General features: G+C 69.0%; 84 protein-coding genes, 3 pseudogenes and 1 riboswitch (1 of these 88 only partly in view). Of the genes and pseudogenes, 45 read left to right on the top strand and 42 right to left on the bottom strand.

Annotation, left to right across the window (positions count from 1 at the left end; all coding sequences use genetic code 11):
• Both IE195_RS15105 and IE195_RS15100 read left to right on the top strand, forming a co-directional pair.
• Positions 1 to 1,376 carry the 3' portion of a caspase, EACC1-associated type gene (locus IE195_RS15105; RefSeq protein WP_191271889.1) on the top strand. Its footprint begins 544 nt before the window's first position, so the window shows 1,376 of its 1,920 coding nt (coding positions 545–1,920); its start codon lies off the left edge, out of view; it ends in the stop codon at positions 1,374 to 1,376.
• A gap of 745 nt (positions 1,377 to 2,121) precedes the next feature.
• The gene (locus IE195_RS15100; RefSeq protein ID WP_191271887.1) at positions 2,122 to 5,652 is read left to right on the top strand and encodes an nSTAND1 domain-containing NTPase; all 3,531 of its coding nucleotides are present in this window, start codon (positions 2,122 to 2,124) and stop codon (positions 5,650 to 5,652) included.
• On the opposite strand, the gene IE195_RS15095 is transcribed toward IE195_RS15100, so the two are convergent.
• Complete coding sequence (locus IE195_RS15095) at positions 5,646 to 5,945, bottom strand: NIPSNAP family protein (RefSeq protein ID WP_191271885.1); 300 nt, start codon at positions 5,943 to 5,945, stop codon at positions 5,646 to 5,648. The two genes, IE195_RS15100 and IE195_RS15095, sit on opposite strands and share 7 nt — an antisense overlap.
• 524 nt (positions 5,946 to 6,469) lie before the next feature.
• On the opposite strand from IE195_RS15095, the gene IE195_RS15090 reads away from it, so the two are divergent.
• The 3 genes from IE195_RS15090 to IE195_RS15080 are packed head-to-tail and all read left to right on the top strand — an operon-like array spanning position 6,470 to position 11,923.
• Positions 6,470 to 8,590 (top strand): ATP-dependent nuclease, encoded by a 2,121-nt coding sequence (locus tag IE195_RS15090; protein ID WP_191271883.1) that lies wholly within the window; start codon positions 6,470 to 6,472, stop codon positions 8,588 to 8,590.
• Positions 8,587 to 10,533 (top strand): UvrD-helicase domain-containing protein, encoded by a 1,947-nt coding sequence (locus tag IE195_RS15085; protein WP_191271881.1) that lies wholly within the window; start codon positions 8,587 to 8,589, stop codon positions 10,531 to 10,533. Before IE195_RS15090 ends, IE195_RS15085 begins: the two co-directional genes overlap by 4 nt.
• Positions 10,526 to 11,923 (top strand): Wadjet anti-phage system protein JetD domain-containing protein, encoded by a 1,398-nt coding sequence (locus IE195_RS15080; protein WP_191271879.1) that lies wholly within the window; start codon positions 10,526 to 10,528, stop codon positions 11,921 to 11,923. Before IE195_RS15085 ends, IE195_RS15080 begins: the two co-directional genes overlap by 8 nt.
• On the opposite strand, the gene IE195_RS15075 is transcribed toward IE195_RS15080, so the two are convergent.
• From IE195_RS15075 to IE195_RS15050, 6 genes are all read right to left on the bottom strand, one after another.
• The gene (locus tag IE195_RS15075) at positions 11,897 to 14,974 is read right to left on the bottom strand and encodes an SMC family protein (RefSeq protein WP_191271877.1); all 3,078 of its coding nucleotides are present in this window, start codon (positions 14,972 to 14,974) and stop codon (positions 11,897 to 11,899) included. The two genes, IE195_RS15080 and IE195_RS15075, sit on opposite strands and share 27 nt — an antisense overlap.
• Positions 14,971 to 15,705 (bottom strand): GntR family transcriptional regulator, encoded by a 735-nt coding sequence (locus IE195_RS15070; protein WP_191271875.1) that lies wholly within the window; start codon positions 15,703 to 15,705, stop codon positions 14,971 to 14,973. Before IE195_RS15070 ends, IE195_RS15075 begins: the two co-directional genes overlap by 4 nt.
• Complete coding sequence (locus IE195_RS15065) at positions 15,702 to 16,274, bottom strand: hypothetical protein (RefSeq protein ID WP_191271873.1); 573 nt, start codon at positions 16,272 to 16,274, stop codon at positions 15,702 to 15,704. Before IE195_RS15065 ends, IE195_RS15070 begins: the two co-directional genes overlap by 4 nt.
• Complete coding sequence (locus IE195_RS15060; RefSeq protein WP_191271871.1) at positions 16,271 to 17,557, bottom strand: hypothetical protein; 1,287 nt, start codon at positions 17,555 to 17,557, stop codon at positions 16,271 to 16,273. The genes IE195_RS15065 and IE195_RS15060 overlap by 4 nt, the downstream gene beginning before the upstream one ends.
• A 189-nt stretch (positions 17,558 to 17,746) precedes the next feature.
• Positions 17,747 to 17,926 (bottom strand): DUF397 domain-containing protein, encoded by a 180-nt coding sequence (locus IE195_RS15055; protein WP_191271869.1) that lies wholly within the window; start codon positions 17,924 to 17,926, stop codon positions 17,747 to 17,749.
• Entirely contained in the window at positions 17,923 to 18,786 is an 864-nt protein-coding gene (locus IE195_RS15050; RefSeq protein ID WP_191271867.1) for a helix-turn-helix domain-containing protein, read from the bottom strand. Before IE195_RS15050 ends, IE195_RS15055 begins: the two co-directional genes overlap by 4 nt.
• A gap of 224 nt (positions 18,787 to 19,010) precedes the next feature.
• On the opposite strand from IE195_RS15050, the gene IE195_RS15045 reads away from it, so the two are divergent.
• Both IE195_RS15045 and IE195_RS15040 read left to right on the top strand, forming a co-directional pair.
• Entirely contained in the window at positions 19,011 to 19,574 is a 564-nt protein-coding gene (locus tag IE195_RS15045; protein ID WP_191271865.1) for an ATP-binding protein, read from the top strand.
• A gap of 128 nt (positions 19,575 to 19,702) precedes the next feature.
• Complete coding sequence (locus tag IE195_RS15040; RefSeq protein WP_191271863.1) at positions 19,703 to 20,050, top strand: hypothetical protein; 348 nt, start codon at positions 19,703 to 19,705, stop codon at positions 20,048 to 20,050.
• A gap of 110 nt (positions 20,051 to 20,160) precedes the next feature.
• Here IE195_RS15040 and IE195_RS15035 read toward each other — a convergent pair whose 3' ends face one another.
• The gene (locus tag IE195_RS15035; RefSeq protein WP_191271861.1) at positions 20,161 to 20,589 is read right to left on the bottom strand and encodes a hypothetical protein; all 429 of its coding nucleotides are present in this window, start codon (positions 20,587 to 20,589) and stop codon (positions 20,161 to 20,163) included.
• A gap of 220 nt (positions 20,590 to 20,809) precedes the next feature.
• Between IE195_RS15035 and IE195_RS15030 the strand changes: the two genes are divergently transcribed.
• From IE195_RS15030 to IE195_RS15010, 5 genes are all read left to right on the top strand, one after another.
• Positions 20,810 to 21,865, top strand: coding sequence for a serine/threonine-protein kinase (locus tag IE195_RS15030; RefSeq protein ID WP_191271859.1), 1,056 nt, complete (start codon positions 20,810 to 20,812; stop codon positions 21,863 to 21,865).
• A gap of 268 nt (positions 21,866 to 22,133) precedes the next feature.
• Complete coding sequence (locus IE195_RS15025) at positions 22,134 to 24,974, top strand: DEAD/DEAH box helicase (protein WP_191271857.1); 2,841 nt, start codon at positions 22,134 to 22,136, stop codon at positions 24,972 to 24,974.
• On the top strand, positions 24,974 to 29,911 hold the full coding sequence (locus tag IE195_RS15020) for a DNA methyltransferase family protein (protein WP_191271855.1): 4,938 nt from the start codon (positions 24,974 to 24,976) through the stop codon (positions 29,909 to 29,911). The genes IE195_RS15025 and IE195_RS15020 overlap by 1 nt, the downstream gene beginning before the upstream one ends.
• Positions 29,912 to 29,913: 2 nt before the next feature.
• On the top strand, positions 29,914 to 36,585 hold the full coding sequence (locus IE195_RS15015; protein ID WP_191271853.1) for a DEAD/DEAH box helicase: 6,672 nt from the start codon (positions 29,914 to 29,916) through the stop codon (positions 36,583 to 36,585).
• Positions 36,582 to 38,966, top strand: coding sequence for a UvrD-helicase domain-containing protein (locus tag IE195_RS15010; RefSeq protein ID WP_191271850.1), 2,385 nt, complete (start codon positions 36,582 to 36,584; stop codon positions 38,964 to 38,966). Before IE195_RS15015 ends, IE195_RS15010 begins: the two co-directional genes overlap by 4 nt.
• Before the next feature lie 70 nt (positions 38,967 to 39,036).
• On the opposite strand, the gene IE195_RS15005 is transcribed toward IE195_RS15010, so the two are convergent.
• The 3 genes from IE195_RS15005 to IE195_RS14995 form a co-directional block, all read right to left on the bottom strand.
• A complete protein-coding gene (locus IE195_RS15005; protein ID WP_191271848.1) occupies positions 39,037 to 39,306 on the bottom strand; it encodes a hypothetical protein in 270 nt (89 codons plus the stop codon).
• Positions 39,273 to 40,976, bottom strand: coding sequence for a serine/threonine-protein kinase (locus IE195_RS15000; RefSeq protein WP_191271846.1), 1,704 nt, complete (start codon positions 40,974 to 40,976; stop codon positions 39,273 to 39,275). Before IE195_RS15000 ends, IE195_RS15005 begins: the two co-directional genes overlap by 34 nt.
• A 116-nt stretch (positions 40,977 to 41,092) precedes the next feature.
• Positions 41,093 to 42,214, bottom strand: a complete 1,122-nt coding sequence (locus tag IE195_RS14995) for a hypothetical protein (RefSeq protein ID WP_191271844.1) — start codon at positions 42,212 to 42,214, stop codon at positions 41,093 to 41,095.
• 172 nt (positions 42,215 to 42,386) lie between these two features.
• Between IE195_RS14995 and IE195_RS14990 the strand changes: the two genes are divergently transcribed.
• On the top strand, positions 42,387 to 43,994 hold the full coding sequence (locus IE195_RS14990) for a serine/threonine-protein kinase (RefSeq protein WP_191271842.1): 1,608 nt from the start codon (positions 42,387 to 42,389) through the stop codon (positions 43,992 to 43,994).
• Positions 43,995 to 44,064: 70 nt separating this feature from the next.
• Here the strand turns inward: IE195_RS14990 and IE195_RS14985 are convergent, their stop codons facing one another.
• The 4 genes from IE195_RS14985 to IE195_RS14970 all read right to left on the bottom strand — a co-directional run bounded on the left by IE195_RS14985 (position 44,065) and on the right by IE195_RS14970 (position 48,278).
• A complete protein-coding gene (locus IE195_RS14985) occupies positions 44,065 to 44,556 on the bottom strand; it encodes a hypothetical protein (protein ID WP_191271840.1) in 492 nt (163 codons plus the stop codon).
• Between the two features lie 236 nt (positions 44,557 to 44,792).
• On the bottom strand, positions 44,793 to 46,676 hold the full coding sequence (locus tag IE195_RS14980) for a hypothetical protein (protein ID WP_191271837.1): 1,884 nt from the start codon (positions 46,674 to 46,676) through the stop codon (positions 44,793 to 44,795).
• The gene (locus tag IE195_RS14975) at positions 46,673 to 47,479 is read right to left on the bottom strand and encodes a hypothetical protein (protein WP_191271835.1); all 807 of its coding nucleotides are present in this window, start codon (positions 47,477 to 47,479) and stop codon (positions 46,673 to 46,675) included. Before IE195_RS14975 ends, IE195_RS14980 begins: the two co-directional genes overlap by 4 nt.
• 61 nt (positions 47,480 to 47,540) lie before the next feature.
• Positions 47,541 to 48,278: a Crp/Fnr family transcriptional regulator gene (locus IE195_RS14970; protein ID WP_225942469.1), complete on the bottom strand. Its 738-nt coding sequence runs from the start codon at positions 48,276 to 48,278 to the stop codon at positions 47,541 to 47,543.
• A 251-nt stretch (positions 48,279 to 48,529) separates the two neighbouring features.
• On the opposite strand from IE195_RS14970, the pseudogene IE195_RS14965 reads away from it, so the two are divergent.
• Together IE195_RS14965 and IE195_RS14960 are read left to right on the top strand one after the other, a co-directional pair.
• Positions 48,530 to 49,421: pseudogene (locus IE195_RS14965) on the top strand (IS5 family transposase).
• Positions 49,422 to 49,531: 110 nt separating this feature from the next.
• A pseudogene (locus IE195_RS14960) lies at positions 49,532 to 50,489 on the top strand (IS481 family transposase).
• Here IE195_RS14960 and IE195_RS14955 read toward each other — a convergent pair.
• From IE195_RS14955 to IE195_RS14935, 5 genes are all read right to left on the bottom strand, one after another.
• The gene (locus tag IE195_RS14955; RefSeq protein WP_191271831.1) at positions 50,472 to 50,627 is read right to left on the bottom strand and encodes a hypothetical protein; all 156 of its coding nucleotides are present in this window, start codon (positions 50,625 to 50,627) and stop codon (positions 50,472 to 50,474) included. The pseudogene IE195_RS14960 and the gene IE195_RS14955 overlap by 18 nt on opposite strands.
• 116 nt (positions 50,628 to 50,743) lie before the next feature.
• Positions 50,744 to 51,253, bottom strand: coding sequence for a DoxX-related protein (locus tag IE195_RS14950; protein ID WP_191271829.1), 510 nt, complete (start codon positions 51,251 to 51,253; stop codon positions 50,744 to 50,746).
• Positions 51,254 to 51,412: 159 nt separating this feature from the next.
• Entirely contained in the window at positions 51,413 to 51,790 is a 378-nt protein-coding gene (locus IE195_RS14945) for a DUF1330 domain-containing protein (protein ID WP_191271827.1), read from the bottom strand.
• Positions 51,791 to 51,993: 203 nt separating this feature from the next.
• A complete protein-coding gene (locus tag IE195_RS14940; RefSeq protein WP_191271825.1) occupies positions 51,994 to 52,455 on the bottom strand; it encodes a hypothetical protein in 462 nt (153 codons plus the stop codon).
• Between the two features lie 258 nt (positions 52,456 to 52,713).
• Entirely contained in the window at positions 52,714 to 53,532 is an 819-nt protein-coding gene (locus IE195_RS14935; RefSeq protein WP_191271823.1) for a metallophosphoesterase family protein, read from the bottom strand.
• 124 nt (positions 53,533 to 53,656) lie between these two features.
• Between IE195_RS14935 and IE195_RS14930 the strand changes: the two genes are divergently transcribed.
• The 4 genes from IE195_RS14930 to IE195_RS14915 all read left to right on the top strand — a co-directional run bounded on the left by IE195_RS14930 (position 53,657) and on the right by IE195_RS14915 (position 58,561).
• On the top strand, positions 53,657 to 54,502 hold the full coding sequence (locus IE195_RS14930; protein WP_191271821.1) for a hypothetical protein: 846 nt from the start codon (positions 53,657 to 53,659) through the stop codon (positions 54,500 to 54,502).
• Positions 54,503 to 54,990: 488 nt separating this feature from the next.
• The gene (locus IE195_RS14925; RefSeq protein WP_191271819.1) at positions 54,991 to 56,391 is read left to right on the top strand and encodes a family 2B encapsulin nanocompartment shell protein; all 1,401 of its coding nucleotides are present in this window, start codon (positions 54,991 to 54,993) and stop codon (positions 56,389 to 56,391) included.
• 34 nt (positions 56,392 to 56,425) lie between these two features.
• Positions 56,426 to 57,628: a family 2 encapsulin nanocompartment cargo protein terpene cyclase gene (locus IE195_RS14920; protein ID WP_191271817.1), complete on the top strand. Its 1,203-nt coding sequence runs from the start codon at positions 56,426 to 56,428 to the stop codon at positions 57,626 to 57,628.
• A 69-nt stretch (positions 57,629 to 57,697) separates the two neighbouring features.
• Positions 57,698 to 58,561: a geranyl diphosphate 2-C-methyltransferase gene (locus tag IE195_RS14915; RefSeq protein WP_191271815.1), complete on the top strand. Its 864-nt coding sequence runs from the start codon at positions 57,698 to 57,700 to the stop codon at positions 58,559 to 58,561.
• Between the two features lie 97 nt (positions 58,562 to 58,658).
• Here IE195_RS14915 and IE195_RS14910 read toward each other — a convergent pair whose 3' ends face one another.
• The 6 genes from IE195_RS14910 to IE195_RS14885 form a co-directional block, all read right to left on the bottom strand.
• Positions 58,659 to 59,132, bottom strand: coding sequence for a hypothetical protein (locus IE195_RS14910; RefSeq protein ID WP_191271813.1), 474 nt, complete (start codon positions 59,130 to 59,132; stop codon positions 58,659 to 58,661).
• Between the two features lie 34 nt (positions 59,133 to 59,166).
• Positions 59,167 to 61,452 (bottom strand): HelD family protein, encoded by a 2,286-nt coding sequence (locus IE195_RS14905; RefSeq protein ID WP_191271811.1) that lies wholly within the window; start codon positions 61,450 to 61,452, stop codon positions 59,167 to 59,169.
• Positions 61,453 to 61,685: 233 nt separating this feature from the next.
• Positions 61,686 to 62,675: a Bug family tripartite tricarboxylate transporter substrate binding protein gene (locus tag IE195_RS14900; RefSeq protein WP_225942468.1), complete on the bottom strand. Its 990-nt coding sequence runs from the start codon at positions 62,673 to 62,675 to the stop codon at positions 61,686 to 61,688.
• A 22-nt stretch (positions 62,676 to 62,697) separates the two neighbouring features.
• The gene (locus IE195_RS14895) at positions 62,698 to 64,272 is read right to left on the bottom strand and encodes a tripartite tricarboxylate transporter permease (protein ID WP_225942467.1); all 1,575 of its coding nucleotides are present in this window, start codon (positions 64,270 to 64,272) and stop codon (positions 62,698 to 62,700) included.
• A gap of 21 nt (positions 64,273 to 64,293) precedes the next feature.
• Positions 64,294 to 64,791, bottom strand: a complete 498-nt coding sequence (locus IE195_RS14890; RefSeq protein WP_191271809.1) for a tripartite tricarboxylate transporter TctB family protein — start codon at positions 64,789 to 64,791, stop codon at positions 64,294 to 64,296.
• Between the two features lie 122 nt (positions 64,792 to 64,913).
• Positions 64,914 to 65,954 (bottom strand): tripartite tricarboxylate transporter substrate binding protein, encoded by a 1,041-nt coding sequence (locus tag IE195_RS14885; RefSeq protein ID WP_225942466.1) that lies wholly within the window; start codon positions 65,952 to 65,954, stop codon positions 64,914 to 64,916.
• Positions 65,955 to 66,132: 178 nt separating this feature from the next.
• Between IE195_RS14885 and IE195_RS14880 the strand changes: the two genes are divergently transcribed.
• The 4 genes from IE195_RS14880 to IE195_RS14865 all read left to right on the top strand — a co-directional run bounded on the left by IE195_RS14880 (position 66,133) and on the right by IE195_RS14865 (position 71,297).
• Positions 66,133 to 67,743, top strand: a complete 1,611-nt coding sequence (locus IE195_RS14880) for a sensor histidine kinase (RefSeq protein ID WP_191271805.1) — start codon at positions 66,133 to 66,135, stop codon at positions 67,741 to 67,743.
• On the top strand, positions 67,743 to 68,546 hold the full coding sequence (locus IE195_RS14875) for a response regulator (RefSeq protein ID WP_191271803.1): 804 nt from the start codon (positions 67,743 to 67,745) through the stop codon (positions 68,544 to 68,546). The genes IE195_RS14880 and IE195_RS14875 overlap by 1 nt, the downstream gene beginning before the upstream one ends.
• Before the next feature lie 238 nt (positions 68,547 to 68,784).
• Positions 68,785 to 71,028, top strand: coding sequence for an anthranilate synthase component I (locus IE195_RS14870; protein ID WP_191271801.1), 2,244 nt, complete (start codon positions 68,785 to 68,787; stop codon positions 71,026 to 71,028).
• A 128-nt stretch (positions 71,029 to 71,156) separates the two neighbouring features.
• Positions 71,157 to 71,297 (top strand): GPGG-motif small membrane protein, encoded by a 141-nt coding sequence (locus tag IE195_RS14865; protein WP_191271788.1) that lies wholly within the window; start codon positions 71,157 to 71,159, stop codon positions 71,295 to 71,297.
• A gap of 131 nt (positions 71,298 to 71,428) precedes the next feature.
• Here the strand turns inward: IE195_RS14865 and IE195_RS14860 are convergent, their stop codons facing one another.
• A complete protein-coding gene (locus IE195_RS14860; RefSeq protein WP_191271786.1) occupies positions 71,429 to 71,872 on the bottom strand; it encodes a GlcG/HbpS family heme-binding protein in 444 nt (147 codons plus the stop codon).
• A 216-nt stretch (positions 71,873 to 72,088) separates the two neighbouring features.
• Positions 72,089 to 72,457, bottom strand: a complete 369-nt coding sequence (locus tag IE195_RS14855; RefSeq protein ID WP_225942465.1) for a winged helix-turn-helix transcriptional regulator — start codon at positions 72,455 to 72,457, stop codon at positions 72,089 to 72,091.
• Between the two features lie 114 nt (positions 72,458 to 72,571).
• Here IE195_RS14855 and IE195_RS14850 point away from each other — a divergent pair, with 114 nt between their 5' ends.
• Both IE195_RS14850 and thyX read left to right on the top strand, forming a co-directional pair.
• The gene (locus IE195_RS14850) at positions 72,572 to 73,516 is read left to right on the top strand and encodes an NADP-dependent oxidoreductase (protein ID WP_191271782.1); all 945 of its coding nucleotides are present in this window, start codon (positions 72,572 to 72,574) and stop codon (positions 73,514 to 73,516) included.
• A gap of 195 nt (positions 73,517 to 73,711) precedes the next feature.
• A complete protein-coding gene (gene thyX, locus IE195_RS14845; protein ID WP_191271780.1) occupies positions 73,712 to 74,509 on the top strand; it encodes an FAD-dependent thymidylate synthase in 798 nt (265 codons plus the stop codon).
• 67 nt (positions 74,510 to 74,576) lie between these two features.
• On the opposite strand, the gene IE195_RS14840 is transcribed toward thyX, so the two are convergent.
• The 5 genes from IE195_RS14840 to IE195_RS14820 form a co-directional block, all read right to left on the bottom strand.
• Positions 74,577 to 75,863, bottom strand: a complete 1,287-nt coding sequence (locus IE195_RS14840; RefSeq protein WP_229826230.1) for a tetratricopeptide repeat protein — start codon at positions 75,861 to 75,863, stop codon at positions 74,577 to 74,579.
• A gap of 53 nt (positions 75,864 to 75,916) precedes the next feature.
• Entirely contained in the window at positions 75,917 to 76,135 is a 219-nt protein-coding gene (locus IE195_RS14835) for a hypothetical protein (RefSeq protein WP_191271778.1), read from the bottom strand.
• Positions 76,136 to 76,849: 714 nt separating this feature from the next.
• A complete protein-coding gene (locus tag IE195_RS14830) occupies positions 76,850 to 77,083 on the bottom strand; it encodes a hypothetical protein (RefSeq protein ID WP_191271776.1) in 234 nt (77 codons plus the stop codon).
• A complete protein-coding gene (locus tag IE195_RS14825) occupies positions 77,080 to 77,298 on the bottom strand; it encodes a hypothetical protein (RefSeq protein ID WP_191271774.1) in 219 nt (72 codons plus the stop codon). Before IE195_RS14825 ends, IE195_RS14830 begins: the two co-directional genes overlap by 4 nt.
• Before the next feature lie 2 nt (positions 77,299 to 77,300).
• Positions 77,301 to 77,831 carry an ATP-binding protein gene (locus IE195_RS14820; RefSeq protein WP_191271772.1) on the bottom strand — a complete coding sequence of 177 codons (531 nt, stop codon included), beginning with the start codon at positions 77,829 to 77,831 and terminating at the stop codon, positions 77,301 to 77,303.
• A 267-nt stretch (positions 77,832 to 78,098) separates the two neighbouring features.
• Between IE195_RS14820 and IE195_RS14815 the strand changes: the two genes are divergently transcribed.
• Together IE195_RS14815 and IE195_RS14810 are read left to right on the top strand one after the other, a co-directional pair.
• Positions 78,099 to 78,950 carry a DUF5753 domain-containing protein gene (locus IE195_RS14815; protein WP_191271770.1) on the top strand — a complete coding sequence of 284 codons (852 nt, stop codon included), beginning with the start codon at positions 78,099 to 78,101 and terminating at the stop codon, positions 78,948 to 78,950.
• Positions 78,951 to 79,151 carry a DUF397 domain-containing protein gene (locus IE195_RS14810; RefSeq protein ID WP_191271768.1) on the top strand — a complete coding sequence of 67 codons (201 nt, stop codon included), beginning with the start codon at positions 78,951 to 78,953 and terminating at the stop codon, positions 79,149 to 79,151.
• A 194-nt stretch (positions 79,152 to 79,345) separates the two neighbouring features.
• Here IE195_RS14810 and IE195_RS14805 read toward each other — a convergent pair whose 3' ends face one another.
• The gene (locus IE195_RS14805; RefSeq protein ID WP_191271766.1) at positions 79,346 to 79,690 is read right to left on the bottom strand and encodes a hypothetical protein; all 345 of its coding nucleotides are present in this window, start codon (positions 79,688 to 79,690) and stop codon (positions 79,346 to 79,348) included.
• A 264-nt stretch (positions 79,691 to 79,954) separates the two neighbouring features.
• On the opposite strand from IE195_RS14805, the gene IE195_RS14800 reads away from it, so the two are divergent.
• The 13 genes and pseudogenes from IE195_RS14800 to IE195_RS14740 all read left to right on the top strand — a co-directional run bounded on the left by IE195_RS14800 (position 79,955) and on the right by IE195_RS14740 (position 100,150).
• A complete protein-coding gene (locus IE195_RS14800; protein ID WP_191271764.1) occupies positions 79,955 to 80,911 on the top strand; it encodes a PRC and DUF2382 domain-containing protein in 957 nt (318 codons plus the stop codon).
• A gap of 296 nt (positions 80,912 to 81,207) precedes the next feature.
• Complete coding sequence (locus IE195_RS14795; RefSeq protein WP_191271762.1) at positions 81,208 to 82,884, top strand: RICIN domain-containing protein; 1,677 nt, start codon at positions 81,208 to 81,210, stop codon at positions 82,882 to 82,884.
• A 177-nt stretch (positions 82,885 to 83,061) separates the two neighbouring features.
• Positions 83,062 to 84,264: an amidohydrolase gene (locus tag IE195_RS14790; protein ID WP_191271760.1), complete on the top strand. Its 1,203-nt coding sequence runs from the start codon at positions 83,062 to 83,064 to the stop codon at positions 84,262 to 84,264.
• A 379-nt stretch (positions 84,265 to 84,643) separates the two neighbouring features.
• Positions 84,644 to 85,135 (top strand): SRPBCC domain-containing protein, encoded by a 492-nt coding sequence (locus IE195_RS14785; protein WP_191271758.1) that lies wholly within the window; start codon positions 84,644 to 84,646, stop codon positions 85,133 to 85,135.
• Between the two features lie 181 nt (positions 85,136 to 85,316).
• The gene (locus IE195_RS14780; protein ID WP_191271756.1) at positions 85,317 to 86,708 is read left to right on the top strand and encodes a flavin monoamine oxidase family protein; all 1,392 of its coding nucleotides are present in this window, start codon (positions 85,317 to 85,319) and stop codon (positions 86,706 to 86,708) included.
• 220 nt (positions 86,709 to 86,928) lie between these two features.
• Positions 86,929 to 88,734: a carbon starvation CstA family protein gene (locus tag IE195_RS14775; RefSeq protein WP_191271754.1), complete on the top strand. Its 1,806-nt coding sequence runs from the start codon at positions 86,929 to 86,931 to the stop codon at positions 88,732 to 88,734.
• A gap of 311 nt (positions 88,735 to 89,045) precedes the next feature.
• Positions 89,046 to 89,802 (top strand): annotated as a pseudogene (clsA, locus tag IE195_RS14770) (cardiolipin synthase ClsA).
• Between the two features lie 209 nt (positions 89,803 to 90,011).
• Positions 90,012 to 92,516, top strand: a complete 2,505-nt coding sequence (locus IE195_RS14765) for a mannose-1-phosphate guanyltransferase (protein WP_191272644.1) — start codon at positions 90,012 to 90,014, stop codon at positions 92,514 to 92,516.
• Between the two features lie 613 nt (positions 92,517 to 93,129).
• Positions 93,130 to 93,672, top strand: a complete 543-nt coding sequence (locus IE195_RS14760; RefSeq protein ID WP_191271752.1) for an FHA domain-containing protein — start codon at positions 93,130 to 93,132, stop codon at positions 93,670 to 93,672.
• 169 nt (positions 93,673 to 93,841) lie between these two features.
• On the top strand, positions 93,842 to 94,315 hold the full coding sequence (locus IE195_RS14755; protein WP_017583139.1) for a bifunctional nuclease family protein: 474 nt from the start codon (positions 93,842 to 93,844) through the stop codon (positions 94,313 to 94,315).
• 453 nt (positions 94,316 to 94,768) lie between these two features.
• A complete protein-coding gene (locus tag IE195_RS14750) occupies positions 94,769 to 95,257 on the top strand; it encodes a MerR family transcriptional regulator (protein ID WP_191272642.1) in 489 nt (162 codons plus the stop codon).
• A gap of 220 nt (positions 95,258 to 95,477) precedes the next feature.
• Positions 95,478 to 95,568: riboswitch (glycine riboswitch) on the top strand.
• A gap of 97 nt (positions 95,569 to 95,665) precedes the next feature.
• A complete protein-coding gene (gcvP, locus tag IE195_RS14745) occupies positions 95,666 to 98,563 on the top strand; it encodes an aminomethyl-transferring glycine dehydrogenase (RefSeq protein WP_191271750.1) in 2,898 nt (965 codons plus the stop codon).
• Positions 98,564 to 98,896: 333 nt separating this feature from the next.
• Positions 98,897 to 100,150, top strand: a complete 1,254-nt coding sequence (locus IE195_RS14740) for a tetratricopeptide repeat protein (protein WP_191271748.1) — start codon at positions 98,897 to 98,899, stop codon at positions 100,148 to 100,150.
• Positions 100,151 to 100,262: 112 nt separating this feature from the next.
• On the opposite strand, the gene IE195_RS14735 is transcribed toward IE195_RS14740, so the two are convergent.
• The 4 genes from IE195_RS14735 to IE195_RS14720 all read right to left on the bottom strand — a co-directional run bounded on the left by IE195_RS14735 (position 100,263) and on the right by IE195_RS14720 (position 103,839).
• Complete coding sequence (locus tag IE195_RS14735; RefSeq protein WP_191271746.1) at positions 100,263 to 100,451, bottom strand: DUF5999 family protein; 189 nt, start codon at positions 100,449 to 100,451, stop codon at positions 100,263 to 100,265.
• A 197-nt stretch (positions 100,452 to 100,648) separates the two neighbouring features.
• On the bottom strand, positions 100,649 to 102,085 hold the full coding sequence (locus tag IE195_RS14730) for a threonine/serine exporter family protein (RefSeq protein ID WP_191271744.1): 1,437 nt from the start codon (positions 102,083 to 102,085) through the stop codon (positions 100,649 to 100,651).
• A 206-nt stretch (positions 102,086 to 102,291) separates the two neighbouring features.
• On the bottom strand, positions 102,292 to 103,005 hold the full coding sequence (locus tag IE195_RS14725) for a response regulator (RefSeq protein WP_191271742.1): 714 nt from the start codon (positions 103,003 to 103,005) through the stop codon (positions 102,292 to 102,294).
• Positions 103,006 to 103,035: 30 nt separating this feature from the next.
• Positions 103,036 to 103,839 (bottom strand): RecB family exonuclease, encoded by an 804-nt coding sequence (locus IE195_RS14720; protein ID WP_191271740.1) that lies wholly within the window; start codon positions 103,837 to 103,839, stop codon positions 103,036 to 103,038.
• Between the two features lie 93 nt (positions 103,840 to 103,932).
• Here IE195_RS14720 and IE195_RS14715 point away from each other — a divergent pair, with 93 nt between their 5' ends.
• Positions 103,933 to 105,102 (top strand): site-2 protease family protein, encoded by a 1,170-nt coding sequence (locus IE195_RS14715; protein ID WP_191271738.1) that lies wholly within the window; start codon positions 103,933 to 103,935, stop codon positions 105,100 to 105,102.
• A gap of 55 nt (positions 105,103 to 105,157) precedes the next feature.
• Here the strand turns inward: IE195_RS14715 and IE195_RS14710 are convergent, their stop codons facing one another.
• Together IE195_RS14710 and IE195_RS14705 are read right to left on the bottom strand one after the other, a co-directional pair.
• Positions 105,158 to 105,631, bottom strand: a complete 474-nt coding sequence (locus IE195_RS14710; protein WP_191271736.1) for a DNA-processing protein DprA — start codon at positions 105,629 to 105,631, stop codon at positions 105,158 to 105,160.
• A gap of 32 nt (positions 105,632 to 105,663) precedes the next feature.
• Entirely contained in the window at positions 105,664 to 106,926 is a 1,263-nt protein-coding gene (locus tag IE195_RS14705) for a helix-turn-helix domain-containing protein (protein ID WP_191272640.1), read from the bottom strand.
• Between the two features lie 220 nt (positions 106,927 to 107,146).
• Between IE195_RS14705 and IE195_RS14700 the strand changes: the two genes are divergently transcribed.
• Positions 107,147 to 107,527, top strand: a complete 381-nt coding sequence (locus IE195_RS14700; RefSeq protein ID WP_191271734.1) for a hypothetical protein — start codon at positions 107,147 to 107,149, stop codon at positions 107,525 to 107,527.
• Positions 107,528 to 107,764: 237 nt separating this feature from the next.
• Here IE195_RS14700 and ppgK read toward each other — a convergent pair whose 3' ends face one another.
• Entirely contained in the window at positions 107,765 to 108,553 is a 789-nt protein-coding gene (gene ppgK / locus IE195_RS14695; RefSeq protein WP_191271732.1) for a polyphosphate--glucose phosphotransferase, read from the bottom strand.
• Positions 108,554 to 108,748: 195 nt separating this feature from the next.
• Between ppgK and IE195_RS14690 the strand changes: the two genes are divergently transcribed.
• The 3 genes from IE195_RS14690 (at position 108,749) to dop (ending at position 113,836) form a co-directional block, all read left to right on the top strand.
• Positions 108,749 to 109,711, top strand: a complete 963-nt coding sequence (locus IE195_RS14690) for a tRNA (adenine-N1)-methyltransferase (RefSeq protein ID WP_191271730.1) — start codon at positions 108,749 to 108,751, stop codon at positions 109,709 to 109,711.
• A 310-nt stretch (positions 109,712 to 110,021) separates the two neighbouring features.
• Entirely contained in the window at positions 110,022 to 111,791 is a 1,770-nt protein-coding gene (gene arc / locus IE195_RS14685) for a proteasome ATPase (RefSeq protein ID WP_191271728.1), read from the top strand.
• 521 nt (positions 111,792 to 112,312) lie between these two features.
• Positions 112,313 to 113,836: a depupylase/deamidase Dop gene (gene dop, locus IE195_RS14680; protein ID WP_373295661.1), complete on the top strand. Its 1,524-nt coding sequence runs from the start codon at positions 112,313 to 112,315 to the stop codon at positions 113,834 to 113,836.
• Between the two features lie 204 nt (positions 113,837 to 114,040).
• Here the strand turns inward: dop and IE195_RS14675 are convergent, their stop codons facing one another.
• Entirely contained in the window at positions 114,041 to 115,195 is a 1,155-nt protein-coding gene (locus IE195_RS14675) for a S1 family peptidase (RefSeq protein ID WP_191271726.1), read from the bottom strand.
• Between the last annotated feature and the right edge of the window lie 148 nt (positions 115,196 to 115,343).

Below are 115,343 nucleotides of genomic sequence, written 5' to 3'. Positions count from 1 at the left end.
CGCACCTGAGTACGGACCGGCAGGTGTGCCCCTCGGTGTTCACCCGGGCGCTCAGCTCGGGGCTGGCCTCGGGCGAGGCGGACCTGGATGCGGACGGGCGCGTGTCCGTCAACGAGCTGTACGACTACGTCTACGACAGGGTGCGCCAGGAGAACCCGCACCAGACGCCCAGCCGCAGCATCCACCTGCAGGGGGACGTCTATCTGGCCCGGAGTATGAGGCGGCGGACCGACGGCGAGGGGCTGCCGGAGGACCTCAGGCTGGCGGTCTCCAGCCCCGACGTGTTCACTCGGCACGGTTCGGTGCCCGAGCTCCGCAGGCGCCTGCAGAGCCAGGACAGGGAGATCGCGGAGGCGGCGTGCCAGGCCCTGCACGGACTGGTCCGCAACGACATCCGGTCGATCGCCGACGACGCCTCCCACGCGCTGGCCGAGATGGCGGTGCGCCCTTCACCGGAACGGCTGGACTTCGGCCGGGTCGGTCAGTACGAGCCGGAACCGCACCGACGGATTCAGTTCCTGGGGCCGCCCCTGGCCCGCGACTGTGTGCCGCGCCCCCGGAACGAGTGGATCCACGTGGTGACGGAGACGGACGCGATCGACGTGTCGGTGGACACGAGGCGAGCTGGCAGCCTGGAGGGAACGCTCACCTTGGAGGGCAGGGCGGAGGACACCGACCTTCCCGTCCACGCGGACGTGCTTCCCGCGCGGGCGCCCGTTTCCGATCCGGGTCCGCCGCTCTCACCTCCGTACCCCCGGGAGCAGCGCGTCCCCGGGCCCGGTACTTCGGCCTCAGGACCACGGTTCGTGCCCGCGCCTCCGCCCCGAACGCCGCGGACGGTCGGGCCTGCCCACCGTTCCGTGCCACGGCCGCCGTCACCTCCCCCGGGGGCCTCGCTGCGGCCACCCGCCGCGGATCCGCTCGCACGTCTGCGGGCAAGGCTGGCCGCGCGCATCATCGACTACGTGCTGGTGTTCCTCTTCGCGCTGGGATCCGTCTTCACCACGGTCGTGGTGGTGTCGGCGTTCACCGTTTCGGAGAGCTTCACGGACACGCTCTTCGATGCCATAGCGGTCCTGTTCTTCTTCGGCTGGGGTGTCCTGTTGTTCCTCTACGACTGGTTGTTCCTCAGATACCGGGGCGCGACCTTCGGCAAGATGATGGTGGGCATCAGGGTCGTGAACGCACGGAACGCCGGGCCGCTCACGCACGGACAGGCGGCGGGTAGGGCGGCCCTGTTCGGGCTACCGCAGACGGTCCCGCTGCTGGGGAACCTCCTGGTCCTGCTCTGGTCGCTCGCGGCGCAGGGAGATCCGTGGGGACGGACGGTGCACGACCGGGGCGCGCGGACGCTGGTGCTGCAGAGGAGAACGTGAGCGTCTCCCTCACGGCCCCGGCCGGGTAGGTTCCGGCCACGGACGACGACTGGCGCAGGGGCCGTATCGGCAGCGTACTGAGGGCTGGGAACCTGGCCGTGATGCGGCGCTTGGACGCGGGGTTCGCGGTCATCGGGGACGTGCAGTTCCTCCCGGGGTGCTCGGTCCTGCTGGTGGACACACCAAGGGTGGAGAAGCTGACGGAGCTGCCGAGGTGCCGACGGCGGATGCTCCTGTCCGACATGGAACGCCTCGGTGAAGCCGTCGAACGTACCTGCCGCCGCTTGGACCCGGACTTCCGCCGGGTCAGCCTGGAGATCGGGTCAGCCTGGAGATCCTGGGCAACACCGACGCATTCCTGCACGCGCACGTATGGCCGCGGATCGAGTGGGAGCCAACCTCGCTTGTGAGCCGACCGACCTGGCTCTACCCCCGGAAGAGGTGGAGCTTCGTACTCGGTACGTGGCACGACATGCTGCGGGAGGCCATCGGAGGTGAACTCGATCGGCTCCGCCCGGACGGCGGGCGGTGACGCGCTGCCTCCCTCATCGGGGCTGGATGGACATCGCACGCCGACCGGATAGGCATAACTCGCCTCCAGGGATTGCGGGTGGCCGGAAGGGGACATCGGCTTTACCCCGCCTATCCGTCACCGTAGGCTCGCCCGGGGCACGGGCGCCCCGCGAACCTCGGGAATACGCGACCACTCGGAGACGACGTGCGGCGACGCCAACGACTCGCCCTGATGCTGCAGCTTCTCCTCGTGCTGGCAGCGGGTCTGCTGGGGGTGGTCACCAACTTCGCCACCGACGGCCGCCCCACACCCCTGCTGATGCGGTTGCTGGAACAGGCAGCCGTGCCCGGCCTGGTCCTCATCCTGGTGGTCCTGCTCGTCGGCCATTTCATCGCCTACCGCCTGGAGAACCCGACTCCTCCCGAGTTCGCCTGGGAACCGGGACGCTCGCCCTACCCCGGCCTGGCGGCCTTCCAGGAGGACGAGGCCGCCGTCTTCTTCGGCCGCACCGCCCAGATCACCGAGGCCATGCGCCGCCTCAACGGTGGGGGAACCGACCCCCACGAGCGCTTCCTGGCCGTCATCGGGGCCTCTGGCAGCGGTAAGTCCTCCCTGGTCCAGGCCGGGGTCCTGCCCCGGCTGCGGGGCCAGCGATGGAACGTCCTGCCCGTCATGGTGCCCGGAGCCGACCCTGTCGGAGCACTGGCCAAAGTCCTGGCCGCGGCCACCGACCATGCTCAGGCCGACGCCTACGCCCGCCGTATCCGGCGTGACAGCGGCGAACTCCTCACCCTGTTGCGCAGGGTCCGCCGGGAGAGCGGCGGGGCCCGCCGCACCGTCCTGGTCGTCGACCAGTTGGAGGAACTGGTCACCCTCAGCGGGGAGCGCGACCGCGCCCTGTTCCTGAACACCCTGCGCGAGGCCCTGCACGGAGACCGCCATCTGCGGGTGGTGGCCACCCTGCGTGTGGAGTTCCTCGGCGACCTCCTCAACGGTGAGGCCGCCGAACTGTTCACCAACCCCCTGGCCCTGGGCGCGCTGAGCCGTCAGGACCTCGTCGAGATCATCGAACGCCCCGCGGATGCGGCCGGGTTCCGTTTCGAGGACGGCCTGGTCGAGCACATCGCCGCCGACACTGGCAGCGGTGACGCCCTGCCCCTGCTCGCCTATCTCCTCCAGGAGCTCCACATCCGCACCGGCGCCCGCGGCACCGCCATTGAGGCGGACTATCGGGCCCTCGGCGGCGTGGAGGGAGCGCTGACCCGTCACGCCGACCAGGTCACCGCCGAGCTGCGAGCCGAGGCCGACCTCGAGCGCATCCTCCGGGTCCTGCTGCGCTTCGTCACCGTCACCAGCGGCGACGCGACCCGCCGCCGGGTACGCCTGGCCGAACTCGGCGAGCGCGACCGCCATGTCGTGGACGCCTTCGTCGACGCACGCCTGCTGGTCAGCGACGTCCATGAGGGCGGTCCTGTCGCCCAGGTCACCCACGAGGCGCTCTTCCGTCAGTGGGCCCCGCTGCGCCAACAGGTGCAGTCGCACACCGAACGCCTGCGCCAGCGCGCCGAGCTGGAGCGCTGGGCGGGCGACTGGGAGAACTCCGGGCACCACCCCGACTACCTGTTGACCGGAGCACGCCTGACCACCGCCGAACGCTGGCTGGAGGCCCTGCGCGAGAACGGCCAAGACACCCCCGCGCTCACCGCGTTCGTCGACGCCTCCCGACGTCGCGACCACCGTTTCCTGCGCCGCGTGTCGCTCTCGATCGCCGAGTACGTCCTGGCCGGCGTCGAGGAACACCCCGAACTGGCCGTCCTGCTCACCCTGGCTGCCTTGGAGGAGTGCGAACCCGTTCCGGTCGTGCGCGGCGCCCTGCTGTCCGCGCTCGCCCACAGCCACTGCTCCGCCGTTCTGACCGGCCACACCGACACCGTCCGCAACCTGGCCTGGTCACCTGACGGCACCCGGATCGCCACCGCTTCGCGCGACGGCACCGCGCGCCTGTGGGACACCCGCGGCGGACTGCTCCGGGAACTGCGCGGCCACATGGGCATGGTGGAGATGGCGGCCTGGTCACCGGACTCCCGGCGTCTGGCCACCGCCTCCCGGGACCACACCGTGCGGGTGTGGGACGCCGACACCGGCGAGACGCTCATGCGCCTCACCGACGCCGCCGACGTGGTGCGGGGCGTGTCCTGGAGCCCCGACGGACGCTACGTCGCTGCGGCCTCCCGCGACCGCGTGGTCCGGATCTGGGAGGCCGGGACCGGCCGTCTGAGCACGCAGTTGACCGGGCACACCGACAACGTCCTGGGCATCCGGTGGTCGCCGGACGGTACCCGCCTGGCCACCGCCTCCCACGACCGGACCGTCATCGTCTGGGACGTCGCCGAAGCTCGCCAGGCACTCAGGCTCGTGGGTCACCGTGATTTCGTCGAAGGTGTGTCCTGGCATCCCGACGGAACTCGGATCGCCACGGCCTCGGGCGACCACACCGTCCGCGTCTGGAACGCCGCCACGGGTGAGCAGACCCTCCTATTGCGCGGCCACCGCGACCGGGTGTGGAACGTGGAGTGGTCTCCCGACGGCCGGCTACTGGCCACTGCCTCGGCTGACCGGACCGCCCGCGTCTTCATTGCCGACGACGCCGAAGAGCGTGTTGTCCTGCGCGGCCACACCGACGCGGTCTGGGGCGTGGCCTGGTCGCCTGACGGACGCTTCCTGGCCACGGGTTCGGAGGACGCCACAGCACGTTTGTGGGAGATGGAGCCCAGGACCGTCGAAGACGCCGTCCACGACGCGGAGGGCACGGCTGCCAACGCCTTGACCGCCAGGGGAGGCACCCTCGCCGCCGCGGGCGAGGACGGAGTCGTCCGGGTGTGGGAGCGGGGTGCCGACCGGCCTGTTGATCTACGCGGTCACACTGGAGCGGTGCGCGACGCCGCTCTGTCCCCGGACGGCAAGGTCCTCGTCTCGGGTGGCATCGACCGGCGCGCTCTGCTGTGGAACCTGGAGACGGGCGAGACCCTGCTCGAACTGGACCACGAGGGCGCCATCGTGGAGTCGGTGGCCTGGTCACCGGACGGCGACCGCGTCGCTACAGGCGCCCAGGACCGGAGCATCCGCGTGTGGGACGCCCGCGACGGCTCCCTGCTGACTGTGCTGCGCGGCCACCAGGACTGGGTCGTGGGTCTGACCTGGTCGCCGAGCGGACGGATGATCGCCTCCTGCTCCGACGACCGCACCGCTCGGGTGTGGGACCTGACCACCGGCCGCGAGAGTGTCGTGCTCACCGGACACGAGAACTGGGTGGACGCCGTCTCCTGGGCTCCTGACGAGACGCGCCTGGCCACCTCATCGGCCGATTGGACGGTGCGGGTGTGGAACCTGGCCACCGGGCAGGCCGAACGTGTGCTCACCGGGCACAGCGGCCGTGTGCCCGCGGTGACCTGGTCACCCGACGGAGCCCGGATCGCCACCGCCTCCCATGACCGAACCGTCCGGGTCTGGGACGCGGGGGGTGAGGGCGAACCCCTGACGGTGGGCGTTCACCGTGACCGTGCCCTGAGTGTCACCTGGAGCGGTGGATCGCGGCTGATCGCCTCGGGTTCCGCCGACGGCACCGTGCGGGTGTGGGACGCCGACATGCCCTTGGAGGAGCTGACGCGCGTGGCACGGCGGCGCACCTTCCGGGCCCTGACCCCGGAAGAGCGCCGCGCGCACCTGCTCGCGGTCGGTGAGGAGGAGGGGCGGGGTCAGTAGACCCGGGTGACCTCGCGGGTCTCGGTGGAGACCAGGTAGTCCTTGGGGTCCAGGGCCATCGCCTCGCGCTTGGGGGAGTCCCAGTACTGGCGGTTGCGCTCGGCGAAGGTCTCGGGGCCGTCGTAGGAGATCTCCCAGATGAAGTGGTGGCGCTCCCGGTCGATCCAGGCACCGCTGAGGGAGAACCCGAACTCCAGACGCAGCGGGACGATCTCATCCCTCCAGCGCCGGACCCACTCGTCGAGCAGGCCCTCTTTGACGGTGTAGGTGCGTACCTGGGTGCTGGTTGCCATGGTGCTGCCTTTCCTGGGGCTGTGTCTTCTCCAGCCTCCCCTGAGGGAAGGTTCAGTCCCTGAAGGCTGGGTCCCTCCTGTTTGAGTAGCGCGGCCACGGTATCGGAGCCGACGGTGCACCACTCAGCTGCTTGGCGAGTTCACGTACCTATGCGAGACGGCTACCCCACTCATCCGTGCTGTGCGAGCCGCAGCACGAGTACCGCCGTGGCCCAAAGAGCGCGCTTCAGCGACCAGATCGGCATGGAAGTCTTGCCGGGCTGCTCTCTGAGCCTGTCGGCGGCTCGAGCGGCGGCCTCCATGCGGATCCGTCATTCGCTTCGGGGTGACGCCTTGGGTGGCCTGCTAGTTTACTAGAGATTCCACGAAATCTTGTTTCCGGGGAACGCTGAAATTTGTCGTGTGCAAATGAGGCCTGAGGTACGATCCTTGTCGATGGGCCTGTGGTCGCCTCTCTTAATCTTCCGCTTTTGCGGCTGTGCTTATTGTCGTGATTTTCTTCGGTATTCTCATCAAGGGTGCGCATGCGAATCAAGTCAGTTCGTGTAGAGAACTTCCGGAGATTGCGTTCGGTCAAGGTGGACCTTGATCATAATTCGACGGTCTTCGTTGGCGCGAACAACAGTGGGAAAACATCGATGACCCACGTTTTCCGGTTCTTCTTCGAGCGTCGGAAGAGTGACTTCACTTTCTACGATTTCAACTCCGGTTGCTGGGATCAGTTTCAGGGGGTGGTGGATCTCAGCCAAGACGAAGCTGAGGAGCTACCGAAGATCCGCCTCGACCTTCTTTTGGAGGTTGGTAGGCAGGACTGGTATCGAGTTGTTGAGTTGATGTCTTTCCATGACTTGTCTGAGGACATCGGCCGGGTGGCGCTCCGGCTGGAGTTCGCGCCCAGGGGGGATCTCGCCGAGCGTTTCAGGGCGGCCCGGGAGAAGGCGCGACAGGCCAAGGAACAGCAGTCCGCAGAAGAGAAGGGGATCTTCGCTCCCTGGCCTGAGGATCTGCGTGACTACCTGGATCGGGAGTTGAACTCCGCTTATGAGTTCCGCTGCCACGTGCTCAATCCCGACTCGTTCGACCGGGATGGCTCGGTCTGTGAGGGGGACGATGTCACTGGAAGGCTGGCTGACTCTTCGGCGGCGGCCAGGGAATTCGTTGACAGCCTGATCCATGTGGACATGGTCGATGCCCAGCGATTCCTCTCTGATGACGAGACATCCAAAGGGCGGGACCTGTCCCGGCATGTTCGCCGGTTCCTCGACTACTCTGCTTCGGACGATATCGACCACGCCGCACACCAGGCCCTGAAGGCTTCGGAGCAGCAGGCGGAGTCCTATCTCGTTGGCAAGTTCGCCACAACCTTCGCCCGGCTGAACAAAGTCGTCGGCCCTGGGATCCGCAATCCGAGGCTGAGCGTACGGAGCCGGCAGAGCGGTGATGCCCTGCTTGCTGAGAGCGCATGGGTGTACTACCAGTTCACTCCGGGGGAGGAGGATGCTCAGCGGCAGCTTCCCGAGCGCTTCAACGGTCTCGGTTACAAGAACTTCCTCTTCATGCTCATCGAGATCCACGAGATGCACCGTCGATGGGCAGCGGGTGTGGGGGTTCGGCCGCTCATCCACCTCGTGGTGATCGAGGAGCCCGAGGCCCACATGCATCCTCAACTCCAGCAGGCGTTCCTGAAGATAGCGCGGGAGTTCGTTGATGAGGACGAATCGGAGGTGTTCCACACCCAACTCGTAGTGACCACGCACTCTCCCCACATCATCTACGACACCTCCTTCGATCCGATCAGGTACTTCCGCCGCCTGTCGGAACCGTATGGTACCCCTGCCTGCGAAGTCAGGGATCTGTCCAAACTCGAGACAGACGACCCCAGGTTCCTGCGCCGTTTCCTCAAGCTTACCAACTGCCACCTCTTCTTCGCTGACGCGGTGATCCTTGTGGAGGGTGACGCCGAGCGCATCCTGTTGCCGTTGATGATTGACACTGATCCGGGCAGGCTCCCCCAGTTGGTGAGCTCGCACATCTCCCTTCTTGAGGTGGGTGGATCCCATGCCCTTCGTTTCAAGCCATTGGTGCGGTTTCTTGGCCTTCCCGTACTGGTTATCACCGACCTGGACAGTGTCGCGATACCCGAGGGCGGGACGAGGAGGAAGGCCTGTTCGGTTGACACCCCCGGAGCGGTGACCTCCAACCAGACGCTCATTCAGTGGCTTCCGAGGAAAAAGGACATCGAAGAGCTGCTGAAGACTCAAAAGAAGGGAAAAACAGACGAGCACCGGGAGGGTTCGAACACCTCCTGGGTACGCGTCGCCTACCAGACTCGCCAAAATTTCAGGTGGGGCGGAAAGACCCATCAGGCCGCGGGGCGAACTTTCGAGGAGGCCATGATCCTCGAAAACCTCGAATGGATGCGTATATACGGAAAGAAGGTCGGTTTCGAACCGGATGAGAGTATCTCTCCGGAGCAGTTGGCACAGGAAGTCTTCGATTTCGTGCGCAACCCTCCGGAAGGAAAAACCAACCTTGCGTTGACTCTCTTCGACCTCTTCGAGGAATCGCGTTGGAAGACCCCCCATTACATTCAGGAGGGCCTGACCTGGCTGAACAGTGAGCTTGACCGGGAGGCGGACCTGTGAGCTCCGTGTCTGTGCGCCAGCCGACCGAGGCGGACGAGCAGATCCGCGAGGTCCTCGAAGCCTCCACCAAGCGCGGGTTCGTCGTGATCGCCGGAGCGGGGTCGGGGAAGACGACATCGCTGGTTGAGGCGCTGCGGCACATCGGTCGAACTGAAGGAACGGCCTTGCTTGGCCAGCGCCGCCAGGTCGCCTGCATCACGTACACGAATGTCGCGGTGGAGGAGATCAAGGACCGGCTTGCCGCCAACCCGCTTTTTCATGTCTCCACGATCCACAGCTTCCTCTGGAAAGTGGTTCAACCCTTCCAGTACATGATCCGTGAATGGTTGCGTTCGGACATTCGACGTCTCATCGCGGAGCGTGACGAAACCAGAGGAGCGAAGTACGTTGAGGCGCTGGAGCGTCTGGGCGATCCGGATCTGCGCTTCAACTACCAGTCCGGTCGTAACTACAAGAAAGGGAGCCTCGGGCACAACGATGTTCTGCGTATGGTTCCCGAGCTCATGAATCAGGAGAAGCGCCTAGCCACGATCGTCGCCCAACGCTTTCCCTGCGTCCTGGTCGACGAGAGTCAGGACACGGATCCGCGGGTGGTCGAAGCCCTACAGGCCATCGAGGAACAGGAACGCGGAAATTTCTGCGTCGGCTTCTTCGGTGATCCGATGCAGCGGATCTTCCCGACCGGAGCCGGTCTCATTGAAGCGGACAAGAGCTGGGCGATCATCCGTAAGAAGGAGAACTGGCGCTGCCCTGGGCGAGTACTCGATGTGATCAACAAGATCAGGAGGATGTCTCCACACGACGGAGACCTGACTCAGGTCCGGGGTAAACGTGAGGGGGAGGAAGAAGCGAACACAGGTGACGCGGACCTCTTCGTGCTCTCCTCGGAAGGTGACAGCGACGCTTGGTTGGACCGGGTGCGCGATTACCTGTCGGTTCGGCAGAACGACCTGTTGTGGAGCCAGGGAGTGGAGGGGGAGAACCTCAAGATCCTGGTGCTGGAACATCGGTTGGCGGCCCTTCGACTGGGCTTCACAGACGTGGATAGAGCCTTCCAGCAATCTGGGCGCGGGTATGCCAAGCAGCTCAAGGACGAGTACATTGCAGGATCACACTGGAGCCTGCGTCCCTTCCTCGACCGGCTCGTCCCGCTCGTGGAGGCAATCGAACAGAAGGACGGAATCACTGCTCTCGGGATGCTGCGCAGGCTCTCCCCACGGCTCGGTTCCTTCCGTGATGGTCAGGCCACCGCGGATCTACTTCCGCAACTGAAGGACGATGGCGATCACCTCGCCGAGATCCTCGCCAGGGACAGCACCGTGACGGTCGCGGACGTGCTGCGGCACGCCCTCGGCTCTGGACTCATTCGGCTGGACCCTCGCTTGAAGGCGCAGCTTCTCAAGCATGAGGGCTTCTCGTTCGTGGAAGGGCTGACAGTCGAAGAAGGCGAGGCTGCGGAAGACCCCGGAGAGCAGACCGAAGAGAGCCGCGAGGACGAGCGGAAGGTCATTCAGAAGGCCATGACCGCCTACCTGGCCTGTCCTGCGGCGCAGATACGGATCTACCACGACTACGTTCGGGGGCGGTTGCCCTACCAGACCCAGCACGGGGTCAAGGGCGCCGAGTTCGAGCGGGTCCTGGTGCTGCTGGAGGACGACCGCAGTAAGTGGAACCAGTACTCCTACGAGAAGCTCCTCGGCCTCGAGGACCTGAGCGCTTCTGACATCAGGAACATCCGGGACGAAAAAGACCATACTCCGGAGCGCACACGCCGTCTCTTCTATGTCAGTTGCTCTCGTGCGACCCGTTCGCTCGCGGTAGTGCTCTTCACCGACGACCCGGACGGGGCGTTGCAGGCGCTCCGGGAAGACGTCGACTGTCCTTTCCCTGCTGCCAGGGTTCACGGGATCGACGATCTGGAGGGGCAGCCCGCTCGTGCCTGATGAAGAGCACATGGTCGACGTGCAGGACCTTATCGCCAGTCCGGTGCCCGACGGGGTCCGGGTCGTGGTCCGCTGCCCGGAGGGCAAGGAAGCACCTCAAAAGTTCGGGACCCTGGACTTCTCCACGGTGTTCCTGGTCGCCGAGAATCCTCCTGATGAATTCGCCAGCCCGGCTGGGCTTGGGCCCAGGGACCTGGCCTGGGTGCTGGAGAAACCTTCGCGCAAGCTGAAGACCGTCCAGGACCGCTGGGGAACCCGGGCGAGCGAGGTACTTGATGAGCTGATCCGCTCTGGCGCGGTCATGGTGAAGGCACGCGTCAATATGCGGGACCTGCGGATCAAGCGGTATCTCCAGATCATTCGTACCCCACTGTGGTCGGAGCGGGCCGACGAACGGAGGCGGGAACTCCTCGGTCGGATCGACCCGGAGCAGGCCCGCACGGGACTCCTCGACTTGATGCAAGGCATCACCGAACTCGGGTCCGAGCGCGCCCTGTTACTGAGGTCCGAGCCCGGCGTGGTCCCCGAGGGCTCCGCGACGAGGGCGGGGCATTGGGACACCTACGACTTCGCGGTGCGTGTCGCGTGCCGGTGGTACAAGCACGGGGGCGACCGTCATCCCACCCAGCGTGAGGTGTCCTCCCGTTCGCATGCGCACACCGCCGGTACGAAAGCGCGCTGGACCGATGCTCGCGTCCACGCGGTGGAGAACCTGCTCAGGAAGTACATCTCCGAGCTGTTCGACTTCCCCGACCACGAGATCCGGGTGAAGGGTCCCCTGCGCTGGTACAAGGACGGCGCTCTGGCAGTGGACGCCGTCACAACCGACCCCTGGGCCGGCCTGCCTTCCAACGGCGTGCGCGAGACCGGTTCTCTGGAGCTGGTGACGGGGATCCGTGGCGTCCTCGTCCTGGAGAATCAGGACACCTTCTACCGTTCCTGTCAGATCCCCGCGATCACCGAGGGCTGGGTCTGCGTCTGGGGGGCCGGGTATGCCAGCGACGGACTCGTGGGGTTCCTCAAGATGCTGGAGCCCTTGCCGATCGCGGTGTGGGGAGACCTCGACGCGCACGGCATCGCGATCATCACCAACCTGCGCGACCGGGTGAAGCGGGATGTATACCCGGTCGCGATGACCGAGGAGTCCTGGCTCCGGGGGCCGCACCGCCCACAACCCCCGGAGCGGCAGGAACAGGACGCGAAGAAGGCGGCAGGACTTCTCGACCAGGCCCCGGACACCCTGCGGCCGGTGGCCGCGCTCATCGCCGACCATCCGGAGCTGGCCGGGCTGGGTGTGGAACAGGAAGCCCAGCACACAGAGGTGTTGCCGGGCCTGGCCGACCTGCTCGCCGGCGTGCTCGACTCAGTCCACAGCCCGTCCGGAGCGTAGCCAGAAGGCCAGATGCTCGACGTGACGACCGTTCTCGTCGGACCCCCACGACCGAGTGGGGCGGTTGTAGACCTCACTGTTGGACACGTGGTTGAACCACAGGACCTGGCCGCAGTGCTGCACAGCGTCGTGGATGACACTGTCCTGACAGGTGCCGAGGATGGTCACCTGCTGTTTGACCGCGACCTTCTGCAACTCCCGCAACACGTCTCGCCGGTTCTCGTCGCCCAGACTGTTACCGAGTTCGTCCAGTACCAGAACTCGGCCGGGCACGTCGCTGTCGGCCAGGAGCGAGGCCAACACCAGTTGGATCGCGAACACCTTGACCTGTGCCCCGTTCGCGATCTTCTGGTAGGAGACGTACGCCCCCTGCGGGGAGCGCTGCCACCGGGGGACGACGTTCACCTTCCACCGGGAGCCGGTCGCGGAGGGGTCCAGCACCTCGTAGTCGAGGCGGGCACCGTAACCGCCGTCCCGTTCCCGGTCCAACTCGTCGAACTGGTCACTGATCCTGGCCAGGATCAGTTTGATGGACCTGGCCACGGTGGCACGGATGATCTCCAACGACTCGATCTGCCGGTTCACCTCCCGCCGAGCGGTGGTGAGGTTGCGTTCGCGCTCCTCCTGTTCGGTGGCGATGAGCGTCTTGTTGGTCGAGTCCGGTATCTCGCACTCCTCCAACAGCTCGTCGAGCGGTTGGAGGGCGGTGCCGAGCACTTCCCTGGCCTGACCCGGTTCGGGGACGCTGTGCGCCGCGGTGTCGATGAGCTTGACCAGAGCGTGAGGAAAGGTGTCCCGGTCCTGGCGGATTACCGTCAGCGCCTCCAGGAAGGAGGAGGAGGCGTGGTTCCACCAGTCCTGAGCCGTGCGCCTGCGCTCGGTACGGTCCTTGACCCGGGTGATGTGCTTCTTTGCGGAGTCCGGGTCACCACCCCAGGCCAGGAGCCACTTCTCGTGTTGGATTCTCTCGACCTTCTCGTTGGTGCTCTGAAGAGCACGGCGCAGCCGGCCGAACTCGACCTCCGCGGCTCGTAGCTCCCGTTGAGCGGATTCGACGAGGAGCTCATGGTTGCCCAGCGCGATCCGGGCTTGCGTGTACTGACGGTCCACTGCCGTCCAGAGCGTCTGGAGGTGGTCCGCCGCCGTGACAGCCTCAGCATGCTCGGCCTCGGCGACCCGCAGCTCTTCCCGGCAGGCCTCCAGCCGTTCGGCCGCTGTCGCGATGTCCAGGAGTTCTTGTTGGTGTTGGAGGGCACGCCGGGCGTTCGTCAACGTCCGCCCCGTTTTCTCTTCGGTCCGTACCGCGGCCCGCAGCTCCGACTCGGCCGTGGCGATCCGGGCCTGGCGACCCGTCACCGGCTCGGGGAACCCGGACAGCATCCATTCGTCCAGGTCGACGTCGTGCGAGCGGTCCGGTCCGTTGGCGAACACGTATCGGGAACGGACCGCTTCCAGGAACGCGTCGAAGGCCGGGGGCGCGGTCACCCCGTCCAGGAGCACGGTGGCCGCACCGTCCGGGGAGCCGTCCACGCGGATGATCGACACGCCGGGGAAGTCCTGGAGCGAACGCAGCGCGAACTCCGCGTCCCCTGCCGCCACCACGACGGAGTTCCGGAAGCGCCACAGGTGGGCCTCCCACTCTGGGCGTGCGTTTTGGTCGAGCACGACGGAGTCCATCAGACCCCTGGCTCGGACCCCCAGTTCGCGCAGCCTTCGCACGGCCTCACCAGCGATGCCGTCCTCACCGGCACGGACCTGCTCCAGGTGATGTTCGGCTTCCTCGCGCCGGGCCACGGAGCGCCCGTGCAGGTTCACGGTGGAGTCCAGTCGTTCCCGCATCCGTTCGAACTCCGCCTGACGCTGGTCCACACCGACCCCGTCGAAGCGATCGGTCACGCGGAGCAGGCGTTTGCGTTCTTCGGTCAGCTGTTTCACGTCGCTGTGGAGCTCCCCGACGATCTCTGTCTGTCGCGTTCTCGCACGGTGGAGGCGTTCGCGCTCCTCCTCCGCCGCTCGGACTGCTGTTTGCGAGCTGGTGTCTTCACGCAGGCGGTTCAGGTGTGTCTTGGCCGCGCCGCTACGTTCTTTGGCCTGGTCCACGTCCTCTTGGGCCTGTTTGCGTTCGGCTGCCGCGGCCGTGAGCTCCTCCTCCCTCTCCCTGAGGCCGACGGCCAGGTGGAGCTCCCACGATCGGTTCGCGGCCGTCAGCGCCCGCCGGGCGAGGTCGCGGCGGTCGATGGCTGCGAGCTGTGCGGCCTCGGCGATGCGCCTGTTCTGGTCGTTGACCTCCTGGACCCGCAGTTCCTGGGCCGCCTCGTCGTACTTGACGCGGCCCTTCTGTTCCTTGACCAACAGGCGGGACTGACCGGTCAGGGCGATGAGCGCGTCACCGATGGCGTCGGGGGCCATCGAGGTCATCTGCTGGGACAGGAGGGACGCCACCATCGGTCGCATCGAGGTGTCCAGGTAGGCCAGACATCGCGGGGCGTCCCCGTACAGGAACTCGCCCATGCTCTGGGCGCCATTGCTCGACTTCGTGGGCAGCTGCCCCCACAGTGAGTCGGCTTGATCGGAACGTTCCTGGTCGGTGTCGGCGACAGCCACGTGCAGGTCTCTGACCCACCGCATCTGGAGGTAGGGCGTCTGGTTGGAGATGCGCAGCCACACCGTCAGGAGGTTCTTGCCGTCCTCATCGGAGAACACCCCCACGATGTAGCCGCGTCGCACCCCGCCGCCCTCTCCCGAGCCTGCGGACTCCGGGCTGAACAGCAGTCCTCTGGCGAACCCGCCATCGCGTTTGAGGCGCCACTGCGGGTCCGCGAGGAGGAGGGAGACCGCGCTGAGGAAGGTGGTCTTGCCGGAACCGTTGGAGTCACCTTTGGGCCCTTCCCCGGAGACGGCGACGAAGGACGACGGGACGATCGGAACCGGATGGGTGGTGAGGCGGCCGATATCGAAGGTCTGCACCGCGACCAGCTTCCGGGCCCCGACCAGCCCTGTGCTGCCGGTGTCCTGGAGGTGCTCGGTCGCCTGTTCGGGGAGGAGGCTCATGGTGTGCCCTCTTCTGGTTCTGTGCGGCTGTCGCGGGTGGTGGGGCGGGGACTCGCGTCTTCGCTCGGGGCCAACAGGTGGGGGCGGGTGTTCACCGCGGCCAGGTCGCGCCGGTGGTGCTCGCGGAGTTTGTCGGTAAGGCCTTCGTCGGTGGTGGTAATCAGGGTGATCTGCTCGCGTAGACGTTGGGACGCGGCGTCGGTGAGCCGGTTGAGCTGGGGTCCGGGCCCGACCAGACCGCCCCCTTGACCGCTGAAGCAGACCAGCCCGCGGGCCGCCAAGCGTCGAAGGGACTCGCGCACGACCCCCTTCGGAACCATGGACTCCTCGAGCAGGTCTCGGCGCACGGGAAGGGCATCCAGCAGACTGTCCTGTTGAACCCTGCCTTCAGCTTGCGGAATCGCCACGCAGTGCAGCAGGACCAGGGCGAGTACCGCCCGTTCCTCGGAGGGAAGGGCCCCGGACCGCTCCGCCACCAGTGCGTCCGTGATGTGATCGGCATAGCCGGAGGTGTATGCGGCTCCGATCGGGAGCAGGACCCGCCCCGCCTCGCTGAGGCACCTCTTGACGCAATTGCGCAGTTCAGGATCGAGGAGGGCCTGGAAGTGCGCGGCGAGAACCGGGGAACGGGACGACTCCACCGCTGCGATGGCGTCCAGGACAGCGGACTGCTCATCCGGGGTGAGGGTGTTCAGTACGGGCCACCTGGCGTCCGTGGTGGCTTCTGTCATCGGAGCTTCTCCACGGGCTGGTGCTCGGGGAGCCGGGGGAGGAGGTCGAACACTTCACGCAGTTCCGCGGTCTGGCTGCGGGCCCAGGTGGCGGTGCGAGGTCCCAGTCGGACCCCGGTGCCCGAGAGCTCGACCCACAGGGAGCGGTCCAGTCGCGCGAGCGCCCTCCGGTAGCTGCCGAGAGCTCGGGGACTGTCGTCCTCCTTCGCCCAGGCGAGGGCCTCCAGCACCTCCTGTTGCTCACACGGATCCCCGGGCCAGGGCTCCGTGTGACGATCACGCCAGCAGCAACCCAGGCATGCGGCGAAGACCTCCAGCTCATTTCGGGGGTGCTGCGGGTGGTACAGCCCGCTCCCTTCCTCCTGGGAGGGTTCATGACCCTCCACCCACCCCAGGATGTGCGCGGGTTCCTCCCGTCGGACGATGTCCAGAACGGATCGGCCCGCCTGGAGGGCTTCGTCGACGATGACCGCGTCAGGGAGGTCGGGGCGGATCGGCGCGGCACCCAGGGCACGCATGCGGGCCATGGCCAGAGGACCGGGATCGGTCACGCTCTTGGTCTCGGTCACGAGATGTCGTTCCCCTCGTCCGGTTCGGGCAGCGGGTGGTACTCGGCGGCGTCCGGCCCCCACTTGGGGTTACGGTGCAGCCTCACCTGGGACAGGTAGGTCATTTCTTCGGCCGGGTGGACGAAGAACCCGTCCGTCATCTCGACCTCGTAGGGGGCGTCCGGCCCGGAGGCGCTGATCAGGTCGGTCAGGAGCCGCATGCCTCCCGGCCAGCCGAGTTCCCGCAGGCGATCGGTGATGTCGATGCTGTCGTGTTCGCCGAGGATCAGTTCGGTTTGTTCCAGCATGTGGCGGCGGCGTTCCTGTTCCTTGCGGGCGATGTCGCGCAGCGGGTTGTCCTGGGGAGCATCCCGTTCGGGCCGCGGTGGTGGGGCTCCTGGGAGCGGGCCCTCGGGGCTGAGCTCCTCGACGGCTTCGATGAGTGAGGCGGGAGCGATCCCGAGGTCGGGCGGGTCCGCGACCACGTGGGTGAACACGGCCGCCAGCTTTTCTATGCTCCGCTTCTTCGCCGCGTCCCTGTACTGCTCCGGGTGGAAGAGGTCGAATCCCCGGTTGAGAGCTCCGGCGTCGATGAGTCGATCGATGAAGTCCGACGTCGCAGCGGCATAGTCCTGGGCGCTTTCCAGCGCCTCCCGTGCGGGACGTTCCAGGTCCTGGAAGTGCGCGACCACCAGTTTCTGGAGCTCCCCGACCTGTTGCACGAGCCCCGGGTCGCGGTAGCGCTCCTGCTCGACGATGAGTTCTCTCAGTGGGCGTGACCGCAGCATCGAAAGCAGGTGATCGGTGAAGACGATCAGCGTCTGCCGGGTACGCAGCAGGGCCCGGTGGACGTCTGCCCTGCTGGCCTGGTTCCGCTCGATCGCGGAGCGTGTGCTGTCCAGGAGAACCAGGACCTCGGTGATCCCGCCTTGGTGGCTGACGCGTTCGAGGAACAGCAGGAAGACCATGCTGAGGGGTTCGAGGATGTACCGGTGCTCGTGGGGTCGAGGAAAGGAGGGGAGCAGCATCTCCGAGGCGAGAAAGGTGTTGAAGCGCTGCTCGAAGTCTCGAACCTCGGCCACTCCGCCGCAGGCGTCCCGAAGCTCGCCCCGGGTGAAGCCGCCGCTCCTCGGTGACCCGGTGGTGTAGGCGTGGAAGACCGCCATGGCCACGTCCAGCAGTCTCGGGTCCTCGATGACCGAGTCGCTGTGCTTGGCGACCGGTGCGGCGAGCGCCTTCAACTGCGCGGCGAGCAGGCCCTGAGGGCGGCTGCGCTCAGGCAGGGGTGGATCTGTTGATGGCATGACTGGCGGACTGCCCTGTCCGTGGGTGGGGTCGCCTCTGAGAGGGAGAAGCGAGGGGATGAGGGGCAGTCAACCAGAGGTCACAAGATCATTTCAGGACAATCGAGAGATTTGTTCTGAGGTACCGCCGGGACGGGGGTGGGTGCTGAGTCTGCACACGTGCCCCGGCCCCGGTTCAGGGGTGTTGCATCAGTGTTGTTCACGGGCGGAGCTGAGGAAGGCGGTCCACTCGGCAGCGGGGAAGGGGAAGTGGCCCTTCGCGGGGTTCTTCGAGTCCCGGACGGCCGCGCCGCAGGGCAGGTCGGCGACCTCGACGCAATCCTGATCTTGGCCGCTGTAGCTGCTCTTCCGGAATACGATGTCTGTCACGTGTCGCTCTCTTGGGTTGCGGCCACCTCTTTGATGAAGGCAGCGGACCGGGCTGTACTCAGAGAGGACCCTTGGACGTCGCCGAAGGTGGCGCTGTACTGCGTGACATTGTCGGCTTCCTCGATGAAGAGGGCGTCGGTGACGGTTCCGACGTAAACGATCGGTGTGTCCAGAGGGTCCCAGAACTCCAAGATAGTGAACGGTGCGGCGAGCGCGGCATGGGCACCAGCGGAGAACGGCAGTACCTGGATATCGATGTTAGGTAGCTGTGCCATGTAGAGCAGGTGGCCGAGCTGCTCGCACATCGTTTTCGTGTCACCGATCTGCCGACGGAGTGCAGCCTCGTCAATGACAGCTCGGAGTTGGACGGGGCGGAACCTGGTCAGGATCTCCCGTCGCTCCATACGGAACTCCAGGCGGCGTCGGATCTCCTCTGGGCTCACATACCTCCCGCCTTGGAAGATCGCTTCGGCATATCCGGGCGTCTGGAGCAACCCAGGAATCGTTTGAGTCGTGAAGGTCCGGATGACTGAAGCCTCGGCTTCGAAGTCGGGGAGGGCACGATCCCCGAACACGTCCTTGTACTTGGACCACCACCCTCTGAGCTTTGCATCCTTAGCCAGAGCATGCATGGCCTCCCGTGCCTGGGAGTCATTGACCTCGTAGAGGTCCAACATCTTGTCAATATCACCGCTGGTGATGCGCTTTGTCTCAGTCTTCTCGATCTTGCTCAGCTTGCCCGCGCTCCACTGGAGCTTCTTCGCAGCTTGAGAGCCGGTCAGGTCGGCTTGTTCACGGGCACGGCGTAGCTCGGCGGCGAGGCGACGCAGGCGTAGGGAGGGACTTCGTTCGATGGCCATGGCAGAATCCTAGGACTCTAACTCTCAAATTTCTAGTTATCCGTTGACTGTAGTGCGATTGAGAGTATGGTGTTGAGCGTAGCAAGTGATCGGGGTCTCACGCAGAGTCGCTGATGATCAGGCTACGACGTGCCCCTTCCCGCTGCCCGGGAATCGTGAAGGTCCAACCTTGCGGGCACACCGAACCATCCGTTCGCTCCCACACGCCAAGGAGTCTGTTCGTCATGCCCGCAACCGCGCCCATGCCTGTACTGCCGGAGGTGACCATCTCCCTCAGCGAGCTGGTCCCGCCCCGCTGCCGCCACTACTTCTCCGGCCGTGCCGACCGCGCCCACTACCGGAACCGCCGCTACGATTTCGGATCCTCTCGCCAGTACATGCCGCTGGTCCGCGCGTTCCTGGACACCTGCGCCGCCGAACGCGACCGCGATTACCGCTACCTGTTCACCCTGCTCGGATCGGAGCTGGCGAGCAACGCGCTACGGCACTCCAGGTCGGGAGAGCCCTTTGGGGTCTACACCCTCAACTGCCAACGCCACCGCGACGGGCTCCGACTCACCTGCCGTGACCAGGGCAAGAGGGAGGGGGCGGGTCCGTACTCCGCTTGGGGTGAGCACCTGGCCCCGAACCCCGACGGGCTCGACCTCCACACCGAGTCCGGGCGCGGACTGGCGATAGTGGACGCCCTGGCCACCACCTGGGGCGACAACGGGTTCGCCGGAAACCGCCAGGTCTGGTTCTTCCTGGCCTACGACCTGTCCGACAGCCTCTGGAACATCCATCCGTAAGAACACACCCCGCCGCAGGTGTCAGTGCTCTTGTACTGAAACGGGCCCAGGAGAGCGTTGCCGCGCTCTTCCCGGGCCCTGGCAATCCCGAAATCCGCACACGCTCACATGTTCAGAAAGCAGGATCAGTGACGCATCCTACCCTCGCGCCTCGTCCCTCCAGCGACCCGCTGTACCAGTCCCGCCTGGCCTTGCCTCGCTGTAACCCGCTGGTCGGTCCCTACTGCCCGTCCTGCGAGCACCCGTCCTGCCGCCGACGCCGCGCCGAACGGCTGCCCCGGCTGGGCGGCCAGCTGGCTGAATACCGCAACGAGCACACCCTCGCCGCCGCCGTCCAGGCCCGCAACCCGCACCTCATCGTCTGGTACGGGGAGCGGACCGGCTCCTACTGGGTCGCCTCCTCCACGGGGCTGGCCGAAGTCCCCGACGCCCAAACCCTGGACCGGCTCCTGCCCCCGGTTTTCGAGCTGTGGTGATCTCGGCTGTGTAGCCGGTGGCGGCCGTCCCCAAGAGGGGGCAGCCGCCACCGCACCGCTTCCTTGAGTAAGACACGGGCACTGGGGACGCTGGTCAGTGGCTCAGAGGGTTAGGAACGTTGGTCTGCGGCCTTTCTGATGCGCAGCGACTCGATCTTCTCCCCTGTGGCGGCCAGCCTCCAGAAGCCCCAGCCGTTGCGCGAGGTGCACACCCTCTCCTCGAGGGGAAGCAGAGAGTTGGCCCGTTCCACCACCGCGCGGGCCGCAGGACTGGGGTGCTTGAACACCTGGCCGTCCCACGGAGGCGAGATGATACCGAGCCTGCGCGTCGCCGGGGCGAACCACCCCTCGACACGCTGCTTCTTGTAGCAGCCGTACACGGGGACTCTCGCACCCTCGTTCGCGGACCCCGGGGACGCCTCCGCCACGGAGAGTCTGGTCAGGAGCCGGGCGATGACCTCGCCCTTGCTGCTTTCCTCCCAACGGGCGAGGAGTGCGAGCTGGTGATCCGTGTCCTGTGACACCTCGACGTAAGGCATGCGCCCAAGCTCCCAGACGCCGGCCCTCCTCACGAGCCGTTTCACCGTGTTCCCCGTATGCCGCTCCCCTGCGTGTGCCAACAGTGGCCGTATGTGGCCAGAGTTCCGAAAGGGACTTTGGTCCTGGGGCAGTGTGCAGGTCAGCGGCGATAACCTAGGTCCGCAGACCGTGTGCTCCCTCGACTCACGCGCGACCCCCGAGGTATTGGCAGGACCCCCAGTGCAGCCACTGACCCCCGCAGACCCCCGCGTGCTCGGCGGGATCGAGATCCTGGGCAGACTCGGCAGGGGCGGAATGGGTGTGGTCTACGCGGGCCGCACCGATGACGACACCTTGGTCGCGGTCAAGACCCTGCACGTGGGAGGCCTAGAACAGAGCGATCTGCGCGAGCGCTTCGAGCGTGAGGCCATCGCTCTGGGCATGGTTCAGGGGCCGGGTGTAGCCGCGCTGGTGGAGTCGGGGCAGGAGGCCGACGAGACCCCCTGGCTCGCTTTGGAGTACGTCCCCGGGCTCGACCTGGCCACCTATCTCAAACGGCACGACCCCTTGGACGCGGTGACCGGAACGGCGCTGGGACTCGTCCTGGCCAACGCACTCACCGACATCCACACCGCGGGCCTGCTCCACCGGGACCTCAAGCCCGCCAACGTCATGCTCGGACCCGACGGCCCCAAGGTGGTGGACTTCGGGCTGGTCGCCATCGGCGGTGCGGGCGGCGACCTGACGCACACCAACATCCGCCTGGGTACCCCCCGGTTCATGGCACCGGAGCAGTTCACCGCCCCGACCTCGGTGGGCGCCGCGGCGGACGTGTACGCCCTCGGTGCGCTGCTGGTCTACGCCACCTCCGGTCAGTACCCGTACGAGGGGGCCACCCCGGACGCTCTGGGCTTCGCCGCGGTCAACCCGGACATCGCACCGAACCTGACCGGGGTCCCCGCAGGCCTGGTTCCGTTGGTCACCGCGCTGATGGCGGTCAAGCCGCAGGACCGGCCAGGCCTGGCGGACGTGCGCGCGCAGCTCACCGAGCGGCTCGCCGCCGAGGGGCTGTCACCCGCGGCGGCCCGTGCCCACCTCACGGAGCGCACGTATGTCCCGGGCACCGGAATCACCGACGAGGTTCCGCCGGCCAAGCGGCACGCACCCGTCACCCGGGTGGAGACGGTCGACCACTCCCGCACGGCCGGGACCGGGGCCAGAACAGGGAAGCGGGGCGGGCTCGCGGCGCGTACGGCTGAACGGCTGCGCAAGGTCTATGCGCGCCCCGCCGCCTGACAGCTCGGCGCCACCAGACAACCCAGTGCTTCCTGACAACCCAGTGCCACCCGGCAGTACTTCCCGGCCCGGGGCCCCGTCACCGTCCGACGATCGACGGATACCCGATAACAAGGTGTTCCCGATCGCCGCGTATGCGGCGGGTGTGTCAACCGGGACCGTCCGTGGCGCGTGACCTCTCAAGGGCCCACGGGCCACACAAGACACAGGTCGGATCGCACGGCCGATCCGGATATCTCGATTCGCAGCGGACAGTGAGGGTCAATCAGTGACCGAAGGCGCAGGCGCGACGCAGACGAGCCCGTTCGCCCCCGGGGCTCGGGTGGAGGTACGTGACGCGGAGTGGATGGTGCGTACCTGTACCCCGGCCGCCTCGGCGGTGGACGGGCACATGGTCAGGGCCGTCGGGGTCTCGGAGTTCGTCCGCGGTGAGGACGCGGTGTTCTTCACCGGGATCGAGGAGGTCACCGCCCTGGACCCCGAGCGGACCAGGCTGGTGCACGACGACTCCTCCGGGTACGCTCGCAGCCGCCTCTACCTGGAGTCGGTGCTGCGCCGCACCCCGCTGCCCCAGTCCGAGCGGCGTCTGGCGATGCCGGACAAGTTCCTCCTCAAGGACCTCGTCTATCAGCGCCGTCCCGCCGAACTCGCCCTCCGGGAGCTGCGCCCGCGCGTGCTCATCGCCGACGTGGTGGGTCTGGGCAAGACCCTGGAGATCGGTCTGATCCTCGCCGAGCTCATCCGCCGGGGCCGCGGCGAGCGCATTCTCGTCGTCACCCCGCAGCAGGTACTGGAGCAGTTCCAGCAGGAGCTGTGGACTCGGTTCGCCATCCCGCTGGTCCGCCTGGACTCGGTGGGCCTGGAGCGCGTCCAGCGCGACATCCCCGCGGGCCGTAACCCCTTCCTGTACTTCAAGCGCGCCATCATCTCCGTGGACACCCTCAAGAACCAGGGCAAGTACGGTCAGCACCTGCGCAGCATGCACTGGGATGCGGTGGTGATCGACGAGTCGCACAACCTTATCAACGAGGGCAACCTCCGCAACCAGCTCGCCCGGCTGCTGGCGGCCCAGACCGACGCCCTGCTGCTGGCCTCCGCCACCCCGCACAACGGGAACTCCGAGTCCTTCGCCGAGCTGATCCGCCTGCTCGACCCGGCCGCTATCGCCGATCCGAAGGACTACTCCGCCAAGGACATCGAACACCTCTACATCCGCCGCACCAAGGTGCACCCCGAGGTGCGCGCGGAGATGGGCGACGACTGGCCCGAACGCGGCCCCTCGGTGTCGGTGCGCTGTGTCGCGGCCCCCGCCGAGGAGAAGGTCTTCGCCGAACTCACCCGGACGTGGTTGGCGGGTGAGGAGCGCGAGGGCGGTCCGGTGGTCCGCAAGGAACGCCGCCTGTTCCCGTACACCCTGCTCAAGGCCTTCCTGTCCTCGCACGTCGCCCTGGCCACCACGGTCGAGAACCGGCTGAAGACCATCACCTACACCGGCACTGGTGGGCTCAAGGACGGTGAGGACGAGCGCGAGCACAAGGCGCTAATTGACCTTCGCGACCTCGCCGGTGAGATCGGCGACGCCGACTCTGCCAAGCTCAAGGGACTGGTGCGGGAGCTCGAGGACATCGGGGTCGGCGCGAAGAGCTCCACCCGGGCCGTGGTCTTCTCCGAGTCCGTGCCCACCCTGGAGTGGCTGAACGAGACCCTGCCCAAGGCACTCGGGCTCAAGACCGGGCAGGTGGCGCTCATGCACGGCGGTCTCTCCGACACCGAGCAGCAGCGCATCATCAGCGACTTCGCCCTGGAGACCAGCAAGGTCCGCGTCCTGGTCACCGGCGACGTCGCCTCCGAGGGCGTCAACCTGCACCGCCAGTGCCACCACATCGTCCACTACGACCTCCCGTGGTCGCTGATCCGCATCGAACAGCGCAACGGCCGTATCGACCGCTTCGGGCAGAAGCACCGCCCCCAGTTCCGCGCCCTCGTCCTCACCTCCACCGTCGAAGGGGCCAAGGACGACACCACTGTCTCTGAGAGGCTCCTCGACCGAGAGGAGAAGGCCCACCGGGCCATGGGCACCGCCGAAACGGTCACTGGCCTGTTCAGCGCCAAGAAGGAGGAGGACCGGCTCATCCAGGACCTCCTCAAGGGCCGGACCGTGGAGGAGTCCCTGGACGCCGCACACCAGCAACAGGAAGAGGGCTCGGCCTGGGCCGGAGACGTGCTCTTCGGTGACGTGGGCGTGCCCGAGGGGGAGGCCGCACCGGAGCGGGCCCCTGAACCCCAGCTCTTCGGCTCCACCGAGGAGTTCGTCCGCGCCGCCCTGAGCACGGTCGCAGGCGAGGTCTCCGTCGACGAGGACGAGCGCATCCTCGCCTTCGAACCGCCCCGGGACCTGGCACACCGGCTCAGCGCACTGCCCGTCGACTACCTGCGCGAACTGAAGGTCAAGGAGCGGCTGCGTGTCACCTTCGACCGCGTGCACGCCCAGAAGCGGCTCGACGAGGCCCGCGCCACCAAGACCACCTGGCCGGACACCAGCTACGTCAGCGACCTGCACCCGTTGGTGGAGTGGCTGGTGGACAAGGTCCAGGTCCAGACCCACCGCAACGAGGCCCCGGTGATCCGGGCAGACGTGGACGCCCCCGTCTTCCTCGTCCAGGGCACCTACTCCAACGAGCTGGGCCAGCCCACGGTGGTGGAGTGGATGGCCGTCACAGGCCTGCCCGGCGAGCCCCGGGTGGAGGACATGTTCGAGGCCGTCCGCCGGGCGGGGGTGGGCACCGGCATGGTCAATACCGGCCGGTCCGGGGACCTGAGCGGCCTCCAGGAGTTGGTCCCCGCGGCCGTCCGCGTCGCCAGGACCCACCTGGAGGAGCGCAGCGCCGAGTACGACGCCCGCATCAAGGAGGACCTGGCCCGACCCCAGCAGCGGCTCGAGCAGTGGCAGCAGCTCAGCCTCCAGGGTCTGGGTGAGGACCCGCGCGGCCAGCGGAAGAAGGAACGGGTGCACGACACCTACGCCGAACAGCAGCGTCTGATGCGCAGGATGAGCACCGCGGGCGAACCGCTGCTGCGCGTCCTCGCCGTGGTGAAGGGGGAGAACTGATGGGTTACGACTCGCTGGCCAACCAGGGAGAGTATTTTTCCGCCCACTACCTGGCCGAGGTGCTGCCCAAACAGCTCAAGGGCAAGGACGGCCCCTTCAAGGACTGGACCGAGCTGGAGAAGCAGGAGAACGCCCGGGTCCGGGACGAGAAGAGGAGCCCCGAACCCGTCACCCCGCGCCTGGGCCTGCGCCAGCTCAAGGCGCGGTACTTCAAGGTCCGCCCGGCACTGGCCGACCACGTCGAACAGGTGCGCGAGGGGACCGAGCCCAGTGACGCCGAGGTCCAGGCCCACCACGGGCTCCTGCACGCCCTGCACCGCGACGTGCTCACCGCGCTCGGCTTCAGCCCCAAGGACGAGCCGCTGGAACCGCCCTTCTCCCATGGCGACGACCTGGTCCCGGTGCGGCTGGCGCTGTACGAGGGCACTGTCGCCGCCGTCGAGTGCGGCTGGGCCCCCGCCCCCGATGCCGCCCTGGACGAGAACGGCGCGGGATGGCTCATCGACCCTGTGGATCTGGGCGGCCGCGAGCAGATCACCCTCGGCGCCAAGTTGGTGTCGTGGCTGTTCGCCCGGGACGAGAACCTGCGCTACGTGCTGATCCTGTCCGGAGGCGTGTTGGTCCTCGCCGACCGCTCGGTGTGGGGCGAGGGCCGCTACCTCGCGGCCAGCCTGGACACCGCGCTCGGACGCAACGACACCGACGAACTCGGCACCATCGGCGCGCTCTTCGGCGCCCAGGCGCTGCTGCCCTCGGAGGAGGGCGGCACCGAACCCATCGCGACGCTCGTCGACGCCTCCCGCCAGCACGCCGTGGGTGTGTCCAAGGAGCTGCGGGAAGGGCTGCGGGACTCGGTCGAGATCATCGCCAACGAGGTCCTGGCCCGGCTACGGGATCAGGACGTGGACCCCGAGCGGATCGACACCAGGTCGAACCGCACCTTCGCCGACGAACTGGCCCGCCAGTCCCTGCGCTACCTGTACCGGATCCTCTTCCTGCTGTACGCGGAGGCCCGGCCCGAGCTGGGCGTGGTACCCGCCGACGACGAGGCCTATGTCCAGGGCTACAGCATGGCGCGGCTCGGCGACCTGGTCGTCAACGACCTGGTGGGTGAGGAGGCCCGGCGTAGCACACACCTGTACCAGTCGCTGGACCTTTTGTTCCGCATGGTCAACGAGGGCCACAACCCGCGCGGGCGCCAGCTCTCCGAGGAGGAGGCGGCGGGGCTCTCGGAGGGGGACGGGCTTCGGTTCGAGCCGCTCAAGGCGGACCTGTTCGACCCCGAGCGCACCCGGTTGATCGGTACCCGGCTGCCGCACCCGGACGACGACCCGGACGAGCCCGGCGTGCGGATGCTGGACACCCGGCTGCGTAACGAGGCGCTGTACCAGGTGCTGCGCAAGCTGATGATCTCGCGCGGTAGCCGTAAGGGCCGGGGCGGGTTCATCTCCTACGCCCAGCTCGGCATCAACCAGCTGGGCGCGGTGTACGAAGGGCTGATGTCCTACACCGGGTTCATCGCCCAGGAGGAGTTGTACGAGGCCGCCAAGAACGGTGACTCGTCGGGCGGCTCGTGGATGATTCCGGCGTCCAAGGTCGACGACTACGGCGACGACGTGTGGGTGCGGGTCAAGGATGAGAACGGCAAGTCCAGCAAGGACAGCCCTCGGGTGGTCTACAAGCCTGGGTCGTTCGTCTACCGGCTGGCGGGGCGAGACCGGGAGACCAGCGCCTCCTACTACACGCCTGAATCCCTGACTCAGCTAACCGTCCAGCTCACCCTGCGGGAACGGCTCGACCAGAACGGTGAGACGACCCCGGCGCGTGAGTTGCTGGAGTGGACCATCTGCGAGCCCGCTCTGGGTTCGGGTGCCTTCCTCAACGAAGCGATCAACCAGGTCGCGGCCGAGTACCTCAAGCGAGCCACGGCCGAGCGCGGGGAGGAGCTGGACCCCGAGCGCTACGCCGTGGAGCTGCAGAAGGTCAAGGCCTACATCGCCCTGCACCGGGCGTATGGGGTCGACCTCAACGGGACCGCTGTGGAGCTGGCCGAGGTATCGCTCTGGTTGAACGTGATGTACCCGGGCTTGCAGGCGCCGTGGTTCGGTCTGCACCTGAGGCGCGGTAACTCGCTGATCGGGGCCGGGAGGAGGTTGTACGACCCCGAGACAGTGAAGAAGGGCGAGTGGCTCAAGTCCGCGCCGGAGGACCAGCCGTTCAGGGATGGTGACATCAAGGCCGGATACATCCACCACTTCCTGCTGCCCGCCCAGGGCTGGGGGAGTGTCGCTGCGGAGAAGGAGGCGAAGAACCTCGCTCCGGAGGACACCGCCAAGCTGGCCGCGTGGCGGCGGAAGATGCGTAAGGCACCATCAGAGAAACGAGCTGGCAGGGGAAAGAACCAGAAGCCCTCCCAGATAGACCGGTTGCAGGCCCTATCGAGGAGGGCGGAGTTCCTGTGGGGCTTGGTGATCCGGCGTCTGGAGTTGTCCGAGCGTGAGATCAGCCGACACGTGGATGTCTATGGGGCTGACTGGATTGACCAGCCCGAGGACGTCATCCCGAGGGAAGAGGTGCTGGCCAACCTGACGGAGAAGGGCACCCCCTATTGGCGTCTCAAAACTTTGATGGACGCCTGGTGCGCGTTGTGGTTCTGGCCCGTGCAGAAGGCTGGGCTGCTGGACGGTAGTGACGAGGTGTACGAACGCCTCGGGAACACCCTGGAGCTGAGCAGTGCCGGGGGAGAGGGTTTACTCTTCGGTGAAGCTCGCGAGAGCCTACCTTTGAACGAGGTTGAGAACTGGCTCAAGTTCGCTGAGGCCCTGCTGGGCAGCCACGACATTCCGGGGGATTCCCTATTCGGTGAGATTCATAGCCTTTCTGAACTCGACGATTCGGAAGATTCTCTTCCAGGTCTCATGGGGATGAAAGATGAATTCCGCTTGGGTGAGATGTTCCCCTGGCTGCATGAGATGGAGAGCCTCGCTGGGCGTCACGGATTCTTCCATTGGGAACTCCAATTCGCCCACCTCTTCAAGCTTCGAGACGGCTTTGACATCCAGGTAGGAAATCCGCCTTGGGTGCGACCCCGTTGGAGTGAAGATAGTGTTTTGGCTGAAATCGATCCTTGGTTCAAGTTGGTTGATAAATCTCCAGCTGGAGACAAGGTCCGACGGAAAGGCCTGGTTCTTGCGGAAGCTGTGGATCGCACTTATCTCTTGACGGAACTGGCGATTGTTTCCGGAATGAGTGACTATCTTTCTGATGTGGCTACTTACCCGTTGATGGTTGGGACGCAGCCGGATCTGTATCGTGCCTTCCTCATAAGGGCCTGGTTGGGCTTGGGAGAGAGTGGGTCCCTGGGTATGATCCACCCCGACAGTCATTTCAGTGGAACAAAGGAAGCGATTTTGAGGTCTCAGGTGTATCGGCACCTGAGGGTCCATGCACATTTTAGGAATGAGCGAAAGGTATTTCCTGATGTGCACAATAATTTTTCGTTTTCTGTTAGTGTTTATGGACCTCCTGGTGAGATCAGTTTTTCGCATGCGAGCTATCTGTACGAGGCGAGTGTTTTCACGGGGTCGATGGGGCACGATGGGTCTGGCCCTAGGCCCGGGGTGAAGCACGGGTCTGAGTGGGATATTCGGCCTCATCGAGACAGGGTTATCCACGTAACGGAAGATGTGCTCGGCGAGTGGTCTGCTATTTCAGGAATTTCGGATTCCCCAGTGGGAGAGGCTCCACTTCTTTATCCCATTACTAATGTTGAAGCTGAGACTATCCGGGTTTTGGCGGGGTATCGATCGCGGGTGGGTGATGGCAAGCCTTATATCTCCCAGGGGTTTCATGAGACAAATGATAAAAAAAATGGCCTGATTAGGTGGAGTACTTCCCAGTCTTCGTCTCTGCGGGAGGTGATCTTGCAGGGTCCTCATTTTTCTCAATCCAACCCGTTCGGAAAGTATCCAAGGAGCCCTTGTCGCGGGCAGAATGATTGGGATTCTTGGGATCTTCGGAGCCTTCCAATCGACGCTGTTCCTGCGGCGAATTATGTGCGTTCGGTGAGCCGAAGTGACTATGTGGGGGCTCAGGACGTTTGGGGCAACTATCCATGTTCTGATTACTTTCGCTTGGCTTGGAGGATGATGATTCCGTTTGATACGGAGCGGAGTCTTTTTTCTGCCTTGATTCCTCCAGGTCCGTCGCATGTTAATGGAGTGCACACTCTTGCGATGGATTCAAGCAGAGGTACGGTTCTTAATTTGGGTTTCTGGTCCGCGCTGCCCCTGGATTACTTGCTTCGGGTGACTGGTCGGGCTCACCTGCAAGTGGGTGATGCTCCTAAGATGCCTGCTCCTTCTAGAGGTTTCCCGCTCGAGGATGAACTTCTGCTTCGCGTGCTTCGTCTTAACTGTCTCACCGAGGCTTATTCTTCAATTTGGTCGGAAGTTCATAAGAGTTCATGGCGTAGTATGTGTTGGGCCTTTGGGTGGCCGGTAGAAACTAATCTTGGTGATGTTCATGATGTCTGGGGGTGGTCTACTCCTCTCCGTTCTGAATGCGATCGGCGTGCTGCTCTAGTTGAAATTGATGCCCTGGTGTCCTGCTGGTTGGGAGTCAGTTCGGATCAGCTTGTTGAAATTTATCGTTCTCGCTACCCCGTGTTGGCGGAGCGCGAGCGGAATATTTGGTTTGATTCGCTTGGTCGAAAAATCGCGGCAAGCCATCACACATTCGGTTACGGGCAGGTCAAGGAAGACTTCCTCCAGCTTCAGGAGTACCTGGATACCAAGAACCCAGCCGACATCCCTGAGGGCTACTCCGCCCCCTTTTACAAGGCTGACCGGGAGCGCGAGTACCGCGAGGCGCACGCCCATTTCACCGAGATCGTTGAGCGCGCCAAGCGTGACGGCACCTGGGACGGGGAGGTCTGACCATGCAGCCCACGCTCGCCGCCGCAGAGGTCAAGCGGAACATTACCCAGTACCTCTCCACCACCTTCGCGCTCGCTGACGAACCGGTCCGGGAGAGCCTCGAAGCCTTCTTCACCGACCCCGCTCAGGGCATCTTCCGGGGGCCCTACCTCCGGGTCCGTACGCCTTTCCGGACCTCGGACGACTCCTGGCAGAATCACCTCGAATGGCACCCGCCCGGCTTCAGCCCGTTCCTCCACCAAGCCAAGGCATGGGAACGCCTCTCCACGCTCAACAGCCCCGCCGAGTCCACCCTGATCACCACGGGCACCGGTTCCGGCAAGACCGAGTCCTTCCTGATTCCCCTCCTGGACCACTGCCGCCGTGAGCGGGCTGCCGGGAACAACGGCATCAAGGCCGTCCTGCTCTACCCAATGAACGCGCTCGCCACCGACCAGGCGCAGCGGCTCAACGATCTTCTGCTCGACCCGGCCCTGTCCCAGGTCACCGCTGGCCTCTACATCGGCGACACCCCGGAGACCGGGTACCGGCGGGTGAGTACCGCCCGAGCCCAGATCCGCCGTCAGCGCCCCGACATCCTCATCACCAACTACAAGATGCTCGACCTGCTCCTCCAGCGCGAGCAGGACCTTCCGCTCTGGAAGGACTCCGCCCTCACCTACGTCGTGGTCGACGAGTTCCACACCTACGACGGCGCGCAGGGCACCGACGTCGCCATGCTGCTTCGTCGTCTGGCCGCCGCCACCGGCAATTCCCGCCCGGGCCACCCGCTCGGCGACATCTGCCCGGTGGCCACCAGCGCCACCCTCGGCCAGGACGGGCCCGACACCCTCGGAACCCCCAAAGCCCCCGGAGCCTCCGCCGCCAAGGACCACGACCCCACCGAGCGGATCCGCGCGGTCGCCTCCACCGTCTTCGGCACCGAGTTCGGCCCGGACTCCGTCGTGGGCGAGGACCGCCTGGCCATCGACGAGTTCATGGGCAAGCTCGAATATGAGCTCCCGGTGCCCGACCCGGTCAAGGTCGCCACCATCCGCGACCCGCACGGCGACCCCACCGCCATGGGGCGGATCATGGCCGAGTTCACCGGCCGCGACGACCTCAGCCCGCGCGAGCTCGGCGTCCTCCTGCGCAAGCACATCCTCACCAAGGCCGTGCTCAGCACCCTCGACGGCACGGTCGCCCCCATGGCCCAGGTCCTGGACGAGCTCCCCGAACGCGGCGCCTACGCCTGGGGCCGCGCGCTGGGCAGCACCCCCGAACTCACCGCCGAGGCCTTGGCCCGCTACATCGCGCTGCTCTCCACAGCCCGCCACCCGGACACCCCCGAGGGCGAGAAGGACCGCCCCTTGGTGACCATCGAGACCCACCTGTGGGTCCGCTCGGTCTCCCGGCTCCTGCGCGCGGTCGCCGACAAACCCTCCTTCGCCTGGCACGGCGAGACCCCGCCCGCCCTCGGCTCGGAGACCACCACCTCCGACCTGGGCCGAGTCAGCCTGCCCGCCGTGTACTGCCGCCACTGCGGCCGCTCTGGCTGGGCCGCGATCTCCCAGGAGTCCGCACCGGCCGACCTGGTCACCGACCCGGACAAGGTGTACCGGGGCGCGATCGCCAGCAAGAAGTTCGTCCGGCCCCTCATCCGGGCCAGCCGCGCCGAGGCCGCGCAGAACCCTGCCGCCACCCTGGTACTGCGCTCCTCCGGAAACCACGTGCGTCCGGTGGACCCCGCCACCGACCTCGCCAAGCACGAGGCCGGTCAGCTCGACGGCGTGTTCGTGCTCGCCGACATCGCGCACACCAAGGATTCCTTCCGGGCCGCCGAGAACGACCGTTGCCCGGCCTGCGCCGCCGACCAGGGCACCCGATTCCTCGGCTCGGGTCTGGCCGCGCTCGCCTCAGTCTCCGTCACCGAGCTCTTCACCGGCGGCCAGCTCGCCCACGACGACGAGCCCCCCAAGACGCTGATGTTCAGCGACTCGGTGCAGGACGCCGCCCACCGGGCCGGCTTCGTCTCCAACCGCTCCTACACCTTCTCCGCCCGCGCCCTGCTCGCCGCCCGGCTGCGCGAACACCACGAGGAGACCGCCGGCGCGCCGCTCGACCTCAACGACCTCATCGCCGACACCGTCGCCCGCGCCGAGGACCCTGCCTACCTGGCCTGCGTGGTTCCACCGGACATGCACGACCTGCCTGGGATGGACCGCCTCCTCGCGGGGGAGAGCAGCGGCGGCACCCGGGAGTGGGACCTGGTGGGGGAGCGGTTGGCCTTCACCTCCGTGCTGGAGTTCGGGCTGCGCTCCCGGCAGGGCCGCACCCTCGAACTCACCCGGACCGCCGCCGCCCAGGTCCGGCTGGACGAACCCGACCGGATCGCCGCCCTGGCCGCCGACCTGCTCCAGCACAGCGGAGACCAGATCGAGGGCCGCCGCCCCTCCCCGGCGGTCTTCCGCGGCTACGTGCGCGGGCTCCTCGAACGCCTGCGCACTCGGGGCGGGATCAGCCACCAGTGGCTCGACCCCTGGATCAAGAACGTCGGGGCCAAACGCTTCGGCACCATCTGGGGCAAGCGCCCCGACGGCATGCCCGCCTTCCCCCGAGGGCTGCCCGCCCCGCGCTTCCTCACCGACGACCGCAAGGAACGCAGCGAGTTCGACTCGGTCACCGGACGCGGCACCTGGTACCAGGACTGGACCACGCGTTGTCTCAAACTCCCACCGGAGGCCGCGCCCCGCTACCTGCGCCGCCTCCTGGAGCTCCTCCACGAGGAGGGCGTGCTCACCCGCACCGGCACCGACGCGGGCGTCAACGTCTACGGCCTCACGCCCGGGCACGTCCAGGTCCGACTCCTGGACGACGAGCAGGTGGTCACCGGCGGACTGCGCTGCCACGTGTGCAACTGGCGCCAGAGCGCCCACCCCGACCAGACCGGCGACTGGGCCGCCGTGGCCTGCCCGCGCTACCGGTGCACCGGCCACCTCACCGTGGACGAGGACCGCCGCTTCCGCCACGACTACTACCGGCGCCTGTACCGGGAGGCCCAGCCCTTCCGGATCACCACCGCCGAACACACCGGGCAGCTCACCCGCGCCCAGCGCGAACGGGTCGAGGAGTCGTTCAAGCGTGGCAGCCGCTACACCGACCCCAACGTCCTCTCCGCCACCCCCACCCTGGAACTGGGCATCGACATCGGCAAGCTGGACGCCGTGGTCCTGGGCTCCCTGCCCACCGGCCCGGCCAACTACGTGCAGCGCGCCGGCCGGGCCGGGCGCCGCTCCGGCAACGCCTTCCTGCTCACCCTGGTCGGCCGCCGCGCCCGCGAGCGCTACTACCTGGAGGAGCCACTCGACATGATCGCGGGGCAGATCGCCCCGCCCGGCAGCTTCCCCTCCGCGGTGGAGATCCTGCGCCGCCAGTACGCCGCGCGCCTGCTCGACCTCGCCGCCCGCGGTGACCTGCCCGGGGTTCCGGCGCTGCCCGGCCGCGCCGACGACCTCTTCGGCGACCTCGGCTGGCTCCCGGGGTTCACCGAGAGCGCCCTCGCGCACGGCGACCGCCTCGTCTCCGGCTTCCTCGACCTGTTCACCGGAGCCGGGCAGGACGTGGACGACGTCGCCGCGGGCCAGCTGCGCCACTACGCCACCGTCGGCCTCAAGGAGACCGTCACCCGGGCCGAGGAGACCTGGGCGGCCCGCCTCGCCGACCTGCGGGAGCGGGCGGAGACCGTCGGCCGCTCCATCGACGCCCTCATTGAGTCCGACCCGGAGCAGAAGCGACGCAAACGTGCACTCCAGGCCGAACGCAACGCCGTGCGCAGGCGCATCGGCGAGATCGGCCGTACCAGCGCCCACAGCGCCCTGGTCGACCTCGGCGTACTGCCCAACTACTCCCTCGTGGACAGCGCCACCGAACTGGAGGCCACCCTCACCTGGGAGGAACGCGGCGCCGACAGCGACTCCAGGTTCCACAGCGAGGTCCGCGAGTACAAGCGCCCCACCGCCCGGGCCCTCACCGAGCTCGCGCCCGGCAACCACTACTACGTGCGCGGCTACCGGCACACCGTCGACGGCCTCGACATCGGCTCGATGCACCGGCCCGCCTGGCGGGACTGGCGGGTCTGCCCCGCCTGCGGGTACGTGCGCACCCACGACGCCGCCACGGACACCTCGCCCTGCCCCCGCTGCTCCAGCGCCGTCATCGCCGACCGCGGCAGCCTGTACCGGGTCCTCGAACCCACCCGGGTGTACGCGCGCGACCGCCGCGACGACGCCCTCATCCGGGACGAGCACGACGAACGCCAGCGCGTCTTCTACGAGACCGCCACCGCCGTGGACATCCCCGAGGAGTCCATCGCCCCCGGAGCCTGGCGCCACACCGGCCGGGTGTTCGGCGTGGAGTTCACCCGGGAGGCGGTCATCCGCCGGTTCAACCTCGGAGCCCTGCGGATGAACCGGCCCGCCACCGTCACCTTCGCCGGGAACGAGGTCACCCCCACCCCGTTCCAGGTGTGCCGGGCCTGCGGCGGCGCCACCCTCGACGAACCCGTCAACGCCGTCAGCAACGTCCTCGGCAGCTCCTACGACTCCGGTCGCAGCTACCACCGCCCCTGGTGCCCGCAGCGCCGCGGCGACCAGGTGGAGCACGAGAAAATCGTGCTCGCGCACTCGCTGCGTACCGAGGCCCTGCGCATCCTGCTGCCCGTGGCCACCGTGCACACCGCCGAGCGCATCATCAGCTTCAAGGCCGCGCTCATGGCCGGGCTCGCCCGCGTCTACGGCGGGGCCCTGGACCACCTGTCCGCCACCATCGCGGCCATGCCCGACCACGAGACCGGTCACCAGCGGCGCTACCTGGTCATCCACGACACCCTGCCCGGCGGCAGCGGCTACCTGAACCCCCGCTCCGGAGCCGAGGGCATCCGGGAGATCCTCGCCGCCGCCCGCGAGGTCGTCGCGCACTGCCGTTGCCAGGCCGACGAGGGCCGGGCCGCCTGCCACCGATGCCTGCTCGCCCACGTCAGTGACCGCGAGTTCCCGCACGCCGACCGGGCGCTGTCTGAGGAGATGCTCACGGACCTGTTGGAGGACTGGGCGACCGACAGCATCGCCCGCACCGACGACATCTCCCTGTGGGACCAGGTCGAGAGCGAACTGGAGGCCCGCTTCCTCCAGGCCCTCCAGCGCTGGGCCAAGACCCCCGGCTCCGGCCGCTCCTTCGAACTGGGCGGCAAGGTCAACTGCCGGCGCAGCGCCGTTCTGCGCCTCATCGGCGATGACGGGAAGGTCATCGGCTGGGAGGTGCTGTTCCAGAACACCATCAAGGGCACCCGCCCCGACGTGGTCTTCCGCCGCCTCGACACCAGCCGCGACCAGGTCGCCCTCTACCTGGACGGCTACTCTTACCACGCCTCGTCCCAGCACAACCGGATCGCCGACGACGCCGACAAGCGCGCCCGGCTGCGCGCCCACGGCATCACCGTCTTCCAACTCAACTGGGACGACCTCGACCACCTGGACGGCAAGAAGGTCCCGCACCCCGCCTGGCTGCCCTACGGTCCCAACGGGCGCATGCAGGCCCAACAGTCCTACGGGCAGCAGGGCGGTGACCCGAAGGAGCTCGACACGACGGTCTGGAACAGCCCCGCCGAGACCCTGTTCGCCTACCTGGGCGATCCCGACCCCCTGCGCTGGACCCAGCGGTCCCAGGCGGCCGTCACCGGGATCATGCGGACCAGCGGGGCCGAGAAGACCGGTGGCGGAGCCGTCGAAATCGCACCGCACGTCACCTCCGCCCTGCGCGGCGACCGCCTGCCCGGGCCGGTCGGGGGCACGGGCTGCGTCCTGATCCGCAGCACCGACGACGCCGGATGCCGACTGGTGCTCGTCGCCAACCAGGCCGAGCGCACGGTCAGCGCCTTCACGGTTCTGGACGACCGCGAGGAGACCCTGGCGGGCGGCGGCGACGACCACAAGCGCCGCTGGAAGGCCTGGCTGTACTGGGGCAACCTGGTCCAGTTCCTCACGCACGAGGGCGGCGACGGCGGCCAGTTCGCGCTCAGCGCCCTCAACGCCCTGGACGTGTCGGTGCTGTCCGCGGTGGGCGGCGACGGCCTCGACAGCACCCTGGCCCTGGAGCCGATGAACCCGACAGAGGTGACGGAGCTCTTCGGGGACACCCTCACCAGCACCCGGGTGCTCACCAGCGACCTCGAGCGAGGGCTGGTCACCCTGCTCGACACCATGGCCTCCGAGAAGACCGCCTCCGGGCCGGAGCACTCCGAACACACCCTGGACGTCACCGTCGACCCCGCGTGGGTTCAGGTGTCGGAGCTGATGGAGCCGGACGAGCCCGGACTAGAGACCCTGGCCGGGGAGCTTCGGCGGCGCGGTATCCCCGCGCCCGAGGTCGGCTACGAGCTGGGGGCGGGCATGTGGCCCGCCGAACTCGCCTGGCCCGACCACAAGGTGGCCGTCGTGCTCTCCTCCGAGCTCATCGGCAACGCCGAGGACAAGGCCAGGGGCGAGGCCGCCTACACCGAGGCGGGCTGGCACGTTCGGGAGGCCGACCAGTGGGAGGTGTCCGAGCTGGCGCGGATCCTCACCGCAGGCGGAGAGAACGCGACCGACGGGCGCGACCCCGCCGGCGGCGATGACGACACGACGAGCGCGAAGGGATGAGCATGCAGGACAAGGCCACACTGCGGCTGTTGGACAAGGCCGACAAGGAGATCCGTAAGCTCCCCCGCAACGTCAAGGGGGCTCTGTACGACTTCCAGTACAAGTTCCGGGAGAACCCCACCAACCCCACGAACGGGTTCAAGCAGCTCAAGGGCGAGCGGCTGTTCTCGGCTCGCGTGGGGGAGTACCGCGCGATCCTCTTCCACGCCGGGAACCAGGACTACATCCTGGTCGCCCTGCGCCCGCGCGGGCAGGTGTACGAGCACCTGGAGCGGTACCGCTTCGACATCAACCAGGTGACCGGCGCCCTGGAGATCTTCGACGTGGTGGCCTCGGAGGAGGCGACCGGAACTGAGCCCCCCGCCCCGGAACAGGTCCCCGCCCCGCAGCCGGAGGCCGAACCGGTACCGGCCGAGGCCGCATCCGGCCCGGATCAGACCGGCCCCGCACCCGAGTCCCCTCGTCCGCTGCTGGCCGACTACACCGAGGACCAGCTGCGCGAGCTCGGCGTGGCCGACGGTCTGGTCTCCCTCGCCCTGACCATCACCACCGAGAGCAGGCTCCTCGGCCTGGTCGAGTACGCCCCCCGGCACACCGAGGAGGTCCTGCTCGCCCTCGCCGACGGACGCGGGTTCGACGAGGTCATGGAGGAGGTCACCCGCCCGGTCGCCGCCCCCGAGCCCGTCGACACCACCGACTACGACACCGCCTTCACCCGCCCCGCCACCCGTGTCACCACCTACGACACCGACCTCCAGCAGGTCCTGGAAGACGACTTCGCGGCGTGGAAGGTGTTCCTGCACCCCACCCAGCGCAGGCTCGTCAACCGCAGGTACAAGGGCCCGGCCCGGGTCAGCGGCGGTCCCGGCACCGGCAAGACCATCGTCGCCCTGCACCGGGTGAAGCACCTGGTGGACCGGCTGGGCCCCGGCTACACCAAGCCCGTGCTGCTCACCACCTTCAACAAGAACCTCGCCGCGGACCTGCGCCGCCGCCTGCTCGACCTCGGCGGACAGCAGCTCCTGGACCGGGTCGACGTCGTCAACATCGACCAGCTCGCCTCCCGCATCGTCAGCGAGAGCGGTCAGGGCCGCCAGCGCCGCCGCACCATCAACGACCAGCAGGCCGCGCGGGAGTGGCAGGACATGCTCACCGAACTCAATGAGCGCACCTGGGACGCCGACTTCCTCAACGCCGAGTGGAGCCAGGTCATCCTGGGCCAGAGCGTGCGCACCCGCGGCGAGTACTTCCGGGCCCGCCGGGCCGGGCGCGGACAGCGGGTGAGCCGCGCCCAACGGGCCGATATCTGGCAGCTGGTGGAGCGGTTCACCATGCGTCTGGAGGAACGGGGGGTCTGGACCTTCCGCCAGGTCGCCGAGGCGGCTGCCCGGGTGGAGGGCGACCGCGCCGCCAAGATCGCCGCGAACCGCGAGCGCGAGGCCAACGCCGGCGGGCAGATGCTCCACCACCAGGACCAGTCCTTCGCTAACCTGCGATTCCGGTACGAGCACGTGGTCGTGGACGAGGCCCAGGACCTCAACCCCGCCCACTGGACCCTCCTGCGCGCGATGGTCGACCACACCGACAACGACATCTTCCTTGTGGGCGACACCCACCAGCGGATCTACGGCAACCAGGTGTCCCTGGGCAGCCTCGGCATCAACATCGTCGGCCGCTCCGCGCGCCTGACCCTCAGCTACCGCACCACGCGCGAGATCCTCGGTTCCGCCCTGGGCCTGCTGGGCGAGGAGACCTGGGACGACCTCGACGAGGGCACCGACACGCTCCGCGGCTACCGCTCAGTACTACGCGGGCCCCGGCCATTCTTCCACGGAGTCGACACCTGGGCGGCCGAGATCGACGCCCTGGTCGCCAGGATCGGAGCGATCAGGGAGCAGGCCCGGGCCGAGGGGAAGTTCGCGTCCGTCGCGGTGGCGGTTCCCGTCCGGGACATGGTCGGCGAGGTCGAGCGCGAACTCGTCCGCGTCGGGATCAGCGCCGCGTCGCTGGGCCCCGAAGGGCCGCCCTCCGGCCACGAGGAGTCCGTCCACGTGGGGACCCTGCACCGGTACAAGGGGCTGGAGTACCAGCACATGATCGTCGCCGGTGTCACCGACGGCCTGGTGCCCAACGCCAACGTGGACCGGTACGAGGACAGCGACCCGGCCCGGTACCGGCGCGAACTCCAGATGGCCCGTTCGCTGCTGTTCGTCGCCGCCACCCGGGCCAGGGACTCGCTGGTGGTGTCCTGGCACGGTGAGCCCAGCCGCTTCCTGCCGAAGCAGGTCGCGCAGGCGGAGAAGAGCACGCCGGCTCCCGAACCCGCGGAGGAGGGCTTCGAGGACGGCGGCCTGTTCAAACCCCCGAACGCCCTGCTGTAGGCGGCCTACTGGAGAACGTCCGGCCCCGGCTCCCCGAAGAAAGGCCGGGGCCGATCAGCGTTCGGGGAGGTCACTTTCTAGCGCCGTTGAAGAACTCCAGGTTCATCTTGAGCCGTTCGGCGTAGGAAGGGAGCTCAGCCAATCGTTCTTTGGCAGTCGGGTCCCCCGCCTCGACCCCCTCTTCGTACAGGTACTCGGCGAAACCCGGGGCGATGGCTCGGTAGAGGTCGCCGGCCTCGACGAAGACATCGCTTCCCGCGACGGATAGAGCTCGGTCGTACCATTGGCGGCTGGTATACGGGAATGTCAGGGATGATTTTTCATACGACAAGAGCAGCATGCCGGGTGCGTCCCCGGTCTTGGCGGCCTTGCGCAGCCACTGGTCCTGTTTCTGTTCTCCATCCTCACCCAGCGATCCCAGTGAATGCCAAGAAGCGTTAGTGCTCGGTGGAACCCGCCCTCAGCGGCGTTCTGGAGCCTCTGCACCGCCTCGCTGCTCCTGCCGGTGACGAGTAGAAGCCACCCGAGTTCGTAATCGGCCTCGGGAAGTCCGTCGTACTCGTGAATGTCGCGGAGAAGCGATTCCGCGAACCCAAAGTCACCGCGGCGTGAGTGGATCACGCCGAGTATCAGTGAACAGGTCGCATCTCCTCCATTGGATGCCTGGAGCAGGAAGTCTTCGGCGATCTCCAGCTCACCCTCAGCCAAGGCTGCCTCGGCCACCTGCCGTAGTTCGTCGGCATGAATGGTGGCGACTGTCCAGATGTCCTGGGGGACGGGTTCTTTTGCTTCCTCGAGTATCTGATCAGTGGGACGCCAGCGATCCGGTTCGACCTGAACCAACAGGCCACCGCCCTCAGGGGCTGAGAGTCCGGCCCAACCCAGCTCCCGGACGAAACTGACGTCTTCGGGAAGCTCGATGTCCTTCAGGTACAGGTAGCGAGTATCGGCGATCAAGCTGGCACGGACCGACGTCAGACCAGCCCGGACCAGGTCGGTCACGGTTCTGGCCAGGATGTGGGCCAGGAAATGCTCTGGTAGAGGGACTTCCGTGTCTGCCGTGCCGTCAGCGTCCGTGGAAGTGGGTTCGAACAGGTCGCCCCACACATCGCTGTCGTACCAGTCATCCGCCGCATCCTCCTCCATGGCCACCTTGGTCGGCGGGATGGGGGAGAGCTGCCCGACCGCCCCAATCTGACGGGTGATCGGCAGAGACATCGTGGTCGTCTGGGCCAGGAGTTCCTGGGCGGTTGGACGCTGACTCGGATCCTTGCTCAGACAAGCGCGGACGATCTCGAGGAGCGGCTCGGCCAAACCCGTCAGATCAGGTTCTCCAGACAGAAGCCGCGCGAGCCATGCGGCTTCGTTATGAGCTGGGTAGGCTTCCTTGCCGGTCGCGGCGAAGGTGATCAGAGCTCCCCAGGCGAAGATGTCCACCGCCGGGGTCAGGGTGAGGTCGGTCAGCTGCTCGGGCGCCATGTAACCGCGCGTGCCCATCTTGGCGCTGGCGATCACAGAGATTGATTCCAAAGCGCGGGAGATGCCGAAATCAATGACGCGGGGGCCATCCGGGGCGAGAAGGATGTTCTCGGGTTTCAGGTCTCGGTGGAGCACTCCGGCGGCATGGATGGCGGTGAGCGCAACAGCCGTGTTCACCGCCAGACGCTGAAGTTCGGCGCCGCCGTGGGGCCCGTTCTCGCGCACAGCCTCTCGCAGTGTGGGGCCGTTGATGTACTCGGTCGCGATCCACGGGGTCTGACTGTCTGGGTTCGCGTCCAGGACGGGGGCGATGCAGAAGGGGCTAACCTTGCGCAGCTGCTCGATCTCCCGGGTAAAACGCCGCCGGACGTCGCCGTCCTGGGTGAACCGGGCATGCAGGAACTTGATCGCAGCCTGTTGACCGGACTCACCCACACCGCGGTAGACATCCCCGAAACCACCACTTCCCAGGTGGTCGGACAGGTGATAACCACCGACTTCGCGGGGCAACCAGGCAGGGAGATTGGTCACGGGATGCCTTTCCAGGGTCGGGGACACGGAAGGGGGCGGCCGTTGACTCCGTTTCCGAAACAGATCCTATGTGGGGGCGCCTCGCTGAGAGCTGTCAGGTGTTGAACCAGGAGTGGTTACAGGTCCCAGGGGTCGATGTCCTTCGAGGTAGTCAGGAACTGGGGCAAGACCAGAGACATGGGCTCGCCTGGTTCGACAGGGGGCGTTGGTAGGAGTTCGCACAGACGCCCGGTCGCCCAAGACTCGATGACGCGCGCCTGCTCGGTGGATAGATCGAGGAGATAGACACCCAAGGAGGTCAGGTCGTCTTCCCATTCATCTTCTGTGGATCGCTCGCAGAACTCGACGGCGATCGAACCGCGGTGCGCGATGATCAGTAACTGGCACAGTTCACGTGCCAGGCGCGGGTAGAACCAGAACTCCGATACCACCCTGGTCGAGGCCAGCATCGGCGCGTCCAGAGAAAGGACCAATGGCGCGGCCTTGGACTCGGGAACGTGGCAAGTCAACGGATGGTTTCGCCGTGCCAGGACCTTCTGAGCCGATTCCACCTGCTGGGGACCTTCGACGACCACCGACCACCAGGGAAACGGCCCCCAGGTTCCGGGCCCGGTCTCCTCCAAACGGAGGCGGGAGTTCCGTGGCAGGTAAAACATGTACACGTTGAGACACTCGTTGGCGAACATCCGGTCTCCATGAGGCATTGCTGCCAGGGAACGTTCGTAGTTCGTGAGATCGCCCGGTGTCCTGTCGAGGATCCGAGAGTCTTCGACACCCCAGCAACCGGAAAGTTCATGGCGCAGCCGTTGAAGGGGCACGACAGCGCTGCGTTGGGTAGCCCAGTACTCCAGGAGCGCTTCTGAAAGGCCTTCGAGGTCCCACAACCGAACCTCCAGCTGCCATGGGTTGGTCCCGTCCCAGAGCCCGCCTCCAGCGATACGTCCTTGGACATGACGGACCAGTGCCTCCGTTGATTTCTGGGTCGGAGGTGGGGCCCGGAAAACTTCGCTGGAGCGCACCCACTCCGCGACCGAAGACGGCGGATCACCTTTCAGGAGAAGTTGGCCGATCCTGGCCACAATCACGCCACGCAGGAGATGTACGTCCCCGAGGTCGGTTCTGAAGCCTTCGGTAAGCATGGCGGGGTGGTCCGCCGTGTCCCCGAGGATGCCGGTGCAGACCTGGGAGAACCAGAGCGCACGGTCTCGACCCGGACGTGAGGGCATGTAGGTCTGCATGGGACCTTTCCGGAGAGGGTGTCCGGAGAAGTACACCAGACACGAACACAACGGCTCAATTCGGCTGCCCACACCCGAGCGCCGGTACCGGGATCACGGTGCTCGGGACAACGGTGGCTGTTAGCGTTGGCGTCGCGTCGACACCCCCTGAGCGAACCGGACACAAAAGGAAATGACGGACCAGAGCACCGTTCTTCAGTTGCGACTACCTGCGACCGCAACAGAACTGTCCCCCAACGCTCCACGAAGCATTGGGCCGTATCGGCTGGTGGCGAGATTGGGCGCTGGTGGTATGGGGGTGGTGTACGCCGGTATCGCTCCGAACGGCGGTGCGGTGGCGATCAAGACCGTGCACGCTGAACTCGCGGCGAACCCCGAGTTCCGCGCACGCTTCGCTCGCGAGGTCGACCTGCTCAGGAGAGTCGGTGGTACCTGCGTGGTCCCGGTTCTGGACGCCGATGTCCGGGCCCTCCGTCCATGGCTCGTCACGCCCCTGATCCAAGGGCCCACCCTTGCTGACCATGTCAGGTGGGAGGGGCCGCTGGACCCTTCCACGGTGAACGGTCTCGCGCTGGGTGTGGCCGAGGCCCTCAGCCGTATCCACGAGCACGGAGTCGCCCACCGCGACCTCAAACCGGCCAACGTGATCCTCTCGTCTGATGGGCCAAGGGTGCTCGATTTCGGTATCGCCCGTGCCGTCGACGAGACCGCGTTGACCCGAACCGGTTCCCTGGTGGGTACCGCGGGCTGGATCAGCCCGCAGCACTACCGAGGATTGCCGCCCACCTACACGGACGACGTGTTCGCCTGGGGGTGTCTGGTGGCGTTCGCCGCCACGGGCCGACCGCCGTTCGGTACCGGTGCTCCTGATGCCGTCGCCTTCCGGGTCCTGCGAGAGGAGCCGGATCTGGCTGGGTTCGATGGCCCGCTGGCCGACGTGGTGAGGCGGGCACTGTCCAAGGACGCTGACGGTCGCCCCACGGCGGCAGAGCTGCTCACCACAGTGGCGGGTTTGCAGATGGGCTGTGACACAGATGTCCTGGAACAGCCCACGGAAATCCTCACCCGTGTGATCGGCAACCAGTGGCCCTTGATCTCCGACGCACCCACGCGGCTGTACGAGGCTGTGCCCCCTTCGGGCACGACGGCACGCGGACGAGCCCGTAGCGGACGTCCCCTCGCACTCGCGGCAGGGGCGATAGCGCTCCTGGTCCTGGTGGTGTCCACCGCCTGGTGGTTGGGAACGGAACGTCGGGCTGCTCTGGACGGTGACCCCACAGGCCCGGAAGGCCAGAGCGGCACGCAGGTCGAGGAGGACATGCCGGAGAGCGAAGTGGGCAACCCCGAGTACATCGTGGCGCAGGCTCGGATCGGCCCGGGGGCGGAACCCCTGGATATCAGCCGGATTCGGCCTGAGGGTGGGTTCGTCATCGGCCTTCACCCCTATGACCCCGAAGGCGACCCGGACAACATCGACCCGATCAGTGGTGAACCCGGTGTTGACCTCTACGAGTTCGACCCACTGTGGGCGAGGATCACCGACGACGCCGAAGTGCTGTGTGCCTGGGTCTTCTGCCAGGACACAGCGGGTGGGCTCGACCCCCACGGGTTCGGCACCACACCCGCTAAACCGGAGGACATCATGAGCCACTTCGAAGAGCAGCTGTCGCGTGACGACGCGGATCCGCGCAATATCTGGCTCGTCGCCGAAGTGACCTACACCGTCAACGTCAACGGCGTGGGCCGCATTACCCGGATCGTCGAGATGTTCACACCGTGAGACTCGAAGAACCCAGGGTTGCGGACCCATCCGTTGCGTTAATCGGTGAGACGCACGGATATTGAAACCGTCACCCGGAGTCGGAGTTGTGGTCGGGGGGTTCGTCCGGCTCGTTGACCAGGTCCTGCCAGTTCATCTGGTCGACAAGAGCGCGAGCCAGGTTGAGGAAGGCCTGGAACCGAGTCTCGTCAGTCTCCATTCGCTCGATGAGCGAGGAGAAGAGGGAAGCGGCTCGCGTGTACCTGCTCTGTGGATCGTCCTGCTTTTGCACCAGGGGGAGGATGATGCTGTTGAACTGTTCCCAGGACCCGATCGAACCGCCCTGCCGCTCCAACCACCACGCACGTGCGGTGTCCGCGTCCTGGAGGACATGTCTGCGCAGGTGTGCGGCTCGGTCACTGAGCACCGCACGTTCGATGTGCGCGCGGCGGCGCTCGGTAGTGTACTCCGCCAGTTGTTTCCTGCCCGCCGTGCTGAGGTGTAGCCGCACTCGTGCGCAGACGCTCAGGTCAGGGTGGATCGTGGGCAGGGCCCGCTGCCAGGAGGCCAATGCCAGAGTCACCCTCTCCTGTAGATCGCGGTCGATGTCAGGGAACGAACGATGCTCGACCCGCTCTGCGATCCCCTGCACGGCGACAATGGTCGCGGCGCGGGCCACCGCCCGTTCGGACCGGGATAGCTTGTGCGTACCGCAGCGGTACCAGCCGGTTCCGCGCATACGGAGGTCCACACCGGGAACCCCCGAAGGCAGCGCGGAACTCAGGCGCACCCGTCCTTGCCGACGATTTCGGAATGCGGTCACTCGGACAGGGCCTCCCCGTTCGGGGTGGCCGTGATGAACTTCAGCAGGCCTCGACTCCCTGGCGTGTCCTTCGCGATGTACTGGTACATCATCGAATCCTGTTCGCGCCTGAACACCTCAGCCAGCAACTGTTGGGTCTCCGCGGGAAGCTCGCCCTGGCTGACCAGCTCCGACCACTCCGCGAAAGCGCGACCCGCGGGTGACTGCAGGTCGTGCCCCTCCACTGCCCTGCTCCAGGTCTGCACGAGCCAGGTCCGGTCCTCGGCCGAATGCAAGCGTTCCCCGTTCGGCCCGAGAAGGAGAGTTCGTCCCGCGGAACTGCCGGCCAGGGACAGGAATGCAGCGCGGCCCGCAGCTTGGAGCTCTGCCTTCGAAAGCCAGGAACGCAGAGTGCTGAAAACCAGGTCGGACTCGGTCCTGGCCAGGTTGGCCAGGGCCTTGGCCAACTCGGTCGAATCGTGCTGGTCGTTCTCGGCAATCAGCCTGAGCCGGATGAGCGCGATCTCCGGCCTGCGAGTACCCAGTTCACCTCCGCAGATGCCGGTGACAAGGGACAGAACGTTCTTGCTCGGCTTTCCCTTGACCCAGCGATACAGTTGGTTGCGCACGTAGGCTCCGTGCCCGGAGCTGAGCGCCGCCTCCGTCAATACCTGAATCGCGATGGAGCGCCGTGCTTCGGACAGGTCCGTGGTGATTGTGCGCAACAGTTCTGTTTCGGTGTGCTCGCATGCCAGGTGGACGACTCGTTCCATTGCCTGTTTGACGTCGCCCTTGGGCAGGATCCCGAGTGTGAACACCTCTTCGATCCAGTCCAGGACCTGATCCCGAATCTCCGGGAACTCCTTCAGGAGATGGCGGAGTACAGCCAGATCCAACTTCGCGTGGTCTTTGCTGAGATTCACCGCCCCGTTCTCGTGGGGCACGTGCGCAGCCTGCATCTTCTTCCCCAGGGTCGGTTCCTGGGCCAGCACAGCGGGAGTTCGCTTTACCCCCAGGTGCTGGAGAAAGAGGTTGGAGCTGGCTACCACGGCTCGGTCCGGGGCCCTGTCGAGCAGGGCCGTCGACCAGAGCACAGTACGGGTGGTGAGCGGGTCCGGTGCGTGCTTGATCTCCGCCGGGTAGAGCAGTCTGTCCTCGATGTACTCGCGCCACCCGGTGAACTCACCCAGCTTTGCCGCCAGGTCCTCCTTGTCCGAGGAATCGGAGATGATTTCGGAGAGCCGAAGGGCGTCCGACGGTCGCGGCCGGGACGAGATGATCGCAGCGACGCCACGCTCGGACAACCAGTCGACTCGCTCCCCACGATTGCGGCGCTTGAGGTCCTGCGTGATGAGTGTCGTGGGGTCAGGGCTGCCGAACTGGAACGTGACCTTTTGGGTCGTGCGGGCCAGGGAGCCTTCCCAGAGCTGAGGTGTTGAGAGGACCACGGTGTACTGTCCGCGCTGGAGGCTCTCTGCTCCGTAGTCGATCAAGTGTCGCCCGAAGTCTTCGTCCGGCAACTCCAAGGTGGCGAAGGACAGGTCCAGAATGCCTCCCTGCCCCGGACGCTGCGGAAGATACCTGGTCTTGGGTTTCGACCAGTCAGGGTCCAAACGATAGAGGCTGCTCGGCCGGACCACTGTCTGCAGGAGACGCAGCCCCAGGATTTCACGGCCGCTGCCGATCGCATCCACCAGCACGACGAGGCCGTGGCGCCGCAGCGCGGTTTGGGCCTCGTGCCACTGCGCTGTCTCGCTGGGTTCGATGAAATCGGGGCCCGAAGCTCTCAGGTCGTCCTGCGGGACAACCTCGGGAGCGATGTACTGCTCACCGTAGAAGTGTGCGTCGCCGGCCTGGACGCCTGTTGCTCCGGGGTGCACTTCCATCCTGTTCTCGATCATCGCCCGCCTCCGGCGTGGTTGTTGATGCTGTGGTTGGTGAAGTGCTCGGTCTGGACGATGGTGCCGTTGCCCCTGGCACTGAACTTGGAGGCCGAGAGCTGATAGGACTCCGCCTGCTCCGAGGGCGCATCGGTGTGCGCCTGCTCGGTGAGTAGAAGTTCCGGGTCGGCCAGACCCCAGTCGAGTCCGGGGACGTGCACCCAGGCGGGCTTCTCGAAGGACTTCACCCGCACCAGGCAGTGGGCGAACTCCTCCGCCCTGGCTCCGTTGGTGGCACCGCCACTACGGAAGACGTCCTCGTAGGCCCGTTCGGAGACGATCATGGCCAGCGAGGTCAGTTCCGGGGTGGCGCGGGCGAGTAGACCTCGAAGCCGGTCGTCGTCCAGCAATCGGTGCGTCTCCACCATGGGGTCTCCGATACCGCTGTCGGGGAGCGGTCCGACATGCACGCTGAGGCGAAGTTGGAGCGGTCGGCCGTCAGGGCGCGGGTGGCCCCGGAGCATGTCGTTCAGCGCACGGGGAAGGCAGCTCACCAGCGCTGGCAGGTGTTCCGGGCCGACACCCGCCACGTATCCGTCACCGGTGTGCTGGCCAAAGTAGCGTTCCTCCCAGGAATCGAGCCCGACAGCGGACATGGCCTTGCTCAGGAGGAGCAGGACGTCCTCGTTCACCACTGCCATGCCGTCGCTGTCGAGGGAACTGAAATCCCGGGCGTCCACCGCGACCACGGCACGGTAGGGGTTCAGTTTCTGGGAGTTCCAGAGCGACATCGCTCCCCCTCCGAACATGCTGATTTCGTTCATGTTCAAAGCATCGTTCGGACCCCGCAGGGTTATCGTCTGATTCTGGACGCTGGGCCGTGGGTCAGATCACATCGCGCAATTCCCTGGTTGTGTAGAGGTCAAGTGTGTCAATATCTGGCACTTCGATGTGTTTTCGTCCGCATTTGATGAGTTCGAGTGCTTTGAGGTGCCCCAGAGACTCGATTGCGGTCGCTCGGCTCATGCGGAGCATGAGGCCCAGCTCCGCTCGGTCCATCCCCAGGTGGATGGTGGTGCTCCGGCCTCTGATCTCGCCCACTTCACGTGCGAGGTGGGCGAGGAAGCGTGCCATGCGCGCCTCCGTCGAGTCGCGCCGGAGGCTTTGGAGGTGTGCCTCCTTCTCGAGTGAGCGGTTCAGAGAGAAGCGGTGCAGGGCCCCGGTCAGGCGGTTCCGTTCCACCAGGGAGAGGAAGGTGGAAGAAGGGATGCTGTGTCCCACACACCTGGTCACTGCCCATACGGAGGCGGTTCTCGGCTGATCGAGGAGCACCCCTACTTCTCCCAGGAGTTCACCAGGCCCTCGTAGGGCCAACGGAACGTTCTGCCCGTCGCGGGTGTCCTCGGTGACCTTGACGGTTCCCTGAATCAGTGCGACCACGAAACCCGGTGCTCTCCCCTGATGCATGAGGGGAGCCCCGGGTGAGTAGGAGCGACGGCTGCCGCTGCTGAGCAAGTCGTTCCACGCTGACTCTGGAATGCACTGGCGTAGGTTCACGGGCGATGGCTCCGCTCTGAGGGAGGGGCAAGCGACAGTGCGGATTGTGCCAAGTGGTGCTGACATTTTTCTTATGCTGAGCCCGGGCTACGGGTGAAGCCCCTGAAAGAGCATCTTAATTCGTACGCCAGTTCCATTATTGTGATTTTCGAAATACTGATGCTCTTCTTCAGTGGGTCAGGCTCAGCGGGTGAGGGTTCAGTCGCCCTCGAACGTGATGAGAGCCTGCAGGGAGGTGTGCCTGGCCCTCCTAGGGCGTGTTCGGTGGATCTTGAGTCTTGAATCTGTGGCTCTGACCGCTGGTGTACAACCGGTGTATGAGCCGCAGATTCGAGCTCACCGACCACGAGTGGGAACTGCTCCAGCCACTCCTACCCTCGCTCGCGCCCCAACGCGGGGGACGTTGGCGTGATCACCGCCAGGTCCTCAACGGCATCACCTACCGCACCCGCACCGGGATCCCCTCGCGTGATCTGCCCGAACGCTACGGGCCCTGGCGCACCGCCCATGACCGGCTGCTGCGCTGGGAAGCCGACGGCACCTGGGCCCGTATCGAAGAACACCTGCTCCTGGCCCGGGAACGGGACCTGGACGGCCAGATCGACTCCACCGTGGTGCGCTCCCACCAGCACGCCGCCGGAGCGCGAAAAAGGGGAAGAGCCCTGAGGACTCACGAGCCGCCCAGGGCCTCGGCACGTCCAGGGCAGGGTTGAGCACCAAGATCCACACCATCTGCGAGGGCAACGGCCACCCCCTGGTCACCACCCTGACCCCGGGACAGGACGCCGACACGTTGCAGCTGCCGGTGCTGGTGGGACTGGTACGGATCAACACCCCGGGCCGGGGCGGCCTCGCAGCAGGCTTGACTCCCTGGCCGGGGACAGGGCCTACAGCTCCAAGAACAACAGGGACACCTTGCGCACCGAGCGGATCCGGTGCACCATCCCCGAGCGCGAGGACCCAAAGGCCAACCGGCTCAGGCGCGGCTCGGCCGGGGGGAGGCCTCCCGACTTCGATCGGGCGGCCTACCGCCGACGCAACCGGGTGGAGCGGTTGATGAACCGGCGCAAGCAGTACCGGGCGCTGGCTACCCGGTACGACAAGCTCGCCACGACTTACCGGGCCACCGTCAGGATCGCTGACATTCTGATCCGGCTACGTGCCAGACCTGACAAGACCAGCAACCAAGATCCACCGAACACGCCCTAGGTGTACTGATCATGGAGGTTGGTAACACCCACCCCGCGTGACACACGCGAAGAGGGCCTTCGGTATCGGTGTGGATTGCGACATCTACCCGACTCACCAGAAGGCCCTCAATGCCCCACACTACCCACGCCAACGCCCGTCTGACCCCCGCCGGGCGCCTGCCTTGGCCCGCTGCGTGGTCGACCAGGGCTGGCCGCTGCGCCGGGCCGCCGAACGCTTCCAGACCAGCGTGAGCACCGCCCAACGTTGGGCCCACCGCTACCGGGCCCTGGGCGAGGCCGGCATGGTCGATGCCTCCAGCCGCCCCCACCACAGCCCTGGGCGCACCCCGCCCCACGCGAGCGCCGCGTCATCAAACTCCGCCACACCCGCCGGTGGGGGCCGGCCCGTATCGGCGGCCACCTGGGCATGCACCCCTCGACCGTGCACCGGATCCTGTCCCGCTACCGCATGCCCCGCCTGGCCCATCTTGATCAGGCCACCGGGCGTGCGGTGCGCCGCTATGAGCGTGCCCGTCCCGGCGAGTTGGTGCACGTGGACATCAAGAAGCTCGGCAACATCCCCGACGGGGGAGGCCACAAAACGCTGGGACGGGCCCAGGGCCGTAAGAGGCGGGCCAAGGCCGGATATGCCTACCTGCACAACGCGGTGGACGACCACTCCCGGCTGGCCTACTCAGAGATCCTGGCCGACGAGACCAAGCAGAGCGCTGTCGGGTTCTGGGAACGTGCCAACGCCTACTTCGCTTCGGTCGGGATCACCGTGGAGCGGGTACTGACCGACAACGGGTCCTGCTACAAGTCCCGTCTATGGCGCGATGTCCTGGCCGAGGCCGGGATCAAGCACAAGCGCACCCGCCCCTACCGGCCCCAGACCAACGGCAAGGTCGAGCGGTTCAACCGGATCCTGGCCCAGGAGTGGGCCTACGCCCGCCCCTACCGGTCCGAGTCCCAGAAGCGGGAGGCGTTCACCGGATGGTTGCACCACTACAATCACCACCGCTTCCACACCGCGATCAGCGGCCCTCCCGCCTCCCGTGTACCTAACCTCTCAGGTCAATACACCTAGGGGGCCGATGGCATTGACCGTGGGGGCTTGGTCGCCGTTCGTGTACGCCCAGATCGCGAAGTTGCTGTCACCGCTGTGGTTCAGTTCGAGGATGGTGAGTCCGTCGGGCTTCCATCCGACGGTGGGGGACCTCGTCACTGTTCGCTGAAGCCTCGTCGCGGATGCCGGAGGCCGTCACCGTTCTTTTGGATGCCTCTGGCGGGTCGGGCCCAGAGGCCGTTCTCCGGCCCCCCGGGTTTGGTGGCGGAGCGTCCTCAGACCGCGTGCTCGGGTCGCCGCTCACGGTCCGCCTGCGCCCGGGTGGAGCCACGGCTGTCCCGGTGTCGCCAGGCATGGATCGCGACGGCTGCCGTGGCCGCCAGGAAGAGCACCTGCATCGCGGCGCGCGGCAGGAGTTCCTGGTGCGGTGGCAGATCGGTGCCGGTCAGCGCCAGGTGCACGTTGGCGGGGAACATCGCCAGGAGCAGGAGGGCGAGCCCCGCAGCGGCCCAGGGGGCGGCCCGCGACCACAGCAGGGCCGCGGCCCCGGCCAGTTCCAGGACCCCGGTGACGGTGACGAGCAGGCCCGGATGGGGCAGCGGCGGCGGGACCATCGCGATGAGTTCCTCGCGCATCCCGACGAAGTGCACCGTACCGGTCAGCGCGAACATCGCCGCGAGCCCGCCGCGGAGCGCGACCGACCAGGATCGCAGGGCCCGGACGCCGAGCGCTCCGGCGGCCAACAGTGCCAGGGTGGCGCCGGCAAGGGTGATCAGGGGTTCCATGCTCGCTCCTCCAAAGTTTCCAATGGAAAGATAAGCGCATGGTGCCCCGACTTGTCAATGGAAAGTTGGGGGCGGAGGGCCCCGCTTGGGCCCCTCCCGGCGGCCCCGGGGGCGCCCCGGGGCGCCCCCGGGGCCGGTCCGCTCAGCCCGTGGGGCTGTTCAGGACTTGCGGCGCGAGGTCCAGGGGATGGTGGGCTGGAGTACGGCCTCGCTCAGGGCCTGGGAGCGCAGGTGGGTGATCTCCTGGTACTCGGGGTCGGAGACCATGCGGCTGAACACCTCCCGGCTCGGGTAGCGCACGAGCAGCACCGCGTCCCAGTCCTGCCCCTCCTCGGCGACCAGGGGATCCGCGCCGTCGCCCGCGTAGACCAGTTCGGCGCCGTACTTCTTCAGGAAGTGCGCCGTCCGCCGGGAGTACTCCGCGTACGAGGCGCGGCCGTCCGGGGCGAACCGCAGCAGGTTGAGCATGACGAAGGGGCCGTCAGGTCCCTCTTCCAGCATCTTCGCCAGGACGGGTCCGGTGGGGTCGACAGCCATGGGTGACTCCTTGTGGTGGGGCGGTGTGACGGATGGGTCGTGGTGGACCGCCGGGAATTCCCGACGGGTAACCAGTATCACAAACCGGCTGGTCGGTATCTACCGTGCGGTGTCGCTCCGCCTTCACGGGCGAACGGTTCGGAGGCGGCACCCGGCCCCGTCCCCTCTGCCGGAAGGAGCGGGGGCCGCGCGCGGTCAGGGCATCAGGGGCGGCGGGGTTCCCCGTTCCAGTAGTGGCCCGCGACCCCTTCCGCCTCCTCGGTGACCGGGTTGTTCAGGTTGGTGTCCCAGCCCTGGTCCAGCAACCAGAGGTGCACGGCCTGGCGTTCCTCGAGGATCCGGCGGTAGGCGTCGCGGGCCCTCGCGTAACGCTCCTTGCGCGCGGGGCGTTCACGCCTGAGCTCGCGCCGGGCCTGCGCTACCCGCCGCCCGTAGTACTCCTCGACGACCGCGGCGGCGTTGAGGTGGCTGAGGAACCCCTGCTCCTGCCACGCCGCCAGCTCACGGGCGCGCAGCATCTCCAGTTCCCTGCCGGTACTGCCCGCACCGCTGTCCGCCGCCCGCACCGCGCGGGACACGCTCTGCGTGCTCTCCAGCCGGCCGGTGAGGAAGTCCTCGATCGCCGCCAGTGCTATGGATTGCGTGTCCTGTGCGTCCGCAGCCATCGTCGCCCCCGGTCCGGCCGTCGCCCTGGATTCTTCGCGCGTGTGGCCGCTCCACACGCCCCCACGGCCAGGTTCGCATGTCAGCGCGGTCGAGTCGCACCCGATGGCGGGTTTCCCCCTCTGGAGCGCACGGCCCCGGTGCGGGCCCGGCGGACCCGCACCGACACGCACCCGGGTCCGGGACTGCGCGCGGTCCACCGCCTCCCCGGCACCGGCGGCGCCACCGCCGGTGCCCGCCGACCGCGCGGGGGACGACCCCTACGGCAGGATCCGCCGCGGCCCGCGCGGGGGCTCGGGGCGCGGCTGCCACTCCCGGGGATAACCCAGGGACACCTCGGTGTGCGGGACCCCGTCGACGGTGATGGTGCGGGGGATGTGCAGGTGGCCGTAGACGACCGCGCGGGCCCGGTAGCGCAGGTGCCAGTCGGCGGTCTCCTCGGTGCCGCACCACTGGGCGAACTCGGGGTGGCGCAGTATCCGGGTGGGCTCGCGCACCAGGGGGTAGTGGTTGACGAGCACCGTGGGCAGATCCGGGCCGAGGGCGTCCAACCTGGCGCGCGTGTACTCCAGCCGTGCCCGGCACCAGGCGTCCCGCCCCGGATAGGGGTCGGGGTGCAGCAGGTACTCGTCGGTGCACACCACGCCGCTGGCGTGGGCCACGGCCAGCGCCTCCTCCTTGGTGCGGGCGCCCTCCGGTCGGAAGGTGTGGTCGTAGCCGATGAACAGGGGCGCGACCGCCACCGGCCCGTCGGGGCCCCGCCACACGGGGTAGGGGTCCTGCGGGGTGTACACGCCCAGTGCGCGCAGCCTCTCGACCAGGTACAGGTACCGTTCCTGCCCGCGTAGCCGGACGGGGTCCGCGGGCAGGGTCCACAGGTCGTGGTTGCCCGGCACCCACACCACCGTGGCGAACCGGGCGGCCAGCGCCCCCATGGTCGCGATCACCTCGTCGGCGGTGTCGGCCACGTCCCCGGCCACGAGCAGCCAGTCCTCCGCCGAGGCCGGGGACAGTGCTTCGGTGAAGGCACGGTTGGCCTCGTGCCGCACGTGCAGGTCGCTGATGGCGAACAGGCCCACGGCCACCGCCCCTTCCGTGTCGACGCCGGGCCGCGGTCACCCTACCGGAGTAACGGGAACTGACCGAGGAAAGGTGTATAAAAGCCCCAAAAGACACACCCGACCGAGAGACAGAGCATCCCCCATGTCATCCCCTGCACGCCTGGCCCTGTGCACGGCGGTTTCCGCCGCACTGACCCTCACCGCCTGTGCCCCGCTCCAGGACTTCCTGGACGGGGCCGCCCCGACCCCGCTTTCCGAGGTCTCGGTGCCCCTGGTCGACCGGGTCGACCGCGACGACCCCTTCGGCGGCACCGAGGCCGAGGACTACGCGGAGGGCTTCGACGTCCCCGAGGCCTCGACCGTGGGCCCGTACCCGAGTGGGCGGGTCCAGGAGGCCTACGAGACCACCCGGGACTTCATGGAGGCCGTCTACCTGGACCGGGACGCGGTCTTCGGTGAGGACAACAGCGCGTTCACCGCGCTGCTCACCGACCAGTCCCTGGCCTGGTACATGGAGCACCACGGGCACGAGGACCCCGAACTCGACACCCGGTCCATCCCCTTCAACCTCGCCCCGGGCACCGCCGAGCCGATCGGCGACGTGGTCAAGGTGGACGGCCGCATGCGGGCGGAGGAGGCCGACGACGAGTACGGCCAGGACTACCTGGCCGTGCGCACCGAGTACACGATCGTGCACCCCGTCGCCCGCCCCGGGGAGCCGGTGTCGGTGCGTCTGGTGACCTCGCACTACGGCGAGGTGTCCTTCTACGACAACGGCGACGGCACCTGGGAGGTCTTCCCGAACTGGTGGCGCTTCGTGGGCCCGACGCACTGCCTCCTCGACGAGCACACCTTCACCCCCGCCTACCCCGACGAGGAGCCCCGCGGCGAACGGCCCAGGGGTGTGCCGGACGACCCCTACGACCTGGAGGACGGTCCCGCCGCCGACGGTGCCGAGAACGAGTGCGGGGCCATCCGGGACACCTGACCGGGGTCCGGTCGGGGCCCTCCGGAGCCGGTCCGAAACACGCCGTGCGGCGCTGACCGGGCCGGGGGGCAAGCCCGGGAGCGGGAAAAGAGGAAATGTCTCTCTCGTGGTTTTCTGTGAACCATTGAGACAGTTTTTAAGATGTCGCTTCTGTTGGCTTATGTCTGGTATTGGCGACGGGTTTTTTGTCCGTTCGCCCACATTCGTTTTCTGGTACTGGTAACGAAGCGCGCGAAAGGGGTCGATTTCTGGACCCTCGTTGCTTCTTGTATCGGACCTGTCCTGGAACGTTGTTGTCGGCAAAAGCAGCGAAAGCCTTGTGTGTGGCTCTTTTCGCTGCCTAATGTGATCAGCGCTTTCACGGGCCACTCCGCCGCAGGACGAACACCGCGGCGGTGCGGCCCCGTGAGTGCTGTTCCCTCCGTTCCCCGTTCGCTCGCCTGCCGAGGGACGGGGCCGACAGACGACACACAGGAGAGACACGGCCGATGTCGACCGAAGCCCCCGAGGTACGTACCAACGGCCAGAAGAGCCTGAGTACTGCCGCCGCGCGGAACCTGGCCACCACCACCAAGTCCGCCCCGCAGATGCAGGGCATCAGCAGCCGCTGGGTTCAGCGGACCCTGCCCTGGGTCCAGGCCGACGGCGGCGCCTACCGGGTCAACCGGCGCCTGAGCTACACGCTCGGCGACGGGCGGATCGAGTTCCACAAGACCGGTTCCGAGGTCAGGGTGATCCCGCGCGAGCTCGGCGAGCTGTCGCTGCTGCAGGGGTTCGACGACGAGCAGGTCCTCAGCGAACTGGCCGACCGCTTCACCCAGCGCGAGTTCGAGCCCGGCCAGGTACTGGTCACCGAGGGCGGCGCCGTCGAGTCCCTGTACCTGATCGCCCACGGGCGGGTCAGCCGCACCCACCTGGGCCCCTACGGCAACGTCAACCGCCTGGGCGTGCTCGCCGACGGGGACAGGTTCGGCGAGCAGTCCCTGCTGGACGAGGAGCCCGTCTGGGAGTTCACCGTCAAGGCGGACACCTCGGGCACCCTGCTGGAGCTGCCCCGACAGGAGTTCGCCCAGGCCCTGGACCGCTCGCCGGAGCTGCGCGCCCACATCGACCGGGTCCGCTCGCTGCCCGGCCACGGGCAGAACAAGCACGGCGAGGCCGAGATCGAGCTGTCCTCCAACCACATCGGGGAGGCCGAGCTCCCGCAGACCTTCGTCGACTACGAGCTCAAGCCCCGCGAGTACGAGCTCAGCGTCGCCCAGACCGTGCTGCGGGTGCACAGCAGGGTCGCCGACCTCTACAACAAGCCGATGAACCAGACCGAGCAGCAGCTGCGGCTGACCATCCAGGCCCTGCGCGAGCGCCAGGAGCACGAGCTGGTCAACAACCGCGAGTTCGGCCTGCTGCACAACGCCGACTTCTCCCAGCGCGTGCACACCCAGGACGGGCCGCCCACCCCGGACGACCTGGACGACCTCATCACGATGCGGCGCAACACCCAGTACCTGTTCGCCCACCCGCGGGCGATCGCCGCATTCGGCAAGGAGTGCAACCGGCTCGGCCTGCCCCTGGGCACCGCGGACGTGCACGGCCACCAGCTGCCGGCCTGGCGCGGCGTCCCGCTGCTGCCCTGCGGCAAGATCCCGGTGACCCGGGACCAGACCTCCTCGATCATCGCGGTGCGTACCGGTGAGGACAACGAGGGCGTCATCGGCCTGCACCAGACGGGCCTGCCCGACGAGGTCGAGCCGGGCCTCAACGCGCGCTTCATGGGGATCGACGAGCGGGCCGTCATCTCCTACCTGGTCAGCACCTACTACTCGGCCGCGATCCTGGTCCCCGACGCCGTCGGGATCCTGGAGAACGTCGAGGTCAAGCCCCGTTCCTGACCGTCCGGGACGTCTGTGAAGGAGGTCTGGGACGGTGTCCCTGCTATCCAGAATGTCCGCCGCCCCCGCCGCGGGTACGGCCCCCCTGGTGGAGGCCCTGCTGCGTGACCGGCGGCGCCCCGGCAGGCCGGACCTGCTGGCGCCCCCGAAGGCTCCGGCGGTGCCCGCACTGCCCGCGCACCCTCCGGGGCTGGCAGCCCTGCTCGGCCCCGACCGGGGCGGCGGCGGGACGGCCGTGGTGCCCCCGCCCGCGGAGCACTCCCGTGCCGGGGAGCACGACGCGGTGCCCGTCCTCTACTGCCCCCCGGCGGTACGCGACGACCCCGCCCTGGGAGAGGAGGTCGACCGCAGGCTCGTGGAGTGGGCCGAGCGGGTCGGGGTCTACCCCGGTGAGCTCGACCGGGTGAGTTCGGCCGGTTTCGGCCGGCTCATCATGCTGGCCCATCCCGAGACGGACGACCCGGACCGGCTGCTGGCCGCCGCCAAGTGCGCCCTGGCCGAGTGGTCGGTGGACGACCACTACGTGGACGGCGAGGTCGAGGAGGCCAGGCACGACCTGCTCGGCCAGCGCCTGGCGATCGCGCACTCGGTCATCGACCAGGCCCACCTGCCCCGTCGTTACGCACCCCAGCTGGAACGGGTGGTGCGCGCGGACCCGGTGATGGTCGCCCTGCGCTCCAGCCTGGAGGACCTGCGCGCCTACGCCAGCTGGGCGCAGCTGCGCAGGCTCCGGCACGAGCTGGCGATCATGTTCGTCGCCTACAACCAGGAGGGGGTCTGGCACACGGCGGGGCACCGGCCCCCCGTGTGGGAGTTCCTGATGCACCGGCACGAGAACAGTTTCGTGCCGTGCATGGCGCTCATCGACACCGTCGCCGGGTACGAGCTGCCCGCCGAGCAGTTCGCCCGCCCCGAGGTGCGGCGCGTGTTCACCCTGGCGGGTTCGGCCAGCGTGATCGTCAACGACCTCTACTCGATGGGCAAGGAGGACCCAGACGACTTCAGTCTGCCCCGGCTGATCGAGACCGAGGACGACTGTTCGCCACGGGAGGCGGTCGAGCGCACCGTCCAGGTGCACGACGAGCTCATGCACGCCTTCGAGGCCGAGTCCGCCCAGCTGGCCGCCACCGGCCCGCCCGAGCTCGGCCGGTTCCTGGCCGGGCTGTGGGCCTGGATGGGCGGCAGCCGCGAGTGGCACGCCAGCACCGCCCGCTACCACGGCGCGGACCGGTCCTGACCCGGCTCGCACACGCCTTCGCGCACCCCTCCCCGAAGGGGCCGCGCACACTCACGACAAGGAGTTCACATGACTGACACCATGCCCTCGACCTCGGGTTCGGTTCTGCGCACCGCCTACCAGGAATCGGTCGCCGAGTACTGGAACGCCGAGCAGGATCCGGTGAACCTGCGCCTGGGCGACGTGGACGGCCTCTACCACCACCACTACGGCGTCGGTGACTTCGACCCCTCCGTGCTGGAGGGGCCGGAGGAGACCCGGAACCAGCGAATCATCGAGGAGATGCACCGGCTGGAGACCGCCCAGGCCGAACTCCTCCTGGACCACCTCGGCCCGCTGGGGCCCCGGGACCGGATCATGGACACCGGTTCGGGCCGGGGCGGCAGCAGCTTCATGGCCCACAACCGCTTCGGCTGCGCGGTGGACGGGGTGAGCATCTCGCAGAAGCAGGTGGACTTCTCCAACGAGCAGGCCCGGGAGCGCGGGGTGGCGGATCGTGTGCGCTTCCACTTCCGCAACATGCTCGACACCGGTTTCGAGACCGGCTCGCTCTCCGCCAGCTGGAACAACGAGTCCACCATGTACGTGGACCTGCACGAGCTCTTCGCCGAGCACGCCCGGCTGCTGCGCCACGGCGGCCGGTACGTGACCATCACCGGCTGCTACAACGACGTCACCGGTGGGCGCTCCAAGGCGGTCAGCCGGATCGACGAGCACTACACCTGCAACATCCACCCGCGCAGCGCCTACTTCCGGGCCATGGCCGCCAACGGGCTGGTCCCGATCTCCGTGGTGGACCTGACCGACCAGACCATCCCGTACTGGGAGCTGCGGGCGCGCTCCTCGGTGGCCACCGGTATCGAGGACCCCTTCCTGACCGCCTACCGCGAGGGCAGCTTCCACTACCTGCTCATCGCCGCCGACAGGGTCTGACCCCCGACGGGGCCCGAGGTCCGGCCGCCGGGCGCCCGCCGTGTGGGGCGGGCGCCCGGCCGCGGCCCGTGCCGGGCTCAGGCTCCGTGGCGGGTCCTCAGTCCCGTGGGAGGGTCCGCGGCATCGGCGGTACGGGACGGTCGACCAGGGCATTGCGTCCCGCCCTCCGGGGTTCGCGGCCCTGACGGACGCACTCCAGGATCTCCTCGGCGGCGTACCTCCCGGTGATCTCGAAGCTCTGGGGGTTGGAGTCGTTCCCACTCCACACGGCGTCGCGGAGCACGACCCTCGTGGCGTAGGGCGCCCGGCCCCGGTTCTCCAGCCCCTCGCGCACCCCCTTGGCGAAGGCCGCCCTGAACACCTCGGGGAGGGGCTCGTCGGGGTGCGGGCAGGTCGCGGGCAGGTCGTCGACGAACTCGAAGTCCGCGCCGTCGAGCGCGGGCCCGGCGTCCAGCCAGACCAGGGCGAAGTACCCGGGGCAGGCCGTCCGCAGGAAGTTGCGGACGTGGACGCCGGTGACCGGGCGGGGGAGCGGCGGGAGCGGGTCCCTGCCCGGGGGATCGGGGGTCATGTCCCTCTTCCTACCGGAAGCACCCCCGCGCCCCTCACCCGGCCAACCGGTCGAGGATCCCGGGCAGGCCGGCCTCGTGGGCCACGGTCAGCCGCCTGGTCGCGCGGGTGAGGGCCACGTACAGGTCGTTGGCGCCCCGGTACTGGGCCAGGATCTGTTCGGGGCGCACCACGACCACCGAGTCGAACTCCAGGCCCTTGGACTCCGTTGCGGTCAGCACCACCACGGAGTCGCCAGGCTCGTCTCCGGAGCCCGCGCCGGGGCGTCCAGCCCCGGGCAGCAGGGCTGCCACCTCGGCCAGGGAGGCGTCGGAGGTGACCACCGCGATCCGACCCTCGCCGATGGCCCCGCGCTCCTCGACGACCAGGGCGGGCAGGCCGCGCAGGTCCGCCAGCCGTACCGCGCGGGGCGGCTGCCCGTCCTCGCGCACGGACTCGGGGATCTCCTGGTCGGGGGCGGCCTCGCGCAGCACGTCGGCGGCCACCGCCATGATCGGCGCCGGGGTCCGGTAGTTCACCCGCAGGTGCTCCACGTGCACCTTCGCGGGTGCGTAGGGTTCCAGTGCCGTCAGCCAGGAGTCGGTCCCGGCGGCGCTGCCGGTCTGGGCGACGTCGCCGACGACGGTCAGGGACCGGGTCGGCACCCGGCGCATCACGGTGCGCCAGGCCATCGGGGACAACTCCTGGGCCTCGTCCACGATCACGTGCCCGTAGGACCAGGTGCGGTCCGCCCCGGCCCGGTCGGCGGTGCTCAGATTGGGCCCCGAGTCGCGGTGGCGGGCGGCGAGGGTGACCGCGTCCAGGCCCTCGGCCGGGTCCTCGGTCAGGCCGGTGAAGTCGAGTACGCCCTGGGCGTAGCGGACCTCCTCCTCCCGTTCGGCGTCCATCCTGCGCTGCCGTGCGCGCAGGACGCTGTCGTCCCGGCCCAGCAGCTCGGCGGCCTCGTCCAGCAGCGGAACGTCCTCCACGGTCCACGCGTGGCCCGCGGGGCGGACCAGGGACCCGGCCTCCGCGACCCCGGCCTCGGCTCCCACCCGGGCCAGCGCCTCGGGGTCGGAGTACAGTCCGCGCAGCAGCCGCTGCGGGGTCAGGTCGGGCCACAGGGCGTCCAGGGCCTGCCGTACGGGCTCCTCCTGCCAGAGCCGTGCGCCCGCGTGCGGGAGGTCCTCCTCCGCGACGGGGCGGCCGAGCAGCACGGACTCGGCCCGGCCGAGTTCGGTGAGCAGGGTGTTCACCAGGTACTTGCGCGCCGTGTTGTGCGGCAGCCGCAGGTTCCGGGCGTTCTCCAGCACGTGCGCGCACAGGTCGCCGGGGACGAGCAGCGTCCCCGCGTCGGTCTCCACGCGCAGGTCGTCCTCGCCGAACGCCCGCAGGGGCGAGCGCTGCCGGTCCCGGACGGCGGTGCGCACCAGGTCGGCCATCCGCGGGGAGCCCTTGAGCAGCGCGGTCCGGTGGGTGTCGTGTTCGGTGGCCGCCACCCCGGGGAGGAGTTCGCCGACCGTGCGCATCACCACGTCGGTCTCGCCGAGGGAGGGGAGCACGTCGCCGATGTAGCGCAGGAACGCCGGGTTGGGGCCCACGACCAGGACACCGCGGCGCTCCAGCACCCGGCGGTGGGTGTAGAGCAGGTAGGCGGCTCGGTGCAGGGCCGCGACGGTCTTGCCGGTGCCGGGGCCGCCCTGGACGACCAGGACCCCGGCCAGCTGTGCCCGGATGACCCGGTCCTGTTCGGCCTGGATGGTGGCGACGATGTCGGCCATGCGGCCGGTGCGGCCGCGGTGCAGGGAGGCCAGCAGGGCCGCCTCGCCGACCAGTTGGCGGCGGTCGCCCTCGCTGAGGCCCTCGGTGTCGAAGACCTCGTCGTCCACGCCCAGGACCTGTCTGTCGCGCACTCTGAGGTGGCGTCGGCGGGTGATCCCTTCCGGGTCTCCGGGGGTGGCCGCGTAGAAGGGGCGGGCGGCCGGGGCCCGCCAGTCCACCAGGATGGTCTCGTGCTCGGTGTCGCGCAGGCCGATCCGGCCCACGTAGCGGGCTTCGGTCTCCTCGGGCCCGTGGGCGAGGTCGATCCGGCCGAAGCAGAGCCCCTCCTCGACGGAGCCGAGCTGGGCCCGGCGCCGGGCGTGCTCGTAGGAGCGCGTCTCGCGTTCCACGATGGCGGCGTAGCCGCTGCGCTCCTGCAGGTGGGCGTCGATGAGCCGTTGCTCGGTCTGCGCCCGCAGGGTGTCCAGGCGTTCGTACATGACGCTGACGCGCGCCTGTTCGACCACGATCGCGGTTTTCTCGGGCGAGGGGGCCGAGCTGTCGGATTGACGGGAATCCATTTGGTTGCTATCCTTGCCCGTAGGAAGAATTCTATTTTGCTTTTCGTAAGCGCGGATATCGCAGCTTAGCAGAAGGTGCACGCCGTACGCACCGTTCGCGCTGCGGCCCACGCGCTGGTCCACGCGGTCACGACCCCCGTCCCACAGGGGCGGGGGTTCCCCTGTGTCCGGACCCCGAGCCGTGCCCGTGCGGGTCCGGGCACCGGTCGGCTCACGTGTGTGCGGAAGCGGCCTCAGGCCAGGCCGATCCGCCCCAGGGTCCGACCGGTGCGCTCGTCCTCCTCCGCGAGGAAGGCGGCGAACCCGTCTCCGGCGAGGTAGGCGTCGGTCCACCGGTTGCGCGTCAGCCGCCCGCCCCACTCCGCCGAGGCGTGCACCCGCTCCACCAGTTCCAACAGCCATGCCAGGTCCTCCCCGGACAGCCCGGGCGGGGCCAGCAGCCCGCGCCAGTTCATGAACTCCAGGTCGATCCCGGCCTCCAGCAGAGTCGGCGCGTCGATCCCCGGGTCCGGCTCGGCCGCAGTCAGCGCCAGGACACGCAGCTGTCCGGAGTCGATCGCCGCGCGCTGCTCGCCGGGGCCCGCGGCGGCGAACTCGACCGTGTGGCGCATCAGGGCGGCCTGCATCGGACCGCCCCCGTCGTAGGAGCGGTAGACGACCTCGGCCGGGTCGATGCCCAGTTCCTCGGCCAGCAGCATGGTCACCAGGTGGTCGGGTCCGGCCGGGGTCGAGCCGCCGCCGACGCGGACGGCTCCCGGGTCCGCGCGCCAGGCCCGCACCAGGTCGTCGATGGAGGCGTACTCCGAGTCCGCGGGGACCAGCAGGGCCTCGGGCTCCTCGATCAGGCGGGCCACCGGGGTGGCCTGGGTGACCGAGTCCGCGGCGGAGTCGACGTGGGTGTTGGCGACCAGGCCCAGCCCCATCTGCAGCAGCAGGCCGGCCGAGCCGCGCTCGTACACCAGCCGGGCCAGCGCGGCGGTCCCGGTACTCCCCGCCAGGTTGAAGACCGCGATGTCGGGGACCGCGTCGATCTCCTCGACCACCGAGGCCAGCGTCCGGGCGGTGTGGTCGAACCCTCCGCCTGGCGGGGTCGGCACCATGATCCGCAGCGCCTCCTGGCGTCCCGGAACCTCGCAGCCCGCCAACGCCAGCGCCAGTCCGGCGGCGAGGACGGCGCGGCGGCTCGGCCCCTGCCGACCCGCCGCACCGCTGTGCCCGTCCAACCGCTCGTCACTTCCCGTCGTCTCAGCCCCGCGGAGTCGGGGCCTGATCCTCGGAACCGCCGTCCGGCACGGCTCCGGCGTCCGTCGCCGCCTCCGGTGAGCTCGGCCCGACCCGGCCGCGGCGCAGTCCGCGCACCGCGCGGACCAGGGCCGGGAGCAGCGACAGCAGCGCCACGGCCAGCAGCCCCGCCGAAATCGGCTCGCTGGCGAAGACGCCCCAGTCACCGCCGGAGATCTGCAGGGCCCGGCGCATGTTGGTCTCCATCAGACCGCCCAGGATGAGCCCCAGGATCAGCGGCGCGGCCGGGAAGCCGTTGCGCCGCATCAGGAAGCCGACGGCGCCGAACGCGGCCAGCAGGCCGAGGTCGAACACGCTGAAGCTGAGTCCGTAGACCCCCACCACGCAGAATACGACGACCAGGGGGACCAGGACCGCCCTGGGTGTGTTGAGTACCTTGGCGAACACCGGGATCAGCGGCAGGTTGAGGACGAGCAGCACCACGCTGCCCACGTACATCGACGCGACCACGCCCCAGAACATGTCGGGGTTGTCTGCCAGCATCGTCGGCCCCGGGGTCACGCCCAGTACGAGCAGCGCGCCCAACAGGATCGCTGTCGTGCCCGACCCCGGCACTCCCAGGGTCATCAGCGGCACGAACGAGCCCACCGCCGCCGCGTTGTTGGCCGCCTCGGGGGCGGCCACCCCCTTCGGGTTGCCCTGGCCGAAGGTGTCGCCGTCGCGGGCGATCTTCTTCTCCATCGAGTACGACAGGAACGAGGCGACCGTGGCCCCCGCGCCCGGCAGGACGCCGGTGAAGAAGCCGAGCACCGAGGAGCGCAGCGTGGGCGGGGCGATCCGGCCCAGCTCACGGCCGGACAGCCGCAGCGAGGTCACGCCCTTGCGCGCACCGCCCTGCCCGCGCCGGTTGAGCATGACCAGCACCTCGGCGAGCGCGAACACGCCCAGGGCCACGATGAGGAACTCCACGCCCTCGTACAGTTCGGGCAGGTCGAAGGTGTACCGGACGATCGCGGTCTGGGAGTCGATGCCCACCAGGGCCGTCATCACCCCGACCACGGCCGAGATCAGGCCCTTGACCAGGTTGTTCCCGCCGAGGGAGACCACCGCGGTCAGGCCCAGCACCATCAGGGCGAAGTACTCGGTGGGGCCGAAGCTGACCGCGAACGACGCCAGGCCCGGCGCGATCGCCATCAGGCCGACGACGCCGATGGTGCCGCCGACGAAGGAGGAGATCGCGGCGATCGCCAGGGCCTTGCCCGCCCTGCCCCGCAGGGCCATCGGGTAGCCGTCGAAGGACGTGGCGACCGTTCCGGCCACTCCCGGGGCGTTGAGCAGGATGGACGAGGTCGATCCGCCGAAGATGGCCCCGTAGTACACCCCGGCCAGCATGATGATCGCCGAGGTGGGCTCCATGCCGTAGGCGATCGGGATCATCAGCGCGATCGCGCTCATCGGCCCCAGCCCCGGCAGGATGCCGATGACCGTCCCGGCGAGCACACCGATGAGGACGAAGAGCAGGTTCTGCGGGGTCAGCGCGATGCTGAACCCGTGCAGGAGTTGGTCGAGCATGCCCATGAGAGGCTTCCTTGGTCGGGTTCAGAAGGGGAGCGGGCCGCTCGGCAGCACCACGCCCAGGCCCCAGGTCATGGCCGCGTAGAGCGCGAAGGGCAGGCTGAGGGCGACCGTGGCGGTGACCAGGTGTCGGCGGTAGCCGAGGTACCAGGTCATCGACCCCAGGTACAGGGCGGTGGCCAGAACGAACCCGAGGGGTTCGAACAGGGCGACGTAGGCGACGAGTGCGCCGACGAACAGACCGATCTCCAGGCGGGGGTCGGCGAGCCTGCCCAGCCGTGCGGCGTCCTGCGCGGGGTCGGCGTCCGTAGAAGTGCCGTCCGTGGAGGTGCTGTCCGCGGCCGCCGCCTCGTCCACCGGGGCGCGCTGGAAGAACAGCAGCACCGCCAGCACCAGCAGCACCACTCCCAGCCAGCGCGGGAGGGTGGACGGCTGGACGGGGACGCTCACCGCCGTGTAGTCGGGCATCTGGAAGGCCAGCACCAGGTAGCCGATCGCGAACAGCCCGACCGCGGTGCCCATCGTGCGGGGTGAGAACCGGAACGCCTGCTCCGGCGTCACCCCCGCGCGCGGCCTCCAGGGCCTCCGGGGGCGGCTCCGGACGGTCTCCGCCGCCGCTTCGTTCGGTGTCGTGGTCCTGTCGCTCACTGGAGACCGACCTCGGTCAGGATCTCGGCGTACTCGTCGCGGGTGTCGTCCAGGAAAGCGCCGAACTCCTCGCTGTCCTGGTAGGCGTCGGTCCAGCCCAGGCGGGCCGACTCCTCCTGCCATGCCTCGGTGTCCATCAGTTCCGCGAACAGCTCCTCGTAGTAGGCGACCTGTGCCCCGTCCAGGTCGCCCGGGGCCATGACGCCGCGCCAGATGTCGAAGGTGAAGTCGACGTCCTGTTCGACCAGGGTCGGCACGTCGGACACGGCTTCCACGCGCTCGGGGGAGGAGATCCCCACCGCGCGCATGTCCCCGGACTCCAGCATGCCCAGGGCCTCGCCCGTGCCCACGACGGCCGCGTCCACGTGCCCGCCCAGCAGCGAGGTCATGGCCTCGCCGCCGCCGTCGAAGGGGATGTAGTTGGCCGAGGCCGGGTCCGTCCCGGCCGCTGTCAGCGCGCCCGCCAGGGCGACGTGGTCCATGCTGCCGGGGCCCGAGCCGCCGCCGACGCTGAACTCACCGGACTCGGCCTGGGCCGCCAGCTCGTCGAAGGTCTCGACGTCGGAGTCGGCGGGCACGAGGTAGACCATGTAGTCGGTCGCCAGACGGGCGATCGGGGTGAAGTCCTCGTGGTCGTGGTCGGAGTTCCCGGCCATCGGCACCAGCAGGACGGGCGGGCTGGTCACGAACAGCTTGTGCGGGTCGCCGCCGTGCCCGGCGACGTAGGCCCAGCCGATGGCGCCGCCCGCGCCCGGCTTGTTGACCACCTGGACGGACTGGTCCACCAGGCCCTCCTCCTCCAGCAGGCGGGCACCGGTGCGGGCGAGGGTGTCCCAGCCGCCGCCGGTGGCCGCCGGGGCGGTGATCTCGATGGCCTCGGTCGGCGCCCAGGTGCCGTCCTCGGCGGTGCCGCTGCCGGAGCCGCAGGCGGCGAGCACCAGCGGGAGGGCGGCACCGACGGCGGCCGCGCGGAACCCGGGGGTGCGGCGGGCGGGGCCCGAACCGGGGGTACCAGGACTGACGTGCGTCTTCGTCATGCGGAGCATGATTTCTCCGTAGGGGATCTGGCCGGGTATGTTCCGGTTGTCGTGTGAGGCAACGCACAGGCAAGCAGAGGGAAACACGGGTGAGAAGTGTTGTGTCTTTTGTGCGGGCAATGGTCGTAAGGAATGTTGTGGTCGTTGTGTTCACACGGGCCCCGACGGCGGCTGTCCGATGAGGTTCGGGGCGCCGAGGACGACGCTGGCCGGGCAGTTCCTCGCGCTGCAGCTCGGCATCGTCGTCACCGTGCTGGTCATGGTCGCCGCCGTGTCCCTGGCCCAGTCCGACGCACGCCTGCGCCAGACCGAGAGCCGCCGGATGCTCTCGGTCGCCGAGAGCACCGCCGCACGTGACATCGTCCGCGCGGGGCTGCAGGCCGAGGGGAGCCCGGAGGTCCTGGCGCCGACGGCCGAGAGCGTGCGCGTGCTCTCCAGCACCGACCACCTGATCGTCCACGACAGCGACGGGCGGGCCCTGACCCTGGACCCCGGCCCCGGCGACGGCGGGTCCCGGGCGGAGCCCGGCATCGCCCCGGCGCTCCGGGGCCGCGCCTGGACCGGGGTCACCGAGATCGACGGCAACCGCACCGTGGCCGCGGCCGTCCCGGTCATCGGCGAGGGCGGCGCCATCCTCGGCGTCGTCGTCGCGGGCGTGGACTACCCCGGTACCGGTGAACTCCTGGTCCTGGCCACCCCCAACCTCCTGGTGTACCTGGGTATCGCCAGCGTGCTCGGCGTGGCCGGGTCCCTGCTGCTGTCCCGCCGGGTCAAACGCCAGACCCTGGGCCTGGAACCCGACCAGATCGCCCGGCTCGTGGAACACCGGGAGGCCATGCTGTACGGCATCAAGGAGGGAGTCCTGGGGCTGAACGCCGAGCACCGGGTCACCCTGGCCAACGCCGCCGCCGTCCGCCTGCTCGGCCTGCCCCCCGGCTGCGTCGGCTCCACCCTCGCCGACCTGGGGGTGGGCGGTGAACTGGAGGACGTGCTGCTGGGCCGGGTCCGGGGCCGCGACACCGTGGTGGCCCTCGGCGACCGGCTGGTCGCCCTCAACCGGATGCCTCTGGCCGCCGAGGGAAGCCCCGCCGGATCCGTGACCACCATGCGCGACCGCACCGACCTGGTCGAGCTCCAGCACGAACTGGACACCAGCAAGACCACCACCGAGACCCTGCGCGCCCAGGCCCACGAGTTCAGCAACCGGCTGCACGTCATCTCCGGGCTGCTGGAACTGCGCGAGTACGGTGAGGCCGCCAAGTACGTCAGCCAGGTCGGCGGCGCCCGGGCCCAGCTCAGCGCCGACGTCACCGGCCGGGTCAACGACCCCTCGCTGGCCGCGCTGCTCATCGCCAAGACCAGCCTGGCCGACGAGCAGCGCACCCGGTTGCGGATCTGTCCGCGGACCCGGCTGGAGCCGGTCTCGGAGGAGCTGTCCGACGACCTGGTCACGGTCGTGGCCAACCTGGTCGACAACGCGCTGGACGCCGTCGCCCCGACCGCAGGCGGCGCCGAACGCCCCTGGGTGGAGGTCGGGGTCGTCGGCGGCGGCAGCGCCCCGGTCCAGGTGAGCGTCAGCGACTCCGGGCCCGGTGTGCCCAGCGAACTCGCCGGCGAGGTCTTCCAGCACGGCTACACGACCAAGGACGGGGCCGGGCGCAAGCGCGGGCTGGGGCTGGCCATCGTCGGCCTGGTCTGCGCGCGCCGCGGCGGAACGGCGACCGTCGCCGGTTCGCGGTTCACCGCCGTCCTGTACGAGACCCCGCCCGACCCCGAAGGGGAGAACTGATGCCCGCCACTCCTGGCAGCCCACGACCGCAGCACACCGTCAGGCACACGCCGAACGGGCCGGAGGCGACGCCCGAAGACACGGATGCCCAGGTCAGGACACTCATCGTCGATGACGACTTCATGGTTGCCCGGGTCCACCGCGGCCTGGTGGAGCGGGTCCCCGGCTTCACCGTCGTCGGCGAGGCCGGGACCGGGGCCGAGGCCCTGGACATGGTCGCGCGATCGCGCCCGGACCTGGTCCTGCTCGACATCTACCTGCCCGACATGAACGGCATCGAGGTGCTGCGCGCACTGCGCGCGTCCGGCGGCGAGGGCCTGCCCGAGGTGGACGCGCTGGTCATCACGGCGGCCCGGGACAGCGAGACCGTCCGCCACGCGCTGCGCGGCGGGGCGGTGCAGTACCTGATCAAACCCTTCGAGCCCGCGCTCCTGACCGAGCGGCTGCGCGACTACGCGCGGCTGCGCCGTGACCTGGCTACCGGGGACGCCGCCGACCAGGACGCCGTCGACCGGGCCTTCGGCGCGGCCCGGCCGGTGAACCGATCAGCCAAGGTGATGCCCAAGGGGCTGACCAGCCCGACCGCCGAGCTCGTGGAGCGGGCGCTGCGCACCCGCGCCGCCCGGAGCGGGGGAACGGGCACCGAGGACCTCTCGGCGACCGAGTGCGCCGCCGCCACCGGCATCTCCCGGGTCAGCGCCCGCCGCTACCTGGAGCACTTCGCCGAGTCCGGCCGCGTCGAGGTCCGGTTGCGCTACGGCACGGCCGGACGGCCCGAACGCCGTTACCGCTGGTCGGGGTGAACCGGGGCCGCTACCGCACCGGAATCGGTGCGGCGGTGGCCCCGGTCCGCCACAGCCGCTACACTCGGGCCCATGCGAGCCAATACGACCAGCCAGGCCCAGTGGTGGCGCCGCTCCTGAGCGGCGCAGGTTCGTAGTACCCGAAAACAGCGACCGCCCCGGACCGGCGGTCGTTTCCTGTTTGGCGGCCCCGGCCGGTGACGACCACCCCGACCGCAGAGTGCCAAAAGGACCGGCCGTGAACCCCAGCGACGTACAGACCACCACGTACCGCACCCCGAGCGGCGTGACCGTTCACCGCAACGCCACCCCCTGCGACCCCGAGGTCCTCACCGACCTCGTCAGTTCGGTCGAGTACCGGCGCGGCGGCGTGCTCTCCTCGGGGATGGAGTATCCCGGCCGCTACGACCGCTGGCACCTGGGGTACGTCGACCCCTGCCTGGAGGTCAGTACCCGGGGCCGCAGGGTCACCGCCTCCGCGCTCAACGACCGCGGGCGGGTCCTGCTCCCCGTGCTCGCCGGAGCCCTCGACGCCGTGCCCGGGGCCGCCGAGCGCGAGCAGGGCGCCGACCACGTCGCGATCACCGTTCCCGAACCCGACCCGGACGCCTTCTTCACCGAGGAGGAGCGCAGCCGCCGCCCCAGCGTCTTCACCGCCCTGCGCTCGGTCGTCGCGGCCCTGCGCAGCCCCGAGGACACCAACCTGGGCCTCTACGGGGCCTTCGGCTACGACCTCGCCTTCCAGTTCGAGCCGGTCCAGCGGCACATCGACCGGGACCCCGCCGACCGGGACATGGTCCTGCACCTGCCCGACGCCATCGTCGTCCGCGACCGCAAGCGCGAGACCTGCGTGCGCTACACCTACGAGTTCACCGTCCCCGCCGACGGCGACCGGCCCGAGGCCACCACCGAGGGCCTGCCCCGCCGGAGTGAGCCCACGCCGCCGGTGGTCGCCGCCGAGGTCCCGCCCGGTCCCCAGCCCGGCTCCTACGCCGAGATCGTCGCCGAGGCCAAGAAGAAGTTCCGACGCGGCGACCTGTTCGAGGTCGTGCCCGGGCACCGCACCTACGCGCGCTGCTCCTCACCCGCCCGCTTCTACGAGCTGCTGCGCGAACGCAACCCCGCACCCTACGAGTTCTTCTTCAACCTGGGGGAGGGCGAGTACCTCGTCGGCGCCTCCCCGGAGATGTTCGTGCGGGTCAGCGGTGAACCCGGCACCGGTCAGCGGGTCGAGACCTGCCCCATCTCCGGCACCATCCGCCGTGGCGAGGACGCGCTCGGGGACGCGGAGAACATCCAGGAACTGCTCTCCTCGGTGAAGGAGAAGTCCGAGCTCACCATGTGCACGGACGTGGACCGCAACGACAAGTCGCGCGTGTGCGAACCCGGCAGCGTCAAGGTGATCGGCCGCAGGCAGATCGAGATGTACTCCCGCCTGATCCACACCGTCGACCACATCGAGGGCACCCTGCGCCGCGACTTCGACGCCCTGGACGCCTTCCTCACCCACATGTGGGCGGTCACCGTCACCGGGGCCCCCAAGACCTGGGCGATGCGTTTCATCGAGCAGCACGAGACCAGCCCCCGCCGCTGGTACGGCGGTGCCGTCGGGGTGATCAACTTCGACGGTTCCATGAACACCGGCCTGACCCTGCGCACCGCCCACATCCGCGACGGGGTGGCCGCGGTGCGCGTGGGCGCGACCCTGCTCTACGACTCCGACCCCGAGGCCGAGGAGAGGGAGACCTTCCTCAAGGCCCGGGCCCTGCTGGAGACCCTCGCCCTGGGCGAGGAGGCCGCGCGCGCCGAGGCGGGCGGGGCGGACCCGGAGACGGAGGGGACCGTCGCCCAGGCCGCCCCGGTGCCCGCCGGGCTTCCCGGTGAGGGCATGCGGGTCCTGCTGGTCGACCACGAGGACTCCTTCGTCAACACCCTCGCCGACTACGTGCGCCGTCACGGGGCGCAGGTCACCACGGTCCGCTACGGGTTCGACCCCGAACTGCTGGACCGGCTCGCCCCCGACCTGGTGGTCCTCTCGCCCGGCCCCGGCCTGCCGGTCGACTTCGCCATGTCGGACCTGTTGGACGCCCTGGCCGCCCGCCGCCTGCCGGTGTTCGGGGTGTGCCTGGGCCTGCAGGGCATGGTCGAGCACGCGGGGGGAGAGCTGCGCACCCTCGACGAGCCGGTGCACGGCAAGCCCGGCCGGGTCCGGGTCCTGGGCGGTCGGCTGCTGGCGGGTACGGGCGAGGACGGCGTCTTCCCCGCGGCCCGCTACCACTCCACCTACAGCACCCGTGACCTGGTGAAGAACTTCGAGGTCACCGCCGTGCTGGAGGGCGGAACCGGCCAGGAGCCCCTGGTGATGGCGATCGAGGACCCGGACGCGCGCTGGTACGCCGTCCAGTTCCACCCCGAGTCGATCCTCACCGCCAGCGTCGGGGAGGGCATCGTCTCCCGGGTCCTGGAGCTCGCCCGAGGATGATGCGGACGGTCCGCATGTGAAGGATTTTGTCTCGTGTGGACCGCTTCTCACCTGCACGGGAGGTATTCATGTCCGAAACCTTGCCGTTAACTAAGTTTGATCAACCTGTTAGCGGACAAGGGTTGCGTATGGGTATTTTGCTAACGATCCTCGGAATCATCCTCATTGTCGGCGGCGTTCTGGGCGTGCTGCGCGGTCAGCTCCTGTGGGGCATCATCGCCATCGTCGTCGGCCTCTTCGTCGCACCCGGCTACTTCTACGGCCTCTAGGCCGTTCCGGGCGAGTAAGGAAAGAATTCCGACTGCTGCCCCCGCCTCCTTCGGGCGGGGGTGCCGCGGCAGGGCCCCGGCATCCGGGCGTGCGGCGCTGAGCGCCCGCCCGGATGCCGGGGCGTCGTCCGTCAGACGGTCTCCTCGGCTCCGGTCTCGGCGCGCAGCCCCACGGACCCGATGCCCGCCAGGAGGGCGAGTTCGTCGTTGGCCGAGGTGTCCCCGGTGGCCCCGCAGGCGCCCAGTAGTGCGCCCCGCCCGTCCCGGACGAACACACCGCCGGGGACGCTGAGCACCCGCCCCTGGGCCAGGGCGGTGAGCGAGGCGAAGAACTCCGGAGAGGACTCCGCGCGGGCGGCGATCGCCCGGTTGTTCATCCCGAGCCCGAGCACGCCCCAGGCCTTGGCCACGGCGAGGTCCGGTCGGAGCAGACCCGAACCGTCCTGACGGGCCAGGGCCACGAGGACGCCGCCCGGGTCCAGGACGGCGATGGTCAGCGGCTTCAGGCCGTTGGCGGCCGCGTATCTCCCGGCCCCGTCGATCAGTCCCTGAGCCTGCTCCAGAGTAATGGCCACCAGGCGCGTTCCCTTCGTTCGGGTCCCCGAGGGGGAGACGTCGGAGTCGTGCCATCCACAGCGGTTTGTGATGGGTACCACACGAGGCTAGTGCGGGCCGAACCGGTAGTGAATGTGGGAATGCGCCGGATTCCCCGGCCGGAGGAATCCGGAGTTCGTGGAAAGCTCCATGCCGACCGGTGGGACCGAAAGCAGCGGCGGCGGCCTCCGGGGGTCCTACCGTGCGTTCAGCGCGCGCACGGGCTCGGCCGCGCGCGCGTCGTAGCGCTCACGCGCCTCGCTGATCTCCTCACCGTGCTTCTCGGCCCACACCCGGAAGGCCTCCATGAGCACGACCAGGTCCTGCCCCAGGGGAGTCAGGGAGTACTCCACCTGCGGCGGCGTGGTGGGGAACACCTGGCGGTCCACCAGGCCGGCGCGCTCCAGGTCGCGCAGGGTCCGGGTGAGCATCTTCTGCGTGATGCCGTCGAGGCGCCGGCGCAGCACCCCGAAGCGCATCGGTCCGTTCGGGAGTGCGCCCATGACGAGGCACACCCACTTGCTGGCCAGCAGGTCGAGGACGTCACGGGAGACGCAGTTGCGCAAGTAGGCATCTGCTCCTCCATGTTCTTGCAGTTCAGGGGTGGTATACACGGGGTACCTACCAGACTTTCAAGTGCCTTCTATACAACGGATACCTTATCCGGAAGGCTCTGGGACATGACAGAGCAGATGAGAATCGTTCAGCAGCGGGCACTGGGTGGCCCCGAGGTCCTGGAGGTCGCCCGGGTGCCCGTCCCCGACCTGGGCGCCACCCGGATCCTGGTGCGCGTGCACGCCGCCGGGGTCAACCCGGTCGACTGGAAGCTCCGGCAGCACGGGTACTGGCTCACGCCCCCCTTCTCCCAGGGGTTCGACGTCTCGGGGGTGGTCGTGGCCGTCTCGCAGGGGTCGAGCCGGTTCGCGGTCGGCGACGAGGTCTACGGGATGCCGAACTACCCCGACGCGCCCGACGCGTACGCCGACTACGTGGCCGCTCCGGCCCGGCGCTTCTCCCGCAAACCCGCGGGGCTCGACCACGCCCATGCCGCCGCCCTGCCGCTGGCCTCGCTCACCGCGTGGCAGGCGCTGGTCGACACCGCCGGGGTGGAGGAGGGCCAGCGCGTCCTGGTGCACGCCGCCGCGGGCGGGGTGGGCCACCTGGCCGTGCAGATCGCCAAGGCCAGGGGCGCCCACGTCATCGGCACGGCCAGTGCCGCCAAACACGGGATGCTGCGTGAACTCGGCGCCGACGAACTGGTCGACTACACCTCCGTCGACTTCACCGAGACGGTCGGTGACGTCGACGTGGTGCTCGACGGCATCGGCGGCGACTACCTGGAACGGTCGCTGCGCGTACTGCGGCCGGACGGGTTGTACATCGGCGTGTCCAACCCCCTCGAAGAGGAGGTGATCGTCGAGGCCGCCGCCGCGGCGGGAGTCCGCGGCGCCACCGTCTGCGTCGAGCCCGACCACACCCAGTGGGACGAGATCACCGCCCTGGTGGAGGCGGGCAAGCTGCGCCCGGTCGTGAGCGGGACCTTCCCGTTGGAGGAGGCCGCCAAGGCGCACGAGCACAGCCAGACCGGACGCACCGCGGGCAAGGTCGTCCTGACCCTGACCTGACTCCGGAGCCCCGCACTGCCCGCCCGTGTGGGTGGGCAGTACGGGCGGGCCGGATGCCGTGAACGTGTGCCGACGGGGCGTGTACCCTCGTGGGAGGTCAATCGGCCCAGCCCCACACACGCTCCCGTGCCCTGGAAAAACCTGGTCATGGCCCTGACGCGTGCCCCGGGGCGGGGAGTTGCTAGGAGAGGTGCCGTGAAGAAGGTCGAGCCCCAGGTCCGCCTGGTTGCACGTCCGCAGGTGGACTACGACGCGATCACCGACTACCTCAAGGAGGTCGGTGGCGAGGCGTGGCTGGAGCGGTTCGACCGGGGGGAGCTCGACGCTCACCTCAACGACCCCCAGAACCTCGCCGAGTTCGCCGGGCGCCTGTGCTACCGCTCCTGGGAGCCGGGACTGAACCCCAACGTCACCCGGGTGCGCAAGGACCAGGACCAGTACCTGGGCAACCTGCTGGCCAGCCTGCACGGCTCGGTGCTGGAGCACATCAGCTTCAGCTTCGTGCTGCACAACGTCTCCCGGGTGCTCACCCACGAGCTCATCCGGCACCGGCCCGGCGTGGCCGTCTCGCAGGAGTCGCTGCGCTTCGTGCGCCTGAGTGACCTGCCGTTCTGGTTCCCGGACTGGGCCGAGGAGGACCCGGAGCTGATGGAGCGCGCCACCGCGATGCTCCAGCAGATGGAGGAGTTCCAGTTCTGGATGGCCGAGCACTTCGGGCTCGACGACGAGGGCGTGAAGTTCGCGGAGAAGAAGCACAAGACCTCCTTCATGCGCCGCTTCGCCCCCGAGGGCGTGGCCACCGGCCTGGTGTGGACCGCCAACGTGCGCACCCTGCGCCACACCCTGGAGGCCCGCACCGCTCCCGGCGCGGAGGAGGAGATCCGCCTGCTGTTCAACCTCATCGGCGAGACGCTGAAGGAGGAGGCCCCCGCGCTCTTCGGCGACTACGCCGTCGAGGACGGCGCCTGGGTGCCGCAGTACCGCAAGGTCTGATCCCGAACCGCCGAACCGGACACGACGGCGCCCGCCCCGGACTCCCCGAGGCGGGCGCCGCCTGCTTTCACACGTCCAGCGCCCTCATGCGTTCTTCTGTTTCGGGAACGCGGGGGTCGTCGTGGTCCCGGAGGTAGTCCAGCGCGGATCCCCACGCCTGACGCGCCCGTGCAGCCTCTCCCAGCACCGCATGCGCCTCTCCCAGACCGAGCAACGCCACCGAACGGCTGTCGGCGTCCTCGTGCCTGTCGAAGACCGCGATGGCCGCACGGTACTCCGGAACGGCCTCCCAGGCCCGGCCCGTGCCGGTGAGGATCCGGCCCAGGGAGCAGCGGGCCCAGGCCGTGCTCCACTCGGCGCCGATCTCCTCGAAGGCGTCGACCGCAGTCCGGCAGTGGCCCAGAGCCTCTTCCCATCTGCCCAGATCGGCGCCGAAGTCGGCCAGGCTGAGCAGGGACATCGCCTCACCCCGCCGCTCGCCGGCCTCGCAGAAGACCGCGTGGGAGCGCTCGACATGGCCCACGGCGTCAGGGCCCCGCTCACCGCGCTGCCAGGCCACCACGCCCAACTGCCGCAGTGCGAACCCCTCCACCCACGGGTCACCGGCCTCCCGGTCGGCTTCCAGAGCGGACTCGTAGTGGTCTGCGGCCGCGCCCAGATCACCCAGCAGCCATTGGGCGTCGCCCATCCCCAGATGGTTGCGGGCCAACCCGAAGGCGTCGCCCGCGTTCTCCGCCGCCCTCAGCCCGACCGTGTGCAAGTCACGCCACGAACGCCAGTGCCGGTGCACCTCGAACAGGGGGTAGACACTGGCGGGCAGCCGCCAGGCGGTCTCGTGGTGACCGTGCTCGAAGGCGGCCTCCGTCACGGCGAGGAGGTTCGTGCGCTCGGTCTCGAACCAGGCCAGGGCCTCTTCGAGGGAGGTGAAGTCGGGTAGCTCCTGTGGCGCCCCGCCCCCGGGCACCACGGGGAAGTGCGGGTGCTCGGCCAACTGGGCTCGGGCGGCGGCGTGTGTGTACCACCGCGCGAGTCGTCCGATGCTCTCGGATACCGCGTCGGGTCCGTCCTCGGCACGGACCCGTTCCACGACGTACAGACGCACCAGGTCGTGCAGGCGGTAGCGGTCGACGTGTGGCCGTTCCACGAGGTTGGCCCTTCGCAGGCGTTCCAGAAGCCTTCGGGCCTCGGTGCCTGAGGCGCCGGTGAGCGCGGCAGCGGCGGCGGAGAACTCCGATCCCGGGTGCAGGCCCAGGCTCCGGAAGAATCGGGCGGTCCCGGGGTCCAGACCCCGGTAGGAGGCGGTCATGACGGCGCGCAGATCACTCAACTCGTCCTCCTCGGCGGCCAGTCGCACTGGAGGAGGGCACCGGGCCCTGACCCAGCAGGTGGGCCCGGTGTGATGTGGAATCAGACCTGTTTCTGGTGGTGCCGTTCAACTGCCGCGATGACGACCTCGGGGGAGATACGAACCGCGGTTTCACCGGGCAGGGGGTTCTGCACCTTCGCCCAGTCCTCCGGTGCCAGGCCAGGGCCCTGGACGACGAACTCTCCGGTGTCGCTGAGGTAGACCGAGGGGCAGCCCTTACCGCCGGACGCCGGGTCCTTGGCGAGCAGTTCCAGTTCCATAGATCTCCGTTCAGGCTTCGCGTGGGACCTTCAGGAGATGCCGAAACTAGCACGCAAGCCTTACACCACAGGGGTTCTGGCCGTTTCCGGTCCGCCTGTCGCCGGTACCTTCTCGCTGCCTGCACCTCTTCGAGCCCATGGGTCCCATCAGACGCTTTGGGGTACCGATTGATGTCGGTGACGGTCAGTGCGCCGAACGGGGAGTGAGCTCGGCCGGTCTCCTCCGAGCCGCCACTGTCGTTCTTCTCTTTCATGCTTTCTGGTTCACCACGTTTCCTTGTCGGTAGGGGCGGATGAGCGAAAAGCTCCTTCCCCCTGTCCCGGAGGCCTGTCCTCGATGTCTTCCAGCAGTTGCGGGAACGTTGGGCTTGTGACAGATCCCTGGTGCAGGGATGGGAAATGGTCCTGCTGGAGGCCGGAGCGTCGGCACCTTGAATGGTCAGGTGAGCGGAAACGGGGTGGAACGCTGCAGCCGGGGAGGGGCTGCGGCGTTCCACCGCTCTCGGGTGAGTGAGCGCTACATCAGGCCCGGGATGCACCCGCTGGCCACGGTCGGCCACCAGGCCGGGTCACGCTCGACGGCCCTCGGAGGGGTTTCCAGCAGGGAGGCCAACCGGTTCAGGTCGATGCTGTCGGCGGTTGGTTTCCGGGAACGGGTCGGATTCAGCGTCCTTTGGCACGGCGTCTCACTTCGGGTTCGAGTGTTCAGCGGGTTCACGTGATCGCGCGGAGGAGTCCGAGGAGTTCCTCGGGGGTGTCGGCACAGACCAGTCGCATGCTGCGGGTGTGCGCGGCCCAGTACTGGCGGGTGTGCCGCCCGAACCAGAGGGTCCAGCCCTGACGGCGCAGGTCCGCGAAGGTGGTGGAGGGCGCGGGCTCGGGCGGTGTGATCGCTCCGGGCCAGCGGGGGAAGGGTATGCTCGGCCGGGTCCGCTCCAGAGCGATCACCGCGCACCGCCTCCGGGTCGTGTGAGGGCTTTCCGCAGCGCCGCCGGGGTGGTGGCGGTGACCAGGGTGTGCGGGCAGGGGCAGCACCGGTGGGCCAGGGTCGCGGTGAAGACCGGCTGCCCGCGCTCGTCGTGGAGCTCGCAGATCAGGTGGGTGGGGAAATCCTCGCGTAGCCGGCGCAGCTCGGGGCTGGGGCGGAGGCTGTAGCCGGTCACGGTCACCGCTCCCACGTGCTGGTGTCGGCGGGGCGCTGGTGCGGGAGGGCCCGTGTCCTGCGGCAGGGTTCGGGCGGTCGTGGCGGGTCCCATTCCAGGGTGAAGTAGACGGCTTGGCCCCGGCGGGTGCTCTCCACGCCCCAGTCGGCGGAGAGGGCGTTGACGATGGGCAGGCCCCGTCCGTGCTCGCTGTCGGGCCCGGCGGGAACCAAGTGCAGGTGCGGCGCGGTGGAGGCGGTGCCGTTGGTCCGTACGCTGACGCGCAGGCAGCTGCGGAAGGCCATCGCGGAGACGAAGAACGCCCCGCCGCGGTCCCGCATGGGGGAGTGCAGCAGGGCGTTGGTGATGAGCTCGCTGGTGATGAGCAGGGCGTCGTCGGTGGCCGGGGTCGGGACGCAGGCCAGGTCCAGTCGCCGACGCAGCCAGTCGCGGGCCTCCCGCACTGAGCAGAGCTGTCCGGGGAACCTCCCGAGGTAACGCCGGAGCTCAGACCGCTGCGGGGGCGGGGATGTGGGAGTACTAGGGTTGTACACAGGTCCTCACCTGTCCTTAGCAGGTTGTGGGCTCAGGCCCTGTCCAGGCGGTCACAACGCCCGGACAGGGCCGTTTTTGTTGCACACGGCTACGAGGAACTTTGGGAAGCCATCCCTCAGTCGTGCCCTTGGTCTCTATCATTAACACCACAGACTGTTAATGCAAGCCATCTTTAATAGTTCGTCGCATTTTTAGTTCACGTGACAAGGCTGGAGGCTGGCAAGATGGGCCGACGTACATCAGACAACGCCATGAGTGGAGTGACCATGAGGACGCGGCTCAGCCTGTCAGTGCGTGGGAAGCGCCTCCTACGCGAGCTGCGGCGCCTGCGTGACGAGCGGGAGATGAGCCCTGAAGACGTCGCCAGGCAACTCGGCTGGCACAAGACGAAGCTGTACCGCATCGAACGTGGCGAGAGTCGACTCATCCTTGATGATCTGGACGAGCTGTTGGAGCTGTACGGGGTGCGCTCGCCGGAGCGCGAATCCCTCTTCCAGCTGGGCAAGGACGCATGGAAGCGGGGGTGGTGGCTGGCCTATCGAGACCTCTATCAGGGCGAGAGCTTCTTCGTGATGGAGAACGATGCGGCCAAGATCAGCGTCTACGCTCCCAACCTGCTGCCTGGCTTGCTCCAGACCGAGGAGTACGCACGTGCTTCGATCCAGGCCATGCACGCTACTGGTGATGTCGAAGAGATGGCGCGGCAGCTGGCTGTGCGGATAGAGCGCCAAGGAATCCTTGCTCGTGAGAACCCGCCTGAGGTGCTGGCTGTTCTCGATGAGGTTGTGCTCAGGCGTGCTGTCCTGGATGAGGGCGTGCACTACGGCCAACTCAGCAGGCTGATCGAGCTCAATCAGACTCCTAACATCACCATCCAGGTCATCCCCTTCTCCTCAGGGGTGTACATGGGGCAAGAAGGTCAGTTCACCATCTTTGAGTTCCCCGACGCGGAGGATGCTCCGGTCGCCTACCAGGAAGGGCTGTTCGGGGACGTATACGTCGAAGACTCCACCGATGTAGCTCGGTATACCCTGGCAGCCGCAAGGTTCAGGGAAGTTGCGCTGGATGCAAGTGCCTCCACTGAGTTCATCCGTGGTCTGTTGAAGGAGACGGGATAGATGGCTGTTGAGCCCACACAGGCGCTTTGGCGTACCAGTAGCTATAGCGGTACCGGTAAGGAGTGCGTCGAGGTGGCCGACGTGGAGTCCGGCACGCTTGTCCGTGACTCCAAGCAGCCTGAGCTGGGACACCTGTCGTTCACCCCGGCTGAGTGGCAGCCTTTCGTCTCCTCCCTGAGAGCCTTCAGCACCACCGTGTAGCTCGATGTCTTGGTCCCGGGCGCCCGCGCGGCCCCGGGACTCCTCTTGTCCCGCCTCCTGCTGGTTCCAGTGCCCGGACGTCTCCTTCCGCGACCTCCACGAAGGGCTGCTCCTCGGTGAGCGCCAGCGGCGTCACCTGGAACTGGCCTGGGACTGCCCCCAGCTCAACGGAGGATTTCCGGTGCTGGGGCCGGTCAGTAGAGCTCGTCGAGTTCCCTCAGCCGCCGACGCAGCTCACGGGCCCGGTACGGGGTCATGGCGCAGGCGACGGCGCTGACCAGTGACCGTGCCTGTCGGGGGTCGTCCCGGCCGACGGTCCGAAGGCGGCGGTGCGGGAGGCGCACGAACACGGCCCAGGCCCCGATCAGCTCGCACACGGCACCGGGGTACAGGTCCGGCCGCTGGTGTTCGATGCGGGCGATCTCCGCGCAGGCCTGTGCGGACAGTCCCGGAATCGCGAAGGGGCGGCCGTGGTGATGGCGTTCGCGGCGTGGGACGGCGGCCCGGATGCTTCCGGGGCGGCGGCGCGGCACTGGCACTTCCGGTGTTCGTCGGCGGTACTCCGCACCCTGCCAGAGCCGCCTGGCCCCGGATGACCCGTGGCCCGGACCCAACTCAGGACAGGGGCGGGGCGTGCGGACACCAAGGGAAGACGCTCTACGCCACCTGCGGGTTCATGACCGGTACTTCCTTGGCCACGGACCGGTCGGGTGGCTCGTACGCGGGGTGGGACCGGGTAGGGGCGGGGGGTGATCGGGGAATGGAACGTCCCCGACTCCGAGAGCTCAGGAAGGGGATGTCCCGTGACAGGTGAACTCGTACCCGAGAACCTCGTCGGCCACCGTGTGCTCGACACCGAGGGCAACAACGTGGGGAAGATCAACCAGGTGTTCCTCGACGACAGGACGGGGGAACCGAGCTGGGTGTCGGTCCACACGGGCCTGTTCGGCATGAAGGAGACCCTCGTCCCGCTCCAGGGCGCGCGCCCGGTGGAGGAGGACATCCAGGTCCCCTACGACAAGGCGACCGTCAAGGACGCACCGAACGTCGACGCCGACCGCCACGTCTCCCCGGAGGACGAGGCGCTCGTCCGGGACTACTTCGCTCAGCACGGGGGAGTGCCCCGGCAGGCCAGGGGAGACTCCGGGACGGCCGGAACCGGCACGGAGGCCGGGCCGGTCGGCGGCGCCGCGGGGACGCCGGTGCCCGAGGGCCACGGCCAGTTCGCGGACCGGCGCGAGGGCAGGGGCGACGAGCCCGACGCCGGACGGGCCGAAACCACACCCGGAGCGGCCGTCGGGGACGCCGACGACCCGCTCGCCGCGCCCGCGGAACGCCGCAGTGACGAGCGTCTGGGCCGGCCGGGCGCCCCGGACGACGAGGACGTGTCGGTCATCCGCCACGAGGAGCAGGTGGACATCGGCGTCGAGCGGCGTGAGGGCGGGCACGCGCGGATGCGCAAGCACGTCGAGACCGAGCGCTTCGACGAGACCGTCCCGCTGCACCACGACGAGCTGGAGGTGGAGCGCAGGCCGATCACCGACCCCTCACAGGTCTCGGACACCGGGACCATGGAGGAGGGGGAGGAGACCTTCACCCTCTACGAGGAGCGCCCGGTCGTCTCCAAGGAGGAGGTCCCGGTCGAGGAGATCCACGTGCGCAAGCGCGACGTCGCCCGTGAGGAGCACGTCGAGGGCGAACGCCGCAGGGAGCGGATCGAGTTCGAGGACGACGAGGGGGAGGAGCCGCCCAGGTACTGACCTGAGCCGCTGTGAAAGCGGTCGGCCTCCGGACGTCGGGTGGCCCCTCCGGGCGGGGGGCCACCCGTTCTTTTCGTCGTTTCTTCCGTCCGTCGGCCCGGTGGCCGCCGCAGCCCCTGACGCGGTCCCCGCCCCGACGCGCTCCGGCCCGGGACCGGTTTCGGTCGCTTTCCAGCACGAATATCGGGAATGCGCTTTCCATGCTAGCTTCTGCCACTCCACGTGTTCCGAGCGTGCCCCCCAGTGCGCTCACCCCCTCCGGACACCGCTCCGGAGCCCGCTGACATGGAGCAGACATGACAGACAAGACCCCCTCGAGGAGGGCGAACAGGCGGCGCCGCCCGCCGTGGATCGCGGCGGCCGCCGCCGCGACCACCCTGGCGGCCGCGGCAGCCCTGGTCCTCGACCCGTTCGCCGACCGGACCGGTCAGGAACTGCAGAGCGGTAGCGAACCCCTGGTCACGGCCGCCGACATCTCCCCGGACGGCGAGTACGTCCTGGTCAACCAGCACAGCGGCCTGGCCGCCGACGTCACCGGCGGCTCGCTCGACAGCGGTGCGGAACTCATCCAGTGGGAGCGCACCGACCGCCCCTGGCAGCGGTTCCGCTTCGTCCCGGGCGGGGACGGCTTCTTCAGCCTCGTCAACGTGCACAGCGGTATGGCCGTGGACGTGTGGGAACGCTCCACCGAGGACGGGGCGCAGATCCGCCAGTACGAGCCCAACGGCGGCCACCACCAGCAGTGGGAGCCCGTCGACAGCGCCGGAGGCGTGTCCCTGGTCAACCGGCACAGCGGTAAGGCGCTGGAGGTGTGGGACTGGAGCGAGGAGCCCGGCGGACGCCTGTCCCAGTTCGACCACCACGGCGGTGCCAGCCAGGTCTGGTCCGTGGTCCGCGTCGACGAGGGGGACGAGGCGGCCGACTGCGGTGAGGGCGACGCCCACGCCGAGGCCGTCCTCAACGGCTCCACGTGGACCTCGCGCGCCGGGGGCGGCGTCCTCTACGAGGGCGGCGACATGCTCCAGGCGATGCGCGCGGCCGTGGACGGACTCACCCCGGGCCGCACGTCCCAGGAGCGGGTCGTCGTCCGGGGAACGGGCACGGTTCCGGCCGACGCCTCGCTCGACCTGCCCAGCCACACCTCGCTGGAGGTGTGCGGCACCATCGACGTGACCGGTGAACCCGGTGCCGGGCACGCTCCCGTCCGGATCCGCCACGCGGAGAACGTGTCGGTCCCGCATCTGACCCTGACCGGCCACCCGTACTTCGGGGTGTACGTGCGCACCTCCGAGAACGTCCACCTGGGACAGCTCGACCTGCGCCTGTCCGGCGGCCTCGGCGTGCGGATCGACAGCCGCGACGACGACTCGGTCCGCCAGGCGCGGGACATCCGCGTCGACGACGTCTTCGTCTCCGGGACCGGGAGCCACGGCGTGGAGACCTACGGCGTGGACGGGCTGACCATCGGCACCGTCACGGCGCGGGACACCGGTTACTCGGGCCTGCTGCTCAACGACACCGTCAACGCCGACGTCGGCCTGGTCGACGCCGAGGGCGCGGGGACCGGCACCGGGTACGCGGCGTTCCGGATGGCCAACCGCAACGGCCGGGTCGGCGACGGGTACCCCGCCAACATCAGGGTCGGCGAGGTCCGGGCGCGCGGCGGCGGCCGCGGGATCTTCTGCGTGTCCGAAAGCGGCGGCGCCGTGATCGAGCGCGTGGACATCGCCGGAACCGGCAACAACGCCGTACTCGTCGAGAACTGCTACAACGTCACCCTCGCAGAGCAGAGCGGTACGGTCGCCGGGCCGGGCGGTATCCGGATCGCCGCCCGCTCCGAGTTCCCCAACTCCCGTGACATCACCTTCGCCAACCTGACGCTGGTGGACACCGAGCTCCGTGAGGACCCGTGCGGGCAGAACACGGTCGTCCGCGACATCACCTGGCAGAACAGCCGGGACAACACCTGCTGACATCCGGGGCCGGGTACGCCTGAGCACGGCCCGTCCCCCCTGCGGCACCGCACACCGGGTGGCCCTCCGCCGGAGGGCCACCCGGCTCCGTCTGCGGCGGTGCCGGGCGTACGATGCCCCGCGTGTCGCGCCCCAGGGCCGCGACCGTCCCCGAACACGGACCTGAAAGGCCGGGCCATGACCGACCAGCCCCGTACGACGATCTTCCGCGACCTGCGCCCGATGGGCGGTGCCGCCGTCGACCTCGTGGTGTCCGACGGCCTCGTCGCCGGGTCGGGGCCCCGCGGGGGCGCCCTCTCCGACGGTACGGAGCACACCGTCGACTGCGGGGGGCGTATCGCCCTGCCCACCCTGGTCGACGCGCACATCCACCCGGACAAGACCACCTGGGGAGAGCCCTGGCACTCCCGCCGTCCCGCCCGGGGCATCGCCGAACTGGGCGCACAGGACGCCGAACTCTTCCGGTCCCTGCCCACCCCGGTCGCGGTCCGGGCCGAGCGCCTCATGGCCCACGCCGTCACCCGCGGCACACGGGCCATGCGCGCCCACGCCGACGTCGCCCCCGTCTTCGGGCTGGAGGGGCTGGAGGGCGTCCGCCGTGCCGCCGACCGGCTCTCCCACGCCCTGGACGTACGGACCGTCGCCTTCCCCCAGCACGGTGTCCGCCGTTCACCGGGGACCGACTCCCTCCTGGAGGAGGCCGTCCGCACCGGCACGGCCGACCTGGTCGGAGGGATCGACCCGGAGGGGTTCGACGGGGACCCCGACGGCCAACTCGACCTCGTCTTCGGTATCGCCGACCGGCACCGGGTCGGTGTGGACGTCCACCTGCACGATGACGGCCCCGTGGGTTCGCGGACGCTGTGGTCGGTCGTCGAGCGCACCCGTGCCCTGGACATGGGCGGCAACGTGACGGTCAGCCACGCCTTCGGGGTGGCCGGCGCGGGTGAGGAGTTCGACGCCCTGGCCGCAGCCCTCGGCGAGGCCGGAATCGCGCTGACCACCGTCGCTCCGGACCCGGCCCGGGTCCTGCCCCTCGCCCGGCTGCGCGCCCACGGGGTCAGGGTCGGGGTGGGGTCCGACGGTGTCCGCGACTCCTGGAGCCCCTTCGGTGACGCCGACATGCTCCACCGGACCCACCTGCTGGCCAGGGCCCTGCGCGCCCGCCTGGACGAGGACCTGTCGGACGCCTACCTCACGGCCGCGCACACCGGCGCCGGGCTGGTCGGACTTCCCGTCGCCGACCTCTCTCCGGGCGCACCCGCGGACTTCCTCCTGGTGGAGGGCGAGTGCCTGCCCCAGGTCGTGGTGGACGTGCCGCAGCGCCACGCGGTCGTCCGCGCGGGAAGGGTCGTCGCCCGGCAGGGGCGTCTGGTCTGAGCGCAGGGCGGCCGTCGCTCCCCGGTGCCCGAATGCGGGGGGACGATCCGGTGCCTTTCCGGCCCGCCCGGGTAGGGGGTCTCCGACCAGAAGAAATCTGAAAGCCTTGTGCACTAGGTTTCTGGGAGTGGAGGAACGCCGCGGACCGGTGGCGACACCGGGGACAGCGGCGGACAGGTGTGCCCGGGCCTGCCACCGGGGGCTCGGGTCGGTCAGGACGGGGCCGGCCCACCCACGCCGAGGCGGTCAGGACGGGGCCGCCGGGGTATCAGATCGGGGCGGCGGTCGGTGGGAGAGCGCCGACCGCCGCCCCGCCCCCGTCCGTCACTGCAGCGGCCTACCCTCGCAGTGCAGGCCGACGAGAGGACGGGTGAGTCGCATGGGTCAGAGGCAGGAACGCGTCGACCGGGGCGCGCGGGTCGTCGCGGCACCGGCGGCGGTGGTCTACCGAGCCATGACCGAACAGGGCAGCCTGGAGGCCTGGCTGCCCCCCGAGGACATGACCGGCAGGGTCGAGCGTTTCGATCCGCGGCCCGGCGGCGGGTTCCGCATGGTCCTGACCTACCTCGACGCGGGTACCGGGCAGGGCAAGACCTCGGACTCGACCGACGCCACCGAGATCGAGTTCGTGGAACTGGTGCCCGACGAGCGGGTCGTGCAGCGTGTCGTCTTCGACTCCGAGGAGCCCGACTTCTCCGGGACGATGACGATGACCTGGCTGCTCACGGCGGTCCCGGGAGGAACCCGGGTGACCGTCGAGGCGACCGGGGTGCCCCCGGGCATCAGCCCCGGGGACCACGCTGCGGGGCTCGCCTCCTCACTGGCCAACCTCGCGGCCCACGTCGAACCCGGGTGCCCCGGCAGGGCCTGACCCCGTCCTGCCCGGTGCCCGCCCCTCCCGTCGCCCACCCCACCGTCAGCCGCAGGAGGGGCGGCGCGCTCCGCTGCCGTCCGATGGCTCCTTCCGGGCCTTCCTGGTGTGTCCTGCCTGGTCGGGACAGACCGGGCGTTTAAGGTCGCACTGTCGGCCGCCGGCACGGAGGGGGAGTGCGATGAGCGAGGACGTGAGCGGGGAGAGCACCGGGGAGGCCTCCGGCGCAGGGGCCGGAGCGGACGCGGGCACCCGCGCCGAACCGCGCGGACGCGAAGCCGAGCCGGGTCGGGGCCACACCATCGTCGTGGGGGCCGGAATGTCCGGGCTGGCCGCCGCGGACCGGTTGGCCGAACAGGGTGAACGCGTCACCGTGCTGGAGGCCCGCGACCGGACCGGGGGGCGGATCCACTCGGTGCGCCCGTGGGACGGCGTGACCCTGGACGTCGGGGCCTCGTGGATGCGCGGTGAGGAGAACAACCCGCTGTCCCGGCTGGTGGCGGAGGTGGGCGTGCGCACCGCCGTGTTCAACCGCTCCACCGAGACCGCCTACGACCCCAAGGGGCGCAGGCTCCTGTTCGACCGGCACCGCCGCAACCTGGAGGACGTCAACCTCCTCCACGAGCACATGTACTGGGCGACGGTCGGTGCGAGCCCCGAGGAGTCCATGGAGGAGGGCATCAACCACGCCCTCTACGACGCCAACCTCGTGCGCTCCCGGGCCAGGGACGCGGCGGAGATCGTCCACCGCCTCGCCGAGGCCGACCACGGCGCCGACGCCGAGGAGATCGCCTTCTCCGCGGTCGCCTCCCAGCACGAGTTCAGCGGTGACGACGTGGTCTTCCCCGACGGGATGGGCCAGCTCACCGACCACCTCGCCCGGGGCCTGGACGTACGCCTGGAACACGTGGTGCTGGCGGTCTCCCACGACGGCGACGGCGTCGGCGTGCGGGTGGACACCCCCGACGGCGAGGAGACGCTGACGGCCGACCGGGTCCTGGTCACCCTGCCGCTGGGGGTGCTCCAGGCAGGGCGGGTCGACTTCGAGCCGGCCCTGCCCGCGGACAAACAGGACTCCCTGGAGCGTCTGGGCAACGGGCGCCTGGAGAAGCTCTTCCTGCGCTTCGACGAGGTCTTCTGGGGCGACGCCGAGGTCCTGGTCCACCTGGGGACCGAGGAGGGCGCCTGGTTCCACTGGTACGCCGGACAGAACGTCTTCGGTGAGCCCGTCCTGGTCAGCCGTAACGGCGGGAAGGCGGCCCGGTTCCTCGCGCGGATGGATGAGGGGGACGTGGTCGAGCACGCGATGGCGTCCCTGCGCGGCATGTTCAAGAAGGCACCGGACCCGGTCGACCACTACCTGACGCACTGGATGGACGACCCCTTCGCCAGGGGAGGGTTCTCCTTCACCGCGGTCGGTGCCGGAGACGGCGACCGCGCCGCACTGGGCGAGCCGATCGGCGACCGGGTCTTCTTCGCGGGCGAGGCCACCGAGATCGAGCACACCGCCACGGTGCACGGGGCCCTGCTGTCGGGGCGCCGGGAGGCCGAGCGCATCCTCTCGGCGGACTGAGCGCCGGAGGCCGGGCCGGGCGCCGGCTCGGGGGCGGTCCGCCGACCGAGGCGCGGCGGGCCCGGTCCGCCCCGGCCGTGCCGACGACGGACCGGGCGGAATCCCGACACTTCACTGTGCTTCAGGTCACATGCTAGTTTCGCGTGGTCGTACCCGTCCCCCAAGGCACCGACTTTCGCTCCCCTGATCGCCCAGGTGCCGTGAGTGTGAAGGAACCCCCATGCCGGCCATAGCAGTCCTTCTCGGGGCCCTGGCGCTGTTCGCCCTCGGTTACCGCTTCTACTCGGCCTACCTCGCGAAACGGGTCTACGCGCTGGATCCGGACTTCGTCACACCCGCCCACGCCTACAAGGACGGGATCGACTACGTCCCGACCAGCAAACACATCGTCTTCGCCCACCACTTCATCTCCGTGGCCGGGGCGGCGCCGATCGTCGGGCCGGCCATCGCCGTCTTCTGGGGCTGGGGGCCCGCGCTCCTGTGGGTGGTGCTCGGGACGATCTTCGCCTCCGGAGCCCACGACTTCGGGGCGATCGTGGTTTCGGTCCGGCACCGGGGCAGGAGCATCGGGGCGCTGGCCAAGGACGTGATCGGCACCCGGGCCAGACTCCTCTTCCTGCTGATCATCTTCTTCCTGGTGACCATGGTCAACGCGGTGTTCGCAGTGATCATCGCGGGTCTGCTCATCGCCAACCCCGAGGCCGTGCTGCCCGTCCTGGTCACCATCCCGCTGGCGATCGGGGTGGGTCAGGTCGTCTACCGCAGGCGCAGCGCCGCTCTCGTACCCTCACTGATCAGCCTGGTGGTCGTCTACGCGTGCATTCCGCTCGGGCAGGCGCTGCCCGTCACCGTGGACCCGATCGCGAACCTGGCGGGCGTCGAGCCCGCCCTGGTGTGGCTGGTGCTGATCTTCGTCTACACCTTCTTCACCTCGCGTCTGCCGGTGTGGATGCTGTTGCAGCCGCGCGACTACATCAACCAGCAGCAGATGCTGCTGGGCCTGCTCGTCATCATGGTCGGCATCATCGTGGGCATGAACGCCATCGAGGCCCCGGCGCTGCGCGGCGACCTGCCCGAGGGTTCCCCGCCCATCTTCCCGTTGCTGTTCATCACCATCGCCTGTGGCGCGGTGTCCGGTTTCCACAGCCTGGTCGCCTCGGGAACGACCTCCAAGCAGTTGGACAAGGAGCCCGACGCCCGCTACGTGGGCTACCTGAGCTCGCTCGGCGAGGGCGCCCTGGCGGTCTGCTCCATCCTGGCCTGCACCGCGGGCATCATGGTCTTCTCCGCCAACCAGGGAACGGCCTGGACCGACATCTACGTCGACTGGGCCGCCGCGGGGACCAACCCGGCGGGCCGTTTCACCGAGGGTGTGGCCGGGTTCGCGTCCAACATCGGCATCCCCGAGAGCGTGGGGCTGGTGTTCGCCACGGTGGTCGTGGTGAGCTTCGCCGCGACCAGCCTGGACACCGCCGTCCGGCTCCAGCGCTACACGGTCCAGGAGATCAGCGCCATCGTCAGGGAACGGGCCGCCGAGGGCGGTGCCCTCCGGCGCGCCGCGCACTTCCTGTCGCGCAACATCACCGCGGCCACACTGGTCGCGGTGGTGATCCCCTTCGTGCTGGCGCTCGTTCCGGGCAACTTCGCCGCGGGCACCCTGTGGCAGCTCTTCGGCACCACCAACCAGCTGACCGCCGGCCTGGCGCTGTCCGTCATCGCCGTGTGGGTCACCAAGAGGGGGCGCAACCCCGTCGCGATCCTGGTGCCGCTGGTGTTCCTCGCCGTGATGACCTCGTGGGCCCTCATCGTGCAGCTGCGGGACTTCGTGCTGAGCACCGACCCCATGCAGCGCTTCGTGCTCGCCCCGTTGGACCTGGTCATCTTCGTCCTGGCCGTGTGGATGATGGTGGAGGCCTTCCTCGCCCTGCGCAGGGCCTTCGCCGAGCGGTCCGCCGACCCGGGACAGGACCCGCGGGAGGACGGCGCGGCCGCCGGGGAGGCCCTCGAAGGGGACGAGAGGTCCTGAACTCCGCGTGCGGGCGCCCGGGTTACGGGCGCCCGCACACCGCTCCCGGTAAGGCTGGCCGGTTCCGGTCCCGCCAGGACGCCCGGACAGGCCCGGGCCCTCGCCTGGCGTCCGCCATGAGGGGAACCGAAAGCGCAGGTGGGCGCAGGGTCACGGGAGAAATCCGTACACGGTACGATCAATGGGCGGACCTCCGCGGGGCCTCCCGGGGCCGGCGGGGCGCGAGATGGCGGGAGACGACGGCCCCTCCCGTTATCGTTGGCGTCATGGGGCGATCCGCGGAAGAAGGCAGACACGAGTCGGGGGGCAGTGTGGCCAGCCCGGTGGTCAGTGACCGCATCTGGACGGTTCCCAACCTGTTGAGCATGCTCCGGTTGTTGGGCGTTCCGCTGTTCCTCTGGCTCATCCTGGTTCCGCAGGCGGACTGGTGGGCGCTCCTCGTGCTCGCCTTCGCGGGGATCAGTGACTGGCTGGACGGCAAGATCGCCAGAGCCTGGAACCAGACCTCGCGGCTGGGCACGGTCCTGGACCCGCTCGCCGACCGCCTCTACATCTTCGCCGCCCTGCTCGGCCTGGTCATCCGGGGCATCATCCCCTGGTGGCTGATGGGGATCCTGGTGCTGCGGGACGTCCTCATCCTCGGGGCCCTGCCGCTGCTGCGCCACTTCGGCTACGGGCCGCTGCCGGTCAACTTCGCCGGCAAGGCCGCCACCCTCTGCCTGCTCTACTCGTTCCCGCTGCTGTTCATCGCCGGATACGCGTCGATCATCGGAGATGTGGCCAGAATCATGGGTTGGGCCTTCGCGCTGTGGGGAACGGCTCTTTACTGGTGGGCCGGACTGCTCTACGCCGTACAGGGGCTGCGCCTGATCGACCAGACACGCCGCGACGAACGCGCTGATCAGACGGGAATCCACGCGGGTTCTCCGGACAGCGACACCGTGCGCGGACACAGCGCGGATCGACCCGATCCGGCTGCTGAAGGCGACCGTTGACGGCGACCCCGGCGCGGTGCCCGAGGGCTCGGACGTACCGGGTCCCTCGGATCAGGGCAGGAACGGACCCTGATCCACCGACCGAACCGGCGGACCGGCTCACCTGAGTCCTGTCGGATCGAAAGGGAGTGTCGTCTCCGCAATGAGAACATGTCCCACCGCGCGCGGGTGCGCGCGCTCCGAACACCTGTCCCCCGTCGCGCCTCCCGACGGCACCGCCGCCCGGGGGTGCCGTCGATGAGCGCCCCCAGCGAGGAGACCGCCCACACCGCGGTACCGCCGATGAAGGCCGTGGTGATGGCGGGAGGCGAGGGCACACGCCTGCGCCCCATGACCGCCAACCAGCCCAAACCGCTCCTTCCGGTGGTCAACAAGCCCATCATGGAGCACGTGCTTCGCCTGCTGCGCAGGCACGGTTTCACCGAGACCGTGGTCACCGTGCAGTTCCTGGCCACGCTCATCCGCAACTACTTCGGGGACGGCGAGGAGCTCGGCATGAAGCTCCACTACGTCGCCGAGGAGGTCCCGCTCGGCACCGCGGGCAGCGTCAAGAACGCCGAGGAACACCTGCGCGGAGAGCCCTTCATCGTCATCTCCGGCGACGCGCTGACCGACATCGACCTCACCGACATGGTCCGCTTCCACAAGGAACGCGGCGCCAAGGTCACCATCGCCCTCAAGCGGGTCCCCAACCCGCTGGAGTTCGGCATCATCATCGTCGACGACCAGGGGCGCATCCAGCGGTTCCTGGAGAAGCCCACCTGGGGCCAGGTCTTCTCGGACACCGTCAACACCGGCATCTACATCATGGAGCCGGAGGTTCTGGAACGGGTCGCCGCGGGAGAGGTGGTCGACTGGTCCGGTGACGTCTTCCCGGAACTGCTGGAGGAGGGCGAGCCCCTCTACGGCTACGTGGCCGACGGCTACTGGGAGGACGTGGGTACGCACGAGAGCTACCTCAGTGCCCAGGCCGACGTGCTCTCGGGCAGGGTCGACGTCGACATCGACGGCTTCGAGGTGTCCCCGGGGGTGTGGATCGGTGAGGGCGCTGAGGTCGACGCCACCGCCGTCCTGAAGGGTCCCCTCTACATCGGCGACTACGCCAAGGTCGAGGCCGGAGCAGAGCTGCGCGAGTACACGGTGCTCGGCAGCAACGCCGTCGTGCGGGCGGAGGCGTTCTGCCACCGCACCGTGCTCCACGACAACGTGTTCATCGGCCGCGGCGCCAACCTGCGCGGTTGCGTGATCGGCAAGAACACCGACGTCATGGCGGCGGCCCGGATCGAGGAGGGCGCGGTCGTCGGCGAGGACTGCGTCATCGAGTCCGAGGCCTACGTCAACAACGACGTCAAGGTCTACCCCTTCAAGACCATCGAGGCCGGCGCGGTGGTCAACACCAACGTGGTCTGGGAGTCGCGGGGCCAGCGTTCGCTGTTCGGCCCCCGGGGCGTGTCCGGCCTGATCAACGTCGAGATCACACCCGAGCTCGCGGTCCGGCTGGCCAACGCCTACGCCACCACGCTGAAGAAGGGCGCGATCGTCACGACCTCCCGTGACGTCTCCCGGGCGGCGCGCACGCTCAAACGGGCCGTCATCAGCGCGCTCACCGCCGCCGCCATAGAGGTCCGCGACCTGGAGGTGGTTCCGTTGCCGGTGGCGCGCTTCCACACCTCCCAGAGCGGGATCAGCGGCGGCATCACGGTGCGCACCAGTCCGGGCGACCCCGAGTCCGTCGACATCCTGTTCCTGGACGGGGAGGGGGCCGACCTGTCGCCGGGGGCCCAGCGCAAGCTCGACCGGGTCTTCTCCAGGGCCGAGTACCGGCGCGCCTTCCCCGGGGAGATCGGCGAACTGTCCTTCCCCTCGCGCAACGTGGAGAACTACTCACACGAGCTCCTGAGGTCCGTGGACACCTCCGGGGTGGCCGAGGCCGAGCTGAAGGTCGTGGTCGACTGCGCGGGCGGTACCGGCTCGCTGATCCTGCCCTCACTGCTGGGCCGGATCGGTGTGGACGTGCTCACGGTCAACAACCGGTTGGACGAGGCCTCTCCCACCGACACCGTCGCCAAGAGGATGCGGGACCTGGAGCGGCTGGGCGAGCTGGTCGCCAACTCCGGGGCCGACTTCGGCGTGCGCTTCGACCCGGTGGCGGAACGGCTGGCCATCGTGGACGAGAACGGCAAGCTGGTGGACGGCGACCGTGCGCTCCTGGTGGTCCTGGACCTGGTCGCGGCCGAACGCGGCGGCGGCAGGGTGGCGCTGCCGGTCACCACGACCCGGGTGGCCGAGGAGGTGGCCCGGTCCCACGGGGCCGAGGTGCTCTGGACTGCCACCGCCACCGACGAGCTGACCAAGGCGGTCCGTTCGGCGGGGGAGGAGATCGTCTTCGCCGGCGACGGCCGAGGCGGGTTCGTCATCCCCGAGTTCAGCCCCACCAGTGACGGCATCGCCGCCTTCGTGCGGCTGCTGGGTCTGGTGGCGCGGACCCGGCGCTCGCTCGGACAGATCGACAGCGCGATCCCCAGGGCGCACCTCCTGCGCCGTTCGGTGCCCACCCCGTGGGCGGTCAAGGGGAGCGTCATGCGCTCGGTCGTGGAGGCGGCGGGCGAGCGCGAGCTCGACACGACGGACGGGGTCCGGGTGATCGAGTCCGACGGTAGCTGGGCGCTGGTTCTGCCGGACACCTCCGAAGCCGTGACCCATCTTTGGGCCGAAGGTCCCGATTCGGACGTTGCACATGCTCTGCTCGACGAGTGGGCGGCCGTGGTGGAACGGGCCGAGGGTTAACCGGTCGTCCCGTGGGCGGGGCGGCAGCACCGCCTCCCCGCCCACGGGCGTAGGCGGTTCACCGGTTCGGTCGGGCTTTCCCCTCCCTGAAAAGCAGGGATAAAATGGACAAAAAGCCAGGTCAGGTCCTGGGCGGGAAGTTCGCGAAAATCCCCCCGGTGATCCGGCGAACCAAATGCCGGGACCGGGCATCTGCCCCATAACAGGTGTTGCTCTTCCGTGCGGCCTGCGCCTCGCCCGGGTCGGTGCCCCAGGTGCCGATGCGGCCGGACCCGAGAGGGGGCGCCCCCAGGGTGTTCACAACGGGCCGAACGGGAGCGAAACCCTGCCTGGACAGGGATATGGTTTAAAGTCGAGTGTTCCCTGAAGCACCGCGTCACCACCCGCCCCGGTGATCCCGGCAACGGCGGACACCCAGCGGGGGTGACAAGGAGTACAACATGGGGGATGAGACCTAGCGACCGACCGTGTGAGCCGTCCCGCTGCCGCGACAGCGGACCGACTCACCGTGTTCCGGACGGTGTGCGGGCCCGGTGCCCGCCCGGCGTCCGGGACGCGCCACCGATCAGCCGAATCAAGCACCGCCCCGTGCGGTAGGAGGCCGAGCCGACCTATGTCGAGCGTTTACTGCACGCAGTGCGGTCACGCCGTTGCGGATGATGCCCGTTTCTGCTCCCACTGTGGAACCCCCATCCGCAGGGCCGAACAGCAGAGCCCACAGACCGCCACGGCCGGGGAGTCCGGCGGAGATGTCACCTCGACCATCTCCATCTCCGGGATACAGGCCCTGGAAGAGGAGGAACCGGGTGACGAGCTCGGCGGCGACGACCCCGCCAGCGCCGACGCCCTGCCGCCCGGAACCGCTTTGCTGGTGGTCCGGCGAGGCCCCAACGCGGGGAGCCGTTTCCTGCTGGACAGCGACGTGACCACCGCGGGCCGCCACCCCAACAGTGACATCTTCCTCGACGACGTCACCGTGTCCCGGCGCCACGTCGAGTTCTTCCGGCGAGGCAACGGCTTCGGCGTCCGGGACGTCGGCAGCCTCAACGGAACCTACGTCAACCGCGAGCCGGTGGACGAGGCCGAGCTGGGCGGAGGGGACGAGATCCAGATCGGCAAGTTCCGCATGGTCCTGCTGACCAAACCGCGCCGGTGACGGTGCGCTGACCACGGTCGACGGGGGTGGGAGGGCCGAGGAGGTTTGCGGCCCCCCGCCTCCGGAGAGCTTTGTAACGAAGGGGTGCCTTTGCCCTCGGGATCCTGATTCAACGGGGGAGCAGGGACGAGCGCCCATCCGGCATGACGACTCGTGGGACGGAGCCGCTGTGAAGCACATGGAGGTCGTCGGCGTCCGGGTTGAGATGCCCTCGAACCAACCGATTGTCCTGCTCAAGGAATCCGAGGGGGACCGCTACCTGCCGATCTGGATCGGCGGGGTGGAGGCCACCGCGATCGCGCTCGCCCAACAGGGGGTCGCGCCCGCGCGGCCGCTCACCCATGACCTGTTCAGGGACGTCCTGGACGCTCTGGACACGGGGCTCGAGACGGTGAACATCACCGGCCTGAGTGACGGGATCTTCTACGCCGAACTGGTTTTCAGCAACGGTGTGGAGGTCAGCGCGCGCCCTTCGGACTCCATCGCCCTGGCATTGCGGACGGGGACCCCGATCTACGCGCACGAGGACGTGATCGAGGAGGCCGGGATGCCCATCCCGGACGAGCAGGAGGACCAGGTCGAGGCGTTCCGGGAGTTCCTGGACAACATCTCGCCGGAGGATTTCGGCCGACGCAGTACGTGACCGGACGGGGCCCGCCGACCGCGGGTCCCGTGCCGTGCGGCCTGGCGGTTGGTCCGGGCGCTGCCGGAAAACCTTCGTGGCCTGCGACTTTGCCGGGTCCGTCGGTGTTAGATTGGGTGGTGGGAACAGGCGTGGAGTGCGTAGCCGAAAACCGCCGGGCCCGTTTCCGGTCCGAGGGGCCGGTGCCGCGGCTCCGCCTCCGTGTGCACTTGGCGACGCGCCGAGTGGCTTCGTTGACGCTACAGTGCGGCCGTCCTACGGTCAGTGCTGTGAAACCCGCGGCGCGCCCTTTCCCTAGTGGACCCTCCCCTGTCGATGCCGCCGTGGGACGAGAAGCCGGAGGTCGGCGTGGCGGTAGCGAGCGGCAAGCGGGATCCCGATGACAGGCGGTCCGCGCTGCGGCTAGCGGGGCAGCAGGGCCTACTGTGCGAAGAGGACGTGGTGGCGCTGCCTATGGACGTCGGGTATCGGGGCCCAGCGGCGTGTACGGCCGCCGGGATCACCTATCGGCAGCTCGACTACTGGGCCAGAACCGGCCTGGTGGAGCCAAGCGTGCGTACCGGGGCCCACAACGCCCCCCTGTACAGCCTGCCGGACATCCTGATGCTGAAGGTGGCCAAACGGCTCCTGGACACGGGGATATCACTCCAGCAGATCCGGACCGCGGTGGACCACCTGCGCGGCCGCCCCGCCGCCGAACTGTCCCGGATCACCCTGATGAGCGACGGGGTCAGCGTCTACGAGTGCACGTCACCGGACGAGGTCGTCGACCTGATGCAGCGGGGCCAGGGCATGTTCGGCCTGGCACTGGCCAACGTCTCCAGGGAGCTGGAGGAGGCCCTGGGGGTGGTTCCGGCCGAGGAGCGGGCCGATCTGCCCGCGGCTTCCCCCCAACCCGTTGACGAACTGGCCCGGCGCCGCCGGGAGCGGCGCACCGGCTGAACCCGCCGACGGCGGGGCGGAGGGGCGAACGGCCGGATCCCTGCCGACAGCCCACCGTAACCGGTGCGGCCGACGGTCGGCGGGGCTCCGTGCGATCTGCCTGAAAGGCGTGCCCTGGCTCGGTGGTTCGGCGGTGGATCGAGTACGGTCGTAGTCACAACAGGGATGAAAACCGACATTCTTCCTGCTTGTCTACATATACAGAGCGTCAGCAGGCTGTTGATACCACGCGGGAGAGACCTCGGCAACGGGGCGCCGACGGGGCAATACTCCCCAGTAACCTCTCAGGCACCATGGACCGCGTGGAGAAGGCCGCTCTGAAGCCCGGGCACCGTAGCTCCGGGTGACAGAGGGGGAGACCGTGAGGAACACCGCCGACCCGATCGGCCCTGTCACCAGGAGGTCTCCGTGCCTGACCCGTCGAACATCCCCACCTCGGGCGCACCCGCCCGGGTGTTCGCCGACCGCCACATCGGCCCCACCCCGGCCGAGACCGCGGAGATGCTCAAGACGATCGGTTACGGCTCCACCGCCGAACTCATGACCGCCGCGGTGCCCGAGTCCATCCTCACCGGCCCCGGCAAGAGTGCTCCGCTCAACCTGCCCGGGGCGATCGGCGAGGCCGAGGCCCTGGCCGAGCTCCGCGAGCTGGCCTCGCGCAACAGGGTCAACACACCGATGATCGGCCGCGGCTACTACGGCACGCTCACGCCCCCGGTCATCCTGCGCAACATCATGGAGAACCCCGCCTGGTACACGGCCTACACGCCCTACCAGCCCGAGATCTCCCAGGGCCGTCTGGAGGCCCTGATCAACTTCCAGACCATGGTCTCCGACCTCACCGGCCTGCCCATCACCGGCGCCTCCCTGCTGGACGAGGCCACCGCGGCCGCCGAGGCCATGACCCTGGCCCGGCGGGCCTCCAAGGTCAAGAGCAACGTCTTCGTGGTCGACTCCGACGTGTTCCCGCAGACCCTCCAGGTCCTGCGCACCCGCGCCGAGCCCCTGGGCATCGAGGTGGTCGTCGCCGACCTGATCCAGGGCATGCCCGAGGGCGAGGCCTACGGTGTCCTGGTCCAGTACCCGGCCTCCAGCGGTGTGGTGCGCGATCCCGGCCCGGTCATCGCCCAGGCGCACGAACGCGGCGCCCTGGCCGTGGTCGCCGCAGACATCCTCGCCCTGACCCTGCTGCGCAGCCCCGGTGACCTGGGCGCCGACATCGCGGTGGGCTCCACCCAGCGCTTCGGCGTCCCGCTCGGCTTCGGCGGCCCGCACGCCGGCTACATGTCCGTGGGCGAGAAGCTCCGCCGCCAGCTGCCCGGACGGCTGGTCGGCGTCTCGGTCGACAACGCGGGCAAGCCCGCCTACCGCCTGGCCCTGCAGACCCGCGAGCAGCACATCCGTCGGGAGAAGGCCACCAGCAACATCTGTACCGCCCAGGTGCTGTTGGCCATCATGGCCGGGATGTACGCCGTCTACCACGGCCCCGACGGCCTGCGCGCGATCGCCCGCCAGGTCCACGCCCGCACGGCCGCGCTGGCCGACGCCCTTGCCCAGCGCGGGTTCGAGGTGGTCCACGGCGCCTACTTCGACACCCTGCGGGTGCGGGTGCCCAGCGCCGACCGCGTGGTGGAGCGCGCCCTGGAGTCCGGGATCAACCTGCTCACCGTCGACCAGGGCACGGTCGGCCTCAGCGTGGACGAGACCACCACCGTCGACCACCTCGACCGGGTCCTGGCCGCCTTCGGCGAGGCGGACCGGGGTGCTGACCGCGGCCCGGTCACCGTGGACGAGGACGCCGACCGCCTGCCCGCCGACCTGGCCCGCGGCGTCGACTACCTCACCCACCCGGTGTTCAACACCCACCGCAGCGAGACCTCGCTGCTGCGCTACATGCGCCGCCTGTCCGACCGCGACCTGGCGCTGGACCGCACGATGATCCCGCTGGGTTCGTGCACCATGAAGCTCAACGCCACCGCCGAGATGGAGTCCGTCACCTGGCCCGAGTTCGCCGGCCTGCACCCGTTCGCCCCGCTCGACCAGGCGGCCGGGAGCGTGTCGCTCATCCGGGACCTGGAGGCCTGGCTGGCCGAGGTCACCGGGTACGACGCGGTCTCGCTCCAGCCCAACGCCGGTTCCCAGGGTGAGCTCGCCGGGCTGTTGGCGATCCGCGGCTACCACCGCTCGCGCGGCGACGACCACCGCGACGTCTGCCTCATTCCCAGCTCCGCGCACGGCACCAACGCCGCCAGCGCGGTCATGGCGGGTATGCGCGTGGCCGTGGTGGCCTGCGCAGAGGACGGCAACGTCGACCTGGACGACCTGCGTGCCAAGACCGCCGAGCACAGTGAGGACCTGGCGGCCATCATGGTCACCTACCCCTCCACCGCGGGCGTGTACGAGGACACCATCACCGACGTGTGCCGCCTGGTCCACGAGGCGGGCGGTCAGGTCTACGTCGACGGCGCCAACCTGAACGCCCTCCTGGGCTGGGCCAAGCCGGGCGAGTTCGGTGCGGACGTCAGCCACCTGAACCTGCACAAGACCTTCTGCATCCCGCACGGCGGCGGCGGTCCGGGTGTGGGCCCGGTCGCGGTCCGCTCGCACCTGTCGGGTTTCCTGCCCAACCACCCGAGCCAGCCCGAGGCGGGCCCGCACACCGGGGTCGGTCCGGTTTCGGCCTCACCGTTCGGCTCCGCCGGCATCCTGCCGATCTCCTGGGCCTACGTGCGGATGATGGGCGGCGACGGTCTGCGTGCGGCCACGGAGACCGCCGTGCTCTCGGCCAACTACGTCGCCAAGCGCCTGGAGCCGTACTACCCGGTGCTCTACACCGGCGCCAACGGTCTGGTCGCGCACGAGTGCATCGTCGACATCCGCCCGCTCCAGAAGGCCAGCGGTATCAGCAACGAGGACGTCGCCAAGCGCCTGATGGACTACGGTTTCCACGCGCCGACCATGTCCTTCCCGGTCAACGGCACGCTGATGGTCGAGCCCACCGAGAGCGAGAACCTCGCCGAGCTGGAGCGGTTCGTCCAGGCGATGATCGCTATCCGCGGTGAGATCGACCGGGTCGCCTCGGGGGAGTGGTCCGCCGACGACAACCCGCTGCGGGGCGCCCCGCACACCGCCGAGGCGGTGACCGCCGACGAGTGGGAGCACGGTTACACGCGTTCGGAGGCGGCCTACCCGCTGCCGTCGCTGCGCCAGGACAAGTACTGGCCGCCGGTCGGCCGGATCGACCAGGCCTACGGTGACCGCAACCTGGTCTGCTCCTGCCCGCCGCCGGAGGCCTTCGAGCTGTAGCGGGCGCGCGTCACACGACGCGCGCGGCGGACACGGGCCGGCCTGCGGAGCCGGCGCGAACGGGGCGCCTTCCCGGGGAAGGCGCCCCGTCGTCGTACCCGCCCACCTCGACCGTCTACTAAGGATCTACGTCGTAAAGGTGTCGCTCGTTTTGCCCCGAAACGATCCCAGTGCGCACGGAACAGATCCGGAGAGGGTCGGGAAACAGCCACGAGAGCCAACACCCGTCACACAGGCCTCCATCGGCTGTGGGAGAGCGCGTTAGAGTTGCGGCGATGCTGACGGTCCGCGCCCCCATCGCGCGGACCCGCCACCCCATGGAAAGCGCAAGGAATGACCGCGACGTCCGGACCTCCCGCACGCTCTGGCCCCGCAACCCCCGCACCCCAAGCCACGGACCCCGATGACGCGGAGGAGACCGCCGTGCCCCCGGCGGAGTCCGCACCGGACCTGTGCGACCAGGCCCGGGACCTCGCCGAGAACGGTCACCTGAAGAAGGCCGCCAAGCTCTACCAGCAGGCGGTGGCGGCCAACCCGCGCCCGGGCGTTCAGGCCAGGGCACTGCTCGGGCTGGCGGTGGTGCAGGACCAGCGCGGGGACCTGGCCGCCGCACGCGAGGCCGCGCGCCGGGCGCTGGCCACCGGGGACACCCGCTACGCTCCGCGCGCCGCCTACCACCTGGCGCTCTCCCTCGAACAGGAGGGCGCCCACGGCGAGGCCGCGCGGATCTGGCACCGCCTGCTCGAGCTGGGCGGCCCCGCCTACACCGCGGTGGCCCGCTACGGGCTGGCCCGTGAGGCGGAACTGCGCGGCGAGGAGGCTGAGGCCGAGGAGCACTGGGAGGCCGTGCTGGAACCGCCCCCCGGCGACACCGGGCTCAGCCGCCTGCACGCCGTCACCGTCGTCGACGCCGCACGCGACCTGGCCGGACGCCTGCTCGAACGGGGACGGCCGGAGGCCGCGGCCGCGGCCGTCGAACGGGGACTGGCGGCAGGGGAGGACCCCGGCCTGCGGCTGCTGCGGGCCGCCGCCCATCTGGAACGGGCGATCGCGGACGCGGGCGCGGTGGTCGACCCCGGGCCTGCGGAGGAGGGATCGGGCGTGCGTCCGGAGCCGCACACCTCGGGCGCGGCGGTGGAACTGCTCGCCGGGCTGATGGCGCTGCGCGGAGAACCGGACGCGGCCGCACGGGTCTGGCGACTGGGGTTGGACAGCGGTGACCGGGGGGCGTCCGAAGCGGTGCGCGAACGGTTGCGCCGCCCCTTCGCCCAGCCGCCGGGGCAGGACGGGGAACAGGCCCCCGAACCGTGGTGGGACGTCTACCTGGAGGAGGCCGTGGCGACCGCCAGCGCACCGGCTCTGGCCGGGGAGCTGTTCGCGGTCATCACCCAGATGCACTCCCTGCTGGCGGTTCCGGTGGTCGAGGGAGAGGCCCGGCCCACCGTGCTGCGCGCCGCGATGGAGCAGGCTCTTCGGACGCCGAGCGAACTGGTGTGGGGTGCCGACGTGCACGCGGACTTCCGCCGCCGGCTCAGCGAGGCGATGGGTGAGGACGTACTGCCCGAGGGCTGGCCCGAGGGGCGCTGAGGGGGTACTGCGGGCGGTGACCGGCCCGGGCGGGCCCCAGGGCCGCCCGGGCCGGGGCCGGACGAGGCCCGGGCGGAAGCGGTTCCGGCGCTCAGCTCCGAATCAGGCGCGTTCAGGCGGCGGCGCGGGGTCGGTGCGGGGCGACAACCGCCCCGTCGGGGAGGAGTTCACCGGTGTCGTCGAAAAGGACGACGCCGTTGCAGAGTAGGCTCCACCCCTGTTCCGGGTGGCTGGAAACGATCCGCGCGGCCTCGCGGTCGGTGTCCTCGAAGGACGGGCAGGAGGGTGAATGGCTGCACATGACAGAGCCTTTCGTCTCGGTGCTCTTCGTTGAGCTGAGGCCAACAATAGTGGCTGACATCACATGGTGTTGTCGGTTTAGGCGACAATGTTCGCCCTCCCCTTTTGTTCGCTCTCACCAATGAGACGCACCTCACCCGTCCGGAGTTCTGTCCGAACGACCCCGACCGGCGGAGGCACCGGGCCGTGTCCGGCGGGTCAGTAACCACCGCGGGTACGGCGGGCCGCCGGACGGCTGCGCATCCCGGCCCCGGCCAGGCCGCCGCGCTGGAAGGCCCGGACGAGTTCGCCGCCGAGGTTGACCCCGGCGCCCAGAGCCAGCGCCACCATGATCGCCTCGGCGAGGCTGAGCAGCCCCGCGACCGCACCCCCGGTCCCCTGGGTGATCTCGATCAGCCCCCGGTACAGGATGCTGCCGGGCAGCAGCGGTGCGATCGACGGGATGAGGTAGGGCAGTACCGGACGCCGGGTCCGCCGGGCCAGCCAGTGCCCGACCATCCCCACGGCCACCGCGCCCGCGACCGTGCCCACCACCAGCGGAACGTCCAGGAACGCCCGCAGACCCGCGTAGATGACCCAGATCATCACGCCCAGGGCCCCGATCGTGGGCAGCATCCGGGGCGGCACCGCCAGGGAGATCGCGAAGGCCATGGCGATCCCGGCCGCGCCGATCAGCACCGCGGGGTTCAGTGCCATCCCGGCCGACGGCAGGTTCTCCAGGTCCAGGTTGACCCCCAGCCGTGTCGCCGTGTAGGCCACGGTGACCACGCCCGACACGATCGCGCCCAGGATGAAGAAGGTCTCCAGCAGCCGTGCGACCGCGGTGACGTAACTACCGCTGATCCCGTCCTGGAGGCTGGAGACCAGCGGACGGCCGGGCAACAGCGCCATGATGTTGCCGGTGATGATCGCGCCCGCCTGCAGGCCCAGGTCCAGGGTGGTGCTCACCCACAGCAGCCCCACACCGATGGAGGAGGCGACGACCGCGGCCGCCGCCATCTGGTAGAACTCGGCGACCCCGCGGTTGGCCAGGAACACTGAGGTGCGGTCGCCCAGGACGGTGGCCAGGAAGGCCACCGCCGCCACGACCGCCCCGCCGCCCACCATCACACTGGCGCTGGAGGCGATCAGGCCGAAGCCCACCGCGATCAGCCAGTTCGGGTAGGGCATGCGGGCCCGGCGGATCTGTTCCAGCCGCGCACTGGCGTCCTCCAGCTCCAGCAGGCCCAGTGCGGCCTGTTGGACCAGGCTGTGCAGCTCGTTGACGCGGAAGTAGTCCAGGGTGCGGCGGCGCACCACCCGCTCGCCGGTGACCGGTGGGCTGTCACCGCCCGGGTGGGTGGACAGGGAGATCGTGGTGAAGGTGACCGACACCTCCGAGCGGGGCAGGTCGAAGGCGACCGAGAGGCTGAGTATGGCCTCGCTGACGGCCTCCGTGCTCTCACCGCTGGCCAGCATGAGCTCTCCCACGCGCAGGGCCAGGTTGATCGCCCGCGCGTCGGGGAGCTTGACGTCCTCCTCGTCGTCGAGGCTGTCCGGGGTCAGCTCCCGTTCGTGCTCGGCCCGCCAGTCACGCATCCGGCTGAGCATGAACTCCTCGCTCGGCGGTCCGGACGGCTCCCTCTTGCTTGGCATGGCTGCTCTCCGTTTCCTCCCCGTCGCCCGCACCCCTGGTGTTCGGCGCACTGCCTCGGCAACCCCATGGGGGACGCCGCGCCCACAGGTGGGGTTCGCCCGTCTGGTGCGGCGGCACCGGTGAGTTCGGTCACCGGATCATCCTGTCAAGGCGCGAAGGCCGCCGAGGGCGGCGACGCGCCGGTCCCGGGGCGCTCCCGGGGCGCTCAGGCCGGGGGTTCCTGCGTCTTCTCGTTCGGGTGATCGTCCTGGCCGGGGCGGACCAGGCCGGTCTCGTAGGCGTGCACGACGGCCTGGACGCGGTCGCGCAGGCCGAGTTTGGTGAGGATGCTGCCCACGTGGGATTTGACGGTGGCCTCGCCCAGGACCAGGTGTGCGGCGATCTCTCCGTTGGACCATCCCTTGGCGGCCAGCCGTAACACCTGGCGTTCCCGGACGGTCAGGGTGTCCGCCGACGGCTCGGGTCCGGCCTCGGGGGAGGGCAGCAGCGGCGCGAAGCGGTCCAGGAGGCGGTTCAGGACGGTGGGGGAGATGACGGAGGCGCCCCCGGCGACCAGCTCGACCGCGGAGACCAGTTCGGCGGGCGGGACGTCCTTGAGGAGGAAACCGGAGGCGCCCGCACGCAGCACGCCGATCACGTACTCGTCCAGGTCGAAGGTGGTCAGGGCCAGAACCCGCACCCGGTGGCCGAGCGGCCGGGCCCATTCGACGATCTGCCGGGTGGCCTGGATCCCGTCCACGCCCGGCATCCGGATGTCCATGAGGACGACGTCGGGTAGCAGGCCGCGGACCTCCCGGACGGCCTCGCGGCCGTCGGAGGCCTCGCCCACCACGGACACGTTCGGGGCGGATTCGAGGATCAGGCGGAAGCCGGCGCGGACGAGGGGTTGGTCGTCGACGAGGAGCACTGAGACGGGCACGGGCCGATTCTCCCGCACACGGCGCGGTCCTCAGGCCGTGGGCAGCGGGGGCGGGGTGCCGCCGAACTCCGGGCACAGCGCCTGGTGTTCGCACCAGCCGCACAGCTTGCTGCGTTTGGGCTCCCACACCCCGGCGCGTCCGGCCGCCTCGATCCGCGCCCAGATGTCGGCGATCTCGGACTCGGCGGCGGCGAGTTCGGCCTCGGTGGGGTCGTACCAGCGTACGGAGCCGTCGCCCAGGTAGATGAGCTGGAGACGGGCGGGCACGACGCCGAGGTCGCGCCAGATCATCACCGCGTAGAAGAAGATCTGGAACTTGGCCTTGTCCTCGAACCGGGGGTGCGGTGACTTCCCGGTCTTGTAGTCGACGACCCTGATCTGGCCGGAGGGGGCCACGTCCAGGCGGTCGACGTAGCCGCGCAGCCGCAGGCCGGTGGGCAGGGAGACCTCCAGGCGCATCTCGCGTTCGCGGGGCTCCAGCTGCTCGGGGTTCTCCAGGTCGAAGTAGCGTTTGACCAGGGTCCGGGCCGACTCCAACCACTCCTGGAGGGCTTCCTCGCCGTCGAAGAGCCGCTCCTGCAGTTCGGGGTCGCGTGCGCGGAGCTTCTCCCACTGGGGGTCGACCAGGCTCAGCGCGGTGCGCGGTGTGCGGGTCTGGGACGGCAGTTCGTAGAGGCGTTCGAGGCAGGCGTGGACGAGGGTGCCGCGCAGCGCGGCGGCGCTGGGGGCCTCGGGGAGGCGGTCGATGGTGCGGAACCGGAACAGTAGCGGGCACTGGAGGAAGTCCGAGGCACGCGAGGGTGACAGGGCGGTCGGCAGCGGCGCGGTGGTCATACTCCGAGCCTAGATCGTCTTCGGCGGGCACTCACCCCGCTGCGTGTCGCCCCGTGAGAGGACCATCGGGGCGGGGGCCATAGTCTTGGCTGTGTGACCAGAGGCAGTGACGACCCCAGGCCCAGGACCGGCGACCGGACCAGGGGGCCGGGGTTACCGCTGGGGCGGCCCTTCGGGGTCCCGGTCTACGTCACCTCCTCGTGGTGGATCGTCGCGGTCCTCATCACGCTGGTCTACGGGGGAATCGTCCAGTCGCGGTTGGCGCTGGGGCCCTCGGCCTACCTGCTGGCCTTCGTCTTCGCGATCCTTCTCTACGCCTCCGTCCTGGTGCACGAGCTCGCGCACTCTCTGGTGGCCCGTCGGTACGGGCTGCCGGTGCGCCGCATCGTCCTGTACGTGCTGGGCGGCGTGTCCGAGATCGACCGGGAGGCGCCCACCCCGGGGCGGGAGTTCTGGATCGCCTTCTCCGGGCCGCTGCTGTCGTTGCTGCTGGCGGCGGGGGCGTTCGTGCTGGCGCACTTCACCGACCCCTTCAGCGTCACCGGTGAGCTGCTCTTCCAGTTGTGGATCGCCAACCTGCTCGTGGGTGTGTTCAACCTGTTGCCGGGGCTGCCCCTGGACGGCGGGCGCCTGCTGCGCGCCGGGGTGTGGAAGATGACGGGGCGTGCGCACACCGGCAGTGTGGTGGCGGCCTGGGGCGGCCGGGTGCTGGCCCTGGGGGTCGCGGCCCTGCCGTTCCTGTTCGCCTGGAGCGCGGGGAGCACCCCCGGGCCGTGGGCGGTCGTGTGGGGGCTGGTGCTGGCCGGCTTCATGTGGATGGGTGCCAGCGAGGCCCTCGGCAACGCCCGGGTCCGGGCCCGGGTGCCCGGCCTGCGGGCCCGGGCGCTGGCCCGTCCGGCCGTGGTGGTCCCGGCGGACCTGCCGTTGGAGCGGGCCGACCACCGTGCCGGAGAAGCGGGTGTGGACACGATCGTGGTCACGGACGACGACGGTACGCCGGTCTCGGTGGTGCACCCCGCCGCGGCGGAGGCGATCACCGGGGAGCGCAGGGCCCGGGTGCCGGTGTCGGACGTGTCCCGGGCGCTGACCAGGCACTCGCGGGTCTCGGCGGACCTGGAGGGCGAGGAGCTCCTGGCGGAGCTCACCCGGCACCCGTTGCCGGAGTACCTGGTGGTGGAGGCTGACGGCGCGCTGTCGGGGGTGTTGCGGGCCGTGGACGTCAACGCCGCGATGGCGGGGCAGTCTCCGAGCGGGCGGAGATGAGCGGGGCGCCCCCGGGCGGGGCCCGCGGCCGGGTGCGGGACGTGGAGGAGGCGGTTCAGCGCCGGGCGCCCTCGGGCCACAGGACGGTGACGGGGCGGCCGAGTTCCCAGGCGTAGGCCACCACGTCCGCGGTGCCCCCGTGGCCGCGCGCGGGTTGTCCGTCCCAGACCGCGACCAGCCGGTCGCACCGTTCCACGAGCAGCCGCCCGGCGGCCATGTGGGCACCGGGCTCTGATTCGCTGTGGGGTAACTCGTGGACGAGGACGGCCTGTTCCATGAGGTGGTCGTAGACCGGGTGGTGCTCGGAGGGAAGGGCCTCCCGGTACCCGGCGGCGGGGACGATCGCCTCCAGGGGAGCTCCCGCGTTCACCACGGCCTCCGCGAAGACGGCGTCGGCGCCGTCCGCGAGGCAGGACAGCCCCACCATCTCGCACCCGTACGGTTCCAGGTACGCCTTGACCAGGTCGGCGACGGCACCGCTCACGTCAGGGGCCAGGTTGCGGTGTCCGGTGATCCCGATACGAGTCACGTAACCTCCCTGCTGCTTGCTTCGCCGGGTTTCTACCCCCTGATGGGCGTACCGGTAACTAGTGACGAAAGTCTGTTGTCGAGATCCTCGACGCACAGCGCCCCCGGGCCCCGGTAGCGGCGGCGGAAGGACCTGACCCGGCCCACCACGCGCTCGGAGCCGAAACGCACCCCGGTGGCCAGCGCCTCCCGGGCGAGCCGGAAGGCCTCGTCGACGTCGCCGGCTTCGGCGTGCGCGGAGGCGAGTTCGACCTTGAGCAGGGCGGACTGCTTGACGTTGCGCGGGGAGGGGGCCACGGCCTCGGCGAAGGCGGCGCGTGCCTCGTGCGGGCTGCGCAGCCGAACGCCCACCAGGGCGCGGTAACCGGCGACCTTGGCCTCGTCGAAGGCGAACACCCACGGCCAGGGGGGCTGGGCGTTGTCCGGGCTGGCGACCTCCCGTTCGGCGTGCCTGATGGCCCGGGCCGCGCAGACGCGGTCACCGGTCCCCGCATGGGCCAGTGCGCTGATGCAGGCCAGCCAGGCGCGGGCGGTGGGGTGGGCGGAGGGGCCGAGCACGTGTTCGGCTTCCTGGACCAGCCCGAGTCCGAGTTCGGGGTCCTCGGCGACGTCGATCTCGAAGGCGGCCAGGGAGCCGAGCATGTAGACGTCGAGCAGGCGCATCCCGGCCTGGCGGGCGCGTACGACGGCCGTGCGGTAGTGCATGCGGGCCGAGCCCATGTCGCCGAGGTCGGCGTTCAGCCAGGCGGCGAACCCGGAGGCCTCGCTGGCGGCCGCGCTGAGTTCGGTGTGGAAGGGCGTACCGCGCGCGTTCCCGAGCATCTGCTCGGCCAGGTGCACGTGCGCGGCGGCGCCGGGCAGCAGGTGGCGGGCGGAGGAGGTGGCGTCCATGCGGCGCTGGCCCCCGGTGATGGAACGTAGCGCGGGAGCGGTGGTCTCGTTGACCCCGTGGTACTCCTCGTGCTCCCCGGTGGGGCGCGGCGCCGTGGCCAGGAGTGTGCTCCCGGCGACCGCCCTGCTGGAGTCGCGGCGTCTGGTGGGGTTCACCGCCTTTCTGGTGTGGCCCTCCTGTCTGCCGGTGCCGCCGAAGCGGAGCAGGTGGAGCGGGATCTCCAGCCGTTGCGCGAGGTCGTGGACCTGGCTGACGGTGAGGGACTGCTGACCGTTGACGACCCGGGAGACCCAACTCTGTGAGTAGGTGAGAGCACGGGCGAGATCGCCCTGGGACCATCCGCGCGCCACGCGCACGCCTTCGATGATCGTCGGCATGTCACAGGTGGCCAGGGCGGCGGCCATGCGCGGTCGGGTCCACAGGTCGTTGGGAAGTACGCCGTCTGGTTGGGGCATGCAGCTCAGGTTAGGGATTCCGGGCGCTCCCGGTGGCTATGTGCGAAAAAGAAGACACGATGCGTGATCCGCATACCGGTACCCGTGTCTTCTCGGGGTGCGGCAGGGTGGAGGAGTCGTTGGTCCGGGGGAGCGCGTGCCGGACCCGGGGAGGAAGCAGGGAGGCCACGTGACCGTTGAGACACCACCGGCGGGTAACCCGAGCCTGGCCGGAAACGGGCACGGGGACCGTGGCATCCCGGCGGAACCCCTGTGCCGTGTGGACCCGGCCGCCATCGCCCTGCGGGGGATGGCCGCGGAGCTGCGCGCACGCGGGGTCGAGGCGCGGGAGGACGGTGTGTCCGGGCTCGTCGACGCCGGCCCCACGGCCCGGCCGCAACGAGCTCTCCTGCGGCCCCACAGAGGTGATCTCTGGTGGTGGATGAGGTGGCCCCTGCAGGATGGTGTCCCCCCGGCACTGTCCGGCGTCCCCCTCTCCCCGGTCACTCGGACCTCCGACGCCGCACGCAGGATCGTGAGGGCCCTGTCCGTCACGGCGAGAGACGGCTGAGGAGGCAGGAGGACGCGCCCGGACGCTGAGTCGCCGCGCCCGGGCGGGAGCGGGCTGTGCGCGAGCACGGTCCCGGGTGTCAGGACGGTGTCCGGGTGAACCCGGAACCCAGTCTCCCTCTGCGCGGGTTCCGGACCCGTTCGACACCCGAAGCAGGGCCGTCCCTCGTGGGAAGGAGGGACGGCGGCATCCACCCCCTGAGGGGCACTCGGCGCCACCCCCTGGTCCGAGCGCCCCTCACCCCCTTTGAGGGTCCGCCGCGGAGGCCCCCGGAACGTCCGCGGCGGACAGGGCCGCTCCGACGATGCCCGCCGTGTTCCGCAGCGCCGCCGGGACGATCGGGGTGCGGATGTCGAGGTGGTGCAGGAACTTGTCCGACTTCCGGCTCACCCCGCCGCCCACCACGATCAGGTCCGGCCACACCAGGTCCTCGACCGTTCGGTAGTAGCGCTGGAGCCGCTTCCTCGCCCAGTCGTGGTAGGAGAGCCCGTCCCGTTGCCTGGCGCTGGAGGAGGCGCGTGACTCCGCGTCATGGCCGTCTATCTCCAGGTGGCCGAACTCGGTGTTGGGTACCAGGCGCCCGTCCACGACCAGAGCCGTACCGATACCGGTGCCCAGGGTGGTGAGCAGGACCGTGCCGTCCACGTCCTTCGCGGCCCCGTAGCGGTTCTCCGCCAGCGCGGCGGCGTCGGCGTCGTTGAGCACGCGCACCGGACGCCCCGCGGTCTCGGAGAACAGGGCCCGGGCGTCGGTGCCGATCCAGCTTTCGTGCAGGTTCGCGGCGGTGCGCACCACCCCGCCCTGCACCACCCCGGGAAAGGTGACCCCCAGGGGGGTTTCCGCGGTCTCGGGGAAGTGCGCGGCGATCTCGCCCACGACCTGTGCCACCGCGTCGGGGCCCGCGTGCTCGGGGGTGAGGATTTTCAGGCGGTCCCGGAGGAACTCGCCGGAGACCAGGTCGACCGGAGCGCCCTTGATGCCGCTTCCGCCGATGTCGATTCCCAGGCCCGTGGTCTGCTGTGACATGGGTGGTCTCTCCTGTGGTCCTCGTTGCCGTACGGGGGCGTGGCGGTGCCACACGCCTGATCCTGCCCCAGGGGAGGGGTCTTCGCACGCTTTCCGTGAACGCGCTCCGGGGCCGCCGGTTCGTCCTGGTAGCGCGGGGCCGATACGCTGGGCGACTGCCCTGACCAAACGCGACCTGGGAAGACGAGAGCGACGTTGACCGGTATCCATGGCCGCCGCGGCCCCTTCACCGACGGCGACACCGTGCAGTTGACCGACCCGAAGGGTCGCATGCACACCATCACACTGCGTGAGGGTGGAGCCTTCCACTCGCACAAGGGCAAGGTCGACCACGACGACCTCATCGGCGAACCCGAAGGCAGTGTGGTGCGCTCCAACACCGGCACGGCCTACGTGGCGCTGCGCCCCCTGCTCATCGATTACACGCTCTCCATGAAGCGTGGTGCGACCATCGTCTACCCCAAGGACGCCGCCCAGATCATGGTCGAGGCCGACATCTTCCCGGGTGCCCGGGTGGTCGAGGCCGGAGCCGGATCGGGCGCCATGTCCAACTGGCTGCTGCGCGCGGTCGGTGAACAGGGCATGGTCCACTCCTACGAGCGCCGCGCGGACTTCGCGGAGATCGCCCGTAAGAACGTGGAGAGGTTCTACGGCGGTCCGCACCCGGCCTGGGAACTCACCGTGGGCGACCTGGTCGAGGAGCTCGACGAGACCGAGGTGGACCGGGTCTTCCTGGACATGCTCGCTCCCTGGGAGTGCCTGGACGCGGTCGCCGGCGCGTTGATCCCCGGCGGCCTGGTGTGCTGTTACGTGGCCACGACCACCCAGCTCTCCCGGGTGGTGGAGGAGCTGCGCGAGGACGACCGCTTCTACGAGCCGCGTTCCTGGGAGACCATGCTGCGCACCTGGCACGTGGAGGGCCTGGCGGTGCGCCCGGACCACCGGATGATCGGCCACACCGGTTTCCTGGTGACCGCGCGCCGTCTGGCCGACGGGGTGGAGGCGCCCGAGCGCCGTCGCCGCCCGGCCAAGGGCGCCTACGGCAAGGACTACGAGGCGGCCAGGGCCGCCGCCGACGCGGGTGCGAAGGCGGCCGCGCCCGCCGCCGAGCCCTCGGCGGGGGTTCCGGACGCGGGGAGTTCCGAGAACCGGGAGTGAGAGCGGTCCGCGGGTGAACGCGGTCCGTCGGGGGCCCGTCCGGGGTGGTGTCCGGGCGGGCCCCCGGTCCGTCCCGGGGAGGCCGTGAGGGGTCGTCCGCAGCCGCCGGAACGCGCCGCGGCGCCCGGGCGGCACTTGCCCCGAGCCCGCCACGGAGGTTACTTTCTCATTACGCCGGGTCGCTCGCCACCACTGTGACCTGTGCCTACGCAGGGTCTCGACCAGAGGCCCGCGACACTCTCCGAAACTTGAAGGTTAGGAAAGGGACAGGTTAGGTAGGACCCCGAGTAGTCGTCCTTCTCATAGGGAGGTGGCGGACGTGGCCGAGCGCGAAGACGAGCGTCAGAGCGACCGGGACCGTGAAGTCGCTGAACTCACGGCCCAGGTCTCCTACATGGAAAAGGAACTCAGCGTGGTTCGGCGTAAGCTCGCCGACTCGCCCCGACATGTGCGTCTGCTGGAGGAGCGGTTGCGGGAGGCCCAGGCCGACCTAGCCGCCGCGAACGGGCAGAACGAACGGCTCGTCTCCACACTCAAGGAGGCGCGCGAGCAGATCGTGGCACTCAAGGAGGAGGTCGACCGGCTCGCACAGCCACCGTCGGGCTTCGGTGTCTACCTTGGGTCCCGCGACGACGAGACCGTCGAGATCTTCACCAACGGCCGCAAGATGCGGGTCAACGTCAGTCCCTCCGTGGACATGGAGAACCTGCGCCCCGGCCAGGAGGTCATGCTCAACGAGGCGTTCAACGTCGTCGAGGTGGAGTCGTTCGAGACCGTCGGCGAGGTCGTCCTGCTCAAGGAGGTCCTCGAGGACGGTGAACGGGCACTGGTGATCTCGCACCACGACGACGAGAAGATCGTCCGGTTGGCGGAGCCGTTGCGGGACGAGCCCATTCGCCCGGGTGACTCGCTGCTGTTGGAGCCCCGTTCGGGGTACGTGTACGAGAGGATCCCCAAGTCCGAGGTCGAGGAGCTCATCCTCGAGGAGGTCCCCGACATCTCCTACACCGACATCGGTGGCCTGACGGGGCAGATCGAGATGATCCGCGACGCGGTCGAACTGCCCTTCCTCTACAAGGACCTGTTCCTGGAACACGAGCTCACCCCGCCCAAGGGCGTGCTGCTCTACGGTCCGCCCGGGTGCGGTAAGACGCTCATCGCCAAGGCCGTCGCCAACTCGCTGGCCAAGCGGGTCGCCGAGCGCACCGGACGTGACGTCGGCAAGAGCTTCTTCCTCAACATCAAGGGCCCGGAGCTGCTGAACAAGTACGTGGGCGAGACCGAGCGGCACATCCGCCTGGTCTTCCAGCGGGCCAGGGAGAAGGCCTCCGAGGGCACCCCGGTCATCGTGTTCTTCGACGAGATGGACTCGATCTTCCGGGTCCGCGGTTCGGGTGTGTCCTCCGACGTGGAGAACACCATCGTCCCGCAGATGCTCAGCGAGATCGACGGTGTGGAGGGGCTGGAGAACGTCATCGTCATCGGCGCCTCCAACCGTGAGGACATGATCGACCCGGCGATCCTGCGGCCCGGCCGCCTGGACGTCAAGATCAAGGTCGAGCGGCCCGACGCCGAGGGCGCCCGGGACATCTTCGGCAAGTACATCACCGATGGGCTGCCGCTGCACGAGGACGACCTCGCCGAGCACGGCGGTTCGGCCTCGGCCACGGTGGACGCCATGATCCAGCGGGTCGTGGAGCGGATGTACACCGAGGGTGAGGAGAACCGCTTCCTGGAGGTCACCTACGCCAACGGTGACAAGGAGGTCCTGTACTTCAAGGACTTCAACTCCGGCGCGATGATCGAGAACATCGTCTCGCGGGCCAAGAAGATGGCGATCAAGGACTACATCGAGCACCAGTCCAAGGGGCTCCGGGTGTCGCACCTGTTGCAGGCCTGCGTGGACGAGTTCAGCGAGAACGAGGACCTGCCCAACACCACCAACCCGGACGACTGGGCCCGGATCTCCGGCAAGAAGGGCGAGCGCATCGTCTACATCCGGACCCTGGTGACCGGCAAGAAGGGCGCCGACTCCGGTCGGTCCATCGACACCGTCGCCAACACCGGCCAGTACCTGTAACGGCGCTCCGCCGCCGTGTCCGCCTCTCGGGGCCCGTGTCCCGGGTCCCAGCGGTGGCCGCAACACCCTGACTTCGGGGGTTGCGGCCACCGTGTCGTTTTCGGGGAAGGAACGAGCCCGTCTCCGGGCCGGGCGTTTCTGGGGCCCTTCTTCGCGGTGATCTTGCTACCAGGGGCAACTTCGGCGCCGAACTCGCCCCTGGTAGCAAGATCACCGGGGTTGGGGCCGCGTCCGGGAACTGACCGTGGAGAGCATGGACCCCGGGGTCGTGCTCAGCGGGGACAAGCGGGGGCCTTTGGTCTACCGGGCTTCGGACAATACCCGTTGGCAGGTCCAACTGAACCGTTTGGCCGGGGCTTGTGCGGCACAGGTCGTGGTTTTGCTGCGAATCCAAGCGAAGTGGCTCCGACCTGCATCGACACGGCCACCGGAGCCCTTTTGAAACGCCCGGGAAGACGGCGCTTAGGCCACAATTGGCGCGGAAGCGTTCAAGACCGGTCTCTGGCGGATAACCTCTCACCATGAGTGTGCGGCGGATTATGGGTATCGAGACCGAATACGGGATCTCCGTGCCGGGAAACCCCGGGGCCAACGCGATGGTCACCTCCACCCAGGTGGTCAACGCCTACCTGGCCGCCTCGGCGGCCCGGGCCAGGAAGGCCCGCTGGGACTTCGAGGAGGAGAACCCGCTGCGCGACGCCCGCGGGTTCGACCTGGCACGCGAGGTCGCCGATCCCACCCAGTTGACCGACGAGGACCTGGGGCTGGCCAACGTCATCCTCACCAACGGCGCGCGCCTGTACGTGGACCACGCCCACCCCGAGTACTCGGCCCCCGAGGTCACCAACCCTCGCGACGCGGTCCTGTGGGACAAGGCCGGAGAGCGGGTGATGGCCGATGCCGCGGCCCGGGCCGCAGCCACCCCGGGGATAGAGCCGATCCAGCTGTACAAGAACAACACCGACAACAAGGGCGCCTCCTACGGCTGCCACGAGAACTACCTGATGCACCGGTCGACGCCCTTCGGGGACATCGTCCGGCACCTGATCCCGTTCTTCGTCTCCCGCCAGGTGGTGTGCGGCGCGGGCAAGGTCGGGATCGGCGCGGACGGTCAGGGCAGCGGTTTCCAGATCTCGCAGCGGGCCGACTTCTTCGAGGTGGAAGTGGGCCTTGAGACGACCCTGAAGCGTCCCATCATCAACACACGGGACGAACCCCACGCCGACCCGGACCAGTACCGGCGCCTGCACGTCATCATCGGTGACGCCAACATGAGTGAGATCTCCACCTACCTCAAGCTGGGGACCACCGCGCTGGTGCTGTCGATGATCGAGGACGGTTTCCTCAGCACGGACCTGTCCCTGGAGACCCCGGTGGCCGACCTGCGGGAGATCTCCCACGACCCGGGGCTGACCCACCGGGTCCGGTTGCGGGACGGGCGGCGGATGACCGCCCTGGAACTCCAGGGCGAGTACCTGGACCAGGCCCGCAAGTACGTCGAGGACCGGTTCGGCACCGACGTGGACCCCGACACCGCGGACGTGCTCGACCGGTGGGAGTCGGTTCTGTCGCGGTTGGCCTCCGACCCGATGAGCCTGGCCACCGAACTGGACTGGGTCGCCAAGCTCAAGCTCCTGGAGGGCTACCGGTCCCGGGACGGGCTGGAGTGGTCCCACCCGCGCCTGCACCTGGTGGACCTGCAGTACTCCGACGTGCGCGCGGACAAGGGCCTCTACAACCGTCTGGCCGCCCGCGGCCGGATGCGGCGCCTGGTGGAGGACTCCGAGGTCAACCGGGCCGTCACCGAACCGCCGGAGGACACCCGTGCCTACTTCCGGGGGCGCTGCCTGGCCAAGTACGCCGACGAGGTGGCCGCGGCCTCCTGGGACTCGGTGATCTTCGACCTGCCGGGTTACGACTCCCTGCAGCGCGTCCCCACCCTGGAGCCGCGCAGGGGGACCAAGGAGCACGTGGGCGGGCTTCTGGACGCCTCCGCCACCGCAGCGGACCTGGTGGCGGTTCTGGCCGGAGGACGCAGGGGCTGAGCCCGGTCGGGTCGGTGCGATCCGCGGATCGCACCGACCCGACCGCGGCGGCCGTTCCGGACGCCGCACACACGCTCGGGGCCGGGCCCGCCCGGGTGCCCACCCCGTGGTGGTGAGCCCGGCGGAGGGCGACGGGCGCGGGAACGCGGGTGCCCCCGTCCGCGGGGGGCGGACGGGGGCACGGGTTCGGTGTTGCCAGGGGGGTTAGCTGGTCCTCAGCTGAACACCCCAGGAGTTCACCATCGGGGTGACCTCCTGGTAGTAGGTGGTGCCGCCCCAGGTGCAGTTACCGGAGCCGCCCGAGGTCACGCCCTGGGCCTGGGTTCCGGAGATGAACGAACCGCCGGAGTCGCCGGGCTCGGCGCACACGCTGGTCCGGGTCATGTTGTACACGGTGCCCTGGGGGTAGCTCACGGACTGGCCGCGGGCCTGGATGGTCCCGCAGTGCCAACCGGTGGTCGAGCCGGAGCGGCACACGGAGGAGCCGATCGGAGCCTGGCTGTGGCCGGTGACGTTGGCGTAGCCACCGCTGTTGTAGCGGCTGACCAGGTTGGTCAGCGTGAAGTTGGACGTGCCTCGGACGAAGGCGGCGTCGTTGCCCGGGAAGACGGAGCGCTCGAAGACGCCCCGGCCGTTACCGATGCTGACCCGGGTGCCCACGGTCCCGCAGTGTCCGGCGGTGACGAAGCCGGGCTGCCCGGAGGCGTTGGTGGCGGGGAAGCCCACGGAGCAGCGGCCGCCCATGGTGTAGGCGAGACCGCCGATGATGTTGGCGTACATCTCGGGCTGCTCGCTGGTGGTGGTCACCTCGACGGCGGAGGCGTCCACACCCGCGTCGGCGAGGAGGGCGTCCACGTCGGCGCCGGAGCCTTCCAGGACCTCCAGGACGACGGTGTCGCCCTCCACGTCCGGGTACCAGCCGACCACGCCGGGCTCGGTGTCCGCCTCGTTGAGGTCCTGCACGATCGCGTCCAGGCCCTCGGTGCCGTGTGAGACCACCTCGGCCTCGGCGCCGGCGGCCTCTACGGCCCCGACCGCGGTGCTGTCCGTCACCAGGACGGTCAGTTCCATGCTTTCGGTGTCGAACACGGAGCCGCCGTAGGCGTCTCCGGCGGCCTCGGCTGCGGCCTCGTCGACCTCGGAGGCGGTGTCCTGGGCGGTGAGGAGTTCCTCGGCCTCGAACGGGGTGAGGCCGAGGTCACGCTCGAGCGCCTCCTGCATGGAGACGGCTTCGGATTCGGGGGAGGGCGCCTGGGGTAGTGGTCCGGGGGCCGCGAGGGCTCCCGGGGCGGCGGCCAGAACCATGCCGAAGGCAAGGGCTCCGGTGCCGATTGCGGAGACAACGGGGGAGGGTCTCATTGGTCCCTACTCTCCTGGGGGAATTGACGGGGGATCGGGGCCGAATGTTCTACGGCCCCCTTTGTTCACCGAGACATCCGGTAAACAACGCCTAACCATAGGTGCACGTTTTGGTGAGGGAAAGACCGCCAGAACGATGAAGCATTCA

It is taken from the genome of Nocardiopsis terrae, assembly GCF_014651695.1.
GTDB lineage: Bacteria > Actinomycetota > Actinomycetes > Streptosporangiales > Streptosporangiaceae > Nocardiopsis > Nocardiopsis terrae.
This window is presented reverse-complemented; position numbering and strand designations above follow the sequence as displayed.

Excerpts from the sequence above, each read along its gene's own strand:
- IE195_RS14890 (WP_191271809.1), bottom strand. The coding sequence starts at position 64,791 with ATGGGCACCGCGGTCGGGCTGTTCGCGATCGGCTACCTGGTGCTGGCC.
- IE195_RS14785 (WP_191271758.1), top strand. The coding sequence starts at position 84,644 with ATGGGTCAGAGGCAGGAACGCGTCGACCGGGGCGCGCGGGTCGTCGCG.
- IE195_RS14910 (WP_191271813.1), bottom strand. The coding sequence starts at position 59,132 with ATGACCCCCGATCCCCCGGGCAGGGACCCGCTCCCGCCGCTCCCCCGC.
- IE195_RS14750 (WP_191272642.1), top strand. The coding sequence starts at position 94,769 with ATGGACGTCGGGTATCGGGGCCCAGCGGCGTGTACGGCCGCCGGGATC.
- IE195_RS14765 (WP_191272644.1), top strand. The coding sequence starts at position 90,012 with ATGAAGGCCGTGGTGATGGCGGGAGGCGAGGGCACACGCCTGCGCCCC.
- IE195_RS14975 (WP_191271835.1), bottom strand. The coding sequence starts at position 47,479 with ATGAACGAAATCAGCATGTTCGGAGGGGGAGCGATGTCGCTCTGGAAC.
- IE195_RS15095 (WP_191271885.1), bottom strand. The coding sequence starts at position 5,945 with ATGGCAACCAGCACCCAGGTACGCACCTACACCGTCAAAGAGGGCCTG.
- IE195_RS14740 (WP_191271748.1), top strand. The coding sequence starts at position 98,897 with ATGACCGCGACGTCCGGACCTCCCGCACGCTCTGGCCCCGCAACCCCC.
- IE195_RS15045 (WP_191271865.1), top strand. The coding sequence starts at position 19,011 with ATGCCCGCAACCGCGCCCATGCCTGTACTGCCGGAGGTGACCATCTCC.
- IE195_RS15075 (WP_191271877.1), bottom strand. The coding sequence starts at position 14,974 with ATGAGCCTCCTCCCCGAACAGGCGACCGAGCACCTCCAGGACACCGGC.
- IE195_RS14760 (WP_191271752.1), top strand. The coding sequence starts at position 93,130 with ATGTCGAGCGTTTACTGCACGCAGTGCGGTCACGCCGTTGCGGATGAT.
- IE195_RS14865 (WP_191271788.1), top strand. The coding sequence starts at position 71,157 with ATGGGTATTTTGCTAACGATCCTCGGAATCATCCTCATTGTCGGCGGC.
- IE195_RS15060 (WP_191271871.1), bottom strand. The coding sequence starts at position 17,557 with ATGCCATCAACAGATCCACCCCTGCCTGAGCGCAGCCGCCCTCAGGGC.
- IE195_RS14730 (WP_191271744.1), bottom strand. The coding sequence starts at position 102,085 with ATGCCAAGCAAGAGGGAGCCGTCCGGACCGCCGAGCGAGGAGTTCATG.
- IE195_RS14735 (WP_191271746.1), bottom strand. The coding sequence starts at position 100,451 with ATGTGCAGCCATTCACCCTCCTGCCCGTCCTTCGAGGACACCGACCGC.
- IE195_RS14775 (WP_191271754.1), top strand. The coding sequence starts at position 86,929 with ATGCCGGCCATAGCAGTCCTTCTCGGGGCCCTGGCGCTGTTCGCCCTC.
- IE195_RS15050 (WP_191271867.1), bottom strand. The coding sequence starts at position 18,786 with ATGGCCATCGAACGAAGTCCCTCCCTACGCCTGCGTCGCCTCGCCGCC.
- IE195_RS14990 (WP_191271842.1), top strand. The coding sequence starts at position 42,387 with ATGACGGACCAGAGCACCGTTCTTCAGTTGCGACTACCTGCGACCGCA.
- IE195_RS14945 (WP_191271827.1), bottom strand. The coding sequence starts at position 51,790 with ATGGCTGTCGACCCCACCGGACCCGTCCTGGCGAAGATGCTGGAAGAG.
- IE195_RS15020 (WP_191271855.1), top strand. The coding sequence starts at position 24,974 with ATGGGTTACGACTCGCTGGCCAACCAGGGAGAGTATTTTTCCGCCCAC.
- IE195_RS14795 (WP_191271762.1), top strand. The coding sequence starts at position 81,208 with ATGACAGACAAGACCCCCTCGAGGAGGGCGAACAGGCGGCGCCGCCCG.
- IE195_RS15035 (WP_191271861.1), bottom strand. The coding sequence starts at position 20,589 with ATGCCTTACGTCGAGGTGTCACAGGACACGGATCACCAGCTCGCACTC.
- IE195_RS14905 (WP_191271811.1), bottom strand. The coding sequence starts at position 61,452 with ATGGATTCCCGTCAATCCGACAGCTCGGCCCCCTCGCCCGAGAAAACC.
- IE195_RS14810 (WP_191271768.1), top strand. The coding sequence starts at position 78,951 with ATGGCTGTTGAGCCCACACAGGCGCTTTGGCGTACCAGTAGCTATAGC.
- IE195_RS14675 (WP_191271726.1), bottom strand. The coding sequence starts at position 115,195 with ATGAGACCCTCCCCCGTTGTCTCCGCAATCGGCACCGGAGCCCTTGCC.
- IE195_RS15070 (WP_191271875.1), bottom strand. The coding sequence starts at position 15,705 with ATGACAGAAGCCACCACGGACGCCAGGTGGCCCGTACTGAACACCCTC.
- ppgK (WP_191271732.1), bottom strand. The coding sequence starts at position 108,553 with ATGTCACAGCAGACCACGGGCCTGGGAATCGACATCGGCGGAAGCGGC.
- IE195_RS14705 (WP_191272640.1), bottom strand. The coding sequence starts at position 106,926 with ATGGCCGCCGCCCTGGCCACCTGTGACATGCCGACGATCATCGAAGGC.
- IE195_RS14880 (WP_191271805.1), top strand. The coding sequence starts at position 66,133 with ATGAGGTTCGGGGCGCCGAGGACGACGCTGGCCGGGCAGTTCCTCGCG.
- IE195_RS15005 (WP_191271848.1), bottom strand. The coding sequence starts at position 39,306 with ATGCTGCTCTTGTCGTATGAAAAATCATCCCTGACATTCCCGTATACC.
- IE195_RS14790 (WP_191271760.1), top strand. The coding sequence starts at position 83,062 with ATGACCGACCAGCCCCGTACGACGATCTTCCGCGACCTGCGCCCGATG.
- IE195_RS14950 (WP_191271829.1), bottom strand. The coding sequence starts at position 51,253 with ATGGAACCCCTGATCACCCTTGCCGGCGCCACCCTGGCACTGTTGGCC.
- IE195_RS14720 (WP_191271740.1), bottom strand. The coding sequence starts at position 103,839 with ATGACCACCGCGCCGCTGCCGACCGCCCTGTCACCCTCGCGTGCCTCG.
- IE195_RS15090 (WP_191271883.1), top strand. The coding sequence starts at position 6,470 with ATGCGAATCAAGTCAGTTCGTGTAGAGAACTTCCGGAGATTGCGTTCG.
- IE195_RS14780 (WP_191271756.1), top strand. The coding sequence starts at position 85,317 with ATGAGCGAGGACGTGAGCGGGGAGAGCACCGGGGAGGCCTCCGGCGCA.
- IE195_RS15015 (WP_191271853.1), top strand. The coding sequence starts at position 29,914 with ATGCAGCCCACGCTCGCCGCCGCAGAGGTCAAGCGGAACATTACCCAG.
- IE195_RS14885 (WP_225942466.1), bottom strand. The coding sequence starts at position 65,954 with ATGACGAAGACGCACGTCAGTCCTGGTACCCCCGGTTCGGGCCCCGCC.
- IE195_RS14930 (WP_191271821.1), top strand. The coding sequence starts at position 53,657 with ATGTCATCCCCTGCACGCCTGGCCCTGTGCACGGCGGTTTCCGCCGCA.
- IE195_RS14875 (WP_191271803.1), top strand. The coding sequence starts at position 67,743 with ATGCCCGCCACTCCTGGCAGCCCACGACCGCAGCACACCGTCAGGCAC.
- IE195_RS14925 (WP_191271819.1), top strand. The coding sequence starts at position 54,991 with ATGTCGACCGAAGCCCCCGAGGTACGTACCAACGGCCAGAAGAGCCTG.
- IE195_RS14815 (WP_191271770.1), top strand. The coding sequence starts at position 78,099 with ATGAGGACGCGGCTCAGCCTGTCAGTGCGTGGGAAGCGCCTCCTACGC.
- IE195_RS14995 (WP_191271844.1), bottom strand. The coding sequence starts at position 42,214 with ATGCAGACCTACATGCCCTCACGTCCGGGTCGAGACCGTGCGCTCTGG.
- IE195_RS14835 (WP_191271778.1), bottom strand. The coding sequence starts at position 76,135 with ATGGAACTGGAACTGCTCGCCAAGGACCCGGCGTCCGGCGGTAAGGGC.
- IE195_RS14970 (WP_225942469.1), bottom strand. The coding sequence starts at position 48,278 with ATGTCAGCACCACTTGGCACAATCCGCACTGTCGCTTGCCCCTCCCTC.
- IE195_RS14940 (WP_191271825.1), bottom strand. The coding sequence starts at position 52,455 with ATGGCTGCGGACGCACAGGACACGCAATCCATAGCACTGGCGGCGATC.
- IE195_RS15010 (WP_191271850.1), top strand. The coding sequence starts at position 36,582 with ATGAGCATGCAGGACAAGGCCACACTGCGGCTGTTGGACAAGGCCGAC.
- IE195_RS14850 (WP_191271782.1), top strand. The coding sequence starts at position 72,572 with ATGACAGAGCAGATGAGAATCGTTCAGCAGCGGGCACTGGGTGGCCCC.
- IE195_RS14895 (WP_225942467.1), bottom strand. The coding sequence starts at position 64,272 with ATGGGCATGCTCGACCAACTCCTGCACGGGTTCAGCATCGCGCTGACC.
- IE195_RS14980 (WP_191271837.1), bottom strand. The coding sequence starts at position 46,676 with ATGATCGAGAACAGGATGGAAGTGCACCCCGGAGCAACAGGCGTCCAG.
- dop (WP_373295661.1), top strand. The coding sequence starts at position 112,313 with ATGAGTGTGCGGCGGATTATGGGTATCGAGACCGAATACGGGATCTCC.
- IE195_RS14915 (WP_191271815.1), top strand. The coding sequence starts at position 57,698 with ATGACTGACACCATGCCCTCGACCTCGGGTTCGGTTCTGCGCACCGCC.
- IE195_RS15100 (WP_191271887.1), top strand. The coding sequence starts at position 2,122 with ATGCTGCAGCTTCTCCTCGTGCTGGCAGCGGGTCTGCTGGGGGTGGTC.